Source organism: Luteimonas sp. 3794 (genome assembly GCF_031456825.1).
Lineage (GTDB): Bacteria > Pseudomonadota > Gammaproteobacteria > Xanthomonadales > Xanthomonadaceae > Luteimonas.
Window position 1 is genome coordinate 1 of the sequence record NZ_JAVDVJ010000015.1, and the last position, 84,347, is coordinate 84,347.

The 84,347-nt window shown below is 67.9% G+C and carries 75 protein-coding genes and 1 tRNA gene; 30 read left to right on the forward strand and 46 right to left on the reverse strand.

Annotated elements, in window-relative coordinates; genetic code table 11:
* Window positions 1-250: 250 nt before the first annotated feature.
* On the reverse strand, window positions 251-472 hold the full coding sequence (locus J2X52_RS15445) for a hypothetical protein (RefSeq protein ID WP_310155335.1): 222 nt from the start codon (window positions 470-472) through the stop codon (window positions 251-253).
* 400 nt (window positions 473-872) lie between these two features.
* On the reverse strand, window positions 873-1,040 hold the full coding sequence (locus J2X52_RS15450) for a hypothetical protein (protein WP_310155336.1): 168 nt from the start codon (window positions 1,038-1,040) through the stop codon (window positions 873-875).
* Window positions 1,041-1,104: 64 nt separating this feature from the next.
* Here J2X52_RS15450 and J2X52_RS15455 point away from each other — a divergent pair, with 64 nt between their 5' ends.
* Window positions 1,105-2,328 carry a TraB/GumN family protein gene (locus J2X52_RS15455; protein ID WP_310155339.1) on the forward strand — a complete coding sequence of 408 codons (1,224 nt, stop codon included), beginning with the start codon at window positions 1,105-1,107 and terminating at the stop codon, window positions 2,326-2,328.
* Between the two features lie 41 nt (window positions 2,329-2,369).
* On the opposite strand, the gene dxs is transcribed toward J2X52_RS15455, so the two are convergent.
* The 5 genes from dxs to J2X52_RS15480 all read right to left on the reverse strand — a co-directional run bounded on the left by dxs (window position 2,370) and on the right by J2X52_RS15480 (window position 8,651).
* The gene (gene dxs / locus J2X52_RS15460) at window positions 2,370-4,283 is read right to left on the reverse strand and encodes a 1-deoxy-D-xylulose-5-phosphate synthase (protein WP_310155341.1); all 1,914 of its coding nucleotides are present in this window, start codon (window positions 4,281-4,283) and stop codon (window positions 2,370-2,372) included.
* A gap of 72 nt (window positions 4,284-4,355) precedes the next feature.
* Entirely contained in the window at window positions 4,356-5,489 is a 1,134-nt protein-coding gene (locus tag J2X52_RS15465) for a hypothetical protein (protein ID WP_310155343.1), read from the reverse strand.
* Window positions 5,490-5,589: 100 nt separating this feature from the next.
* On the reverse strand, window positions 5,590-6,249 hold the full coding sequence (locus J2X52_RS15470; RefSeq protein ID WP_310155344.1) for an HNH endonuclease: 660 nt from the start codon (window positions 6,247-6,249) through the stop codon (window positions 5,590-5,592).
* 91 nt (window positions 6,250-6,340) lie between these two features.
* On the reverse strand, window positions 6,341-8,131 hold the full coding sequence (locus tag J2X52_RS15475) for an acyl-CoA dehydrogenase C-terminal domain-containing protein (protein WP_310155346.1): 1,791 nt from the start codon (window positions 8,129-8,131) through the stop codon (window positions 6,341-6,343).
* 46 nt (window positions 8,132-8,177) lie between these two features.
* The gene (locus tag J2X52_RS15480) at window positions 8,178-8,651 is read right to left on the reverse strand and encodes a hypothetical protein (RefSeq protein WP_310155348.1); all 474 of its coding nucleotides are present in this window, start codon (window positions 8,649-8,651) and stop codon (window positions 8,178-8,180) included.
* Window positions 8,652-8,803: 152 nt separating this feature from the next.
* On the opposite strand from J2X52_RS15480, the gene J2X52_RS15485 reads away from it, so the two are divergent.
* Window positions 8,804-8,879 (forward strand) — tRNA-Phe (locus tag J2X52_RS15485).
* A gap of 404 nt (window positions 8,880-9,283) precedes the next feature.
* Here the strand turns inward: J2X52_RS15485 and J2X52_RS15490 are convergent.
* On the reverse strand, window positions 9,284-10,804 hold the full coding sequence (locus J2X52_RS15490) for a M20 family metallopeptidase (protein ID WP_310155352.1): 1,521 nt from the start codon (window positions 10,802-10,804) through the stop codon (window positions 9,284-9,286).
* A 207-nt stretch (window positions 10,805-11,011) separates the two neighbouring features.
* Between J2X52_RS15490 and J2X52_RS15495 the strand changes: the two genes are divergently transcribed.
* Both J2X52_RS15495 and J2X52_RS15500 read left to right on the forward strand, forming a co-directional pair.
* The gene (locus J2X52_RS15495; protein WP_310155354.1) at window positions 11,012-11,371 is read left to right on the forward strand and encodes a ComEA family DNA-binding protein; all 360 of its coding nucleotides are present in this window, start codon (window positions 11,012-11,014) and stop codon (window positions 11,369-11,371) included.
* 450 nt (window positions 11,372-11,821) lie between these two features.
* On the forward strand, window positions 11,822-12,442 hold the full coding sequence (locus J2X52_RS15500) for a HutD family protein (RefSeq protein WP_310155356.1): 621 nt from the start codon (window positions 11,822-11,824) through the stop codon (window positions 12,440-12,442).
* A gap of 134 nt (window positions 12,443-12,576) precedes the next feature.
* On the opposite strand, the gene J2X52_RS15505 is transcribed toward J2X52_RS15500, so the two are convergent.
* The 8 genes from J2X52_RS15505 to J2X52_RS15540 all read right to left on the reverse strand — a co-directional run bounded on the left by J2X52_RS15505 (window position 12,577) and on the right by J2X52_RS15540 (window position 21,982).
* Window positions 12,577-14,979 carry a TonB-dependent receptor gene (locus tag J2X52_RS15505; RefSeq protein ID WP_310155357.1) on the reverse strand — a complete coding sequence of 801 codons (2,403 nt, stop codon included), beginning with the start codon at window positions 14,977-14,979 and terminating at the stop codon, window positions 12,577-12,579.
* A 669-nt stretch (window positions 14,980-15,648) separates the two neighbouring features.
* On the reverse strand, window positions 15,649-15,984 hold the full coding sequence (locus tag J2X52_RS15510) for a non-heme iron oxygenase ferredoxin subunit (RefSeq protein ID WP_310155359.1): 336 nt from the start codon (window positions 15,982-15,984) through the stop codon (window positions 15,649-15,651).
* Entirely contained in the window at window positions 15,981-16,520 is a 540-nt protein-coding gene (locus J2X52_RS15515) for a GNAT family N-acetyltransferase (protein ID WP_310155362.1), read from the reverse strand. Before J2X52_RS15515 ends, J2X52_RS15510 begins: the two co-directional genes overlap by 4 nt.
* A gap of 112 nt (window positions 16,521-16,632) precedes the next feature.
* Entirely contained in the window at window positions 16,633-17,916 is a 1,284-nt protein-coding gene (locus tag J2X52_RS15520) for a cysteine desulfurase (protein WP_310155365.1), read from the reverse strand.
* Complete coding sequence (gene sufD, locus J2X52_RS15525) at window positions 17,913-19,151, reverse strand: Fe-S cluster assembly protein SufD (protein WP_310155367.1); 1,239 nt, start codon at window positions 19,149-19,151, stop codon at window positions 17,913-17,915. The genes J2X52_RS15520 and sufD overlap by 4 nt, the downstream gene beginning before the upstream one ends.
* A complete protein-coding gene (gene sufC, locus J2X52_RS15530) occupies window positions 19,151-19,939 on the reverse strand; it encodes a Fe-S cluster assembly ATPase SufC (protein ID WP_310155371.1) in 789 nt (262 codons plus the stop codon). Before sufC ends, sufD begins: the two co-directional genes overlap by 1 nt.
* Before the next feature lie 101 nt (window positions 19,940-20,040).
* Window positions 20,041-21,498, reverse strand: a complete 1,458-nt coding sequence (gene sufB / locus J2X52_RS15535; protein ID WP_310155375.1) for a Fe-S cluster assembly protein SufB — start codon at window positions 21,496-21,498, stop codon at window positions 20,041-20,043.
* A 16-nt stretch (window positions 21,499-21,514) separates the two neighbouring features.
* Window positions 21,515-21,982, reverse strand: coding sequence for an SUF system Fe-S cluster assembly regulator (locus J2X52_RS15540; RefSeq protein ID WP_310155378.1), 468 nt, complete (start codon window positions 21,980-21,982; stop codon window positions 21,515-21,517).
* 185 nt (window positions 21,983-22,167) lie between these two features.
* Here J2X52_RS15540 and J2X52_RS15545 point away from each other — a divergent pair, with 185 nt between their 5' ends.
* Entirely contained in the window at window positions 22,168-22,662 is a 495-nt protein-coding gene (locus J2X52_RS15545; protein ID WP_310155381.1) for an SET domain-containing protein-lysine N-methyltransferase, read from the forward strand.
* A gap of 264 nt (window positions 22,663-22,926) precedes the next feature.
* Here the strand turns inward: J2X52_RS15545 and J2X52_RS15550 are convergent, their stop codons facing one another.
* The 8 genes from J2X52_RS15550 to J2X52_RS15585 all read right to left on the reverse strand — a co-directional run bounded on the left by J2X52_RS15550 (window position 22,927) and on the right by J2X52_RS15585 (window position 27,880).
* Entirely contained in the window at window positions 22,927-23,637 is a 711-nt protein-coding gene (locus J2X52_RS15550) for a hypothetical protein (protein WP_310155384.1), read from the reverse strand.
* The gene (locus J2X52_RS15555; RefSeq protein ID WP_310155387.1) at window positions 23,627-24,187 is read right to left on the reverse strand and encodes a DUF1439 domain-containing protein; all 561 of its coding nucleotides are present in this window, start codon (window positions 24,185-24,187) and stop codon (window positions 23,627-23,629) included. The genes J2X52_RS15550 and J2X52_RS15555 overlap by 11 nt, the downstream gene beginning before the upstream one ends.
* Window positions 24,188-24,253: 66 nt before the next feature.
* The gene (locus J2X52_RS15560; protein WP_310155390.1) at window positions 24,254-24,688 is read right to left on the reverse strand and encodes a hypothetical protein; all 435 of its coding nucleotides are present in this window, start codon (window positions 24,686-24,688) and stop codon (window positions 24,254-24,256) included.
* 37 nt (window positions 24,689-24,725) lie between these two features.
* Window positions 24,726-25,064, reverse strand: a complete 339-nt coding sequence (locus J2X52_RS15565; protein ID WP_310155392.1) for a hypothetical protein — start codon at window positions 25,062-25,064, stop codon at window positions 24,726-24,728.
* 249 nt (window positions 25,065-25,313) lie between these two features.
* Window positions 25,314-25,955: a M23 family metallopeptidase gene (locus J2X52_RS15570; RefSeq protein ID WP_310155395.1), complete on the reverse strand. Its 642-nt coding sequence runs from the start codon at window positions 25,953-25,955 to the stop codon at window positions 25,314-25,316.
* A 105-nt stretch (window positions 25,956-26,060) separates the two neighbouring features.
* Complete coding sequence (locus J2X52_RS15575; RefSeq protein WP_310155399.1) at window positions 26,061-26,702, reverse strand: tellurite resistance TerB family protein; 642 nt, start codon at window positions 26,700-26,702, stop codon at window positions 26,061-26,063.
* Between the two features lie 229 nt (window positions 26,703-26,931).
* A complete protein-coding gene (locus tag J2X52_RS15580) occupies window positions 26,932-27,336 on the reverse strand; it encodes an HU family DNA-binding protein (protein WP_159678313.1) in 405 nt (134 codons plus the stop codon).
* 133 nt (window positions 27,337-27,469) lie between these two features.
* The gene (locus J2X52_RS15585) at window positions 27,470-27,880 is read right to left on the reverse strand and encodes a DUF2784 domain-containing protein (protein WP_310155402.1); all 411 of its coding nucleotides are present in this window, start codon (window positions 27,878-27,880) and stop codon (window positions 27,470-27,472) included.
* 115 nt (window positions 27,881-27,995) lie between these two features.
* Here J2X52_RS15585 and J2X52_RS15590 point away from each other — a divergent pair, with 115 nt between their 5' ends.
* Window positions 27,996-28,430 carry an OsmC family protein gene (locus tag J2X52_RS15590; RefSeq protein ID WP_310155403.1) on the forward strand — a complete coding sequence of 145 codons (435 nt, stop codon included), beginning with the start codon at window positions 27,996-27,998 and terminating at the stop codon, window positions 28,428-28,430.
* A gap of 192 nt (window positions 28,431-28,622) precedes the next feature.
* Here J2X52_RS15590 and J2X52_RS15595 read toward each other — a convergent pair whose 3' ends face one another.
* On the reverse strand, window positions 28,623-29,501 hold the full coding sequence (locus J2X52_RS15595; protein WP_310155406.1) for a PhzF family phenazine biosynthesis protein: 879 nt from the start codon (window positions 29,499-29,501) through the stop codon (window positions 28,623-28,625).
* 39 nt (window positions 29,502-29,540) lie between these two features.
* Window positions 29,541-30,410 carry a PhzF family phenazine biosynthesis protein gene (locus J2X52_RS15600; protein ID WP_310155409.1) on the reverse strand — a complete coding sequence of 290 codons (870 nt, stop codon included), beginning with the start codon at window positions 30,408-30,410 and terminating at the stop codon, window positions 29,541-29,543.
* Window positions 30,411-30,523: 113 nt separating this feature from the next.
* Here J2X52_RS15600 and J2X52_RS15605 point away from each other — a divergent pair, with 113 nt between their 5' ends.
* From J2X52_RS15605 to murD, 3 genes are read left to right on the forward strand one after another with little or no spacing between them, the layout of a single operon-like run.
* Window positions 30,524-33,115, forward strand: coding sequence for a bifunctional aspartate kinase/diaminopimelate decarboxylase (locus J2X52_RS15605; protein ID WP_310155412.1), 2,592 nt, complete (start codon window positions 30,524-30,526; stop codon window positions 33,113-33,115).
* A complete protein-coding gene (gene murL, locus J2X52_RS15610; RefSeq protein ID WP_310155415.1) occupies window positions 33,112-34,500 on the forward strand; it encodes a UDP-N-acetyl-alpha-D-muramoyl-L-alanyl-L-glutamate epimerase in 1,389 nt (462 codons plus the stop codon). The genes J2X52_RS15605 and murL overlap by 4 nt, the downstream gene beginning before the upstream one ends.
* Window positions 34,481-35,920 (forward strand): UDP-N-acetylmuramoyl-L-alanine--D-glutamate ligase, encoded by a 1,440-nt coding sequence (murD, locus tag J2X52_RS15615; protein WP_310155417.1) that lies wholly within the window; start codon window positions 34,481-34,483, stop codon window positions 35,918-35,920. The genes murL and murD overlap by 20 nt, the downstream gene beginning before the upstream one ends.
* 336 nt (window positions 35,921-36,256) lie before the next feature.
* Here the strand turns inward: murD and J2X52_RS15620 are convergent, their stop codons facing one another.
* Together J2X52_RS15620 and J2X52_RS15625 are read right to left on the reverse strand one after the other, a co-directional pair.
* Entirely contained in the window at window positions 36,257-36,502 is a 246-nt protein-coding gene (locus tag J2X52_RS15620) for a helix-hairpin-helix domain-containing protein (protein ID WP_310155420.1), read from the reverse strand.
* Window positions 36,502-37,500 carry a polyprenyl synthetase family protein gene (locus J2X52_RS15625; RefSeq protein WP_310155422.1) on the reverse strand — a complete coding sequence of 333 codons (999 nt, stop codon included), beginning with the start codon at window positions 37,498-37,500 and terminating at the stop codon, window positions 36,502-36,504. The genes J2X52_RS15620 and J2X52_RS15625 overlap by 1 nt, the downstream gene beginning before the upstream one ends.
* Window positions 37,501-37,672: 172 nt before the next feature.
* Here J2X52_RS15625 and J2X52_RS15630 point away from each other — a divergent pair, with 172 nt between their 5' ends.
* Window positions 37,673-38,203, forward strand: a complete 531-nt coding sequence (locus J2X52_RS15630; RefSeq protein ID WP_310155425.1) for a single-stranded DNA-binding protein — start codon at window positions 37,673-37,675, stop codon at window positions 38,201-38,203.
* Window positions 38,204-38,302: 99 nt separating this feature from the next.
* On the opposite strand, the gene J2X52_RS15635 is transcribed toward J2X52_RS15630, so the two are convergent.
* The gene (locus J2X52_RS15635) at window positions 38,303-40,039 is read right to left on the reverse strand and encodes an oligopeptide:H+ symporter (protein WP_310155428.1); all 1,737 of its coding nucleotides are present in this window, start codon (window positions 40,037-40,039) and stop codon (window positions 38,303-38,305) included.
* Between the two features lie 188 nt (window positions 40,040-40,227).
* Between J2X52_RS15635 and J2X52_RS15640 the strand changes: the two genes are divergently transcribed.
* From J2X52_RS15640 to J2X52_RS15665, 6 genes are all read left to right on the forward strand, one after another.
* Window positions 40,228-42,333 (forward strand): S9 family peptidase, encoded by a 2,106-nt coding sequence (locus J2X52_RS15640; protein WP_310155431.1) that lies wholly within the window; start codon window positions 40,228-40,230, stop codon window positions 42,331-42,333.
* 76 nt (window positions 42,334-42,409) lie between these two features.
* Entirely contained in the window at window positions 42,410-43,666 is a 1,257-nt protein-coding gene (locus J2X52_RS15645; RefSeq protein ID WP_310155434.1) for a DUF819 family protein, read from the forward strand.
* A gap of 431 nt (window positions 43,667-44,097) precedes the next feature.
* Entirely contained in the window at window positions 44,098-45,768 is a 1,671-nt protein-coding gene (locus J2X52_RS15650; RefSeq protein WP_310155437.1) for a carbon starvation protein A, read from the forward strand.
* Complete coding sequence (locus tag J2X52_RS15655; RefSeq protein ID WP_310155439.1) at window positions 45,765-46,046, forward strand: cory-CC-star protein; 282 nt, start codon at window positions 45,765-45,767, stop codon at window positions 46,044-46,046. The genes J2X52_RS15650 and J2X52_RS15655 overlap by 4 nt, the downstream gene beginning before the upstream one ends.
* Window positions 46,037-47,077, forward strand: a complete 1,041-nt coding sequence (locus tag J2X52_RS15660) for an ArsA family ATPase (protein WP_310155442.1) — start codon at window positions 46,037-46,039, stop codon at window positions 47,075-47,077. Before J2X52_RS15655 ends, J2X52_RS15660 begins: the two co-directional genes overlap by 10 nt.
* The gene (locus J2X52_RS15665; RefSeq protein ID WP_310155445.1) at window positions 47,074-47,709 is read left to right on the forward strand and encodes an exopolysaccharide biosynthesis protein; all 636 of its coding nucleotides are present in this window, start codon (window positions 47,074-47,076) and stop codon (window positions 47,707-47,709) included. The genes J2X52_RS15660 and J2X52_RS15665 overlap by 4 nt, the downstream gene beginning before the upstream one ends.
* A 16-nt stretch (window positions 47,710-47,725) precedes the next feature.
* On the opposite strand, the gene J2X52_RS15670 is transcribed toward J2X52_RS15665, so the two are convergent.
* From J2X52_RS15670 to miaB, 7 genes are all read right to left on the reverse strand, one after another.
* A complete protein-coding gene (locus tag J2X52_RS15670; RefSeq protein WP_310155448.1) occupies window positions 47,726-48,751 on the reverse strand; it encodes a magnesium and cobalt transport protein CorA in 1,026 nt (341 codons plus the stop codon).
* A 118-nt stretch (window positions 48,752-48,869) separates the two neighbouring features.
* Window positions 48,870-50,909: a glycoside hydrolase family 97 protein gene (locus tag J2X52_RS15675; RefSeq protein WP_310155450.1), complete on the reverse strand. Its 2,040-nt coding sequence runs from the start codon at window positions 50,907-50,909 to the stop codon at window positions 48,870-48,872.
* 157 nt (window positions 50,910-51,066) lie between these two features.
* Window positions 51,067-52,284: a DUF4105 domain-containing protein gene (locus tag J2X52_RS15680; RefSeq protein ID WP_310155453.1), complete on the reverse strand. Its 1,218-nt coding sequence runs from the start codon at window positions 52,282-52,284 to the stop codon at window positions 51,067-51,069.
* Complete coding sequence (locus tag J2X52_RS15685) at window positions 52,271-53,140, reverse strand: transporter associated domain-containing protein (RefSeq protein WP_310155456.1); 870 nt, start codon at window positions 53,138-53,140, stop codon at window positions 52,271-52,273. The genes J2X52_RS15680 and J2X52_RS15685 overlap by 14 nt, the downstream gene beginning before the upstream one ends.
* Before the next feature lie 74 nt (window positions 53,141-53,214).
* Window positions 53,215-53,703, reverse strand: coding sequence for an rRNA maturation RNase YbeY (ybeY, locus tag J2X52_RS15690; RefSeq protein ID WP_310155458.1), 489 nt, complete (start codon window positions 53,701-53,703; stop codon window positions 53,215-53,217).
* A complete protein-coding gene (locus J2X52_RS15695) occupies window positions 53,700-54,686 on the reverse strand; it encodes a PhoH family protein (RefSeq protein WP_310155462.1) in 987 nt (328 codons plus the stop codon). The genes ybeY and J2X52_RS15695 overlap by 4 nt, the downstream gene beginning before the upstream one ends.
* Before the next feature lie 60 nt (window positions 54,687-54,746).
* Complete coding sequence (gene miaB, locus J2X52_RS15700; RefSeq protein WP_310155465.1) at window positions 54,747-56,162, reverse strand: tRNA (N6-isopentenyl adenosine(37)-C2)-methylthiotransferase MiaB; 1,416 nt, start codon at window positions 56,160-56,162, stop codon at window positions 54,747-54,749.
* A gap of 186 nt (window positions 56,163-56,348) precedes the next feature.
* Between miaB and J2X52_RS15705 the strand changes: the two genes are divergently transcribed.
* The 6 genes from J2X52_RS15705 (at window position 56,349) to J2X52_RS15730 (ending at window position 61,430) form a co-directional block, all read left to right on the forward strand.
* Window positions 56,349-57,281, forward strand: coding sequence for a lytic transglycosylase domain-containing protein (locus J2X52_RS15705; RefSeq protein ID WP_310155537.1), 933 nt, complete (start codon window positions 56,349-56,351; stop codon window positions 57,279-57,281).
* A 171-nt stretch (window positions 57,282-57,452) separates the two neighbouring features.
* Window positions 57,453-58,073 carry a ubiquinol-cytochrome c reductase iron-sulfur subunit gene (gene petA / locus J2X52_RS15710; RefSeq protein ID WP_310155468.1) on the forward strand — a complete coding sequence of 207 codons (621 nt, stop codon included), beginning with the start codon at window positions 57,453-57,455 and terminating at the stop codon, window positions 58,071-58,073.
* Complete coding sequence (locus J2X52_RS15715) at window positions 58,073-59,332, forward strand: cytochrome bc complex cytochrome b subunit (RefSeq protein WP_310155471.1); 1,260 nt, start codon at window positions 58,073-58,075, stop codon at window positions 59,330-59,332. The genes petA and J2X52_RS15715 overlap by 1 nt, the downstream gene beginning before the upstream one ends.
* Window positions 59,325-60,068 (forward strand): cytochrome c1, encoded by a 744-nt coding sequence (locus J2X52_RS15720; protein ID WP_310155475.1) that lies wholly within the window; start codon window positions 59,325-59,327, stop codon window positions 60,066-60,068. Before J2X52_RS15715 ends, J2X52_RS15720 begins: the two co-directional genes overlap by 8 nt.
* Window positions 60,069-60,250: 182 nt before the next feature.
* Window positions 60,251-60,871: a glutathione S-transferase N-terminal domain-containing protein gene (locus tag J2X52_RS15725; protein WP_310155478.1), complete on the forward strand. Its 621-nt coding sequence runs from the start codon at window positions 60,251-60,253 to the stop codon at window positions 60,869-60,871.
* A gap of 67 nt (window positions 60,872-60,938) precedes the next feature.
* Entirely contained in the window at window positions 60,939-61,430 is a 492-nt protein-coding gene (locus J2X52_RS15730) for a ClpXP protease specificity-enhancing factor (protein WP_310155480.1), read from the forward strand.
* A gap of 73 nt (window positions 61,431-61,503) precedes the next feature.
* On the opposite strand, the gene J2X52_RS15735 is transcribed toward J2X52_RS15730, so the two are convergent.
* The 3 genes from J2X52_RS15735 to J2X52_RS15745 all read right to left on the reverse strand — a co-directional run bounded on the left by J2X52_RS15735 (window position 61,504) and on the right by J2X52_RS15745 (window position 63,192).
* Window positions 61,504-61,845, reverse strand: a complete 342-nt coding sequence (locus J2X52_RS15735) for a DUF3301 domain-containing protein (protein WP_310155482.1) — start codon at window positions 61,843-61,845, stop codon at window positions 61,504-61,506.
* 208 nt (window positions 61,846-62,053) lie between these two features.
* Window positions 62,054-62,926 (reverse strand): carboxylating nicotinate-nucleotide diphosphorylase, encoded by an 873-nt coding sequence (gene nadC, locus J2X52_RS15740; RefSeq protein ID WP_310155487.1) that lies wholly within the window; start codon window positions 62,924-62,926, stop codon window positions 62,054-62,056.
* Window positions 62,923-63,192, reverse strand: coding sequence for a Trm112 family protein (locus J2X52_RS15745; protein WP_310155490.1), 270 nt, complete (start codon window positions 63,190-63,192; stop codon window positions 62,923-62,925). Before J2X52_RS15745 ends, nadC begins: the two co-directional genes overlap by 4 nt.
* Before the next feature lie 123 nt (window positions 63,193-63,315).
* Between J2X52_RS15745 and purE the strand changes: the two genes are divergently transcribed.
* Both purE and J2X52_RS15755 read left to right on the forward strand, forming a co-directional pair.
* The gene (purE, locus tag J2X52_RS15750) at window positions 63,316-63,819 is read left to right on the forward strand and encodes a 5-(carboxyamino)imidazole ribonucleotide mutase (RefSeq protein WP_310155493.1); all 504 of its coding nucleotides are present in this window, start codon (window positions 63,316-63,318) and stop codon (window positions 63,817-63,819) included.
* A gap of 208 nt (window positions 63,820-64,027) precedes the next feature.
* Window positions 64,028-65,170, forward strand: a complete 1,143-nt coding sequence (locus J2X52_RS15755) for a 5-(carboxyamino)imidazole ribonucleotide synthase (protein WP_310155496.1) — start codon at window positions 64,028-64,030, stop codon at window positions 65,168-65,170.
* A gap of 525 nt (window positions 65,171-65,695) precedes the next feature.
* Here the strand turns inward: J2X52_RS15755 and J2X52_RS15760 are convergent.
* The 7 genes from J2X52_RS15760 to J2X52_RS15790 form a co-directional block, all read right to left on the reverse strand.
* Window positions 65,696-66,499 carry a heme ABC transporter ATP-binding protein gene (locus J2X52_RS15760; protein ID WP_310155499.1) on the reverse strand — a complete coding sequence of 268 codons (804 nt, stop codon included), beginning with the start codon at window positions 66,497-66,499 and terminating at the stop codon, window positions 65,696-65,698.
* Window positions 66,496-67,482: an iron ABC transporter permease gene (locus J2X52_RS15765; RefSeq protein ID WP_310155539.1), complete on the reverse strand. Its 987-nt coding sequence runs from the start codon at window positions 67,480-67,482 to the stop codon at window positions 66,496-66,498. The genes J2X52_RS15760 and J2X52_RS15765 overlap by 4 nt, the downstream gene beginning before the upstream one ends.
* 68 nt (window positions 67,483-67,550) lie before the next feature.
* Window positions 67,551-68,597, reverse strand: a complete 1,047-nt coding sequence (locus tag J2X52_RS15770) for an ABC transporter substrate-binding protein (protein ID WP_310155502.1) — start codon at window positions 68,595-68,597, stop codon at window positions 67,551-67,553.
* 67 nt (window positions 68,598-68,664) lie between these two features.
* Window positions 68,665-70,047 carry a YncE family protein gene (locus tag J2X52_RS15775; RefSeq protein ID WP_310155505.1) on the reverse strand — a complete coding sequence of 461 codons (1,383 nt, stop codon included), beginning with the start codon at window positions 70,045-70,047 and terminating at the stop codon, window positions 68,665-68,667.
* Window positions 70,048-70,145: 98 nt separating this feature from the next.
* The gene (locus J2X52_RS15780) at window positions 70,146-71,471 is read right to left on the reverse strand and encodes a class I SAM-dependent methyltransferase (RefSeq protein ID WP_310155509.1); all 1,326 of its coding nucleotides are present in this window, start codon (window positions 71,469-71,471) and stop codon (window positions 70,146-70,148) included.
* Window positions 71,468-72,499: an alpha/beta hydrolase-fold protein gene (locus J2X52_RS15785; RefSeq protein ID WP_310155512.1), complete on the reverse strand. Its 1,032-nt coding sequence runs from the start codon at window positions 72,497-72,499 to the stop codon at window positions 71,468-71,470. The genes J2X52_RS15780 and J2X52_RS15785 overlap by 4 nt, the downstream gene beginning before the upstream one ends.
* Before the next feature lie 124 nt (window positions 72,500-72,623).
* A complete protein-coding gene (locus J2X52_RS15790; protein ID WP_310155515.1) occupies window positions 72,624-74,900 on the reverse strand; it encodes a TonB-dependent siderophore receptor in 2,277 nt (758 codons plus the stop codon).
* Between the two features lie 265 nt (window positions 74,901-75,165).
* On the opposite strand from J2X52_RS15790, the gene J2X52_RS15795 reads away from it, so the two are divergent.
* The 6 genes from J2X52_RS15795 to J2X52_RS15820 all read left to right on the forward strand — a co-directional run bounded on the left by J2X52_RS15795 (window position 75,166) and on the right by J2X52_RS15820 (window position 84,218).
* On the forward strand, window positions 75,166-76,374 hold the full coding sequence (locus J2X52_RS15795) for an MFS transporter (RefSeq protein ID WP_310155518.1): 1,209 nt from the start codon (window positions 75,166-75,168) through the stop codon (window positions 76,372-76,374).
* Entirely contained in the window at window positions 76,371-77,537 is a 1,167-nt protein-coding gene (locus J2X52_RS15800) for an isochorismate synthase (protein WP_310155521.1), read from the forward strand. Before J2X52_RS15795 ends, J2X52_RS15800 begins: the two co-directional genes overlap by 4 nt.
* Window positions 77,538-77,562: 25 nt before the next feature.
* A complete protein-coding gene (locus J2X52_RS15805; protein ID WP_310155524.1) occupies window positions 77,563-79,212 on the forward strand; it encodes an AMP-binding protein in 1,650 nt (549 codons plus the stop codon).
* Between the two features lie 190 nt (window positions 79,213-79,402).
* Entirely contained in the window at window positions 79,403-80,038 is a 636-nt protein-coding gene (locus J2X52_RS15810; protein WP_310155527.1) for an isochorismatase family protein, read from the forward strand.
* Entirely contained in the window at window positions 80,035-80,301 is a 267-nt protein-coding gene (locus J2X52_RS15815; RefSeq protein WP_310155529.1) for a phosphopantetheine-binding protein, read from the forward strand. Before J2X52_RS15810 ends, J2X52_RS15815 begins: the two co-directional genes overlap by 4 nt.
* Window positions 80,298-84,218: an amino acid adenylation domain-containing protein gene (locus J2X52_RS15820; RefSeq protein WP_310155532.1), complete on the forward strand. Its 3,921-nt coding sequence runs from the start codon at window positions 80,298-80,300 to the stop codon at window positions 84,216-84,218. Before J2X52_RS15815 ends, J2X52_RS15820 begins: the two co-directional genes overlap by 4 nt.
* Window positions 84,219-84,347 lie beyond the last annotated feature (129 nt).

Sequence of the window (84,347 nt, forward strand, 5' to 3'; positions counted from 1 at the left end):
TTGAACTCGGCCGTGAACTGCTGACGCTTGACCATGGAACACCTCCGGGACCATTGTCCCCGTTATCAGGTGTCCGAATTAGCCGGGCCACTCCAGCGTACCTATCTATGCGATAACGGAAGTGGATCTTTTTCACCGAATGCCAGTTTGACAGGCGGGGCAACTGCATCATTCTCTGAGACGCAGGAGAGCCCCGCGAAGCGGGGCTCTCTATTAGCTGGTGTTGTCTCTACGTCCGTCTAGTTCATTGTTAGACGATGCAGATGTTCGGGCCGCAGTAGGCTTGGTAATACCAATTCCCCCCTGCGCACTGCCAGAGGTGGTACCCGTTGAGCCCGTTCTCAGAGCCGTAGGTGTAGCCAGTCTGCCCATCGAACTCGCACTGCTCGAACGGCACTGCCGACGCGGTTCCAGCTGTCATCAGCAGTCCGAATCCAAGGGCTGCAGCAAACATTCCAATCTTCCGCTTCATTGCTGATCTCCGTTGAAGGAAGGTTGCCAGCTTCATTGACGGCGTCCGCGCTACAGAGCGGGGATGTCCTAGCGCCAGAGCGAGTCCTTGCCGGCATTTCCACAGTCGTTCGACAGCGCCTCATGGGGAGTAGGAAAAATCCGACTCGTGCGTAGGGATGCACCGGCCGGCGGCTGATCTGCGATATCGATACTGTGTCAGGCGAAAGTCGCTGCCTGATCAGGTCGTCGGGTAGTCCCCGATATCCGTTTTCGCTCATCGACTTAGGCCGCATTGAGCTCAAGCCTCGGGGCAATTGGTCGTCGGTTCAAATCCGGCTACCCCGACCAATAAACGCAACATCCGAACGGCCCGTGCGAAAGCGCGGGCCGTTCTGTTTGAGAGGCGTGTGCGATCGGGCTCAGGTCTGATCCAGCAGCGCGCGCGCCTCCTGGGTCAGGTCGATGTCGCCGTCTTCGGCCAGCACGGCGTAGCCGGCTTTGACGGCCCAATCGGTCTCTGATTCGGTAATGGGCGTCGTCGCGTCGATATCCCGCAGGATGCGTCGCTGGTCTTCGTTGATCGTCATGCGGGAGTCCCCTGAAGAGAAGGTCGCACCCTAGCGCTGCGGATGTCGGTGAGGCGTCTGCGCCATGCTCAGAGCGCCACCCGGTCACTCAACGCTGAACAGAACGCAGACGAACTTCGGCAAGCGATGCACATTGCGATCGGCGCTTCGTATGCTCGGCCTTCATCTTCTTGAACGGATCTGGCTGATGGACAAGCGACTCGGCGTCACGGCGCTCACCCTTGCACTTGCATCGCTGTGCGCGCTGGCACAGGCGCAGGACGCGCCGATTGCTGTGCCTGCCGCCGCAATCCAGGCCGAAACATCCGATGTCCGCGATATGGATACCGTCGTGGTCACTGGTGTGCAGCCAGGCCCGGGTCTGTGGCGCGTGCGTCGCGGGGAGAACACGCTCTACATTCTCGGCACCCAGTCGCCACTGCCCAAGGCCATCAGCTGGCGGTCGGACGAGGTCCGCGAGGTACTCGCCGACGCCGGCGTGGTGCTCGGCCCGCCCGGGGTGAGCATCGGCTCGGATATCGGCATGTTTCGCGGGCTGACGATGTTGCCCGCGGCCATGCGCGCCTCGCGGAACCCCGATGGCGCCACATTGGAGGAACTGCTGCCGGTGGAGGTGTACCAGCGATGGTCCGTGCTAAAAGCGCGCTATATCGGGCGTGACCGGGGCATCGAGCGCAAGCGGCCGGCAATCGCGGTCTACGAGCTGTATCGCGCTGCGCTCGACGCCAATGGTCTGCGCGAGGGGCGTGTGATCAGCCCCGTGCTCGACGAGGTTCTGAAAGCGCGCGGCATGACGCTGACTCCAACGATGCTCAAGGTCAAGGTCGACGATCCACGCGCAGCACTGGCCGACTTCCGCAAAGAGGGCCTGAAGCCCGAGGACGTGTCCTGCATGCGCGACACGCTGGATGTCATCGAGCGAGGACTGCCGCAGGTGGCTGCGCGCGCCAATGCCTGGGCCGTCGGGGATCTCGATGTGCTGCGGGCGACGGCCGGGCAGGGCAGTCAGGTGCGCGCCTGCATGTCCGCCCTCCTGCAGTCCGAAGCCGCACGCAAGCGGGGGCTCGACGGTCTAGAAGCGCAGGTGCGTGCGCATTGGCTGGCGGCCGCAGACGATGCGCTCGCCAAGCACCGCGTGTCGTTTGCGACGCTCTCGATCGACGATCTGTTGGGAACGGCTGGATATCTGGCGGCGTTACGGCCGCGGGTGGATACCGTGCTCGCGCCTGACGAAGCGGATGTGGTGGAGGATGAGGACGCGGCACGCTCAGGCGCCGCCACGCCTTGATCCATCCGCCGTGAGGCTGGCCGCTGCGCGGTCTGGGGGCCTCAGCCTGCGGCGGCCTGGGCACTCGCGGCAGGACGCGCTGCCAGGTCCGGCCAGCGACGCAGGACCGCGCTCTTGATGCCGTCCACGTCCAGTCCTGCTTCGGCGAGCAGATCCTCGCGGCTGGCGTGGTGCTGGAACGCATCCGGCAGGCCGAGGTGCAGCATCGGCATCGTGACGGCTTCGGCATTGAGCAGTTCGGCGACGCCCGAACCGGCGCCGCCGGCGATCACGTTGTCCTCCAGTGTCACGAAGCCCTCGTGGGTCTTCGCCAGTTCCAGCAGCAGCGTGCGATCGAGCGGGCGCACGAAGCGCATGTTGACCAGGGTGAGATCAAGTTCGTCGGCCACCACCTCGGCCGCCGGCACGATCGCGCCGAACGCCAGCAAGGCGATCCGCGCGCCGCGGCGTCGCAGTTCCGCCTTGCCGATCGGCATGGTCTCAAGCCGGGTGTCGATTGCGACACCGGGGCCGGTGCCACGCGGGTAACGCACCGCGGCCGGACCCTCATGGCGGAAGCCGGTCGTTAGCATCGTGCGGCATTCGTTCTCGTCGGCCGGCGCCATGACCACCATGTGCGGCACGCAGCGCAGGAAGCTCAGGTCGAGATTGCCGGCATGCGTGGCACCGTCCGGACCGACGACGCCGCCGCGATCGATCGCGAACAGGACGTCGAGCTTCTGCACCGCGACGTCGTGGATCAGCTGGTCGTAGGCGCGCTGCAGGAAGGTCGAATAGATCGCGACGACCGGCTTTGCGCCTTCGCAGGCCATGCCTGCGGCCAGCGTCACCGCATGCTGTTCGGCGATGGCGGTATCGAAATACCTCGCCGGATACTCCTTCGAGAAGCGCACCAGCCCCGAGCCTTCGCGCATAGCCGGGGTGATGCCGAGCAGCAACGGATCGGCCGCGGCCATGTCGCAGATCCAGCCGCCGAATACGTCGGTGTAGGTCGGTTTCTTCACACCACTCTTGGCGATCAGGCCCTTGACCGGATCGAACGGCGACACGGCGTGGTAGCCGATCTGGTCGCCCTCGGCCAGTTCGTAGCCCTTGCCCTTGGTGGTGATCACATGGAGCAGCTGCGGCCCCTTGAGACCCTGCAGCGTCTTCAGAGTGTCGACCAGCGCCTTGACGTCATGGCCGTCGATGGGGCCGGTGTAGTGGAAGCCCATTTCCTCGAACAGCGTGGACGGCACGAACATGCCCTTCCAGTGTTCCTCCCAGCGGCGCACGAACTTCGCGGTCGGGTTGTTCTTGTCGCCGAGCAGCCTCTTGCCGCCTTCGCGCAGCGCGTTGAGCGTGCGGTTGCCGGTCGCGCGGCCGAGCATCTTGGTCAGGCCGCCGACGGCTTCGCTAATCGACATGCGGTTGTCGTTGAGCACCACCAGCACGTCCGGCTCGGGCTCCATACCGCCAGCGTGGTTGAGCGCCTCGTAGACCATGCCGGCGGTCATCGCGCCGTCGCCGATCACCGCGACCACACGGCGGTCGTTGCCGGTCTGCGCGTTGGCGATCGCCATGCCCAGGGCGGCCGAGATCGAGGTCGACGAATGGCCCACGCCGAAGGTGTCGTATTCGGACTCCTCGCGCTTCGGGAACGGCGCGACGCCATCCTTCTGCTTGACGGTGTGGATACGGTCGCGGCGGCCGGTCAGGATCTTGTGTGGATAGGTCTGGTGACCAACGTCCCAGACGATCCGATCGTGCGGCGTGTCGTACATGTAATGCAGCACGGTCGTCAGCTCGATCACGCCGAGCCCGGCGCCGAAGTGGCCACCGCTCTTGCCGACGGATTCGATGAGATAAGCGCGCAGTTCGTCGGCGATCGCAGGCAGCTCGGCTTCGTCGAACTGGCGCAGGTCGGACGGCGCGTCGATGCGCGCAAGGCGCGGATATCGCGTGGAGTCGATCATCCCGCAATTGTACGCCGCGGCCCCATGACTGGCGTCATCGGCCTGTCATGCAACCGGGACTGCCAGCGGCCTTCAGCGACCGCGCAGGCGCGCGAAGAAGTTGCCCTGACGGGCCGGCGTCTCCGCCGGATCGGCCGGCTCAACGAACGGTTCGGCGTAGCCCGTGGCCAGATTCGCATTCACGAAGCGGATCACGTCTTCCTCCGCCAGCCCACTGGCGGCGACGATCTCGTCGAGGGTGGCCGGGCCCTTCATCATCGCCGTTGCAATCCGGAAATGTCGCGGATATTCCCGCTCGGTCTGGGGCCACTTGTTGAGTTGGAAGCGGGCGTCCAGATCGTGTGCGAACGTCAGCGTGGCAGTATCGGCGAGCAGGCCGCCCAGCCACACCAGTCGCAGCAACGGCTGCGGCGCGCCGGAGGCCTGCGCTTCGCGTGTCCAGGTTGCGTCATCGACTGACTCGAGTGCATCGCGCGCGATCGGCCCATCGAAGTACTGGCTCAAGGGTTTCAGCGTCGTGGGGCCGTGATACTGCTGCGCGTCGAAGTCGAGCCACAACGTCGGACCCGATTCCCGGCGATAGCGCCGCCGCCCGCGCAACACGCCGGCGCTGAGCCAGGTTGCCAGGGGCAGGGTGCGTTCGGGTTCAGGCTCCGGCGTCTGTGCGAGGTCGTCCTGCGAGCTGTCCGGCAGATGCGCCGCCTCCGCGTCGCGCATGGTCTCGACGGTATCCGTTGGAGGCGCGGTGGGGATGTCAGCGAGCTCTGGCAGCGGCGCAGTGGTGGTTTCAGCCCGCGGGATCTCGTGCGCTTGCTGCTCCTCCACCGCTGCCCCGGCATCGCTGTTGGCGGTTGCGGCGGGATTCGATGCCGGCGGCGCCTCTATATCCAGCGCGATCTCCTGGGTTGCCGCGATCTCGCGCAGCAGCGCAGCCATCGCGCGTTCGTCGAAGGGGCGCCCAAGCCGGAAATGGGTCTGTACCCGCGACGCCGAGGTCAATCCGACGATCTGTTTGCCCGCCGCGTGCAGGCGCAGCCAGCTCATCGGGCCGTACATGCTGTCCATGTCGACGATGACGTGTTCGGCATCGGGTTCGGCGACCAGCAGGAACGGTTCGCCAAGACGGGCGTTGGCGCCGGCGAATGCGGCGCGCAATGCGGTTTCGGTGGCGGTGTCCATTCCGCTCAGGGCGATGGTCAGGGGCATGCAGGCGATACCGGGCGACGCGGCGCGAGGCGCGTGATCGGTGAAGTGTATCGAGTGCCACGCATGCTGTGCAGCGCGCGCGATGCGCGATGCGCGGAATTCACCCGCGATCGCGGCGCGGCAGATGGGTGCTGAGGAAGGCCATCTGATCGGCGAGGATGTTGCGGTTGCTGAGGATCAGATGCTCGATCCAGCTCGGCCGGAACGGCACCGCCAGCAACGGCATCGAAGCCTCCTGCGGCGTACGCGCGCCCTTGCGAGAATTGCAGTGGAAGCACGCAGTGACCACGTTCTCCCAGATATCGAGGCCACCGCGCGACAGCGGTTCGACATGGTCGCGGGTCAGCGTCTGCCTGCCGGCGCGACGGCCGCAGTACAGGCACAACTGGTGGTCGCGGGCAAACAGCGAGGTATTGGTGAGTGCGGGCGTTGGATCGATCGCGCTCGGCCGGACATGGCTGCGACCGGCGATGATCGGGTGCAGATCCATCCGGCTCTGCTGGCCGGTCGCCCGGCACATGCCGCCGTGTACGGTCATGCAGGGATCGCCGAGCGTCCAGGCAACCGCGCCGCGCGCGTAGAGGCAGGCGGCGTCCTGCCAGCTGATCCAGTTCAGCGCGCGGCCGTGGGCGTCGAGTGCGAGCAGGCGGACTGCATCGCGACGTAGCGCGTGGCCAGAAAGTGTGGCGGAAACTCCGGAATCCAGCGCGTTTGCAGCGCCGGTGGGGATCAGGCGTGTGATCGCGCTGTCTGCCTCCATTGCGCCCGAGCATATACCTGATCGGTGACACTTTGTGCAACGAGCCGCGCGGCGAGACGCGCGGCTGTGATCGCGACGCGCACGCCGGATGTCAGCTGTCGAGGGCGTCGTCCGCTATCGACAACAGCGGGGCCGGACCACTCGCGATTGCGGCTGCGTGCGTCAGCGTGCGTGGCAGGAGACGACTGAAGTAGAACCGGGCCGTCTCGCGCTTGCCGGCCTTGAATGTCTCCGGACGCGAGGACGCATCGGCCACCGCCACGCTGCGTGCCCACCAGTAGGCCAGCGCCACGTAGCCGGAGAAGAACAGGTAGTCGTAGGCGGCTGCGCCGATCTCCTCGGGATCCGCGGTAGCGCGCTCGGCGATCGAACGCGTCAGCGCTTGCCATTCGCCCGCCTTCGCGCGCAGCGGTTCGATGAATTCCGCCAAGGCGGCATTGTTTGCGTGCTCGGCGCAGAAGCTTTCAATCATGCCAAGGAATACGCGCAGGCCGGCGCCTTGCAGTTGCAGGGTCTTGCGGCCCATCAGGTCCAGCGCCTGGATGCCGGTCGTGCCCTCGTAAAGCGTGGTGATGCGGGCGTCACGCGCCAACTGCTCGATGCCGTGCTCGGCGATGTAGCCGTGGCCACCGAAGCACTGCAGCGCGTGATAGGTGCATTCGTTGCCCCATTCGGTCAGGCAGCCCTTGACGATCGGTGTCAGGAAGCCGAGCAGGTCGTCGGCCTGCTTGCGCGCGGCATCGTCGGCGGCGAGCTCCGCGCTGTCGACCAACGAGCCGGCGTGATAGGCCAGCAGACGGCCGCCTTCGGTCAGTGCCTTGCAGGTCAGCAGCATGCGACGCACGTCGGGCTGCACGAGGATCGGATCGGCCGGCTTCGACGGCAGCTTCGCACCTGAGAGTGCACGCGACTGCAAACGCTCACGCGCATAGCGCAGCGCGTTCTCGTAGGCGCGCGTGGCAAGGCCCAGGCCCTGCACGCCGACGCCGAGGCGCGCGGTGTTCATCATCGTAAACATCGCCATCAGGCCCTTGTGCGGCTGGCCGATGAGGTAGCCCTGGGCGCCATCGAAATTCATCACGCAGGTCGCGGAGCCATGGATGCCCATCTTGTGTTCGACGGCGCCGCAGCGCACCGCGTTGCGTCCGCCAACGCTACCGTCGCGCGCAACCTGGATCTTCGGCACGATGAACAGCGAGATGCCCTTGCTGCCTGCAGGGGCGTCGGGGAGGCGCGCGAGCACCAAGTGGACGATGTTGTCGGTGAGGTCGTGCTCGCCGGCGGTGATGAAGATCTTGGTGCCGGTGATCGCATAGCTGCCGTCGTCGGCCGGCTCGGCGCGGGTCTTCAGCAGGCCGAGATCGGTGCCGCACTGCGGCTCGGTCAGGCACATGGTGCCGGTCCAGGTGCCGGCGATCAGCGGCTTTAGAAAGACTTCCTTCTGCCAGTCCTCGCCGTGGTGGCGCAGCGCGTTGACCGCGCCGTGCGAGAGCAGCGGGAAGTTGCTCCAGGCGAGGTTGGCCGCGTCGATCATTTCCTCGAGGCAGATGCCGATCGCATGCGGCATGTTCATGCCGCCGAATTCGGTCGGCGCGCTCATGCCCGTCCAGCCGCCTTCGACGAACTGGTCGTAGGCAGCCTTGAAGCCTTCGGGCGTCGTGACTGCACCAGTGGCCTTGTCGAAACGCACGCCCTGTTCGTCACCGCTGCGGTTGAGCGGCGCGAGCACCGTTTCACACAGCCGCGCGCATTCGTCGATCACGGCGTCGACGGTTTCGCGATTGGCGTCGTCGAAACCGAGCGACGCAAACAGGGGTTCGACCTGCAATACGTCGTGCAGGGCGAAGCGGATGTCGGTCAGCGGGGCGTGGTAGGTGCTCATGCGTCTGTCTCGCTTGTAGGCGTTTCGTTGCGTGGAAGGGGCGGCGTCAGCGCAGCACGCCGGGAAGCCCCGGTACCGGATTGAGACTGCTGTCGCGGCGTACGGTGTAAGCCCGTGCGCTGCCGCGGTCGTCTGGGGCGGCGCGGATGCTGCCCTCGAGGCGATACGCCAGCGAGCGGCCCGTGGCGAGCGCATCGGCCGCATGCAGACGGCCCTCGGCCGACGGTACGAGCGAAAGGCTCAGGATGTCGGGCGATTCGGGGCCGATGGTCAGCCCGGTCGTGTCTTCCAGCGTGCCAGCGTTGACACCATCAACGGTCAGCACGAACCGGATCGATTCGAAGCGCATCGGAATGCTGCTGTAGTTCTGCAGGCGCAGGTCCACCGACCAGTTGCCGTCAGCGCCCACGCTCAGTTGCTGGATGCTCGCGGCAGGCTCGGATACGCGACGCTGGCCCGTCACACAGGCGGCGAGGGCGCTGGCCATCAGCAGGATCGTCAGCAGTTTCCACGGTTTCATGCGCGGCGCTCCAGTTGCGGTGGAGGCCGATGTTAGCGCGTCGCCGGTCGCAAACGGCTGCGTGCAACCGCGCTGCAGCCAGGGCGCTGCACGGGTTTTCGCAAAACGGTTGCCGTCCGCGCGCCTGCCCCGTATCATGCGCCTCCCGCAGTGGCCGGGTAGCTCAGTTGGTAGAGCAGGGGATTGAAAATCCCCGTGTCGGGGGTTCGATTCCCTCCCCGGCCACCATAGATTCAAGCAAAAGCCCGCAGACATGCGGGCTTTTTGCGTTCTCGGCGCTGATAACGTGATGCGGGCGTCGCCTATCCGCGCCGTCTTGCGTGACGATGTTGGGATGCATGCCGCGGCCGTCCGCTCCGCGGAGCACTCTGCCGAGCAGTCCCAGGCACATGCAACCGGCGCGCAGCGGCCTCTCCGCGCAACGGCCCCATGTGGTTGCTTACTTCCCAGCGCGAAAAACGTGCTGTGTCACCGCAGACTCGTGGTCACGATAGGCTGGCAGTTCCGTCTGCTCCACCGGCGTTATCGGAGCGGATGTACGCCGCGCACTGCGCGACGTTTCTGGAACCGGCTAGGTCTCGACCCGTCTTGCGGCACAGCAGGGCCGGCGTTCCGCCGGCCCCGCGCAGCACTCAGCAGCAGCCGTGGTCGCCGTGGCGCGTGCCGCTGTCGGCCACCACCGCTGCGCCGGTGGTCTCGCCGCGCTGACCGGCATGGTGATGCTCGGTGATCACGCGTGCAACGCAGCTGGTGACGCGCTTGCCCATCTCGATGTGCAGGAACTCGTTGGGGCCGTGTGCATTGGAGTGCGGGCCGAGCACGCCGGTGATCATGAACTGCGCGCCGGGGAACTTCTCGCCGAGCATGCCCATGAACGGGATCGAGCCGCCTTCGCCCATGTACATCGCTGGCTTGTCGAAGAACGCGTGGCTGGCATCGTCGATCGCCTTCGCAAGCCATGGCGACATCGCCGGTGCATTCCAGCCGGTCGCGGCCTTCTCCAGGACCAGCGTGACCGTCGCGCCATTTGGCGGATCGGCCAGAAGCACCTCCTCCAGCAGGGCGCCGGCACGCTTGCCGTCGACGGTGGGCGGCAGACGCAGCGACAGCTTCACCGCCGTATGCGGGCGCAGGACGTTGCCGGCCGACTGCAGCGACGGAATGCCGTCGACGCCGGTCACCGAGAGCGCCGGACGCCAGGTGCGGTTGAGCACCAGTTCCGACAGATCTTCGGAAACCTGCCCATCCGCATTCTTCGGGAACATGGGTTGGAGCGCGCCGGCCAGCGGGAACTTGTCGTAGACCGCGGTATCGAGCACCTCGGCTGCGCGGCGCGCCTGCTCGAGGCGCTCGGCAGGTATGTCGGCATGCAGCCCGTCGACTAGGATGCGGCCGGTCGCCTCGTCCTCGATCCGTGACAACAGCTGGCGCAGCAGCCGGAAGCTCGACGGCACTACGCCGGACGCATCGCCCGAGTGCACCCCTTCGTCGAGCACCTTGACCGTCAGATTGCCGCCGGCGAGGCCGCGCAGCGAGGTCGTGCACCACAGCTGGTCGTAATTGCCACAGCCCGAGTCCAGACACACCACCAGCGAAGGTTTGCCGATGCGATCGGCGAGGTGGTCGACGTAGGCCGGCAGATCGTAGCTGCCCGATTCTTCGCAGGCCTCGATCAACACCACGCATCGGGCATGCGGCAGGCCCTGCTCGTGTAGTGCCAGGATCGCGGTCAGTGAGCCGTAGATCGCGTAGCCGTCGTCGGCGCCACCGCGGCCGTACAACTTGCCGTCGCGCAGCACCGGCTTCCATGGGCCGAGATCATCGTCCCAACCCGTCATCTCCGGTTGCTTGTCGAGATGCCCGTAAAGCAGCACGCAGTCATCATTGCTGCCGCCGTTGGCAGCGGGAATCTCGATGAAGATCAGAGGGGTGCGGCCTTCGAGGCGGACCACCTCCAGCACCATGCCGGGAATGGACTGGGCCTGCGCCCAGGTCGACATCAGTTCGACCGCGCGCTCCATGTGGCCGTTGGCGACCCAGTCGGCATCGAACATCGGCGATTTGTTCGGAATCCGGATGTATTCGACAAGCTGGGGAACGATTTCGTCCTCCCATTTGGCGCCAACGAATCGGTCGGTCTGGCTGCTGTCCATTCGGGTATCCAGTGTGCGTAAACCCCAATTCTATCGCGGAGCGCTGCGTAGGAAATTTCCTACACGCGCTCGGGCGTTCGGCTGGCTACGGTCTAGCGAGGCCGCGGATATTCTGGCTCCGTGGTGTTGGGAAGACTGGCAGTACCGGCAAGGACGAATGAATCGCCAGTCGGGAATGGATTCCACCCAATACCAAGGAGTTAGGACATGAAGTCGATCCGGGGCGTGCTGGCGTCGCTGTGCCTTTCGCTGCTGTTGGCGGGCACTGCATTCGCAAACGAGAGCGTCGATAAGGTCAACATCAACACTGCCGATGCAGCCACGCTGGCACGCGTGTTGCACAACGTGGGGCAGGCCAAGGCGGAAGCCATCGTGGCCTACAGGGATGAAAACGGGCCGTTCCGAAGCGCCGAGCAACTGGCGCAGGTGAAGGGCATCGGGCTGCGGACCGTGGAGCAGAACGTCGATCGCATCGATGTCGGCGCCACCGGATCGCAGGCAGGGGCGACACGAGCGGCGACGCCGCCCGCCGCAGCCGGTAACAAGGGGGCAGCGCAACTGCGCTGACTTCACTCCATCGCTGGGGTCTGCACAGGACGCGCAGGCATCAAGCGAGGAGCAGGAGGCTCCACGGGACCGGCAGGATGCCGTTACAGGGACGTAATCGTCGCCCGCCTCGCATTGGATGCGATGCGGGCGATCTTTTTTTTGGGCGATGGCAGTCCGAGTTGAAGCCCGAGGTGTTCACCACGCCATTGCGCCTGCACGGCGCGCGGGGCTTCGCTCGCTCGCGACGCACTGTGAGTGCGAAGGGCGGAGCGGACATCCGTTCACTGAGGCCAGCAAGCCCGGGCACGCAGGACTCCCGGCGCCGCGGACTGGACGCTGAAAAGTGTGACGCTTGTAGTGACCAAGTGCCCAGCGGCGTGCCGCCTCACCTGATGGAATACGTTTGCCCCATCAGCCGGTTCCGGGCGGCTCGCCCAAAGTCCCAGGCCAGCGTTCTAGACTTGGGGTATGAGCGCCCAGTCGTCCGGCCAATTCTCATCCATCCAGCGGATCGATGCGCACGAGGCACGGCGTCTTCGCTGGCGCAATGATCTGGGATGGACGCGGGAGATCCACGCCGAACCGGGCGCCGAGGCGGGCGTTTGGACCTGGCGTCTGTCGATCGCCAAGATCGAGCAGCCTGCGGCATTTTCCCGGTTTGAAGGGGTCGAGCGGGAGCTGATGCTGCTTGCCGGCGATGGGCTGACGTTGCGCTTCGACGACGGGCAGGTCTCGGACCTGCAGCCGCCGCATGCGCGGCTGCGTTTTGCGGGCGAGCGCGCTTTACGTGGAGAGCCAGCAGGCCCGGCGGTGAGCGCGCTGAACCTGATGTGGCATCCGGGCGACGTGGTGGCGTCGACCTGGCACCGCCCCCTGGTCGGCACGATGGTCGTGTTCGTGGATCCCGGTGATTGCTGGATGGTGCACCTGCTCGCGGGGCAGGCGCGTCTCGCCGGTATGCACATGCGGCCACTCGAACGCGGCGACACCCTGCTGCTCCGGGCGCCCGGTGGCCGTTGTCGTCATGTACTCGATGGCGGCGGGGAAGTGCTGCTGGCCCGGTTCCAGCGCGCGGCGCCCGCGGCCTGAGCCGCAGCGCACATAAGACGCCATCGCGGCAGCAGAAACGCCCGCTCCGGATCGACGGAGCGGGCGCATCGTCCTCGAGGCTTTATCCCGATGCCGAGCGAGGCACGGGATACAGCCACTTGGAGCCGGACGCTTTAGAACCGGACGTTGACGCTCAGCCAGAGGCCGCGCGCCTTGTCCTTGTTGTTGTAGTGGTCGTAATAGAGGATCTCGTCGGTGCCGTCGAAGCCCGGAGTGCCATCGAGTTCGCGGAACTCGGTGTCGTAGGTAGTGAAGTCACGATCGAGGAGGTTGTTGATGCGCCCGTTGAAGGTGACCGACTCGTTGAGCTTGAACGACGCGCCGAGGTGCAGCACCTCGTAGTCCTTGTACGTCAGCACCTCCCCGGTGATGGCATGCAGGCCGCGATAGCGCTTGGACCGGGCTTCCGCGGTCAAGAACAGGTTGAAACGCTCGCTCGCCTGCCAGTCCAGCGTGGCGTTGGCCATGTGGCGCGCGCTGTTGCCGAGCGGGAGACCTGCCTCGCTGCCGCTCTTCTGCTCGCTGTCGGTGAAGGTGTAGTTCGCGCGCAAGCCGAATGCCTCGCTGATCTGCCAGCGACCAGCGACTTCGGCGCCCTGGATCACCACCTCGTCGATGTTGACCGTCCTGCTGCTCGACGCGTAGCCGATGTCGGCGAACTCGCCGGCGCTGGTACAGGTGAGGGTGGTGCCCGGACCACAGGACTGGGACGCGATCTTGTCGTCGAAGCTGTTGTGGAACAGGGTCAGGTTGAAGTTGTGGCCGTCCGGGCTCTGCCAGTAGACCGCCAGCTCGGTGCTGGTGCTGGTTTCCGGCTGCAGATCCGGGTTGCCGAACATCGGCAGCGTGCCCTGTGCACCGAACCCGATGACACCGTCATAGAGCTGGGTGGTCTTGGGCGTCTTGAAGCCGGTGCTCACGCCGCCCTTGATCGTCCACTGCGGGCTCACGGTGTAGACGCCGTACAGCCGCGGGCTCAGGTGATTGCCGAAGATCTCGTGATCGTCCCAGCGCAGACCGGCGGTCAGTGCGAACGGCTCGGTGATGTACCAGGTGTCCTCGGCGAACAGCGAGTACATATTGTGTTCCTGCTTCAGGCCCGGCGTGCCGCTTTCGATGCCGAAGATGCCGTCGGTCAGTTCGCCCTGGATCACCTGCGTGCCGAGCACGGCGGTGTGCTCACCGGCCAGCTGGAACGGGATGTCGAGCTTGGCGTCGAGCGTGTACTGCGCGCTTTCGAGCGTGCGCTTGGGGCGCGGCAGGAACGTGGATTCCGCGAGATCGCGACGCTCGGCGAGAGACAGTCCCGCGTAGGCGCCGGTGCCGTCGATCATCCGCAGCAGTTCGGCGCGCTCGTCCACAGTGAAGGGCATCGTGCGGCCGTCGTTGTTGGTCGCCACGTGCGACAGCGAGACGAAGCTGTTGCCGAACCCCCAGCGGCCTTCGTGGGTCAGCGACCACGCGTCGCGAGTAAATTCCTGAACCGCGCCGTAGCCGACCCGGGGATTGGCACGTCGCGCCCAGGTGCCACCGTTGGCGCGGCAGGCGTTGGCATTGGCGCCGGCGGCGCCTAAGCAGAAGTTGCCGGCGGTGAAGATGCTGTTGATGTTGTCGACCGTGCCGACGGGGTATTCCTCGACGCCCTGGTCGTTGATCTTGATCGCGTTGTCGTACTCCTGGCGCGAGGTGTCGTAGTCCAGCGTCAGGCTCTGGTTCTCGGTCGGCATCCAGGCCAGCGTGATGCCGCCTGCCTTGTTGGTGTTGTCGACGGTCTTGCCGCCGCCGCCGAAGCCGAGCGGTCGCGTGCGTTCCACACCATCAGGGTCGGTGATAGGCGCGTAGACCGGATTCGATGCGTCGCGGTCGTACCAGCTGGCACGCGCGCTGAGGTTCAGCACGCCCGGCACTAGCGGGCCGGTGACGAAGGCATCGACCGTGGTGTCGTCACCGAATTCGCTGTCCTCGAACGAGCGGCTCACCGTCGACGAGCCATGCCAGGCATCGAGCACCTTCTTGGTGATGATGTTGATGACGCCCCCCATCGCGTCCGCGCCGTAGAGCGTGGACGCGGGACCGCGGATGACCTCGATGCGTTCGATCGCGTCCAGCGGTGGAATGTGGTTGAACTGGTTGCCGCCGAAGTTGTTCGGATAGATGTCGCCGTGGTTGTTCTGGCGCTTGCCGTCCACGAGGATCAGCGTGTAGTCCGAGCCCATGCCGCGCATCGAGATCGACCCCTGGCCGGTCTTGTCGCGCGTCTCGCCGACGTCGATGCCCTCGATGTCGCGCACCGCGTCCAGCAGCGTCATGTACGGACGCTTGGTCAGGTCTTCCTGGGTGATGACGCTGATGCTCGCGGGCGCGTCGGTGAGCTTCTGTTCGAAGCCGGCGGCGGTGACGACGATGGTGTCGAAGTCGGTGGCCGACGCCGCCGGGGCACTGTCGGCAAGCGCGGGCGCGGACAACAGGCCCAGCAGGGCGATGGCGAGCGGGCGACGGATCGGGAAACGGGTCATGGAGGTCTCGTTGGACGGAGTCGAAGCGCGGCGTGGCGTCGGCTGGCCGGTGTGGAAATGCAAGGGCGTGTGACCAGCCGCGCGATGCCGCGCGCCGGTTGCGCGAAGATCGGTCGGCACGCCGGCGGGGCCGGCGGACGGTTTCAGCGGGGCGGCGCCCGTCCGCGATGCTGGCGACCGCGGGATGCTGTGGGGCGCCGTGATGTTCGGACAAGGCGTGGGCGATGCGCATGCGGGCGCGATCGACGTGGGGAAGCAGGCAGCGCGGAAACGCCTGCGAGCGAAGTGGGCGCCTCGGTCGGCGTCGCGGATCGGTGCGCGGCCCGCGTCGTGCGCGCGATCGACAGGACTTCAGGGACAACCGGTACTTCGCCGCCCTGTTCAAGGGCTGGGGTCTGAGGCACCGCCTCGGTGGACAGCGTGGCGGCCACTGCAGCCGGCCCCAGCGTGGCGGCCCAGACCATCACGCACAGCAGCGCGGCCGTTGTGCCACGCAACGTTCCTGCCGCGCGCAGGCGCGCGGCGAACTGTGCGATCGATGGTCGAATGCCCTGCGGCACGTGGATCCCCCGGCAGGCCGAATGCCCGCCGAATAATCTTAACCGAGAATGATTCTCGACATCAAAGGATAACGATTCCTTTTGCGGTCAGGCCGCGCTGTCGGGCGTGTCAGTCGCGGTCGTCGCGCGTCCAGACACCGCCGTGCTCGACCTTGGTCGGAAACTTCGCCACCGGTTCATAGGCCGGTGCACACAGGGCACGGCCATCGCGTACGTCGAACTTCGCACCATGCAGTACGCATTCGATCGTGCCGGTTGCCGCATCGAATGCGCCGCCACTCGAAAGACCGAAGTCCTCGTGGCTGCACTGGTCTTCGAGCGCGTACAGCGCGCCGTCGAGGTTGAAGACGATGATCGGCACGCTGGTGATCTCGTCGAAGGTGGTGCGCATCTCACCTGGCAACAGCTCGGCAGTGGCGCAGACGAAGGTCCAGGTCTCGCTCATGGTGCAACTCCAAAAGTCTTCTCCAGTACCTCGAAGCGCAGGTCTTCGCGGCGCGGAATGCCGAAGCGGGTGTCGCCGTAGGGAAACGGCTTGTGCACGCCGGTGCGGCGGTAGCCACGGCGCACATAGAAGGCGATCAGCGCATCACGCACGTCGATGACGGCCATGCGCAGGCCGGGCAGGCGCCATTCGTCGCGGGCGATGCGCTCGCATTCGCGCAGCAGGGCGTCACCGGTGCCGCGGCCCTGCAGCGTGGGGTCGACCGCGAACATGCCGAAGTAGCCGAAGCCATCCTCGATCGCGACGTGCGCGCAGGCGAGTGGGCGACCGTCTGCGCCATCGATCACGACGACGCGGCTGTCGGGACGGACGATGTCGCGCGCCAGTACATCGGGATCGATCCGCGCGCCATCGAGCAGGTCGGCTTCCGTGGTCCAGCCGCTACGGCTGGATTCGCCGCGGTACGCGGACGTCACCAGGTTGACGAGGGCGGGGACATCGAGAGGCGAAGCGGTGCGGAACACGGGAGCGGACATGGCGGCGGTAGAAGTCGTGACGCCTGCATTATCCCGCGCTGGCTACGCGACTGCGCGCGCGGAGTCATGGTGGCGGCTTCTCAGGCTGCGTTGCAGGTGCGCAGGCGCCGCGTCACGCCAGCAGCGTGCGCACCTTGCGCAGCGCGGCGACGAAGGCGTCGACTTCGTCGTGCGTGTTGTAGAACGCGGGCGACGCGCGGCAGGTGGCGGCGACGCCGTAGAACTGCAGCAGCGGATGCGCGCAGTGCTGGCCGGAGCGGATCGCCACGCCTTCGAGATCCAGCAGCGTGGCGAGATCGTGCGCGTGCGCGCCTTCGATCAGGAACGCCACGACTGCGGCCTTGTCCGGCGCTGTGCCGAAGATGCGCAGGCCGTCGATCTCCTGCAGCGATTCGGTCAGGTGCGCGAGCAGTTCGGCCTCGCGGCATTCGACATGGTCCATGCCGAGCCGGTCGAGATAGTCGACCGCGGCGCCGAGTCCGACGAAGCCGGCGATGTTCGGCGTGCCGGCTTCGAAGCGATGCGGCGGGTCGTTGTAGACCGTCTTCTCGAAGCTGACTTCCTTGATCATCTCGCCGCCGCCGAGGAACGGCGGCATGGCCTGCAGATGCTCGCGGCGCGCCCACAGCGCGCCGGTACCGGTCGGGCCACACATCTTGTGGCCGGTGAAGGCGTAGAAATCGCAGCCGAGCGCGGCGACATCGACGCGGCGATGCGGCACGGCCTGGGAGCCGTCGATGACCGTGACGATGCCGCGCTTGCGCGCGTCGCGGCAGATCTCGCGGACCGGGCTCACGGTGCCGAGCACATTGGACACGTGGGCCAGCGCGAGCAGTTTGACGTCGGGCGTCATCGCGCGGCGCAGCGCGTCGAGATCGAGCGTGCCGTCCTCGAGAATCTCGGCCACGCGCACGCTCGCACCGGTACGCTCGGCGACGAGCTGCCAGGGCACGATGTTGGCGTGATGCTCCATGCGCGAGACGAGGATCGTGTCGCCGGCCTTCAGCCGCGGCAGCGCCCACGACCAGGCGACCAGATTGATCGCGAACGTCGTGCCGCTGCACAGGACCAGTTCATCGCTGCGCACATTGAGGAACCGCGCGAGCTTCGTGCGCGTGCCTTCATAGGCCTCGGTCGCCTCTGTACCGAGCTGGTGCACGGCGCGGCTGACGTTGGCGTTCTGCCGCCGGTAAAACCCGTCGACGGCTTCGATCACCGATGCCGGCTTCTGGCCGGTGTTCGCGTTATCGAAATAGACCAGCGGCTTGCCGTGGACCTCGCGCAGCAACAGCGGAAAGTCCGCACGCACCGCGGCCCAGTCGACGCTGCCGTCGTGCGCGACCGGCGCGCTGGGCGCATCGAACGGCGGCGTCAGCGGTGGCAGGGTGGCGCTCATACGAGCGCGAGCCCCGACAGCACGCGATCGAGGCCGGCCTCGGCGTGTGCACGCAGGGCGGGATCGGTGATCGTCGACAGCGGCTCGCGCACGAACGCGGCGGTCAGCAGGCGCTGGGCGTCCGGGGCCGGCAGTCCGCGCGAACGTAGATAGAACAAGGCCCCCGGATCGAGCTGGCCGACGGTCGCGCCATGCGCGGCCTGCACCTCGTCGGCGTGGATCACCAGCACCGGCTGGGTGTTGATCTCGGCCGTGGGCGACAGCAGCAGGTTCTTGTTCGACAGGCGGGCGTCGGTACCGTCGGCGCCGGCATCGATGGTGATGCCGCCATGGAACACGACGCGACCGCGCTGGTCGCCGATCCCCCGCCACTTGAGTTCACAGGCGGTGTTCTTCGCTATGTGGCGGATGCCCAGACGCGTATCGACGTGCGCGCGGCCGCCGGCCAGCAGCACACCGTTTGCGGTCAGACGCGCGTCGTCGCCGAGCAGGCGCACATCGAGTTCGTGACGCGACAGCGCGCCGCCGGCCTCGACATCGACGCGGGTGTAGACCGATGCGGTCTGCAGTTCGGCATCGGTACGCAGGAAGCTGGTCGCGCCATTGCCGCGGTGCTGCAGGCGGACGTGGTGCAGCTCGGCGCGGTCGGCGACACGCACCGAGATCACGGTGTTGTCGAGATGGCGGTGCGCCCCGGCGTCGAGGTGATGCTCGACCAGGGTCAGCGACGCGCCTTCGCCGAGCGTGATGTGGTGGCGCAGATGCCAGGCGAGGTCGCCCTCGGCAGGCGCGCCGACGAACACCAGATGCACGGGCGTCTCGACGCGGGCACCGGCCTCGATGGAGATCGACGCGCCGTCACGGGCGAGTGCGCCGTTGAGGCGGGCGAACACGGCGTCGTCGCGATTGTCGATCTGGGGCAGCGTGCCGGCATCGGCGAGCGTGCCGATCGACAGGCCGGCGACGGTGGCGCCCGCATCGGACAGCGCTGCGGACAGGCGACCGTTGACGAAGACCAGGCGCGGCGCGGGAATCGCGGCCAGCAGATCCGCATCGACGGCAGTATCGGCCTGCGGCACGACGAAGCTGCGACGCTCCAGTGCGCGCAGCGAGGTGTACTTCCAGGCTTCGCTGCGCGGGCCGGGCAGGCCGGTCACGAGCGTTGCGTCGAGGGCCGCGCGACGTGCGGCGTCGCCCTCGAATCCGGCGGCGAGAGAGTCGAGCAGGGCGCTCATCAGAGCCCGCCCCCGGCTTGAACGGGGGCAGTGATCTCCGGCGCAACGCGGTCCTTGATCCAGGTGTAGCCCTTCTCTTCGAGCTGCAGCGCGAGCTCCGGACCCCCGGTCTGCACGATGCGGCCGTCGGCCAGCACGTGCACGACGTCGGGCTTGATGTAGTCGAGCAGGCGCTGGTAGTGCGTGATCACGATGAAGGCGCGCTCACTCGAACGCAGCGCGTTGACGCCGTCGGCGACGTTCTTCAGCGCGTCGATGTCGAGGCCCGAGTCGGTCTCGTCGAGGATCGCCAGCTTCGGCTCCAGCACGGCCAGCTGGAAGATCTCGTTGCGCTTCTTCTCGCCGCCCGAGAAACCCTCGTTGACGCCGCGATGCAGCAGGCGATCGTCGAGGTGCAGCACAGCCAGTTTCTCGCGCACCAGCTTGAGGAACTGCATCGAATCGAGTTCTTCCTCACCGCGCGCCTTGCGCTGCGCGTTGAGTGCGCTGCGCAGGAAGTAGGTGTTGTTCACGCCCGGAATCTCGACCGGATACTGGAACGCCAGAAACACGCCTGCCGCGGCGCGCTCTTCGGGTTCGAGCGCCAGCAGGTCCTGGCCTTGGAGCGCGACCGTGCCGTCGGTGACCTCGTATCCGTCGCGACCGGCGAGCAGGTTGCCCAACGTCGACTTGCCGGCGCCGTTGGGCCCCATGATCGCGTGGACTTCGCCCGGCTTCACGTGCAGCGAAAGGCCCTTGAGGATTTCGCGCTCGTTGATGGAGGCGTGGAGGTTGTCGATATTGAGCATGGGTGTCGAAATTCGAAAAAGAGAAAGAGAAAGAGAACCGGCGCGATAACGCTGCGTCGAAGAACGTGTGCATTTGCCGGCCCCGTGGGCCGGCCGCGGCGTCAGCCGACCGAGCCTTCCAGCGACACGTCGAGCAGCTTCTTGGCCTCGACGGCGAACTCCATCGGCAGTTCGCGGAAGACCTGCTTGCAGAAGCCGTCGACGATCAGGCTGACCGCGTCTTCTTCGCTGATGCCGCGCGTGCGGCAATAGAACAGCTGGTCGTCGCTGATCTTCGAGGTGGTGGCCTCGTGCTCGACGGTCGCACCGGGATGCTTGACCTCGATATACGGGAACGTGTGCGCGCCGCACTGCTTGCCGATCAGCAGCGAATCGCACTGGGTGTAGTTGCGCGCACCCTCGGCGCCCGCGCCGATCTTGACCAGGCCGCGATAGGTGTTCTGCCCGCGACCGGCGCTGATGCCCTTGCTGACGATTTTCGACTTGGTGCGCTTGCCGACGTGGATCATCTTGGTGCCGGTGTCGGCCTGCTGACGATGATGGGTCAGCGCGACCGAGTGGAACTCGCCGCTCGAGTCGTCGCCGAGCAGCACGCAGGACGGGTATTTCCAGGTGATCGCAGAACCGGTTTCGACCTGGGCCCAGACCACGCGGCTGCGGTCGCCGCGACATTCCGCGCGCTTGGTCACGAAGTTGTAGATGCCGCCCTTGCCGTTCTCGTCGCCGGGATACCAGTTCTGCACCGTCGAATACTTGATCTCGGCGTCTTCCAGTGCGACCAGCTCGACGACCGCCGCATGCAGCTGGTTCTCGTCGCGCATCGGCGCGGTGCAGCCTTCGAGGTAGGACACGTAGGCCTTGTCCTCGCAGATGATCAGCGTGCGCTCGAACTGGCCGGTGTGGCCGGCATTGATACGGAAGTAGGTGGAGAGTTCCATCGGGCAACGCACGCCCTTGGGAATGAACACGAAGCTGCCATCGGAGAACACGGCCGAGTTCAGCGCGGCAAAATAGTTGTCGCCGACCGGCACCACGCTGCCCAGATACTGCTTCACCAGCTCCGGATGATCGGCGATCGCCTCGGACATCGAGCAGAAGATCACGCCCTTCTCGGCGAGCTCCTTCTTGAACGTCGTACCGACCGAAACCGAATCGAACACCGCGTCGACGGCGACGCCGGCGAGCCTGGCGCGCTCATGCAGCGGCACGCCGAGCTTGTCGTAGGTGTCGAGCAGCTCCTGCGGCACGTCGTCGAGCGAGGCGTACTTGGCCTTGGGCGCGGAGTAGTAGCTGACCGACTGGAAATCGATCGGCGCGATCGACAGCTTGGCCCAGTGCGGCACCGGCATGGTCAGCCAGTGGCGGTAAGCCGCCAGGCGCCATTCGGTCATCCACTCGGGCTCTTCCTTCTTCGCCGACAACGCGCGGACGACGTCCTCATCAAGACCGGGCGGAAAGCTGTCGGACTCGATGTCGGTGATGAAGCCGGCGTCGTAGCGACGGCCGAGCTGCTCGTGGATTTCTGCGTTCGCAATCGGTTCTGCGATGTCGGTGGCCATGGGGGCTGCCTACTGTCTATGCGGAAGCGAGGCGGGCGTCGATACGCTTCGCGTCGGCTTCGGTGGAAAGGGGGGTGGCGCGCGCATCGCCGAGCATCTGCGCCAGCGTCACGCTGCGCAGCGCATTGGCGACGACGTCGTTGATGCGCAACCAGTTGGTGCGCACGCCGCATTTGGCGGAAATGCCGCACTGGCCGTCGTGCAGGCTGCACTCGGTCATCGCCAGCGGACCTTCCATGGCTTCGATGATCTCGACCAGGCTGATCGCCGTTGCCGGACGCGCCAACCGGTAGCCGCCGTTGGTGCCGCGAAAACCCTCGACAAGACCGGCCTGTGCCAGCGGCTTGAGCAGCTTACTGACCGTCGGTGACTCGAGCCCGGCCTGGTCCGCCAGGTCGGCCGCACTCATGACCGTCTCCGGCCGTGCGGCCAGCACGGTCAGTACAACGGTGGCGTAATCGGTGAGCTTGGTGACACGGAGCATTGCGGGCGGGGGCGACCGGACGAGCGTCGTAGGAAAGCGGACCAAAATTGTACGCTTTTGGGTCCGACAGCTCAATGAGACCGGCGGCCTGCGTTCATCGCATCAAGTGGCGGGAGACGCGTGCACGCTGGCGGGTCGCCGGCTTGTTGGCCACAATGCGGACTCACTCCGCCGTGGAATCCGCAATGCCCAAGCCGCCGAAGAAGCCCAAGACGCCGAAGAAGATCGAGGCGCGTCTGTCGAGCATCCACGGCAATGGCGTGTTCGCGACCGAGGCCATCGCCAAGGGCGAGCGGATTGTCCGTTACAAGGGGCGGCTGCGGACGCACGACGAGGTCGATGCGGCGTATGGCGACGTGGACGAAGACGGTCACACGTTCCTGTTCACCCTCAATGACGAGTACGTCATCGACGCCAACGAGGACGGCAACATCGCGCGCTGGATCAACCACAGCTGCGCGCCGAACTGCGAGGCGGTGGTGCAGGAGGATCCGAAGGACCGCCGGCACAAGGACAAGGTCTTCATCGAAGCGACGCGCGCCATCGCGGCGGGCGAGGAACTGGCCTACAACTACGGCATCACCCTCGCCGAGCGGCACACGCCGAAGCTCAAGAAGCTCTGGGGCTGTCGGTGTGGTTCGAAGAAGTGCACGGGCACGATGCTGCAGCCCAAGAAATAATGTCGTCTTCCGCGTAGCGGAGGATCCCTATGCCCTTCTCCCTGTGGGGTGAAGCGACACGTTTGCGAGCCACTGGCTCGTGTGGCGGTGAACGCCCTCGCGGCTCGCGAGGGCCGGGGGCGCGAAGCGCGGGAGGACCGTCGGCGGATGCCGATGGTGGGGTGAGGGACGGGGCTTTACCGAACGCGTTGCTGCTGGCTTCAGTCGGTGACGTCAAAAGCCCCTCACCCCAACCCCTCTCCCAAGGGGAGAGGGGCTTAAACATCACGGCGCCGAAGACACTTCCCGCAGATCCGCGGACGCGATCCGCCAGGTGCGCTGCGCATCGTTGGCCCCGTCGACCATCGCGCGGCGCAGGACGTAGCGGCCTTCGAAACGGCGGCTGCTGCCGTTGATCTGCTGGGCGCGGAGCGACACCGGCACTTCGATGAAGCGCGAGCCGGCGGCTGCTTCGACCGCGCCGGGCGTGCCGATGTCGACCATCACCACCGAGGTATCGCCGAAGCCTGCAGCGAACTGCTCGGGCGACTGCCCGCTGGCGCGGCCACCGTCCGACCATAGTGCGTAGGCGCGCGCATAGTCGACTGCGTTGATCGCCGCGTAGTAGGTGCGGATGACCGCCGCCGCTTCTTCGGGCGTCGGCTCCGGCCCGGTAACTGCGGCCTCGCCTGGCACGCCGGTGAGACCGGTCTCTGGATTGTCCTCGAGCGGCAGCAGCGCGTTTTCCTCGATGCCGGCTTCGGGTAGCGGCTGTTCGCCGCCAAGCGGAATATTGCCCGGTCCTGGTTCACCGCTCAGGCCGGTGACGCCGCCCGCATTCTGTTGCGGCTGCGGAAGAGGCCCATCGGCCGTCTGGCCGGACGCTGCAGCATCGGCATGTGCCCCATCGCGGTTGCAGGCGCCGAGCACGCACACCAGCGCGAACGTGGTCGCCAGTACTGCGCCACGCCGCATGAAACCGCGGTCAGCGCGCAAGGTGCACCACCACGCGGCCATCGGTGATGTCGACGTTGCCGATGCGCTTGCCCGAGGGCAGCTTCGACAGCAGATCGTCGTCGAGGCGATAGACCGGCTCGCTGCGCGCGTACTCCGACAGCAGGCTGTTGACGATGCCGCGCGCGCCGCCCTTGAGCAGGGCGCTGGAGCCGGGCAGATCGAACTGCAACAGTTCGGGATCCTCAAGGTGCAGGCCGCGGGTCGCGGGGTCGTAGCGCAGGCCACTCACCAGAGCGAGGCGGCCCGGACGATCGTCGGCGGCTACACCACCCACGCCGAGGTCGAAATCCAGCCGCAGCCGGCGATCACCTTGCGGAATCGTCAGGCGCGGGTTGTCGAGCGTGACCGAGACCAGGCCGCCGAGCTTGTCGAACGTGCGCGGAAAGCGCGTGTCGAGCTGGCGCTGCAGTTGCGGCGCCGTGAACGCGACCTGGTCGTTGAGCCAGGCCGAGACCACGCCGAGCGAAGTGCAGGCAGTGACGACGAGCAGCAGCAGGGCTGCAGCGGACAGATGCAGGGGACGGCGCATGGCACGCTCCGGAACGACGATGGAGGCACCCTACGCAGGTGCTGTGAATACGGGATTAGCGGCCCATCAGTCCGGGGCGGGCGCCAGCGGTCGGCGGTGCGGCTGCAGCCACGCGAGCAGCAGCCCGAGCAGCAGCATCGCGATGACGTCGAAGACGATCTGCTTCAGCGACAGCGCCAATGGAAATGGCTGGCCCGCATGCGCGAGCAGATGCCAGGGCACGAAGGAAACCAATGCGATCGCGAGGCCGAAGCGCGCGCCATGCCAGCGTTTGCTGCGATGGGGCGGCGGCAGCCAGCGGTAGAGCCAGGTCATTGCCAGTCCCAGCGACAGGTAGGCGAGCAGAATCCAGCCGACCTGTGCGTTCGCGTCGGACTGTGGGCGGAACAGATGGGCGAGAGCGAGATAGTCGTCGCGCAGCAGCAGGCCGTGCACGAAAAAGCCCAGCGCCAGCGCGGTGGCGGAGATCGTGAAGCCGCAGATCCAGAACCGTTTGTCCATCACAGGGTGTCCGAAGAGTCGTGTCGCGTGGATCAGGTTAGCGTTGCGCGGGTGACGGATCGATGGACGCCGCAGTGATGCGCCAGGCCTCGCTGTCTCGGCGCAGATCGTAATGCCCGGTGTAGCGTCGCAGCGGTCCCTGCCCGCCGATGCGTAGGCGCGCCGGTACGCGCAGCGCTGTGGGCACCGATGCGGCATCCAGCGGCTGCGGGCGTTCGTTGTCGATGCGCACCCCGGTCACGCCTTCGAGCGTACGCAGATCCGCCTCGCCCGGCGTCGCGGGACGGCCGTGGATCCACAAGGCATCGGCTTCGCTGCGGTCGTCCTTGAACAGCGCGGCGAGATAGGCATGCACGGCTGACACGGCGTCACGCATCGCGGCGTCGTGCGCCGCGCGCAGTTCGGCGCTTGCGGCTGGCGTGGTACAGACAGGTGATGCGCGGCTCGGTCCGATGTCGCAGCTGAAGGCGCATCCGGCACCGGCACGTCGGCCGCATTGCGGCGCAGGCCCTCCTGCAACGCGACGGCGATGCCGAGCAACACAATGGCCGCGATGACCAGCCACCAGGCGCGATGCGACATCCGATGTTCCCCGTGCGCCGCATGCGCGGCATCTTCACGGATGCTAGCGCGCCGCGTCGCCGTTGTCGGCACCGTGCGCGCGCAATAGCGGCAGCGGATCGAACGCGCCATCGCTGGCGTAGACGCCGTAGTGCAGATGCGGCGGCGTGCCGCGCGCGTTGCCGGTATCGCCGACGACGCCCAGCGCATCGCCGGGTCGCACGAGATCGCCGACTTCCAGAAGATCCGCGAAACCATCGAGATGCGCGTAGTAGTGGCGCTGTCGCCCCGGGCCCATGACCCAGACCTGCTTGCCGCCCAGGCCGCCCTCGCGCACGCCAACGACGAGCCCATCGGTCGTGCTGCGCACTGGGGTGCCGCGCGGTGCAAAGATATCCACGCCCTCATGTTGCCGGTCGCGTCCGCGCGGCGCGCCGTAGGTATCGGCAACGCGCGATGCACGCACGCCGTCGACCGGCATCGGCAACGAGTCCGGTGCAGGCGCTGCCGAGAGCGCGGCGATCGCGCGCGGCTTCGCCATGAAGGGCTGGTGCCAGGCCCAATAGCCGGCGGCCCCGAACAAGGCCGCCCAGAACACGAAACGCAAGGTCGCGCGCAGCTGCGGCGTGTAGTCGCGACGCGGCTTGCGGGTGGACTTCGGTGCGACCGGCGGTGCGGACTCGGGTGTGGGATCGGGCTCGGACATGGCGTCAGGGTCGCAGGCCGCGCGCGAAGCCCGAGTCAGTGCGCTGGTCAGCGCAATGCAGAACGGCCTGCACAGGGCAGGCCGCTTCGGAGCTGCGAAGCGGGCTCAGCGCGCTTCGGCGTTCGCCTTCACTTCCTGCTCGAGGCGCATCTTGAGCTCGGGTGCGAGCTTGAGCTGGCGTGCGAGTTCGTCGAGATAGCTGCGTTCCATGAAGCTGGTCTCGTCGGCCACGAGCACGCTGGCCAGATACATCTCCGAGGCGATCTCGGGCGTGGTCGCGGCGCTGGCGACTTCGGCAGGATCCAGCGGCTTTTCCAGTTCCGCATGCAGCCAGCGCTGCACGTCGGCGCCCTCGTCGATGCGCTTGAACTCGCCTTCGATGACCTCGCGCTCGCGTGCATCGATATGGCCGTCGGCCTTCGCGGCGGCGACCAGTGCCTTGAGGATCGCTTGGCTGTGGATGTCGACCTGCGGCGCGGGCAGACGATCGACAGTCTGTGGCGGCACGGCAGGCGCGCCGGCCTGCTGCTTCTGGTAATCACCGTAGGCCTTGTAGGCCATGACGCCGATCGCCGCGAGGCCGCCATACGTCGCGACCTTTCGCGTCTTCTTGTTCTTGCCGAGCAACAGGCCCAGCGCGCCGCCGGTGGCCGCGCCCTTGCCGAAATCCGCATTGAGCAGGCTGCTGCCCGGCTTGCCGCCGGCCTGCGAGGTGAGCAGATGATTGAGAAAACCCTGGAAGCTCATCGTTCGATATCCATCGGTCGGGAGAAAACGGCGCCGAGCATGCGGCGGGATACGTTCACCGGATGTGCACGGTTTCCGGCCGCTACCCCGATCATTCAGAAGCGGATCGCCGGGCGTGTTCGAGGTAGACGAACGAATCTCTCGACACGACAGCCGCAGTCCCGCACACCCCCAAACGAAATCGGGACGGCCAAGGCCGTCCCGATCGAAAGACACGTAGCGCCCTGGATCAGGCGGCGGCGTCCTTGAGCTTCTTGAGCGGGCGCACCTTGACCTTGACCGAGGCGGGCTTGGCGGCGAACCACTGCTCTTCCTTGGTGAAGGGGTTGATGCCCTTGCGCTTCGGCTTGGCCGGCACGCTGACCGACGTGATCTTCAGCAGGCCGGGAAGCGTGAACGAACCCGCGCCCTTCTTGCTGATCGAGCCGTGCACGGCGCCTTCGAGCGCTGCGAACACCGCGCGCACGTCCTTCGCCACGACGCCGGTGGATTCGGCGATGTGCGCGACCAGGCCCGACTTGCTCAGGGCTTCCTTGATCGGCTTCGGTGCTGCCGGCTTAGCGGCGGCGGCCTTCTTCGGCGCAGCAGCCTTCTTGGCCGGGGCTTTCTTGGTGGGGGCCTTCTTCGTTGCCATGAGCGTGTGGTTCCCTCGTCGAGTAGTGATTGAGTTGTCCGGGCCGAGCGAGCCGGCTAGCGGAATGTAGGGCATCGTGGCACGTGCGCCAATAGGAAACCGCAAAAAAACAGGGCTTTTGCGTTTCCCGGTCCTATCGCGCGCTGCGACGGCGTGGCGGCCAGAGCACCCAGGCGCCCGCGACCACCAGTGCGAGCACACTGTAGGCGGCGACGAAACTCCACCAGGGCGCCTCGAAAAACAGCACCCGCGACAGCCAGTGGGCGACGAAGGATTCGGTGTAGACCTGCTGTCCTGCGCGCGTGCGCAGCCACTGTTCCCAGATCGTCAGCGGGCACAGGCGACCGAGCCAGGCCTGCAATGCGATCACCACGACCAGCGCGACATGCAGCCAGCGCAACCACCGGCGCCGCACCCACTGCCAGCCGCGCGGACCGCCGACGAGCAGGGCGAGTGTCATGGCGACGACGAAGACCGCGATGCCGACATGGACGACGAGCACGGCATCGGCAAGCGCGGCGGCGAGGGCAGGTGAAAGTGTCATGGCCGGATCATCGTGCATCCGCCGTAGACGTGCAGGTGTTGCGTCGCATCACAGGGACGCGCGCGTAACGGGTAGGGGTCTAGGGTGCGTGGTCCAACTCTCGAGGAGCAAGCACATGGGTATCGCCCGTCACGCCACCGCCCACTGGTCCGGTGATCTGAAGTCCGGCAAGGGCACGTTGTCGACGCCGCAGAGCGGCCTGATGTCGGATACGCGCTATGCGTTCAGCAGCCGATTCGGCGACGAGAAAGGCACAAACCCCGAGGAGCTGATCGCCGCCGCGCATGCGGGCTGCTTCACGATGGCGCTGTCGGCCAAGCTCACGGAAGCGGGCTTTCCGCCCGAATCGTTGGACACGCGCGCCGACGTCGACCTGTCGATGGACGGCGGGCCGCAGATCAGTGCGATCCGTCTGAAGACCCGCGCCAAGGTGCCGGGCATCGATGCGGCGAAGTTCCGTGAGATCGCCGACGACGCCAAGCAGAACTGCCCGGTGTCGAAGGCGCTCTCGGCTGTGCCGCTGTCGCTGGACGCCGAACTCGAAGGCTGAGTGCGGCACACGCCGCCGCGTCGGGCAACCGGCGCGGCGTTTTCGTGTCTGCGGTGTCGGGCGTGCAGGCCACGCATGCGCAGGCGCGGGCGCGTCGATCACAGCGGATGTTTGTAGGAGCGCGCTTGCGCGCGATTCCGATCTCATTGGGCAAACGCAATCGCGCGCAAGCGCGCTCCTACAGTGGGCCGCTCAGCGCCAGTCGATCGTCCCGCGCACGACGGTCTGCACACGACCACCGGACCAGACATCGCCGTTGCCGTCGACGTGCAGTTCGATGATCGCGTCGTGGCCGACTTCGCGGCCCTGGCTGATGCGGTAGCGGCCATCGCTGCCGGGCAGGGCATCGCGATCGGCCAACCATGCAGCCAGGGTCGCGTTCGCGGCGCCGGAGGCGGCGTCCTCGAAGTGTCCGGTCGACCCGACGAAGGCGCGCACCGCGAGGTGATGCACCGGATCGTCGGAACGCGCGAATGCGCACAGGCCCATGCTGCCGGTGGCCTCGGCCAGCGCGCCGATCGCAGCCCAGTCCGGTATCGCTGCGCGCAGCTCGGCTTCGCTCGCCAGCTCGGCCAGCCACCAGCGGCGGCCGCCGTCCATCAGCACGGGCGGCAGGTCACCGAGTGGCATCGCGGCGAGGACGTCACGCAGACGCGGATCCTCCGCCGATGCGGTCTCAATGACCGACGCACGCGGCGTGCGCACAGCGATCGTGCGGGTTTCGCCGTCGCCCACGACTTCCAGCGGCAGCTTGCCGGCGATGCCGTCCTGCACCAGCAGGCCATCGCGCGGTGTGGCGAGCCCGGCTTCGAGCACGACGTGTGCGGTGCCGACGCTCGGGTGGCCGGCGAACGGCACTTCACGGCGCGGCGAGAACATGCGGATGCCGTAGCTGGCGTCGTCGGACGTGGCCGGGAACACGAACGTGGTCTCGGGCAGGCGCGTCCAGCGAGCGATGGCCTGCATCGCGGCGTCGTCGAGGCCTTCGGCATCGAGCACCACGGCCAGCGGATTGCCGGCACCGGGCCGGTCGGCGAATACGTCCACCTGGACGAAGCGGCGGGAAGTCATGGCGGGGGCGTCACGTGGCGCGACAGTGTAGCGGCCCGTTCACCACGCGAATGTCCCGCGGATGACCGCCTGCACCGCGCCGCCGATCCATACCTCGCCGGCCGGATCGATTTCGATCTCGACGCGTCCGTCGCGGCCCAGCTCGCGACCCTGGCTGGCGATATAGCGGAGCACGCGGCCGTCCTCGGCCCGGTCCATATGCAGCCATGCGGCGATCGCGGCGTTCGCGCTGCCGGTCACCGGGTCCTCGGGAATGCCGTCGGCCGGGCAGAACGCGCGGACGGCCAGTTGGTGGTCGGCGGCGTCGCTGCGCCCGCAGATCGCGAGGCCCACGGCATCGCTGGCCAGGCACAGCGCGGCGATCTCCGCCAGCGGTGGCGCAAGCGCGCGTACGGCGGCGGACGTACCGAGATCGACGCACCACCAGCGTGGACCGTTGTCGAGCAGCGCATGCGGCGCCTCAAGCGCGCCGAGCGCCTGCAGCGCAGCGTCGAGCTGCGCATCGATGCCGTCCGGAGATGCGCGATGCACCGCGCGCGGCGCGCGCACGCTGGGCAGCGTGTGGCCCTCGCGACTGTCGATGCGCACCGGCAGCAGACCGGCCGCGCATTGCTGCACAAGCGCCCCGGCGCGCGGTGTCGCAAGGCCTTGATCGAGCGCCGCCCACGCCGCGCCGACGCTGGGATGGCCGGCAAACGGCAATTCCTGACGCGGCGTGAAGATGCGCACGCGGTAATCGGCGTCGGCATCGGGCGGCAGCAGGAAGATGGTTTCCGACAGATTGGTCCAGTTCGCGATGGCCTGCATCGCCGCGCCGTCGAGCCCGTCGGCATCGACCACCACGCCGAGCGGATTGCCGGCGCCGGGCCGGTCGGCGAACACGTCCAACTGCAGGTAACGACGTTGCATCGGGGTCTCTCGGGTGGCTGGGGGTTGCTTTAGAATCGCCTGTCATCGCGCGCGTTGTCACCGCATGTCGGTCTTCGCCCCTGTTTTCGTCCTCCATCCGAGACCCCACCTCGATGTCCTCACCCTCTGACGATCGCTGGATCGTGCTCAAGTTCGGCGGCACTTCGGTGTCGCGTCGCCACCGCTGGGACACCATCGGCCGGCTGGCGAAACGCCGGGCGCAGGAGCAGGGTGCGCGCGTGCTGGTGGTGGTGTCGGCGCTGTCGGGCGTCACCAACGAGCTGACCGCGATCGCAGATGGCGCGGCGGATTCGGCCGCGCGCGTCGCCGCGCTGGTCGAGCGGCACCGCGCGTTCGTTGCCGAACTCGAACTGGATGTCGATGCGGTGCTCGGCGCGCGCCTCGCTGCCTTGCAGGCGCTGACCATCGATGCACGCGCGGCAACGCGCACGCTCGACTGGCAGGCCGAGGTGCTGGGGCAGGGCGAGCTGCTGTCCTCGACGATCGGCGCGGCCTACCTCGCGGCGCAGGGCCTGGATTTCGGCTGGTGCGATGCGCGCGACTGGCTGGACGCAGTCGCGCTGCCGAACCAGAGCGACTGGGCCTCGCGCCTGTCGGTGAACTGCCAGCGCGAGCCTGCGGCCGACTGGCGCACGCGGTTCGCCGCGCAGGCGCCGCGGATGCTGCTGACCCAGGGCTTCATCGCCCGCCATGGCGACGGCGGCACGGCGATCCTCGGACGCGGTGGTTCGGACACCTCGGCGGCGTACTTCGGTGCGCTGCTCGGCGCGCGCCGCGTGGAGATCTGGACCGACGTGCCCGGCATGTTCAGCGCGAACCCGCGCGACGTGCCCGATGCTCGCCTGCTTGCGCGGCTGGATTACGCCGAAGCGCAGGAAATCGCGACCACCGGCGCCAAGGTGCTGCATCCGCGTTCAATCAAACCCTGCCGCGACGCTGGCGTGCCGATGGCGATCCTCGACACCGAACGTCCGGACCTGCCGGGCACCGCGATCGACGCGAGTGCCGAGCCGGTGCCGGGCGTCAAGGCGATCAGCCGCCGCAACGGCATCGTGCTGGTGTCGATGGAAGGCATCGGCATGTGGCAGCAGGTCGGCTTTCTCGCCGACGTGTTCGAGCGCTTCAAGCGCCACGGCCTGTCGGTCGATCTGATCGGCTCGTCGGAGACCAACGTTACCGTGTCGCTGGATCCCAGCGAGAACCTCGTCAGCACCGATGTGCTGGCGCGGCTCAGCGACGATCTGGCCGAGATCTGCCGGGTCAAGGTCATCGCGCCGTGCGCGGCGATCACCCTGGTCGGCCGCGGCATGCGCTCGCTGCTGCACAAGCTGTCGGATGTCTGGGCCACGTTCGGCAAGGAGCGCGTGCATCTGATCTCGCAGTCGTCGAACGATCTCAACCTGACCTTCGTCATCGACGAGGCCGACGCCGACGGTCTGCTGCCGGTGCTGCATGCCGAGCTGATCGACAGCGGCGCGATGCCGGTCTTTGATGACACCGTGTTCGGCCCGAGCTGGCGCGAGATCGCCCATGGTCGCCGCGAACGCGCGCCGCAGTGGTGGCAGGGCGCGCGTGAATCACTGCTGGCACTGGCCGAACCCGGCCGGCCGCACTACGTCTATCACCTGCCCACGGTGCGCGAACGCGCCGCCGCGCTGGCCACAGTGGATGCGATCGACCGCCGCTTCTTCGCGATTAAGGCCAATCCGCATCCGGCGATCCTGCGCACCCTGGTCGATGCCGGCTTCGGGCTGGAGTGCGTCTCGCAGGGCGAGCTCGAACACGTGTTCGCGGTGCTGCCGGATCTCGACCCCGCGCGCGTGCTGTTCACGCCGAGCTTCGCGCCGCGCGCCGAGTACGCGGCCGCCTACGCGCGCGGCGTCACGGTGACCGTCGACAACGTCGAAGGGCTACGCAACTGGCCGGATGTCTTCCGCGGCCGCGACCTGTGGCTGCGTCTCGATCTGGGCCGCGGCGACGGCCACCACGCCAAGGTCGTCACCGGCGGTGCGGCGTCGAAGTTCGGCCTGCCGCTCGGCGCGTTCGACGCGTTCCTGATCGCGGCCGAAGAGGTCGATGCGCGCATCACCGGCATCCACGCCCATCTGGGCAGCGGCATCGAGACCGTCGCGCACTGGCGCGAGGTGTATGCGGAACTGGCTGGTTTTGCGGATTCGGTCGGCACCGTCGACACGATCGACATCGGTGGCGGTCTGCCGATTCCGTATCGCCCCGACGACGTGCCGTTCGACATCCCGGCCTGGGCCGCGGGCCTAGCGGCGATCAAGGCCGAGTACCCGCGCTATCGCCTGGCGATCGAGCCGGGCCGCTACCTCGTCGCCGAAGCCGGCGTGCTGCTGACGACCGTGACCCAGGTCGTCGACAAGCTGGGCACGCGCCGCGTCGGCGTGGACGCGGGCATGCACAGCCTGATGCGGCCGGCGCTGTACGACGCCTGGCACGGTATCCACAACCTGACGCGCCTCGACGACGCGGACGAGACGACGGTCGAGATCGTCGGCCCGATCTGCGAATCGAGCGACGTCTTCGGCACGCGACGCCGGCTGCCGGCCGCGACCCGCGAAGGCGACACCGTGCTGATCGCCGACGCCGGTGCCTACGGCTTCGTCATGGCCAATACCTACAACCTGCGGCAGCTGCCGCAGCAGGATGTTCTGGAATGAGTGTTGTCTTCGACCGCCATGCGGTCCGCAGCTTCCGCTTCATCGATTGCGACCTCGACGCCGCGACCGGCGTCGCGCGTCTGCGCTACGCCTTCGACGACGGCCCCGAGCTGATCGAAACCGTCACCGTGCCGGGCGCGCCGTTTGTCCTGGATGCCGCGCGCGCCGAAGCGGCGACGCAGGCACTGCGCCTGCTGCATCTGATCGCCGGCGTCAGTTATTACAAGGCCGCGGCGCCGACGGACATCCGCATCGATGGCTACGCGATCGATGCGGAGACCGCGGCGCTGCTCGAGGACGTGTACGTGTACGGGCTCGGCGAGTTCGCGTATCGCAACGGGCTGGATCTGCACGGGAAGATCCGCTTTCCGCACGAGCCGCCCTCACCCCAACCCCTCTCCCAGGGGGAGAGGGGCTCGAATGCGCCCGCGCTCGGGTTGCGCGAACACGCGCTGGTCGCCATCGGCGGGGGCAAGGATTCGCTGGTGTCGATCGAAGCACTGCGCGGGCTGGGCATCGAGCAGACCGTCAGCTGGATCGGCGGCTCGCAGCTGATCCGTGTCTGCGCCGAGCGCACCGGCCTGCCGACGCTCAACATCGGCCGCCAGATCGCGCCGGAACTGTTCGAGTACAACCGTCAGGGCGCGTGGAACGGGCACATCCCGGTCACCGCGATCAATTCGGCGATCCTCGTGCTGGCCGCTGTGCTGCATGGCGTGGACCAGGTGGTGTTCTCCAACGAGCGCTCGGCCAGCTACGGCAGCGTCATCCCCGGCACCGGCGAAGTGAACCACCAGTGGTCGAAAGGCTGGGCGTTCGAGCGCGCGTTCGGCGAGCATGTGCAGGCGCGCGTGGCCAAGGATCTGCAGTACTACTCGCTGCTGCGGCCGCTGTCGGAACTCGCGGTCGCGCGCCAGTTCGCGAAGACCGACCGCTACGACGCGCACTTCTCCAGCTGCAACCGCAACTTCCATCTGCTGGGCGAGCGGCCGGTGAACCGCTGGTGCGGCATCTGCCCGAAGTGCCATTTCGTGTTCCTGGCGCTGGCGCCGTTCATGCCCAAGCCGCGTCTGGTGGCGATCTTCGGCCGCAACCTGCTCGACGATGCGTCGCAGGTGCTGGGCTACGACGCCCTGCTCGAGTACCGGGACCACAAGCCGTTCGAATGCGTCGGCGAAGGCCGCGAGTCGCGCGCTGCAATGGCGGCGCTGGCCAAGCGCCCGGAGTGGCGCGAGGACGCGATCGTCGCGCGTTTCGCCCGCGAGATCGCGCCGCAACTCGACGCGGGTGAGCTGGATGTTGCCGGGCTTCTAACGGTTGAAGACGACGCGCACCGCATTCCCGACGCGCTGTGGGATCGCCTGCGTGCGCATCTCGCAGCTTGAGGCGATCGCCGCCAACGGCGGCCGCATCGCGCTATGGGGCTGGGGCCGCGAAGGGCGCGCAGCGTACGCGGCGCTGCGCGCCGCGCGGGATTCGGGATTCGGGATTCGGGATTCGGTGGGTGTGCCTCTGACCGTGTTTTGCGCGGAGGACGAAACGGCGGACGTGCTCGGTTTGGGCGATCCGTCACTCGATATCGAAACGGTGGCCAGCAGCGAGCATCTGGCGCGCTTCGACGTGGTCATCAAGTCGCCGGGGATCAGCCCGTACCGACCCGAGGCGATGGTTTCGGCCACGCAAGGCACGCGTTTCATCGGCGGCACGGCGCTGTGGTTCGCCGAGCGGGCCGCTGCCGGCGAGGTCGCGGCCGGCACGGTCTGCGTCACCGGTACCAAGGGCAAGAGCACGACCACTGCGCTGCTCGCGCATCTGCTGCGCGCCCACGGCCTGCGCACCGCGCTGGCCGGCAACATCGGCCTGCCGCTCCTGGAACTGCTCGATGCGCAGGCGGACGCCTGGGCGATCGAACTGTCGAGCTACCAGACCGGCGATGTCGCGGCCAGCGGCGTGCGGCCCGAGATCGCGCTCGTCACCAATATCTTTCCCGAGCACCTCGACTGGCACGGCAGCGAGGCACAGTACGTCGACGACAAGCTGAGCCTTCTGACCCGTGCGCGCCCGCGCATCGCCGTGCTCAACGCCGGGGATCCGCGCCTGGCCGCGCTGGCGCTGCCGGGCAGCGAGATCCGCTGGTTCAACACCCGCGAGGGCTGGCACCTGCGCGGCGACATCCTGCATCGCGGCGACACTGCGGTCATGGACACGTCGGGTCTGCCGCTGCCGGGCCGGCACAACCGCGGCAACCTCTGCGGCGTGCTGACCGCGATCGAGGCGCTGGGCATCGATGCCGCGCCGCTGGCCGCCGCCGCCGGCGGGTTCGTCCCGTTGCCGCATCGCCTGCAGCCGCTCGGCACGCGCGATGGCGTGCTGTGGGTCAACGACTCGATCAGCACGACGCCGCACGCGAGCCTGGCGGCGCTAGACGTTTATCGCGACCGGCGTGTCGCATTGCTGGTCGGCGGCCACGACCGCGGTCTCGACTGGCAAGCATTCGCAGACGCGATGCGCACCGGTGCGCCGCACGCGATCGTGACGATGGGACAGAACGGTCCTCGCATCTTCGATCTGCTCGTACCTGTCGCACTCGAAGCCGGCTTCCAGCTGTTGGCGGCCGACGATCTGGAGTCGGCGATTGCGCAGGCACGTACGGCGCTGAATGGCGAGGGCGTGCTGCTGCTGTCGCCCGGCGCGCCGAGTTTCGGCGCCTACCGCGACTACACCGCGCGAGGCCGTCATTTCGCTGTGCTGGGCGGTTTCGATCCGGATGCGATCACGGCAATTCCGGGCATCGGCATCGCTTGAGGTCCCGCGCGGCCGCGCTCCCGGTGGCGACGTCCCCGGTCACCCCGTGCGGGTTTCTGTAGGAGCGCGCTTGCGCGCGAAATGGCGTTCGTTGCAGAAGTCCACTCGCGCGCAAGCGCGCTCCTACAGAAAACGGCGGCGAACAGTGGCGGGTCGCGAGACCTGTCAGGCGCGCCTGGTCACGCGGCGTCGGGATGATCGGTGCGATGTCTACCGGGGCGTTGAGCAGTCAATCTCGCGCGGCGGGGGCGGCGAAACTGGTGTAAGGCGTTGAGTGTCGCTGCGCTGGCGATCGGCGGAGGGTAGGCCGCGCATGGTTGAAGCTGTGGATCGGGCCTAAGCAACGTCGCGATGCGATACCGCCACGTTGATCGCTGCCGAGATCGCGGCGCGCGCCTGCGGGCTGTTGCGCCAGCAGGGTGTGCCGAGCATCGAGGCGACCTGCGCCGTGATGTCGGTAACGCTGGCCTCCGACAACTGCGCAAGCGTGCTATAGCCGATCTGTTCGAGCCTTGAGATCACGGTCGGGCCGACACCTCTCGCGCCGGCGAGCAATGCCCGCGCGTCGGGGCTGAAGGCCATCAGTGCCCGCGCTCGACTGCGTAGCGCGCAAGTCCCCGTAGCGCGGCGACGGCGTCGTTGTCGCCGAGTGCGGCAAGCGCGCGTTCGGCTGCTTCGGCGTATTCGAGCGCGCGGGCGCGGCTGTAGTCGAGACTGCCGGCTGCCTCGATCGCGGCCAGCACTTCGGGCAGCGCATCGGTATCGCCGGTTTCGACGATCGTGCGCAGCCGCGCGCGCAACTCGGGCGTCGCCTGCGCCATCGCGTGGATCAGCGGCAGCGTGGCTTTGCCTTCGGCGAGGTCGTCGCCGAGGTTCTTGCCCAGCGCGTCGGCGTCGCCCGAGTAGTCGAGCACGTCGTCGGCGATCTGGAACGCGTAACCCAATTGCATGCCGTAGTCGTACAGCGCCTGCTGCGTGGCGCCGTCCGCGCCGGAGGCCAGTGCGCCGAGCTTCGTGCCGGCGGCGAACAGCACCGCGGTCTTGCGCTCGATGACGTTGAGGTAGGCGGCTTCGTCGGTGTCCGGGTTGCGCACGTGCAGCAGTTGCAGCACTTCGCCCTCGGCAATGCGGTTGGTGGTGTCGGCGAGGATGCGCATCACCGGCATGCGGTCGAGTTCGACCATCAGCTGGAAGCTGCGCGAGTACAGAAAATCGCCGACCAGCACGCTGGCCGCATTGCCCCAGATCGCATTCGCGGTGCTGCGGCCGCGGCGCAGGTCGGATTCGTCGACCACGTCGTCGTGCAGCAGGGTCGAGGTGTGGATGAACTCGACGATCGCCGCCAGCTGGTGGTGCTCGGCGCCGATGGTGCCGGTTGCGCGGCCGGCCAGCATCACCAACATCGGCCGCAGGCGCTTGCCGCCCGCCGAGACGATGTGTTCGGCAACCTGGTTGATCAGCACCACGTCGGAGGCCAGCCGGTCGCGGATCAAGGCGTCGATGGCCGCCATGTCACCGGCGGCGAGGGCCTGGATCGCCGGCAGGTCGAGGCGGGCGGCCGGGAGGGCGACGTTGTTCATGCAGAATCCGGGACAGGCAGACCCGGAATTATAGGCAACGCCCGACGGCGGCGTGCGGATGCCACCCATCGCTGCATGCGGACCGCCCGGACGGCAGGGGCAGGGCGCTTTATACTGTGATGTCGAAATCCATCACGCCGGCCCGCAAGCCGGCGCAATCCAAGGAATTCCCATGGCCCGCGGCGTCAACAAAGTCATCCTGGTCGGCAATCTCGGCAACGACCCCGACACCAAGTACACCCAGGGCGGCATGGCCGTGACCCGCATCAGCCTGGCCACGACCAGCGTGCGCAACGACAAGGACGGCAACAAGCAGGAGCGCACCGAATGGCACCGCGTGGTGTTCTTCGGCAAGCTCGGCGAGATCGCCGGCGAGTACCTGCGCAAGGGCAGCCAGTGCTATGTCGAAGGCGAGATCCGCTACGACAAGTACACCGGCCAGGACGGCGTGGAGAAGTACACGACCGATATCGTCGCCAACGAGATGCAGATGCTCGGCGGTCGTGGTGACGGCGGTGGAGGCGGTGGTGGAGGCGGTGGCGGTGGCAATTACGAGCGCGGCAATCGTCCGCAGCGTTCGGCCGGCGGCGGTGGCGGCGATGCCCCGCAGCAGCGTGGCCCCGCGCCGTCGCGCCAGTCGGCCCCGCAGCAGCAGCGTCCCGCGCCCATGGACGACTTCTCGGACGACGATATCCCGTTCTGATCGGATGGCGCTTCGCCTGATGCACTGTACGAACCCCCGAGCGATCGGGGGTTCTGCGTGTCAGGGTTCCAAGGTCGGGAACAGCACTGCGTGCGTGGCTCAGCGCACCCCGTGCATCCAGCGCCGCACCAGCGGCGACAGCACGAAGTAGGCGATGCCCGAGCCGACGCCGATCCACAGCATCAGCTGGAACAGATCGCCGTAACGCGTGGCCGCGACCGCCATGTCGAAGGTCTCGCCCTTGAGCACCTCCATCGAGGTCAGCTTGCCGAACTGCGCGGCCAGCACTTCCGAGTACGCGGTCGCCAGCCAGAACGCGCCCATCATCAGGCCGACCACGCGCGCGACCGACAGCTGGGTCACCGCCGACAGGCCGATCGGCGACAGGCACATCTCGCCCAGTTCCAGCAGGAAATACGCCAGCACCAGCCACCACACGCTGGCGAGTACGCCGCTGCCGGCTGATTGCGCGGCCAGCATCAGCGGCACGAAGGCGAGGCCGGCGAACACCAGGCCGATCGCCATCTTGGCCGGCTTGCTGGGGTTGAGCCCGCGGCGGTCCAGCCACGGCCACAGCCACGAGAAGATCGGCGCCAGCACGACGATGAAGAACGCGCCCAGGAACGTCAGCGAGCCGGCGGTCTGCGGCACCAGCACGACATCGTGGACCAGCGCGATCGCCAGGCCGACGACCATCGCGATCACGGCCGTCTTGGCCAGCCCGCCATTGCCGCGGTCGCTGGCGCGCAGCGCGGTCACCATCAGGATCGGACTGACGCCGAGCGCGAACATCGCCCACGGAATGCCGGGCTGGTAGTTGCCGGGCGTCAGGCCGAACAGGTCCTTGGTCAGCATGCGGTCGGTGAACGTGACCCAGGAGCCGTAGGTCTGCTCGTAAAGCGTGAAGAAGATCAGCACGCCGACGATCAACACGACCAGCGCGAGCATCTGCTGGCGCTCGACGCGCGTGCAGTGGCGCACGAGGAACCAGACGAACCAGATCGCGAGCGCGGCGGCGATCAGGTGCATCGCGCCGTGCACGGTCCAGGTGCGCTGGATCAGCTGCCAGACCAACAGCGCGCCGGCGACGCTGCCGATGTAGATCCACCACTCGCGCGACAGCGGGCCGACGCGTTCGCGCAGTTTCGCCGGATCGTTGGGCTCGGCGAGGCCGTGGAGATACTTCTGGCCCCAGATGAAGACGATCAGCCCGGCGATCATGCCGATGCCGGCCGCGCCGAATCCGTACTTCCAGCCGTAGGTCTCGCCCAGGAACGCGCAGACCAGACTCGCGAACAGCGCGCCGACGTTGATGCCGGCATAGAACAGCGTGAAGCCGGAATCGCGCCGCGGATCGTCCGGCGCGTAGAGCCTGCCGACGATCGTCGAGATGTTGGGTTTGAGGAAACCGACACCCATGATGATCAGCGCCAGCGACAGGTAGAACACCTGGAGCGCGGCCTCGTCGCGTACCACGACGCCATCGACGAGCCGCGCTTGCTCGCCCTCGTAGGCCATGCCCAGATGCCCGAGCACCAGCAGCACGCCGCCGAGCACCACCGCCTTGCGCATGCCCAGATACCGGTCGGCCAGCAGCCCGCCGATCACCGGCACCGCGTACACCAGTCCGCCATAGGCGCCGAGCAGATCGAAGCCCGCGTCGTCGCCGAACAGGTGGTACTTGAGGATGTAGAGCAGCAGCAACGCCTTCATCCCGTAGAACGAGAAGCGCTCCCACATCTCGGTGAAGAAGCAGACGAAGACGCCTTTTGGGTGGCCCAGGAAATCCGCGTGCGATGCGGCGGAGGAAGCGGAGGGAGCGCGCAATGCCGTCATCCGGGCTGGCGAAGGCGCGAGTATAGGGCGGTGATACGGCGGCAGCGGCCAAACGTAGCGCCGCGCGTTCCACCTGGCCACAGCCCGGACGCACATGACGCTATGGGCCGCCCGCCGCGACGCCGGCGCCGCTTTACCCGCATTGCGGCGCCGGCCTACCATCCGGGCTCTTTGTACGGAGCCCTGCCATGTCCCTGCGCCTCGCGCTGTTGCCGTTGTGCCTGCTTGCCGCGTTGCCGGCCGTTGCCCAGGAACGTGAGGCCGCGCGCGGACTCGATGTTCGTGATCTGGTCCAGATGGACCGCGTGTCCGCGCCGCTGTTGACCGCCGACGGTCGCATGCTGGTGTTCGCCCAGCGCACGCTGGACTTCGATTCGGGCAAGGCCGAGACCGCGCTGTACACGCGCAACCTGCTGACCCGCGACCTGGCGCCGCCCAAGCGACTGACGCCCGCGGGCTGGAACGTGAACTCGCCATCGCTGTCGGCCGATGGCCAGACCGTCTACTTCCTCAGCAGCAAGAACGGCAGCGCGCAGCTCTTCTCGATGCCGCTGGTCGGCGGTACGCCGCGGCAGCTGACCGACGTCGCGGTCGACATCGGCAGTTATCAGGTCTCGCCCGATGGCGCGCGCGTGGCGTTCAGCGCTGACACCTTTGGCGACTGCGCCGCGGATCTCGCGTGCACGAAGCGGAAGCTTGCTGAAACCAAGGACGTCAAGGCCAGCGGTGTGGTGTATGACCAGTTGTTCGTGCGCCACTGGGACACCTGGCGGGACGGCACGATGAGCCGCCTGTTCGTTGCCGACCTTCCGGCGGCGCGCGCGCGCGCGGTCACCACCGTGCGCGCGCTGGGCCATGAATTGGAAGGCGATATCCCGTCCAAGCCCTTTGGCGGCGCCGAGGACTACACCTGGGCGCCGGATGGCCGCTCGGTCGTCGCCAGCGTCAAGGTCGCCGGGCGCGAGGCACCGTGGTCGACCAACTTCGATCTCTACCGCATCGATGCGGCAGGCGAGGCGGCGCCGGTCAACCTGACCGCCGCGAATCCCGCCTGGGATGCCGGCCCGGTCTTCAGCGGAGACGGCGCAACGCTGTTCTACCGCGCAATGAAGCGTCCCGGCTTCGAGGCCGACCGCTACGCATTGATGGCGATGGATGTCGCCAGCGGCCAGACGCGCGAGATCGCGCCGCAGTGGGACCGTTCGCCGAGCAGCGTGACGCCTTCCGCTGACGGCAGCGCGCTCTACGTCGCCGCGCAGGACACCGGCGAATACCCGCTGTTCCGCGTCGATGTCGCCAGCGGTGACGTGACGAAGCTCATCGCCGACGGTTCCATCTCCTCGTTCGCCATTGCAGGCGACACCGTCGCGCTGACCCGCAATTCGATCCAGAGCGGCGACACGCTCTACACCGGTTCTCTGCAGTTGCTGGGCGATGCGCAGAACCTGCGCCAGATCACCCCGACGGCGGCCGAGCGTCTGCCCGATGTCGCGTTCGGTGATTACGAGCAGTTCTCGTTCAAGGGCGCCGGCAACGAGACCGTCTACGGCTACGTGGTCAAGCCCTGGAACTACCAGGAAGGCCAGACCTATCCGGTCGCGTTCCTGATCCACGGCGGTCCGCAGGGCAGCTTCGGCAACGGCTGGAGCTACCGCTGGAATCCGCAGACGTATGCGGGGCAGGGCTATGCGGTGGTGATGATCGATTTCCATGGCTCGACCGGCTACGGCCAGGCCTTCACCGATGCCATCAGCGGCGACTGGGGCGGCAAGCCGCTCGAGGATCTGCAAAAAGGCTGGGCGGCCGCGCAGCAGCAGTACGCGTTCCTCGACGGCGACCGCGCCTGCGCGCTGGGCGCAAGCTACGGCGGCTACATGGTCAACTGGCTTGCCGGCAACTGGTTCGACCGCCGCGGCAACGCGCCCTTCAAGTGCCTGGTCAATCACAACGGTGTGTTCGATACCCGCTCGATGGGCCTGGTGACCGAGGAACTCTGGTTCACCGAATGGGAGTTCGGCGGCACCGTGGCGGCCAATCCGCGTGCCTACGAGAAGTTCAATCCGGCCCGCCATATCGAGAAGTGGGTCACCCCCACGCTGGTGGTTGCCGGGCAGAACGACTTCCGCGTGCCTGTCGACCAGAGCCTGTCGTCGTTCACCGCGCTGCAGCGCAAGGGTGTCGAGTCGAAGCTGTTGTACTTTCCCGACGAGAACCACTGGGTCTTGCAGCCGCACAACAGCGTGCTGTGGCACGACACGGTCAACGCCTGGCTCAAGCAGCACATCGGCGAGTAAGCGGCACTGAGCGAACGGCCGGCGCAAGCCGGCCGTTCTGCGTTGCATCCCGATATTCCAACCGGAGACCGCCACGATGGCGATCGAATCCCCCGTCCCGTCCGCCGCGCTGATCACCAGCGACATCGTCCTGTTCGGCCTGCTGGCCGCGACCCTCGGGGTGATCTTCTGGCTGGCCAGCGGCCCGACGCCGTTCTGGAAGAAGTTCTTCGCCTGGGTGCCGGCGCTGCTGCTGTGCTATTTCGTGCCGGCGTTCTACAACACCGTCGGCCTGATCGATGGCGAAACCAACAGCCTCTACAACCCGATCGCAAGCCGCGTCCTGCTGCCGGCGGCGCTGGTGCTGCTGACGCTGTCGATCGACCTCAAAGGCATCATCAGGCTGGGGCCGAAGCTGGTCTTCGTGTACGTCGCCGGCACCCTCGGCATCGTGCTCGGCGCGATCGTGTCGTTCCAGCTGCTGGAGTGGGTGTGGCCGGCCGCGGTTGCCGGCGATACCTGGAAAGGCATGGCGGCGCTGGCCGGCAGCTGGATCGGCGGCGGCGCCAACATGGTCGCGATGCGCGAGGTGTACGAGGTGGACGCGACCCTGTTCGGACAGTTCGCCGTCGTCGACGTGGCGATGGCCAGTGCGCTGATGGCGACGCTGCTGTTCATCGCCAACCGCTCGGCGCAGATCGACGCGCGCTCGGGCGCCGATACCCGCGCCATCGACGAGATGAAGGCGCGGATCGCGGCCTTCGATGCGCAGAACGCCCGCATCCCGACGCTGACCGACCTGATGGTGATCGTCGCGGTGGCGTTCGGCCTGGTCGGGCTGGCACATGCGATCTCCAATCCGCTGGCCGCGTGGTTCGCACGCTACGACTGGGCGGCGCGTTTCAGTCTCGATTCGGCATTCGTCTGGGTGGTGCTCACCTCGACCCTGGCGGGGCTTCTGCTCAGCTTCACCCGCGCGCGCCGGCTCGAGAGCGCCGGGGCATCGAAGATCGGCACCGTGTTCCTGTACTTCCTGATCGCCTGCATCGGCATGCAGATGGACTTCATGAAGCTGGCCGACCGGCCCGAGCTGCTCGCCATCGGCGTGATCTGGATGAGCGTGCACGTGCTGGTGATCTGGGGCGCGGCGCGCCTGGTGCGCGCGCCGATGTTCTATGTCGGTGTCGGCTCGATGGGCAACGTGGGTGCCGCGGCCTCGGCGCCGGTGATCGCCGCCGCCTTCCATCCTTCGCTGGCCCCGGTCGGCGTACTGCTGGGCACGGTCGGCTATGCGACCGGCACGGTGGTCGCGTATTTCGTCGGGCAGATCCTGCGGCTGATGGCGGGCCAGTAAGGACACGGCGCCCGCTGCCGCCACTCCGTGCGCCGCCTCGGATCCGGTCTCAGCGGCGCGCACGGTTGGCGCCCGAGGAGCTCGTTAGGGAAGGTCTGAACAACGGCAGTTAATCTGACCTCCGCATTGCATCCGGGCGTCGGTCTTGCACGGGCGTGCCATCTCCCGGGGGCGAGCCGCTTAGTCTCTCCGCGCGGCAATAACGATGCCCGTCATGCGTGCCCGCCTCGGCGGACCAGTCGTCGCGCGCGGCGCAACCTCGTCGCGTCCTTACGTGCATGTGCGCATTCCGGCATGAAGCGCGGCGCAGCTCAGACTTTAGTCGTAGCCGGCGAACTTATCGTCGATTCAGGGGTTCCCTCGCCGCGTCCCAGCGGCGATCCTTCCCCGATGGCGGTCTTCCACCGCGCAGTGCAGGGGAGGTGTGACAGATGAATGCGATCATTCTGCTTGTCGTCGGTCTGACGATCATGGCGCTGGGTTATTTCTTCTATTCGAAGTTCATCGCCGAGAAGATCTTCCGGCTCGAGGCCGACTTCCCCACGCCGGCCCATACGCTGCGCGACGGCGTGGACTACGTGCCGACCAACAAATTCGTGCTGTGGGGCCACCACTTCACCTCGGTGGCCGGCGCGGCGCCGATCGTCGGTCCGGCGATCGCGGTCATCTGGGGCTGGGGGCCCGCCTTCCTCTGGGTGGTGTTCGGCACGGTGTTCTTCGCCGGCATGCACGACTTCGGCGCCCTGTGGGCCAGTGTCCGCAACAAGGGCCAGTCGATGGGCATGCTCAGCGGCAGCTACATCGGCCGCCGCGGACGCAACCTGTTCCTCGTCGTGATCTTCCTGTTGCTGCTGATGGTCAACGCCGCGTTTGCGGTGGTGATCTCCAACCTGCTGGTGTCCACGCCGACCTCGGTGATCCCGGTCTGGGGCGCGATCGTGGTCGCACTGATCATCGGCCAGGCGATCTACCGCTTCAAGATGGGCCTGCTGTGGCCGTCGATCATCGGCGTCGTGGTGCTCTATTCGCTGATCTGGCTCGGCAGCATGTACCCGATCGTGCTGCCCGAGACGGTGCTGGGCATGAATGCCAATTCCACCTGGATCGTGCTGCTGTTCACCTACGCCGGCATCGCCTCGCTGCTGCCGGTCTGGGTGCTGCTGCAGCCGCGCGACTACATCAACGGCCTGCAGCTGTTCATCGGTCTGGGCATCCTCTATGCCGCGGTGCTGATCGCCTCGCCGACCATCGTCGCGCCAGCCTTCAACACGGCCGTGCCCGCGGGTACGCCGAGCATCGTCCCGCTGCTGTTCGTCACCATCGCCTGCGGCGCGATCTCGGGCTTCCACGGCATGGTCGCCTCCGGTACCACCTCCAAGCAGCTCGACAAGGAAACCGACGCGCGCTTCGTCGGCTACTTCGGCGCGGTGGGCGAGGGCATGCTGTCGCTGGCGGCGATCATCTGCTGCACCGCGGGTTTTGCGACCCTGGTGGACTGGCAGACGGTCTACAGCAGCTTCGGTGGCGGCAACGTCACCGCCTTCGTCAACGGCGGCGAAGCGCTGATCACCGCAGGCCTGGGTCTGCCGGAGAACCTCGGCTCCACGCTGCTGGCGACGATGGCGATCCTGTTCGCCGCCACCACGATGGACACCGGCCTGCGCCTGCAGCGCTATGTCGTGCAGGAAGCGGCCGAGCTGGCGGGCTTCAAGGTCGGCACGATCCTGGGCACCGTGATCGCCCTCGCCGTGTGTCTGGCGCTCGCGTTCGGCGCCGGCAGCGGCGGCGCGGGCGGCATGGTGATCTGGCCGCTGTTCGGCACCACCAACCAGCTGCTCGCGGCGCTGACCCTGGCGATCATCACCGTCATCCTGATCCGCAAGGGCCGTAATCCCTGGCTGACCGGCATCCCGATGGTGTTCCTGATGATCATGTCGGTCTACGCCCTGGTCGTGCAGCTGGGCACGTTCTACAACGACGGCAAGTGGCTGCTGCTGGCCATGGACATCGTGATCCTGATCGCGGCGGTGTGGGTGGCCTTCGAGGCCGCTGTTGCGATGCGTCAGGGCCGAGAAGGCCGCGATCTGGCCGAGACGCGATGACCGACCCGGGCGCACCTACGGCGCCCACCGCGCTGGCCCGCCTTTCGGCGGGTCTGCGCGAGTTCTACATGACGCCTTACCGGCGCACCTTCGCCCGCGCGCAGCGTGACGAGGAAGATCTCTTCATGCTGATGGTGTTTTCCGAGTCGCTCGGTGTGCCCAATCCGGTCGGTTATTACACGCTCGAACTGATGCCGGCGATGTACGAGCGCTTCCACGACTGGCATCGCCGGATGGGCCTGGAGCGTTCGCCGCTGGACCATATTTCATGCTGCTGACCACCACCGCGGCGCGGCGCGTGGTGTTCGTGGGCGGCAAGGGTGGGGTAGGCAAGACCTCCGTGGCCTCGGCGCTCGCACTGACGCAGGCGCGTGCGGGCCGCCGGGTGCTGCTGGTCTCGACTGATCCGGCGCACAACCTGGGTCATCTGTGGCAATGCGAGGTTGGGCCCGAACCGAGGCGCTTGGCCGAGCGGCTGGACGCGATCGAGATCGACCCCGACGCGACCGTCGCCGCGCATCTACAGCAGGTCGGCGATGCGCTGCGCCGGCTGATGCCGGCACATCTGGCGGGCGAAGTCGGCCGGCATCTGGCCCTGTCGCAGGACGCGCCCGGCATGCACGAAGCGGCGCTGCTGGAGCGCATCGCCGAGCTGGTCCACGACGGCCTGCACAGCTACGACCTCCTGGTCTTCGATACCGCGCCGTCAGGGCATACCGCGCGCCTGATGGCGTTGCCGGAAATGCTGAGTGCCTGGACCGAGGGCCTGCTGCAGCGACAGACAAAAAGCGAGCGCTTCGGCGCCGCCCTGCGCAGTCTCGGCCGGGACGATGGCATCGGCGGGCGTGCGCTGGGCGGCGAGACGCCGTCGGCCACGCCGGCGGACCGCGATCAGGCGATCCGCAGCCTGCTGCACCGCCGCCGCCACCGTTTCGAACATCTGCGCAACGTGCTCGCCGACGCGCAGTGCACGGCGTTCTTCATCGTGCTGGCTGCCGAGCGTCTGCCAGTGCTGGAAACCATCGAACTGCATGCGCAGCTCGCGCGCGCCGGCATCGATGTCGCCGGGCTGGTGGTCAACAAGCGCTCGCCCGACGACGCCGGGCCATTTCTCGCCACTCGCCACCGGCAGGAAGCGGCGCATCTGCTGGCGCTGCGCGAGGCTCTGCCGTCGTTGCCGCTACAGGAAGTGCCATTGCTGGCGTCTGATGTAGTCGGCATGGAGGCGCTCGATGCCTTCGGTCGCCTGCTTGCCCCGGACGTGGACCGGCAGGCGGCGCGCGCGGCTTCCGATACGGTTTCAGAGTGACGCCGCCGCCCAGGACTTTGCTGCGCGAGCAACTGCTTGCATTGATCGCGCGGCTGCCCGATGGCGACGTGCAAGTCGGGCCGCTGGTCGACGAGCTCGGCACGCAGGGCATGCTGCTGCTGGTGATTCTGCTGACCCTCGTATTCCTGATTCCGGTGTCGATTCCGGGCGTCAGCACGGTGTTCGGCGCGGTGATCCTGCTGATCGGTTTCGCCCGCATGGCCGGCCGCGCGCTGTGGCTGCCCGGCGCGGTGCGTCGTCGCACGGTGCCGGCAGGGCGCCTGCGCGGCGCGCTGGATACCGGGTTGGCGTGGGTCCGTCGGCTGGAGCGCATCACGAAGCCCGGACGCCTGTCGCGCCTGACCGACGGTCGCGCGATGGGGCTGGTCAACGACAGCGCGCTGGTGCTCGGCGCGGTGCTGCTGATGGCGCCATTCGGGTTCATTCCCTTCAGCAACACGATTCCCGGTGTCGCCCTGATGTGCCTGGCGATCGGCCTGCTGCAGCGCGACGGTCTGATGGTGCTGCTGGGCCATGTTGCCAACGTGCTGACGATGGCCTATTTCGCCGTCCTGATCGGTGGCGGTGGTCTGGCGATCCGCGAGCTCTTCATGCGCTTCTGGCCCGCATAAGCCGCTACGCGCGCAGCTACAGCCAGCGCGCCTTCTTGAACATACGGTAGAGCACGACCATCACCACGCCCACGCCGCCGATCAGCAGCGGGTACGCATAACGGTCGTCGAGCTCGGGCATGTCGTGAAAATTCATGCCGTACCAGCTGGTGATCAGCGTCGGCGCGGCCAGCAGCGCGGCCCAGGCGCCGAGTTTCTTGACGATCTCGCCCTGGGTCAGCGTCACCAGTGCCTGGTTGACGCCGAGCGCCGTGCCCAGGATGTCGCGGATCGCGTCGATGGTCTCGTTGATGCGCACCGAGTGGTCGAGTACGTCGCGAATGTAGAGCTTGGCCTCGGCCGGAATCAGCGGGCTGCTGCTGCGCACCAGTTGCGACAGCACGTCCTGCAGCGGCGTCACCGCGACGCGCATGTAGGTCAGTTCGCGCTTGAGCTGGTAGAGCCGGATCACGATGCCGCGATGAAACTGCTCGCTGATAATGTCTTTTTCGAGTGCGTTGAGCGTCGCCTTGAAGTCGTCGACGATCGGCAGGTAGTTGTCGACGATCGCGTCCAGCACCGCGTACAGCGCCGCCGGTGCACCCATCGCCATCAGCTCGGGTTCGCGCTCGATGCGCTGGCGTGCAGGTGCGTACGACAGCGATGCGCCGTGGCGCACGGTCACCAGGTAGCGCGCGCCGAGGAAGATGTGCGTCTCGCCATAGGCGATGCGCTCGTCGATCGCCTGCGCGGTATTGGCGACGATGAACAGCGAGTCGCCGTAAGCCTCGATCTTCGGCCGCTGGTGCGCCTTGCCCGCATCCTCGATCGCCAGATCGTGCAGGCCGAATTCGGCCTGTAGCTGCGCCAGGACGGTGTCGCCCGGCTCGTACAGGCCGATCCAGACGAAGCTGCCGTCGTCGATCGCGAGCACGTCGCTGATGTCGTCGAGCAGGATGTTGCGCTTCTGACCGTCCGATCCGTACACCGCACAATTGACGACGCAGGATGGATTGGCGGCAGTGGAAGCCGCAGCGGTGGTGGGATCGGACGTGGTCTGCATCGCGCCATCGTCCGCCAGTGCACACATTCGGACAAGGCTTGTTTGTGTAGGAGCGCGCTCGCGCGCGATGGGCTTTTCCCGGAGAACGCCCCATCGCGCGCAAGCGCGCTCCTACAGGTCAACGCGCGAGGAACCGCACCGCCTGGCCGCCGCCCGATGCCATCTTGATCGACAGCGTGTCGCCTGCGCCGACTTCACGCGACTCGATTGCGATCGCATGCGGATCCGTCCGCCAGCCCGCACCGTCCCCGTCGCGGTAGATCTGCGCGGTATAGCGGCGGCCGGGTTCGAGGAAGTCCAACGGCAGCGCAACGGTTCGCGCCGTGTCGTCGGTCACCGCGCCCAGGTACCAGTCGTCGCCCCCGCGCTCGCGGCGTGCGATCACCGCGTATTCGCCGACCGCGCCATCGAGCGCGCGCGTGTCTTCCCAGTCCACCGGCACGTCGCGGACGAACTGGAACGCCTCGGGACGGGATTCGTAGTGCTCGAGCAGGTCGGCTGCCATCTGCAAGGGGCTGTAGATCACGACGTACAGCGCCAGTTGCTTGGCCAGCGTCGTCGCCATCGGCGCACCGGACTTGGTGTCCATGCCGAAGATGCCGGGGGTGAAGTCCATCGGCCCGGCGAGCAGGCGCGTGTAGACCAGCGTCGCCTCGTGTTCCGGGGGATTCCCCGGCTGGCCCCAGGCGTTGTATTCCATGCCGCGTGCGCCTTCGCGGGTGACGAGGTTGGGATACGTGCGGCGCAGGCCGGTGTCCTTGACCGGTTCGTGCGGATTGACGCTGATGCGGTGTTGCGCCGCGGCCTCCACGACGCGCTGGTGATGCCGCACCATGGACTGGCCCTCATGCCAGGCGTAGTGCAGCGCGCCATCGTCGCCGCGCACCTTGGCCTGGCCCGCGTCGGCGACATAGCCGGTCTTGACCGCCTGCACGCCGAGACGCCCGTACAGCGCCATCGCGTCGTCGAGCTGGGCTTCGTAGTGCGCGGCGTGGCCCGAGGTTTCGTGGTGGCCGATCAGGGTCACGCCTTGGTCGCGTGCATGCCGTTTCACTGCTTCGATGTCGAAGTCGGGGTAGGGCCGGGTGAAGCTGAAGGTTTCGCCGTTGCCGAACCAGTCGCCGTCCCAGCCGACGTTCCAGCCTTCGACCAGCACGCCGCCGATGCCGTTCGCCGCCGCGAAATCGATGTGGCGGATCGCATGCGCGGTCGTCGCGCCGTGCTTGGGGCCGGATGCCCAGGTCTTGCGGTCGAGGTGCATTTCCCACCAGATGCCGACGTACTTCATCGGCCTTACCCACGACACATCGCCCAGCGCATTGGGGGCGTTGAGGTTGAGGATCAGGCCCGATTCCACCAGTCCGCCGGCGCGGTCACTGATCTGGATCGTGCGCCAGGGCGTGGCGAACGGCGCGGCCACGTCGACCTTCGCTGAGCCGATGCCGGGCGTCAGCGCGGCGCGGAAGCGGCGGCCATCGACGCGGGCGAGATTCATGCCCGAATAGTCGACCAGCGCGGCCTCGTGGATCGACAGGTGCAAGCCGTCGGCGGTGCGCAGGGTGATCGGCGTCTGCGCCTGGCCGACTTCCTCGACCGGCGTGCGGTGGTAGATGTACTCCTCGCGGTTCCATTCGAATGCGGGGATCCACCACGCGGTCGCAGCGTCGGCGATCTCGAACTCGGTCAGTTCCTCGGCGATCGACAGGCGATCGAGCCCGGGCTGCTTCGGCACGTCGTAGCGGAAGCCGACGCCATCGTCGAACACCCGGAAGACCACGTCGAAACGGCGCTTCGGACCGGCGGTTTCTGCCAGCGTGACGCGCAACTCGTTGTGGTGGTCGCGCATCTGCCGGCGCTCGCCCCAGGGCTGCTCCCAGCGTTCGTCTTGCGTGCGCGTCGCCTGCTCGACGATCGCCAGGTTGCGTTCGAACTTGGCGGTGTCGGTGAACATCAGGCCCAGTCGCGACGGCGCGATTACCGGACGGCCATCGCGACTGACCGCGTAGCTGGCGCGGCCCTCGTTGTCGGTCGTGACCTCGACGGTGATGCGCGCATCCGGAGACGCGGCACGCGCGCTCGCGCGCGGTTCGGCAGCGGAGACGGCGAGGGTGGCGAGTGGCAGCAGCGCGGCCAGCAATCCGGCAAGACGGTTCGACATCGTGCGGCACCCTCCCAGGCGCGATCGATCGTGCGTTCGTCTGGATTCTTGCACGCGCATTCCGCGCGGTTCGTCTGCATACGTATGCAGCGTGTAGGAGCGCGCTTGCGCGCGATGGCGCTCTACGGGAAAGACCCTTTCGCGCGCAAGCGCGCTCCTACAACGCTTGCCGCCTGCGGAACGCGAACCACAGCCCCACATGCACCGGCATCAGCAGCGACAACCAGGCCGCGTTGCGCTGCGGCAGCACCGGCAGCCAGTGCAGGAACAGCGCGACGATGCCGGACAGCAGAATCGTCCAGAGCACCCAGCCGAACAGTGTGCCGGGCGCGCGACCGCGCGCGATGCGCCAGCCGCCGGGCAGCAGCAGCACACACAGCGGATTGAACAGCAGCAAATTGTGGTTGCGCCAGGCGAAGCCGTGCTCCGTGCCCAGCCACAGGAACAGCATCACGCCGCCGAGCAGGGCGCTCACCGTCCAGAACGGCAATGCAATCGCGGCCAATGCACGCGGCGCGGATCGGCCGGCGACCAGGATCGCCGCGCCCAGCGTCAGGCCAGCCACCAGCCAGGGCCACAGCAGACGCGCGCGTTCGGCGGGCTCCGGCGCCTGGGTGTGCGGCACGATGATCTGTTCCCCCGAGACGAGCGGACGCCCATCGACATTGCGCGCGCTGCGCAGTGCATCCGCCAGGCGCATCGGCACAAACGCGTCTTCCCACAGGGCGTTGGGTCGATCGGCGGACGGCCCCAAGCCGATGTCGAAGCCCAGCCACATCCACAGCGCCGGCGAGGCCAGCCGCACCGCATCACCGCGATAGGTGTTGCCGCGCGAGCGGCCCTGCAGTTGGTTGCGCAGCGCGCCGCCGAGCGCGGTGTCGATTGCGTCGCGCACGCGCGTGGAGCAGTTGTCGGTGAAGTAGTCGTAGCGGTAGTGCGCGTTCTCGGGCTTCGCGTTCTCGGCCAGTGCTGCGGCGAGCGCGCGCGCCTGCGCCGGATCGAGATCCAGCCACTGGACCGACACGCCGCGGCCCACGTCGCGGTAATAGGCGAGGTCCTCGGCCAGCGGCAGTGCGGCGAGCATGTAGCGCATGTCGCCGCGGATGAAACGTGGTACGAAGTCCGGCTCGCTGGGATCGAAGAAGCCGAAGTTGTAGGACATCGGCTCCGGCTCGGCGGGATCGTCGACGACCAGCGCGTTATGACCGAAGCGTTCGAAGAACACGTCGCCGGGCTGCATCGTCGCGACGCCGATGCGTGGCACCCCGCTGTCCTGCGCGGCCGCGAGCAGCGGCCACAGCGTCAGGCACAGCAGCAGGGCCAGCGCACGCGCGAACACGCGCGGCGGCGTGCAGAGCCGATCAGGCTTCGGCATGCACGCTGACGTGCAGGGCATGCAGGCGTCGCGAGTCGGCGTCGGTGACACGGAAGGCGAAGCGGCCCAGCGTGAGTTCTTCGCCGACCTCGGGCAGGTGTCCAATCGCATCGGTGATCACGCCGCCGATGGTGTCGTACTCGGCGTCGTCGAAATCGGAGCCGAAGCGTTCGTTGAAATCGGAGATCGGCGTCAGCGCGCTGACCGCGAACTGGCCGTCGGCCTGGGCGGCGATCAGCGCGTTCGGATCCTCGGCATCGTCATGCTCGTCGTCGATCTCGCCGACGATTTCCTCGAGCACGTCCTCGATCGTCACCAAGCCGGCGACACCGCCGTATTCGTCGATGACGATCGCCATGTGGTTGCGCGACAGCCGGAACTCGCGCAGCAGCACATTGAGCTTCTTCGACTCGGGGATCAGCACCGCCGGACGCAGCAGTTCGTGGATCGAGCCGGGGCCGTTGTCGGCGACCACGCCGCGCAACAGGTCCTTGGCCAGCAGGATGCCGAGGATCTCGTCCTTGTCGTCGCCGTGGATCGGAAAGCGCGAATGCCCGGACTCGACGACCTGCTTCATCAGGTCGAGAAACGGGGCGTCGGCGGACAGCGCGACCATCTGCGCGCGCGGCACCATTACATCGCCCACGGTCTTGCTGGAAATGCCGAGCGCACCTTCGAACATGCGCAACGTGTCGGCATCGATCAGGCCGTCTGCATGGGTGTCGCGAAGCAGTTCAACGAGGTCTTCGCGGTTGCTCGGTTCACCTGAAATCGCGGAGCTCAGGCGCTCGAGCCAGCCGCGGCGGCGCTCCGGGGGTTCGGAAGCGGTGGAAGGTCGACTGTCGTCCTCGGACATGGCGTGGTGCTGGTTCACAAATCGCCCGGAATGGGCAGTGGCGGCAGTCTATCAGGACGCCATGGCGACGCCTGTCAGCGCGGCTCGCCCGCATAGGGGTCGTCGATTCCCAAGCCGGCGAGGATCTCGCGTTCGAGCTGCTCCATCGCCTCAGCATCCCTGTCGTCTTCGTGATCCCAGCCGAGCAGATGCAGCACCCCATGGACGGTGAGATGGGCGTAATGCGCGTTCAGGGATTTGCCCTGCTCGGTGGCCTCGCGGGCGACGACCGGCGCGCACAGCACCAGATCCCCCAGCAGCGGCAGGCGCACGCCCTCGGGCAACCCCTCCGGCAAGTCCGCGGGGAAGCTCAGCACGTTGGTCGCATAATCCTTGCCGCGGTAGTGGCGGTTGAGGGCACGGCCTTCGTCCTCGTCAACCAGTCGGATCGCCAGGTCTGCCTCGCGGATGCGCGCGGACAGCGCGGCGCCCGCCCAGCGGCGGAAACTCGCGGCGGCGGGCAGGCCTTTACGCGGCAGCGCGTAACCGATGGCGACATCGAGGCGGGTGGGACCCTGCGTCATGCGCGCGTGGCCGGTCCGGTCGCGGCGTCGCTCGCATCGCGGCGTTCATAGGCGGTGACGATGCGCGCGACCAGCGGATGACGCACCACATCGCGCGCCTCGAAGAACGTGAAGCTGACGCCCTCGACTTCGTGAAGAACCTCGATTGCATCACGCAGCCCGGACTTCACGTGCTTGGGCAGATCGATCTGGGTGAGATCGCCGGTCACGACCGCAGTCGAACCGAACCCCAGCCGGGTCAGGAACATCTTCATCTGCTCGATCGTGGTGTTCTGCGCCTCGTCGAGGATCACGAACGCATCGTTGAGCGTGCGGCCACGCATGTAAGCCAGCGGCGCGATCTCGATGACGTTGCGCTCCAGCAGCTTGGCCACCTTCTCCACGCCGAGCATCTCGTAGAGCGCGTCGTAGAGCGGGCGCAGATAGGGATCGACCTTCTGGGTCAGATCACCCGGCAGGAAACCGAGCTTCTCGCCTGCCTCGACCGCGGGCCGTACCAGGATCAGCCGCTGCACCTTCGATTCGTTGAGTGCCTCGACCGCCATCGCGACCGCGAGGAAGGTCTTGCCGGTACCGGCCGGGCCTACGCCGAAATTGATGTCGTGGCCGGTGATCTTGTGCAGATATTTGGCCTGGTTCGCACCGCGACCGCGGATCGTGCCGCGCTTGACCCGCACCGCGACTTCCTGCGGCGTGTAGTCCTCTTCCACATTCGCCGGGCTCAGGCGCAGGTTGATCGCGTGACTGTCGAGCACCTCCGCTTCGCTCTCCGCGTACAGCGCCTTGAGCAGCTTTTCGGTGCGGTCGAGCATCGCTTCATCGCGACCGGTGACGCGGAAGATGTTGCCGCGATTGGCGATTTCCACGCCCAGCCGCAGTTCGATCTGGCGCAGGTGGCCGTCGAAGGGCCCGGCAAGATTGGACAGGCGCTCGGAGTCCGCGGGCTCGAGCAGGAAAGTGCGTTCGGGAAGGGCGTTGGTCATGGCGCGGATTCTAGCGAGGGTCGCGACAGGCGGGCGTGTAAATCCCCTCCGCGGCGTGGTTCAGTCGGCGTCGCGCAGAACTAGGCGGCCACGCAGCGAATTGCTCAGTGCGGCGGTGATCTCGACATCCACGAACTGGCCGATCAGACGCGCCGGGGCGGGGAAATTGACCGAACGCATGTTTTCGGTCTTGCCGGTGAGTTCGGTCGGATCCTTGCGCGACGGCCCTTCGACCAGCACCGTCTGCACGCTGCCGACCATGCGCTCGGAGATGCCGGCGGCATAGGCATTGATATGCGCCTGCAGGCGCGACAGACGCGCGTGCTTCTCTTCCTGGGTCACCGAATCCTCGAGATCCGAGGCCGGCGTGCCTGGGCGGCGCGAATAGATGAAGGAGAACGACTGGTCGAAGCCGACGTCCTCGATCAGCTTCATCGTCTTCTCGAAGTCGGCATCGGTCTCGCCGGGAAAGCCGACGATGAAATCCGACGAGATCGAGATGTCCGGGCGCACCGCGCGCAGCTTGCGGATCCTCTGCTTGAACTCCAGCGCGGTGTAGCCGCGCTTCATCGCCGACAGGATGCGGTCGCTGCCGGCCTGCACCGGCAGGTGCAGGTAGTTGGCCAGCTGCGGCACGTCGCGATACGCCTCGACCAGCGAGTCGGAGAACTCAAGCGGGTGCGAGGTGGTGAAGCGGATGCGGTCGATGCCGTCGATCTCGGCGATGGTGCGGATCAGCAGGCCAAGATCCGCCACATCGCCATCGCCCATCGGGCCGCGGTACGCATTGACGTTCTGGCCGAGCAGATTGATCTCGCGCACGCCCTGGCCAGCCAGTTGCACGACCTCGACCAGCACGTCCTCGAACGGCCGGCTGACTTCCTCGCCGCGGGTGTAGGGCACCACGCAGAACGAGCAGTATTTCGAGCAGCCTTCCATGATCGACACGAACGCGCTCGGCCCGTCGGCGCGGGGCTCGGGCAGGCGGTCGAACTTCTCGATCTCGGGAAAGCTGATGTCGACCTGCGGCAGGCCGGTCTCGCGCTTGGCGCGGATCAGTTCGGGCAGGCGGTGCAGGGTCTGCGGTCCGAACACCAGATCCACGTAGGGCGCACGCTTGACGATCGCTTCGCCTTCCTGCGATGCGACGCAGCCGCCGACGCCGATCAGCACCGGCTTGCCGTCCTTCTTCAGCGCCTTCCAGCGGCCGAGCTGGCTGAAGACCTTCTCCTGCGCCTTCTCGCGGATCGAGCAGGTGTTAACCAGCACGACGTCGGCTTCCTCGACGTTGTCGGTCAGTTCCAGGCCATCGCTGGCGGCGAGCACGTCGGCCATCTTGGCCGAGTCGTACTCGTTCATCTGGCAACCGTGGGTCTGGATGAAGAGCTTTCCACGCGGCCGCAGCGTGCTGGCCGATGCGGAAGCGGACGGGTCGGGAGCAGGCGCGCTCGGCGCTGCGGAAGCGGTCTGGGTCATGGCATGTCCGGGGCGCGGCGTTGAGGCCGGGCCGGATGGCTGGAAGGGGCGGGCAGTGTACCGGCAAGCGCCACATCCGCAGCCGGGCGCCATGTGCCGGCCGCCGCGAGCGGCTTTCACAATCAAACACTTGGCAACGGTCGTCGAACATCGGACACTTCGCCCGTGAAACGGGGATGGGGACTCATCGCGACACTCGGTCTGCTGGCGGCCTTTCCGGTTGCCGGCAGTACGCTGTATCGCTGCGATTCCGGCGACGGAATACCGCAATACGTCAGCAAGCGCGTCAGCGGCGCTAGTTGCCGGGTGGTGAGCAGCGCGCCTGCCGCGCCGCGTACCAGCGCCCCCCGTGCAGCGCGCCCGGCTGCAGCAGCCCCCGCGCCGACCACCGCGCCCGCGAATGTCGACAGCGGTGCCCCCGCGACCTTCATGGGCGGTACCTCTGCACCTGCACCTGTCACCACGCCGCAACCAGCACGGCCGGCCGCCGCCACGCCAACGCCAGCCGCCAGAGCTGCGCAGGGCGGCAGCCAGCGCCGCCTGCAGCAGGGCCAGGTCTATTCGTACGTGAAGGATGGCGTGCGCCACTACAGCAGCAGCCGGCCGGCCGGCGGCGCCCAGGTCGTCGCGGTCCGCACGATCAGCTACAGCTTCTTCGAGACCTGCTACGCCTGCGGCGCGGCCCCGGGCGTGAACTTCGGCAATGTGCGGCTCAACGAGAACGCCTACCGCGACGAAGTGGCGCGGGCAGCGCGCGAGTTCGGGGTCGAGGAAGCGATCGTCCGCGCCATCATGCATGCCGAGTCCGCGTTCAATCCCAATGCGCTGTCGCGCGCCGGCGCGCAGGGCCTGATGCAGCTGATGCCGGCCACCGCGGCGCGCTTCGGCGTGGTCAATGCGTTCGATCCCGAGCAGAACATCCGCGGCGGCGTCGAATACCTCGCGTGGCTGCTTAAGCGGTTCAATGGCGACCTCACCCTGGCCGCGGCCGGCTACAACGCCGGCGAAGGCGCCGTGCAGCGCCATGGCGGTGTGCCACCGTACGCGGAAACCCAGCGCTACGTGGTCCGCGTTGGCACGCTTGCCGACCGGTATCGCGGACAGCTCGCCAGCCGCTGAGCAGGCGTCCCCACATCGCATCTGCAAATCGATTGTCCGTCGATTCAGGGTTCCGCTACACTCGGGCCTCTCTATATGCGGCCATCCGTCCTACGCGGGCGAAACGGTTCGCGGCAGCCAGTACGCAACAGCTACCGAAAGAGGGCGGGGTACCGGATGGTCGATGAAGCGGTGAGCGGACCTGGTGGGGATGGTCCAGTCAATGAGGGGCGGCGTCGGTTCCTGACCGCCACCACCCTCGTCGTGGGAGCGGTGGGCGCGGGTGTGACCGCGATTCCGTTCATCAAGTCCTGGAATCCGAGTGCGCGGGCCAAGCTCGCCGGTGCGCCGGTGACCGTGGACATCAGCGCGTTGCAGGAAGGCCAGCGGCTGATCGCGGAGTGGCGCGGGCAGCCGATCTGGATCGTCAAGCGCTCCAAGGCGATCCTCGATGCGCTGCCGACGCTCGACGGCATGCTCAAGGATCCCGAATCCGGGAATCCCGACCAGCAACCCGGCTACGTGCTGGAGGCCAATCCCGAGCTGCGCTCGATCAAGGCCGACATCTCGGTGCTGGTCGGCCTGTGCACACATCTGGGCTGTTCGCCGGAGATGGTCGCCGAGATCCGTCCGGCACCCTTCGACGCCAACTGGAAGGGCGGCTACTTCTGTCCCTGCCACAAGTCGAAGTTCGACATGGCCGGCCGCGTCTACGACGGCGTGCCCGCCCCGACGAACCTGCTTGTGCCGCCGCACCATTACGCGGATGACAACACGCTCGTCATCGGCGTCGATCCGCAGGGAGCCGCCTGATGGCCAACGTCCTCGTCCGCGGCGCCAACGGCGTCTTCAACTGGGTCACCGAGCGTGCACCGGCCTTGATGCCGATGTACCGCAAGCACATGACCGAGTACTACGCGCCGAAGAACTTCAACATCTGGTACATCTTCGGGGTGCTGTCACTGGTGGTGCTGGTCAACCAGATCCTGACCGGCATCTTCCTGACGATGCACTACAAGCCGAGCGCGGCGGACGCCTTCGCCTCGGTCGAATACATCATGCGCGACGTGGAGTGGGGCTGGCTGATCCGCTACATGCACTCCACGGGTGCGTCGCTGTTCTTCATCGTGGTCTACATCCACATGTTCCGCGGCCTGATGTACGGCAGCTACAAGAAGCCGCGCGAGCTGGTGTGGATTCTCGGCATGCTGATCTACCTGGTGCTGATGGCCGAAGCCTTCCTCGGCTATGTGCTGCCCTGGGGTCAGATGTCGTTCTGGGGCGCGAAGGTCATCATCTCGCTGTTCGGCGCGATTCCGGTCATCGGTAACGGCCTGACCGAATGGATCATGGGCGACTACCTGCCCTCCGACGCCACGCTCAACCGCTTCTTCGCCCTGCACGTGATCGCGCTGCCGCTGGTGCTGCTGCTGCTCGTGGTCCTGCACCTGGGCGCGCTGCATGAGGTGGGCTCGAACAATCCGGATGGCGTGGACATCAAGAAGGGGCCCAAGGGCAACCGCTGGTCGGTGACCGCGCCGGCCGACGGCATTCCGTTTCATCCCTACTATTCGGTCAAGGACGGCTTCTACGTCTGCTGCTTCCTGATCATCGCAGCCTTCATCATCTTCTTCGCACCTGCGTTCGGCGGCTGGTTCCTCGAGCATGACAACTTCACCGAGGCCAACCGGCTGGTGACGCCCGAGCACATCAAGCCGGTCTGGTACTACACGCCGTACTACGCGATGTTGCGCGTCGTGCCGCACAAGCTCAGCGGTGTGCTGGTGATGTTCGGCGCGATCGCGATTCTGTTCCTGGTGCCGTGGCTCGACCGCTGCAAGGTGCGCTCGCATCGCTACCGTGGCCCGATCACCAAGGTCATGCTTGCGATGCTGGTCGTGTGCTTCGTCTGGCTGGGCAAGATCGGCGCCGGTCCCGGTACCGATCCGGTCGAGACGATCATCGGCCGCGTGCTGACGTTCCTCTATTTCGCGTTCTTCATCACGATGCCGGTCTGGACCAAGCTCGACCGGACCAAGGCAGTTCCGGACCGGGTGACGATGCATGACTGACAGACTTTTCGCGCGCATCGCCACCGCCGTCGCGGGCTTGCTGCTGTCGTTCGGCGCGCTCGCCGCCGCCGGTGGCCCGGTCGAGCAGGCCGGCACCGACATCGGTGACCGCGCTTCGCTACAGCGCGGCGCGCAGCTTTACATGAATTACTGCGCCGGCTGCCACTCGCTGAAGTTCATGCGCTACTCGCGCATGGCCGAGGATCTGGGGCTGACCGAAGACGAGGTGATGAACAACCTCAACCTCACCGGCGCCGCTTATGGCGAGCACATCGTGTCGTCGATGACCGCCGAGCACGGCACGCAGTGGTTCGGCCAGGCGCCGCCGGACCTGAGCCTGATCACCCGCGTGCGCGGCAGCGACTGGGTGTTCACCTATCTCAAGTCGTTCTATCTCGACGAGACACGTCCGCTGGGCTGGAACAACACCCTGTTCCCGAACGCATCGATGCCCAATCCACTGTGGGAGATGCAGGGCCTGCAGCGCCCGGTACACGGCGAGGTCGACGACATCGGCGAGCCGGTGGTCGCGCACCTGGAGCTGGGCACGCCCGGCAGCCAGGACGCGCGCCAGTTCGACCAGACCGTCCGCGACATCACCACGTTCCTGGAATACGTTGGCGAGCCGGCCGCGCTCAAGCGTCAGCAGCTCGGCGTCTGGGTGCTGCTGTTCCTGACCTTGCTGACGTTCCTGGCGTGGTTGCTGAAGCAGGAATACTGGCGCGACGTGCACTGATCGATTCCGCCCGCGGCGCTGCGCTGCTGGCGTTCCCCCGAGCCGTCCGGCCATTGCCGTCCGGCTCAGGGAAATGCGAGACTCGAAAGAACCGCGACAACCGTCTGCGATCAGCAGTCGGCGTCACCGGGCTGGCGGACTCCAGCCTCCGGACAGGCCGGGCGACGGCCGTGAGTGCATCCATGCGAAACGTGCTGACGCTCTTCTCTTCTGTCGACGATGTGCTCTGCCATCGAGCGCGCCTGGTGCTGGCCGCCAAGGGCGTGAACTACGACATGGTGCCGGTGGATGCGCAGAATCCGCCCGAGGATCTGATCGATCTCAACCCCTACCACTCGGTGCCGACCCTGGTAGAGCGCGATCTGGTGCTCTATGCCGCCAGCGTGGTCAGCGAATATCTCGACGAGCGCTATCCGCACCCGCCGCTGATGCCGGTCGATCCGCTGTCGCGTGCGCGCCTGCGCCTGGCGATGCTGCGTATCGAGCATGACTGGGTGCCGCAGGTGCAGGCCATCCAGATGGGCAACAAGGCCCAGGCCGAGAGCGGCCGCAAGCGGCTCAAGGAACTGGTCACCGCCGCAGTGCCGCTGTTCAAGGCCAGCAAGTTCTTCCTCAATACGGAAATGAGCCTCGCCGATTGCGCAGTGGCGCCGATCGTCTGGCGCCTGCAGGCGCTCGACATCCCGCTGCCCAAGGATGGCGGCAAGGCGATCGAGGATTACGGCAACCGGATCTTCCGCAGCCCCGGCTTCGTCCGCAGCCTGACGCCGCAGGAGCGGCAACTGCGCGCGCTGCCCGAATAAACCGAGTTGCCCGTTGTGTTCAGCCGCGCACATCTGAACGACGGACTGAACGGCTAAACTGTCGCCCATGACGGACAGCACGCCTCTGATGACCAGCCATCGCCCGTATCTGCTGCGGGCGCTTTACGAGTGGATTGCCGACAACGGCATGACGCCGCACATCCTCGTCGATGCGCGGCAGCCGGGCGTGCGCGTGCCGGCGCATGCGGTCAAGGACGGTCGCATCGTGCTCAACGTCGCCGACCGCGCGGTCGGCAGGCTGGAGATGGACAACGACAGCGTGCGGTTCTCCGCGCGCTTCGGCGGCGTGAGCCAGTCGGTCATGGTGCCGGTGGGCGCGGTGTTGGCGATCTATGCGCGCGAAACCGGGCAGGGCATGGCCCTGCCGGAAGAGATCGTCGGTTCGGGCGAGCCGCGCGATGAGGCGGAAGACAGCGCACCTTCGCTGCACGCGGTGGAGGACGATGGCAACGGCAGTGCCGAAGGACCCGATGATCCGCCCCCCGATGGCGATACGCCGCCGGAGCCGCGCCGTGGCCATTTGCGGGTTGTGAAGTAGTAGGCGGACGCCTCTACGACGTCAGTTCGCCCAGACGTCGAAGCTCAGAGCGATCCACGCACGCATCCGGACCTCAGTTGGTCCAATGGATCGGCACGTCCTGAGGGCGGGTCGGGCCGCTGAAGGCGACCAGCTGTTCGCCTCGCAGCACCAGATGCCCGATATGGCGCTGCACACCGTCCTCCGAATACTCGAAGCGGAAGCTGCGTTCGACGCCCAGGCGCCCGTCGTCGCCCCGACGCAGCCGCATCGAATGTGCATGGACTGCCTGATCCAGCCACTGCACGCCGGCCCGCTCGCAGGCATCGCGCCCGAGTCGACCGGCGCGTTCGGCTGCTGCACGCGCGCTGCTCCACCACTGGAATGCGGCGAACGCGGCCAGCATGACGAAGATCATTGTCGGAAAGTCGGGCATGCGCGAACTGTGGCGGCGGCAGAGGTTGGTTACAAGTGTGGGCGCGACGATGCCCGCAGTGGCGCGCGTTTCGGGCCGCCGTGCAAAGGGGGATCTCCGCCGCACGCGTCGGCGCGTCGTTGACGCGTCGGAGCGTCATAGAACTGGAACATCACCGGGAAACAAGTTCTCGCGGACGCCTTGCAGGGCGTTTGCGCGAGTGTGGCGATCAGCCCGGCGGCGGGCCGAGTTTCAATGACAGATCGATCGCATGGACGTGCTTGGTCAGCCCGCCGATCGAGACGAAGTCCACCCCGTCTTCGGCAATCGCGCGCAGGCCGTCGAGATCCACGCTGCCCGAGACCTCCAGCGGAATGCGTCCGTCATATGGCGCAGCGCGGGCAATGCGCACAGCTTCGCGGCGCGTTGTGGCATCGAAGTCATCAATCAGCACCCGCGTACAGCCGGCATCGAGCGCCGCGCGCAGTTCGTCCAGCGTTTCCACTTCAATTACCAGCGGCAGCCCCGGCGATTGGGCGCGCGCGGCTTCGACTGCGGGTGCGATACCGCCGGCCGCGCGGACATGGTTTTCCTTGAGCATCACCGTGTCGGAGAGACCGATCCGATGATTGTGACCACCGCCGACGCGTACCGCGTATTTCTGCGCCAGCCGCAGGCCGGGCAAAGTTTTGCGAGTATCGAGGATGCGCGTCCCGGTCCCAGCCACGGCGGCAGCGTGGCGCGCGGTGACGGTCGCCGTGGCGCTCAGCGTCTGCATGAAATTGAGCGAGGTGCGTTCCGCGCTGACCAGCGCGCGCGCGCGTCCGGCGAGTGTCGCGAGCACGGTCCCGGCGGCCACGCGATCGCCTTCGGCCACGCGCCAGTCGATGCGCACGTCGGGGTCGAGCGCGCGATGACAGGTGTCGAACCAGGGACGCCCGCAGATCACCGCGTCTTCCTTGCACAACAGATAGGCGATGTCGTCGCGGTCTGGAAGCAGCGCTGCGGTCACGTCACCGCTGCCGATGTCTTCAGCCAATGCCGCCGCGACGTTGTCTGCGACCGCCGCGTGCGGAATGTCGAAGCGGTCGGTTGCGCTCATGCCTTCGGAAAATCGGGGATCTGCCCAGTGGAGATGGCTTCTTCGACCAGCAGCACCGGAATGCCGTCGTCGACGCGGTAGACGCGCTTGCGATCGTGCGTGATCAGCGCCTCGCGCACCGGGCCGGCCTGCGCGGCGCCGTCTTCACGTCGCGCCGAGCCCGCGGCAATCGCCGCATTGAGCGCGTCGAGTCCCGCTGCATCGAGTAGCGCGAGCGGCTGGCGGCTGGCGGGGCAGACGAGAATATCGAGCAGCTTGCGGTCCATGGGCGGTCTTGTGCGGGCGTGGTGAGCGGACTGGAAGGGTAGCATTCGGCCCCGGGCGCCCGCTGCACGCGCACGATGCGGCCGGGGCGGATAAAATGCGTCTTTGTGGCCGGGGACCCCCCAATGACCGCCAGTTCCGTACCGCCGAAGGTCGGCATCGTGATGGGATCACGATCCGACTGGGACACGATGCAGCACGCCGCGCAGAAGCTCGAACAGCTCGGCGTCCCGCACGAAGTCCGCGTGGTGTCCGCGCATCGCACGCCCGATTTGCTGTTCGAATACGCTGCCAGTGCGCAGTCGCGCGGTCTGCGCGCGATCATTGCCGGCGCCGGTGGCGCGGCGCATCTGCCGGGCATGCTGGCGTCGAAGACCGCGGTGCCGGTGCTCGGCGTGCCAGTGCAATCCAAGGCGCTCAACGGCATGGACTCGCTGCTGTCGATCGTGCAGATGCCGGCCGGCATTCCGGTGGCGACGTTCGCGATCGGCAATGCGGGCGCCGCCAATGCGGCGCTGTTCGCGGCGGCGATGCTCGCGGCCGACGACGCGACGGTGGCCGCTGCGCTGGCCGAGTTCCGCCAACGCCAGACCGACGACGTTGCCGGCAACGACGACCCGCGTCGATGAGCGCGACCACGGTTGAACTCGATATGTGCGCGTCCCTGTTGCCCTCACCGCAACCGGGCCCCGGCCCGGCGCAGCGCGCCGGGCGTTCGGCCGGCCTGCGCGGCAGTGCCGCGCCAGCAGACCATCCTCACCCCGGAGGCAGAGGGCGCGCGGGCGCCGGGCGGGTCCGCTTCTCCTACGCGCTGTGTTCGCTGGAGTATCTGCGCGTATGACGACTGTCGGTATTTTGGGCGGCGGCCAGCTCGCCCGCATGCTCGCGTTGTCGGGCGCGCCGCTGGGTTTGCGGTTCTTGGTCATGGACACCGCCGACGATGCCTGCGCCGGGCAATTCGCGCCGCTGCTGGTCGGGGATTATCGCGACGAGACTGCGCTGGCCGAGTTCGCCGGCAAGGTGGACGTGGCGACCTTCGATTTCGAAAACGTGCCGGCCGAGAGCGCGCACTGGCTGGCCGAGCGCGTGCCGGTGTTCCCCAGTCCCGACGCGCTGGCGCTGACCCAGGACCGCCTTGCCGAGAAAACCCTCTTCCGCGAACTGGGCATCCCGGTGCCGGACTTCGCCGATGTCGCGACGCGTGCGCAGCTCGATGACGCGGTCGCGCGCATCGGAACCCCGTGCATCCTCAAGACCCGGCGGCTGGGCTATGACGGCAAGGGCCAGTTCCGGATCAAGTCGCCAGCGGATGTCGATGCTGCGTGGGAGGCGCTCGGCGCGCAGGCGGAGACGGTCGGGCTGATCCTCGAAGGCTTCGTCGCGTTCCAGCGCGAGCTCAGCGTGGTCGCCGTGCGCGGTCGCGATGGCGAATTCCGCGCCTGGCCATTGACCGAAAACTGGCATGTCGACGGCGTGCTGTCGGCGAGCCTGGCGCCTGCGCGCGTCGATGCCGCTCTGCATGCGACCGCGTTGTCGTATGCGCGCGCGATCGCGGAGCGTCTCGGCTACGTTGGCGTGTTCGCGCTCGAACTGTTCTGTCGCGATGGCGAGTTGCTCGCCAACGAACTCGCGCCGCGCGTGCACAACTCCGGGCACTGGACGATCGAAGGCGCCGAGACCTCGCAGTTCCAGAACCATCTGCGCGCGGTGCTCGGCCTGCCACTTGGTGACACGGCCGTGCGCGGCACGGTCTGCATGCTCAACTGGATCGGCGCGATGCCCGACGCCGCGCCGCTACTGTCGACGGCGGGCGGGCACTGGCACGACTACGGCAAGCAGTCGCGCGACGGCCGCAAGGTCGGCCACGCCACGGTGCGGGCGGACGAGGCCGAGGCATTGGCGCAGCGGCTGGCCGATGTCGGTGAGGCACTCGGACGTCAGGCGCAGGTCGCGCCGGTGGTGGCGCGCCTGCGCGAGTGACGCGTCGACGGATGCACGCGTGAGCGTGCGCGCTGGTCCGAAGCGCGGTGACGTGATTGCGAGGCGAGCACCTGTTCGCGCGCGAGCGCGCTCCTACAGGGCGCTCCGGTATTCGCGCGTGCCACATCGTCCTTCCGTAGGAGCGCGCTTGCGCGCGCTGGGGTCATCGGGATGGCCATTCGCGCGCGAGCGCGCGCCGACAGAGTGTTCCGGTAGTCGCGCAGGCCGCCTCCGCCTTGTGTAGGAGCGCGCTTGCGCGCGATTGGGGGCAGCGGGACAACCGTCGCGCGCGAGCGCGTGCCGACAGGGTGCGCCGGATCCGCGCAGGCCGCATCGTCCTTCTGCAGGAGCGCGCTTGCGCGCGAAGGAGACAGCGGGACGACCATTCGCGCGCGAGCGCGCTCCTACAGGGCGTTCGCGTGTTGACGCGACTACACGGACGTATTCGTTCGCTGGCCCCGAGGTCGATCGGCTCCCGGTCCACACCGCAGGATCGCTGCTGCGCGGCGTGCCTGGCAGGTTGGCTCAGTCGCCGGTGCGCGGATCGTCGCTGACGACCAGCGGTACACCGCGGGTCGGATGTTCGAGCACCAGCACCGGCTGGGCGTAGACGCGTTCGATCGTCGCTCGGGTGAGCACCTCGCGCGGACTGCCGTCGGCGGCCACGCGGCCGTCATGCAGCATCACGATGCGGTCGGCGTGGCCGGCGGCCAGATTCAGATCGTGCAGCACGACGATCATGCAGGCGCCGTCGTCGGCGAGGCCGCGGGCGATGCGCAGCACGGCTTCCTGGTGTTGCAGGTCGAGCGCCGCGGTGGGTTCGTCGAGGAAGACGACGGGTGTGGTCTGCGCCAGCACGCGGGCGAACGCGGTGCGCGAGGCTTCGCCGCCGGACAGCGTCTGCACGTCGCGCGCGGCGAGGTGGGTGACGTCCGCCGAGACGAGCGCAGCGTCGACGATGCGGCCGTCGGCTGCCGGATCCGGTGCGTGCGGCAGCCGGCCCATCGCGACGACCTCGCGCACGCTGAAGCCGAAGCGCACCGCGTGGTCCTGCGGCAGCACGCTGCGCTCGCGGGCGAGTGGGCGGGCCTTCCAGTCGCGCAGTTCGGCGCCCGACAGGCGCACGCGGCCGGCGGCCGGGACGAGATCACCGCTGGCGACCGCGAGCAGGGTCGACTTGCCGGCGCCGTTCGGGCCGACCAGTGCGGTCAGCGTGCCGCGCGCGAAGCGCAGATCGACCGCGTCTAGGATCGCGCGGCCGTCAATGCGCACGCTCACGCCATCGAGCGCGAGCACGTCCTGCGCGAGGTCGGCGGCGTCGTGGCTCATGCGGCGCCCTTGCGACGCAACACCAGCCACAGGAAGAACGGCGCGCCGAGCGCGGCCGAGAACAGGCCGAGCGGGATTTCCGACGGCGGATCGAGGCTGCGCGCGGCGGTATCGGCGACGACGATCAGCAAGCCGCCGGCGACCGCCGACAGCGGAATCAGCCAGCGGTGGCCCGGCCCGGCGAGCAGGCGTACGAAATGCGGCACGACCAGGCCGACGAAGCCGACTACGCCGGCGAACGCCACGGCCGAGCCGACCAGCAGCGCGCAGACCGCGATCAGCATCAGCCGTGCCCGCTTGACGTCCAGGCCGATGTGCTGCGCCTGGCGCTCGCCGAGCGCGAGCATGTCGAGCGGCGTGGCGAGCGCGCGCAGCGCCACCGCGCCGAGTGCGAACGCCGGCAGGGCGGCCAGCATCGAATTCCAGTTCGCCATCGCCAGCGAGCCCATCTGCCAGAACACCAGCGACTGCAGTTCGTCGGCATCGGCGATGTAGGTGAAGAAGCCGATCGCCGCCGAACACGCGGCCGCGATCGCGATGCCGACCAGCAGCAGGGTCGCGGTGCCGGTGCCGCGGTCGGGCCGGGCGAGCACATAGATCAGCGTCGTCGTCGCCGCGCCGCCGAGGAACGCGGCGACCGGGATCGTCCAGGCGCCGAAGGCGGTCGCGCCGATCACGATCGCGCCGACCGCGCCGAGCGCCGCGCCGTGGGTCACGCCGACGATGCCCGGATCGGCCAGCGGATTGCCGAACAGGCCCTGCAGGCCGGCGCCGGCCATTGCCAGCGACGCGCCGACGATCACCGCCAGCAGTGCGCGCGGCACGCGCAGGTTCCACACCACCGAGATGTCGCGCTGGGTCAGTGCGCCGGCATCGACCAGGCCCAGCTTGTGCGTGATCACGTGGACCACGTCGCCCGGCGGAATGCGCAGCGGGCCGATGCCGAACGACAGCACGATCACGACGACCAGCAGCGCCAGCATGCCGACGAACAGCAGCCCGCCGGGCGGTCGCCGGACCAGGCCGGTGCGTCGCGGGGCAGCGCCTGCCGTCACGCGCCGGGCAGCGCGTCGAGTTCGGCGGCCAGCGTGGCCATGGCCTGCGCCAGGGCAACCGCACCGGCACCGCCGCCGATGCTGCTCACCTTGAGCTGCGTATCGGGCATCACCCAGACGCGGTTGGCGAAGCCGGCCGGCGTCTGCCTGAGCGACGGGTACGCCTTCCACAGCCCGGCTTCGCCGCCGAACACGCGCAGGTCGTCCTCGCTGACGAGGACCACCTCGGGTTCGACCGCGACGATGCCCTCGTTGCTGAGCTGCGAATAGTTGGACACCTTGGCCTCGTCGCCGACATTGATGCCGCCGGCCAGGCGGATCAGCCCCGCGGCGGCGGTATCGGCCCCGCCGACGGTCGGCGAACCGCCGCCACCGGTCGCAGAAATGTGGATCACGCGCGGCTTGCGCGTATGGGTGGCAGCGATGCGCGCGGCTTCATCGAGCTGCTGCTGCACCTGCGTGGCGAGTTGCTCACCTTCGTCGGCATGGCCGAACACGGCCGCGAGCTTGCGCACCTTGTCGGGAATCGGCTGCAGCTCGTCGACGATCACCAGCGTCTGCCCGGCGTCGCGCAGCGGCTGCGCGAGCTTGCCGTGGCGGCGCAGGCTGTTGCCGACGAACAGGGTGCCGTCGAGGCTGAGGATGCCTTCGACGCCCGTCGTGCGGTTGAACAGAAAATGATGTTGCGCATTGCGGCCGGTCTCGGTGACGGCGTTGGTCGGCGCCGCGAACACCTGGTCGGACAGGTCCAGCGAATCCATGACCATCACGATGTCGTCGTTCCCGACGATCGTGCGCGCGGTGTCGGTAACCGTCACCTCGACGCCGTCGTCGGAACGCACGGTGACGGGCAGATCCTGCTGCGAGCGCGCGACGCGTGGAATGTCGGTGCCGGCGATGCGCAGCCAGCCGTCGGGCAGGGCGGCTTCGTCGGCCTGCACGGACGCATCGCCGGACGGTGCCACCTCGGGCGCCGGCGCACACGCCGCCAGCGCGCAGGCGAGGGTGAGAATCAGCGGGACATGGACGCGGCGTGCGGACATCTTCAATTCCATCGCGGCAAAAAAAAGCAGCGGCCGGACCGGGTCCGGCCGCTGCGAGGCGCCGATTTTAGTTGGTTTTCGGCGTGATTCGGCGGATCTGGTCGCCGTCGACATCCTCGGCGCCGCGCGACTTGTTGATCGCGTACACCGTGCCGTTGCCGACGGGCAGCACGTGGTTGGGGAACGTGCCGCCGTCGAGATTGGCGACGATGGTGCCGTTCGCATCCACGGCGGTGATCGTGCCGGCGCCGCGGCTTGCGACATAGGCGAGCTGGCTGTGCGGATCGAACGCGACGTATACCGCGCCCGCGCCCACGTAGACGTCATGCAGCACTTCACCGGTGTCGGCGTTGGCGATCACCAGGTTGTCGCTGCCCTGCGCCGTGACGTAGAGGCGGCGGCCCACGGGATCGATCGCGACACCGATGCCGCCATTGATCGTGGGGAAGCGGAACATCTTGTCCACTGCGCCGGTGGCGCCATCGAGCACCACCACCTCACCGGTCGACAGGCCCACCGAATAGAGCTTGCCGCCGACCGGGTCGACGGTCAGCGCCATCGGACCGAATTCCTCGCCGCGCACGCCCGACGGGACGGTCAGGTCCTGCACGACCTCGAGCGTCTTCGCATCGAAGGCCACGAACTTGCCGCCACCGAAACCGCTGGCCCACACGCGGTTGTCCTTGGTGTCGACGACGATGTCGCGGCCATGCGGGAGCACGCCCTTGTCGAACTGCTTGACCAGCGACAGGTCCGACTGGCGATACACGGCCACCGTGTCGTCGCGGGTATTGGTGACCCAGACGTTGCCGTTGGCGTCGTCGACGGCGACACCGTAGACCGCATACACGCGCCCATTGGTCTCGCCTTCGATCTGGGCCGGGGTCACGCGCGCGGTGATTTCCAGCGTCTCGGGATCGAGCTTGAGCAACTCCGACTGGCTGACCGGCGGCCGACCCACGGCGGCCGTGACGAACAGCGCATTCGATGCCTGGCTGTGCGCGACCTGGTACAGGCCCTGCACCAGCTTGTTGGTGGTCACGTCATAGCGCTCGGCGCCCGACAGCGGCACGTCCTTGGAGACCTTCAGCTCGATCACGGCGGCGGCATCCGGGTTGGCGACACGCACGACCACCGGGTGGCGACCGACGGCGGCGTCGGCGGGCACCTGGACCTGGCCACTGACCCGGCCTTCGGCATCGGCGGTCCACGGGCGGGCATTGAGCACGGTCTCGCCGCGCAGCAGGGTCACCGCCTGGCCGGGCTTGAAGCCCTGGCCGGTCATGTCGACCGAGTCACCGGCCTTGATCACCGGGCTGGCGGCGCGCACGGCACCCTTGAAATCGGGATCCGGCTGGCCGAAGCCCTGTGCACCGACGGCGCCGACGGCGGCGCACAGGGCGATGGACAGCGCGGCAAGTCGCAGACGACGCGAGGACAGCTTTTGCATGACGAACTCCTGGAGCGTGGATTTGACCGGCGTTGCATATCGCCGGAAGGACTCGGTGCGTAGAGCGGGGACAGCGTGGGCTGGGCGAGCGACATGGGTCATCGCGGCACCTGGCGTACAGCGGCGGACCCGATCGCCGGCAACAGCGCCAGTGCGGGAACGCCCGGAAGTGGAGACAGTTGACGCGCCAGCGCATCGGCCGAGGTGTCGCGGCTCGACGGCAGGCACGCATGGACGAAGCCCGCCCAGGTCAGCGCCTGCAGCGCCTGGTTGAGCAGGCCGGGCGTCGCGTCGTAAGGCGCCAGCGTGCGCAGCCTCGCGAAGGATTGCGGTCCCTCCGCCAATGCGTCGAGCGCTGGCGCGAAGAGCTCGCGCGCGCCGGTCACCGGGCCGATGCGCGTGTCGAAGCGCAGATCGCCGGTGAGCGCCGGCGGCTCGCCGGGCAGGGCGGCGAACACCAGCGCATCGAGTGCGTCGAGATGCGCGGCGTCGCCGAGGCGACGCGTATCGCGCTGGAACAGGTCGCGGCGCAGGCTCTGGTTGCGGGCGAGATCGCGTGCGGTTTCGGCCAGCGGTCCGGGCGGCAGCGAGCGCAGACGGGCCTGCAGCGCAGCGGGGACCGACAGCGCATCGATGTTCTCGATCGGCGTGGCGCTGCCGAGGAAACCGCAACCCACGCCGGCGAACGCGCGGATCACGTCGGCGACGTGCTGCGGTTGCCAGTGCGCGCCGAGGAATTCGTGGGCGATGTAGCCGGCCGGCTCGCGTTCCATCGCGTCGAGCTGGCGCGTCGCGCCCGGATGTTCGGCGAAGTAACCGGCGCCGCCGTCGGCGAGATCGCGCAGCAGCGACAATGCCGCGGTCACGCGTGCCGGCGTGTCGCCTTCGAGATGCCTGCCCGCCTCGTGTAGCAGGCGCTGCGCGCCCTGCAGTTGCGACGCGCCGGGATGGCTCATGTAGCCGAGTTCGAGCAGCCCGCCGGGCGCGAGGCGGCGCTCGACGATCGCGAGGATCGCCTCGCGCACCGCATCCGACACCCAGGCCCACAGGCCGTGCGAGACGAGGAAGTCGAAGGATTCACCGCTGTGCGTCGCGTACTCGCGCAGGTCGGCATGGACGAATTCGAGATTGGCCAGGCCCGCACGTTCGGCGATGCCGCGGGCGCGGTCGATCTGCGCGGCGTCGGCGTCGACGGCGGTGAAGCGTCCGGACGGATTGCAGGCCGCGGCGACCAGCGCGGTGAGCCCTGCGCCACTGCCGAGCTCGCACCAGCGATAGGGCCGCGCAAGATCAGGCGCGCGGAAACCCAGTGCGGTGGCGGTGGCGTGCAGCCACGCCGGCATCTGTTCGCGATGGAAATGCATCGGGTAGGCGGCATCGGCATCCGCCACATAGCCGTCGATGTCCATCGCGACCGCGCTCACCGGTTCGGGTCCACGCCGTCGGCGCGGCTCGGGGTGTCGCTGTGGTCGGCAATGCCGGTGACTGCGTGCAGCGCCCACATCAGCGATGCGCGGAACATCGGGCCGTGGGTCAGCGCGGGGAATTCGCGGTACGCGACCTGCAGACCGTCGACCTGCGCCAGGCGCTGCGCGAGCTTTTCCGCCGAATCCGCCGGCGCGGCCTGGATCCGGCGCAGATGCACCTGCACCCGCGGATCCGACAGGTCGCGGTGCGTGACTTCGCGCTCGCCCTGGCCGAGGCCGAGCAGCACGCGGGCGTGGCGGCCAGCGTTGTGTTCGACGAAGCGCTGCTCCGGTGCGCCCAACATGGCGCCGTCGCCCCACCATAGCGACGGGCTGCCGGCGGCATAGGTGTCGAACGCGCCGGTGCGGGTGTAGAGCACATGCAGCGCGAACAGGCCGGCCAGCGAATGGCCCCACAGGGTCTGCTGCGCCGGGTTGGTCGCGACGCGGCGCTCGATTTCGGGCCGGATCTGCCGCTCGATGACTTCGAGCAGCGCATCCGCGCCGCCACCGCCGGTGATCGTGCCGCCCTCGCGTACCGGGCGCTCACCGGCGAACGGCGTGTAGTCGCGCGTGCGCGCTTCTGAGTCGATGCGCAGGTCGTTGGCGTAGCCGACGAAGACCAGGGCGTGCGGCACCGGCTGCGCGGCGAGTTCGGCCAGCAGCGCCTCGTCGAATTCGATCAGCGCGGCATTGCCGTCGAGCATCCAGAACGCGGGCCACCCGCCTTCGGGCGCATTGCCCTTGGGCGCGGCGATGTGCACGCGCCAAGTGCGCTGGCCATCGGCGCTGCGCACTTCGAAGTGTTCGAACGCGTAGTGCGCCGAGGGCTGGCTGGCGACGGTCTCGCCGATCGACCGGGTCGGATCGCGCTGCTGCGCGGACGCGGGCTGGGGCACGGCCTGCAGCGCGAACAGCAGGCCGGCGGCCGCGGCGAGTGTGGCCAGGCGCAGCGGGCGGGCGGCGGAGGATCTGCGGATAAGCATGCGGGGCATCGTGGGCTGCGGGGTTCCGATCTTCGTGCGACGGGCCGGATGCGTCCAGATCGGCAGGGAATGGAGGCCGGACCGCGGACGGTCCGGCCGGGTGTGGCCCCAGGGCCGCGCTGCATCAGAAACCGATGTTCATGCTGACGTAGTAGGACCGGCCCGGCTCGTTGTAGGTCGCAGCACCCGCGTACTGGCTGTTCGACTCCCGGAACAGCCGCTTGTCGAGCAGGTTGTTGACGCCGCCGCCCAGGCTCACCGTCGGCGTGATGCGGTAGCGCGCACCGATGCCCCAGACGTTGTAGGGGTCACGCACCTGGCGCACGGCCACGCAGTCCGCGCCGGCTTCGTCGCAGCGGTCGTCGTTGTTGATGTCGCGCGTCGCCGGCTCCTGGCGGCCGTAGAACGTGCCGGTCAGCAGCAGCGACAGCGCTTCGGTGGCCTGCCAGTCGAGCGAGGTGTTGACTGTGTATTCCGGAATCACCGACAGCGGCTGGCCGGTCACCTTGTTCTCGTTCTCGATCATGTAGGTGACGTTGTTGTTCCACTTCAGCACGCTGCCGCGCTCGCCGATCAGTGGAATGTTGACGTTGCCTTCCAGGCCCGAGACCACGGCCTCGGGCGCGTTTTCCCACTGGAAGATGCGCGCCGGCGGCACCGGCTGCGCGCCGGGGACGCCGGGCGTCTGCCCGACTGGCGTGAAGCCCGAGACCACCTTGTCCTTGTAGTCGTTGTGGAAGTAGGTCAGCGACGCATGGTGGCCGGAGACCGGCGCCCACTCGATGCCGATTTCCTTGTTGAGGCTGGTTTCCGCGTCGAGACCGGCATTGCCGAGGACGTAGCAGCCCGAGCCCAGGCTCGGGAAGTTGTCCGGGCAGCCGAAGCCCATCGTGTAATAGAGGTAGTTCGGGTTCGACTGGTAGAGATTCGGCGCCTTGAACGCGCGCGCCACGCCGCCCTTGAGCTTGAGGTCCTCGCGCAGTGCGAACTGCACGTTGAGGCTGGGGCTGGCGTTGTTGCCGAACTGGCTGTGGTGGTCGAAGCGCACCCCCGGGGTCACGATCCAGCGCTCGCCCGCGTAGATGTTGTCTTCGACGAACACGGCCGAGGTCTGCGCATCGGCCTTGCCGCCGCCGCGGTCCGGGTCGAGACCGGGGATGCCGCCGCCGTTGCCGCCCGATTGCGACATCGAATACGGATCTTCCAGCTCGCTGTCGCGGTGTTCGAAGCCGACCGTCCAGATGTGCTCGGTCGCGCCGATTATCGTCGGCAGGCTCACCTCGCCATCGACCGCGTAGTTGCGCAGGCGCGAGGTCGACGATGCGGTTGCGCTGCCGATCGAGCCTTCCGGGCCGCCGGCCAGACCTTCGTTGAGGCGCGTGTTGTTGGTGCCTTCGAATGCGAGCGTGACGCGCGAGGACGCATCGCCCCAGCGGCCACGATGGGTGACCGCGCCGCTGTTGCGGTACATGCGGTTGGTCTCGGCGCCCTGTTCGGCGAGCTCGGTGATCAGCGGCGTGCCGTCGAGGCTCACCGCGCGGTCGCCGGCGAAGATGTTGCCCTGTCGGCTGGTGCCGGCTTCGAACTCGACCACGTGTGCTTCGTTGATGTCCCAGCGCAGCAGGGCGTTGACGTCCTTGTTGCGCACGCCTTCGCGGCCGGCGGGCGGGGTGACGCCGATGTCGGTGAGGTAGTCGGCGTTGAGGTCGAGGGAATCGGCATCGGTCTTGTTGACGTTGCCGTACAAGCGGAACGACAGCGCATCGGTCAGCGGGCCGCTCAGGGTCACGCCGGCGCGCTGGCTGCCGCCTTCGTCGCCGTGCTGCGGCACCTGGCCGAACAGACTCAGTGAACCGGTGAGATCGCCGGTCGGGCGCTTGGTGATGATGTTGACCACGCCGCCCGAGGCGCCGGAGCCGTAGCGCGCCGCCGCGGGGCCGCGCAGCACTTCGATGCGCTCGACCGCCTCGGCCGGCACCCAGTTGGTGTCGCCGCGGGTGTTGCGCTCGCCGCTGCGGCCCATGCGGATCGAATCGCGCGAGCCGACCGGCTTGCCATCGACCAGGATCAGGGTGTTCTCCGGGCCCATGCCACGCAGGTCGATCTGGCGGTTGTTGCCGTACTGGCCCGACGAGCTGTTGCCGGTGAGGTTCACGCCCGGCATGGTGCGGATCAGCTCGGACAGATCATTGGCCGGCGGGCGGCGCTCGATGTCCTCGACCGTGATGACGGACGTGCCCAACGCCTGGCGGGCGATGGCTTCGGCGGTGACGCGGACGGTATCGAGTTCGACGGCATCTCGGCCGGTCTCGTCGGACACGCTTTGCGCCAGCGCGGGGGCGGACAACAACAGGGCGATCGAGGTGGACAGGGCGGTGCGGTGCAGGGGGGCGGACGACATGCGGAAACTCCGGCGCTGGTAACTCGCCATGGCGGCGGCAGGCGGTGACGTGGGGAAGGGCGTCGCTGGACGACGTTCGCGAATAGTAAAATGAATGCGAATTATTCTCAATAACTGGTTCAGGCTGGAATGAATCGTTCCGGTAAGGCTTGCTGGCCGTGCGCAAATGCGACCTGTTATCATTTGCGCGCCGATCGCTGTCCCTGAAGCAGCACTCGCGCACCGCCTGCCGCGCCGCCGCCGGCGCCCGCCGACCGAGACCCCGATGCACACTGCGACCACCGCGCGCCCGACTGCGTCCGCCCTGCCGGCGCTGGTGTTTACCGTGTTCGTCGGCACGATGGCGATGATGGCGTTCGTCGCGGTGGTGGGGCCGATCGTCCGCCTGCTGGGGCTGGCCGAGTGGCATGCCGGCCTGTCGGTCAGCGCAGCCGGCGTGCTGCTGATCCTGTCGGCGCGGCGCTGGGGCCGGCTGAGCGACTGGATCGGACGCCGCCGCGTACTGCTGATCGGCCTGGCCGGCTACGCCATCGTCTATATCGTGATGGCGGTCTTCGTGGATTCGGCGCTGCGCGCGCCGCCAGCGGTACTGGTGTCGGTGGCGATGCTGGTCGCCACGCGCGCGCTGATTGGCCTGTTCTGGGCCGCCGTGTCCCCGACCGCGATGGCGACCATCGCCGACGAGATGCCAGCAGGCGTACGCAGCGCGGCGATGGCCAAACTCGGCACCGCCAGCGCGGTCGGCATGGTGGTTGGACCGGCCGTCGCGGGCTGGATCGCACCGCATGGCATCGCGTTCACCCTGTACATCGCCGCCGCGCTGCCCTTGCTGTCGCTGGCGGTGGTGTGGAGCCGGCTGCCCGACACAACGCCGGCCGACGCAGGGCGGGCCGGCCCCCGGCCGACGCTCGCGTATGCCGATCATCGGCTGCGCCTGCCGCTGTGCGCGGTCTTCGCGGCGATGGCGTCGGTGAGCATCGCCCAGGTCGTGGTCGGTTTCTTCGCGATCGACCGCCTGCAGCTGTCACCGGCCGAAGGCGCGCGCGTCGCGGGTCTCGCGCTGACTGCGGTGGGTATCGGCTTGATCCTCGCCCAGTCACTGGTGATGCGCTTCAAGGCGGTGCCGCCGGCGCGCTGGATCACCATCGGCGCGCTGGTGTCGGGCCTCGGGTTCGCGTCCGCGGCGCTGGTCGCCATGGAGTGGCAACTGCTGCTGGCCTACGGCGTCGCGGCGTTCGGCATGGGGTTCGTGTTCCCGTCCTTCCAGGCGCTGGCCGCCGACTCGGTGGAGTCGCACGAGCAGGGCGCCGCCGCAGGCACGGTCGCGTCGGTGCAGGGCATGGGCATGGTCGCCGGTCCGCTGCTCGGCACGCTGCTGTATCGCTGGTCGCCGGCGGTGCCGTATGTCTGCGTCGGCGCAGTGCTCGTCGGCTTGTCGCTGTTCGCAGCGCTGCACGCGCGGCGGCAGGCATGAGCGCGGCCCGCGCCATCGAAGTGCGCGATTCGATTGGCGACATCGCCAGCCTGTTCCGGCTGCACGCGCCGGACCGGCGTCTGGCGACCGACGGCCTCCAGGCCCGGCTGCCGTGCGGGCCTGCGGCGACGCTCGGCGAACGCGTCGCCGCGTTCTTCGCCGCGCCGCGCATCGGGCCGGACCTGCTGGTCGGCGCGTTGCCGTTCGATCCGCATCATGACGATGCGCTGTATCAGCCGGCGCGCATCTCCGCGCCCGCGAGCGGTGCGGCACTCTCGATGCTCGGGCCGTTACTGGTCGCGGCGGAACTGCCGCCGGCTGCCGACTACGCCGATGCGGTTGCGCGCTGCGTGACCAGGCTGCGCGAAGCCCCTACGGGTGACGACGCGCTGCGCAAGGTCGTACTTGCGCGTGGCCTGCGTGTGGAAAGCGCGGCACCGATCGATCCGAACGTGCTGGCGGTCCGGCTCGGCAGCGACGCCAGCGTGACCACCTATGTCGTGCCGCTGCCGGTCGCGCCGGGCGATGCGCCTGCCTGGCTGGTCGGCGCGACGCCCGAGTTGCTGGTGTCGCGCCGCGGCCGCGCGGTGGTGTCGCATCCGTTGGCCGGATCTGCGCGGCGGGTCGGGAACGCGGCCGAAGACCGCTTGCGCACCGATGCGCTGCTGGCCTCGGACAAGGACCTCCATGAACACCGCTTCGTCGTCGAAGCGATCCTCGACGGCCTTGCGCCGCTGTGCAGCCAGCTGCAGGCGCCGCCGCGGCCGTCGCTGCATGCGACTGCGACGATGTGGCATCTCGCCACGCGCATCACCGGCACGCTGAAGCGCGACGACATCTCGTCGGCGATGCTCGCCGGCGTGCTGCATCCCACGCCCGCGGTCTGTGGCACACCGCGTCTGCAGGCGTTGCAGGCGATCCGTGCGCTCGAACCTTTCGACCGCGGCTTCTATGCCGGCGCGGTGGGCTGGACCGATGCCTCGGGCGACGGCGACTGGTACGTGGCGATCCGCTGCGCGCGCGTGCAGGGGCACGCGATGCATCTGTTCGCCGGGGCCGGTATCGTGGCCGACTCGCAGCCCGCGCTCGAGGTCGACGAGACTGCGGCGAAGTTCATGGCCCTGCGCAATGCGCTCGGCATCGACGATGCCCGCGCGGCTTGATGCCCCACCAGGACACCCGTTTCGCATGACCGATGCATTTCGACACACCGTGCCGCTGCGGCAGACGTGGCCCGACGACTTCGTCGCGCGCTATCGCGCCGCCGGCCACTGGCGCGGCGAAACCTTCCCCGGGTTCCTGCGCGAACGCGCGACGCGTTTCGCCGACGCGATCGCCGTCGTCGGTGGTGACACGCGCTGGAGCTATGCGCAACTGTGGGCCGAGGCAGAGCGCATCGCCGCCGGCCTGCTCGCGCGGGGCCTGGCGCCAGGCGACCGCGTGGTCGTGCAGCTGGGCAACATGCCGGAATTCATCGCTGTGGTCTGCGCACTCTTACGCGCGCAGCTGGTGCCGGTGTACGCGTTGCCCGCGCATCGCCTGACCGAGGTCGCGCACTTCGCGCGCAAGGCCGAGGCTAGCGCCTACGTCTGCGCCGAACGCCTGGATGCCTTCGACTACCGCACGCTCGCGCGTGAGCTGCAGGCCGAGGTGCCGGTGGTCCGGCATGTGTTCGTGGTCGGCGATGCGGCGGAGTTCGTGTCGATCGCGTCGCTCGACGGTCCGCGCGATGCACTGCCGGGCGATCCGGATCCGCAGTCGGTCGCCTTCCTGCAGATTTCCGGCGGCAGCACCGGCCTGTCAAAACTGATCCCGCGCACTCACGACGACTACATCTACAGCTTCCGCGCGAGCAATGCCCTGTGCGGCATCGATGCGGACAGCGTCTACATGGTCGCGCTGCCGGCCGCGCACAATTTCCCGATGAGTTCGCCGGGTTTCTTCGGCGCGCTGTATGCCGGCGCGCGCGTGGTGCTGAGCCCCGGTCCGGGCCCCGACGCCGCGTTCCCGCTGATCGCCCGCGAGCGCGTGACCTGCGTCGGCCTGGTGCCGCCGCTGGCGCTGTTGTGGGCCGATGCGGCGGGCAAGACCGCGTTCGATCTGTCGAGCCTGCAGGTGCTGCAGGTCGGCGGCGCCAAGCTGGTGCCAGAGGCCGCGCGGCGCGTGGTCGCGGGCCTGGGCTGCACATTGCAGCAGGTCTTCGGCATGGCCGAGGGTCTGGTGAACTACACGCGTCTCGACGACGCCGACGAGATCGTGCTGTCCACCCAGGGCCGGCCGATCAGCGACGACGATGAAGTGCTGGTGGTTGACGACTCAGGTGCGACAGTCGCCGATGGCGAGATCGGTCATCTGCTGACGCGCGGCCCGTACACGATCCGCAGTTACCACAACGACGACGCGGCCAACGCACGCTCCTTCACCGACGACGGTTTCTACCGCACCGGCGACATGGTGCAACGGCTGCCGAGCGGGCATCTGATCGTGCAGGGCAGGGCGACCGACCACATCAACCGCGCCGGCGAGAAGATCTCGGCCGAGGAGATCGAGGATCACCTGCTCGCGCATCCGCAGGTGTTCGACGCGGCCGTGGTGTCGATTCCCGACGAGTTCCTTGGCGAGCGCAGCTGCGCCTTCGTGATTCCGGGCGATACAAAGGCGCGTCCGGCCGAGCTCAAGGCCTGGGTGCGCGGCCGCGGGCTTGCGGCGTTCAAGGTGCCGGACCAGATCGTGTTCGTGGATGCGTTCGGCACCACCGCGGTCGGCAAGATCAGCAGGCGGGAACTGCGGGCGCAGCTGCGCGCGCGGTTTCTCGACGACCAGAAGGACGCCGGCTGATGTACTTCGCCGATGGAAGTTTTGATCCGTCATTCCCGCGTAGGCGGGATGCGCTCTTCAACAACCCGAAGGGTTGGTCATTCAGCGACTTTGATTCTCAGGGCGGACGTCCATGGACTCCCGCCTGCGCGGGAGTGACGGCAAAGCTCGGATCAGAAGTGCTGGCGTGCGTTTGCAAGGCAAGAAGCTGATGGCTCTCCCCAAAATCCTGCCGTATCCGTTGCCCACTGCCTCCGAACTCCCGGCCGCGCGCGGCCAATGGACGCCCGAGACATCCCGCGCCGCGTTGCTCGTCCACGACATGCAGCGCTACTTCCTCGCCGCATTCGCGCAGGACGACGCGCCGCTGGCGCCCGCGGTCCGGAACCTCGCGCGCCTGCTCGCGCATTGCCGCAGCGCCGGCATCCCCGTGTTCTACACCGCACAGCGCGGCAACCAGGACCGGCGCGATCGCGGCCTGCAGGCCGATCTCTGGGGCCCGGGCATGCAGGCGAGCGCCGAACACGAAACCATTGTCGACGCGCTGGCACCGGCCGATGGCGACCATGTGCTGGTCAAGCATCGCTACAGCGCCTTCCAGCGCAGCAATCTCGACACGCTGATGCGCGCACGCGGCCGCGACCAGCTGCTGATCACCGGCGTCTACGCGCACATCGGCGTGCTGTCGACGGCGACCGAGGCCTTCCAGCGCGACATCGAAACCTTCGTCGTCGCCGACGCGGTGGCCGATTTCTCGCGCGCCGACCACGACCATGCGCTGCACTGGATCGCGCGCACCTGCGGCGTGCCGCTGACCACCGACCGACTTCTGGAACTGCTGCCATGACCACCGACCGCACCCGCCCGCTGACCCTCGAGCGCATGCGCGCCGATGTCGCCAGGCTCGTCGGCGAAGCGCCCGAGGACGTGCGCGACGACGACAATCTGATGGACCTCGGTCTCGATTCGATGCGCGTACTGGGCCTGGTGATGGCCTGGGGCGAGCACGGCATCGCGCTGGAATTCTCGCAACTCGCCGAGCACACCACGCTGGCCGGCTGGTGGCAGGTGGTGCAGGGCCTGCAGCGCGACACGCCCGCCGCCGGATGACCGCGACGGCGTCTCCCATCGAAGCCAACGCATCCACGTCGAATGCGGGCTGGCCGCTGACCGAAGCCCAGGCCGGGCTCTGGTATGCGCAGCGTCTGGCGCCGGACAACCCGGCGTTCAACACCGCGCACGCGCTGTGGATCGACGGCGCGCTGGATGTCGCGGCCTTCGCGCGCTCGGCAAACCAGTCCGTCGACGAGGCGCCGGCACTGGCCTTGCGCATGCGCGAGACCGCCGAGGGTCCGATCCAGTGGATCGATGCCGCGCACACGCCGCATCTGGAGCTCGTCGACCTGTCGACCGAGCCTGCGCCCGAGGACGCCGCGCGGGCGGCGATGACGCGCGATCGCCTGACGCCGGTCGATCCGGCGCGCGACCGCCTCGCGCTGCAACGTCTGTACGTGCTCGGCGGTGACCGCTACGTCTGGTATCTGCGTGTGCATCACCTCGCGACCGACGGCTACGGCATGGCGTTGCTGACCGAGGGCGTCTGCGCGCTGTATGCCGACACATCGACCGGTGCGGCCTTCGCTCCGCTCGATGGCGTGCTGGCCGAGGACGCGGCGTATCGCGCGTCCGAGAAGCGCGCGACCGATGCGGCCTACTGGCGGGACACGCTGGCCGGCATGCCGGCTGCGACCGGCCTGGGCGGCGGCTTCGCCCACGCCGCGTTTGAGTGCCTGCGCCGTGTCGAATCGCTCGATGCGGCGTTCCGTGACGGCCTCGCGCACGCGGCGGCGGCGCTCGGCCAGCCGTGGCCGGATGTGCTGACCGCGTTCACCGCCGCCTATTGCCAGCGCTTCGGCGGGCAGGGCGAGGCGGTCGTCGGCGTGCCGTTCATGGGCCGCCTCGGCAGCGCATCCGCGCGGGTGCCGGCGATGGTCATGAACGTACTGCCGCTGCGCGTGCCCGCGTTGCCCGATGCGCCTGTCGCGGATTTCGTGCAGGCGATGGTCCGCGCCCTGCTGCGTGGCCGCCGGCACGGGCGCTACCGCGGCGAACAGCTGCGGCGCGATCTCGGCCTGATCGGCGGCCAGCGCCGTCTGCATGGTCCGCTGATCAACGTGCAGCCGTTCTATAGGCCGACGGTGCTGACCGGTGCCCGCGCGTCGATGGAAATCCTCGCCACCGGGCCGGTCGACGACATCACGCTGGGCTTCCGCGGCGATGGCACGCAGGCGCTGGATCTCGAGATCGAAGCCAATCCTGACCTGTATGCACCAGCCGATGTCACCGCGCATGCGACACGGCTACGCACGTTTCTCATGAACGCGTTCGCATGCGCATTGCAAGCGGACGCGCGTCTCGACGACGTGCCGCTGGCCACACCAGAGGAGGCCACGCGCACGCTGTTCGACTTCAACGCCACCGCGCATCCGGTGCCCGACACGACCCTGGTCGCGCTGATCGAAGCGTCGATGGCGGCGACACCCGATGCGCCGGCGCTCGTGTTCGAAGGCACAAGGCTGACCTACCGCGACCTCGACACCCGCAGCCGCGCACTCGCGCAGGTGTTGCAGGCGCGTGGCGCAGGCGCCGACACGGTCGTCGCTGTCGCATTGCCACGCTCGATCGAACTGGTCGTTGCGCTGGTCACCGTGCTGCGCGCCGGCGCGGCCTATCTGCCGATGGATCTCGCGCATCCGCTCGAACGCCGCGCGCGCATCCTGCGGTCCGCGCAGCCGCTCGCACTGCTGGCACTGGACGACGACGGCATCGAATGGCCCGACGACATGCCGCGCTTCGCGCCGCGCGACTGGCCGCAGATCGCGGAGGGCATCATGTTGCCGGCAGTCGCCCCGCAGCACGCGGCCTACGTCATCTACACCTCCGGCTCGACCGGTGAGCCCAAGGGCGTCGTCGTCGAGCATCGCGCGATTGTCAACCGCCTCGAGTGGATGCGCGCGCACTACGGCATCGACGCGTCCGACCGCATCCTGCAGAAGACGCCGGCCACGTTCGACGTCTCGGTCTGGGAGTTCTTCCTGCCCCTGCTGGCCGGCGCCACGCTGGTGGTCGCACCGCCGGATGCGCACCGCGATCCGGTCGCAATCGCGCGACTGATCCGCGAGGCCGGCATCACCACCCTGCATTTCGTACCTTCGATGCTGGCCGCTTTTCTCGCCGCCCCGGAAACGCGCGGGCTATCGACGCGCCGCGTCTTCGTCAGCGGCGAAGCCCTCGATGCCGACCTGCGCGACCGCTTCCACGCGACGCTTGATGCGGAACTGCACAACCTGTACGGCCCGACCGAAGCCGCGGTCGATGTCAGCTATTGGCCAGCAAGTACCGACGACAGCTCGCGCCCGGTGCCGATCGGCTTCCCGGTCTGGAACACGCGGCTGTACGTGCTCGATGCGCGTATGCGCGCGCTGCCGCCCGGCGTCGTCGGCGATCTGTATCTCGGCGGCGTGCAGCTCGCGCGCGGCTATCTGGGCCGCGAGGATCTGACCGCAGAACGCTTTCTCGACGATCCGCATCTGCCCGGCGAGCGCATCTACCGCACCGGCGACCTCGCGCGCTGGCGCGAGGACGGCGCGGTCGAATTCCTCGGCCGCAGTGATCATCAGGTCAAGCTGCGCGGCCTGCGCATCGAACTGGGCGAGATCGAGGCCGCGATCGTCGCCAGCGGGTTCGCATCGCAGGCGGCCGTCATCGTGCGCGAGGACCGCGCCGGTGACCGGCGGTTGGTCGGGTACCTGCAGCCGAGTGCCGATTTCGATGCGGCGACATTGCGCGCATCCGTCGCCGCTCAACTGCCGGACTACATGGTGCCATCGGCCTTCGTCGCGCTCGCCGAGTGGCCGGTCACCGCGAACGGCAAGCTCGACCGCGATGCACTGCCGGCGCCCGCATTCGAGGCGGGCGTCTTCGTTGCACCGCGCACCGCCACCGAGGCCGCGCTCGCCGCGCTGTTCGCCGAGGCCCTCGGTATCGAGCGCGTCGGCGCGGATGCCGACTTCTTCGCGCTCGGCGGCGATTCGCTGCTCGCCGTGCATCTGCTGCTCGCGATCCAGCAGCGCTTCGGCCGCGATCCGGGTCTCGGCGCACTGTTCGCCACCCCCACTGTCGAAGGGCTCGCCGCCGCGCTCGACGCGGGCGAGGGCGACGATCCCGATCACGGCCTGGCGCCGGTGATCGCACTCGCGCAGGGTGCGCCATCTCGGGCGCCGCTGTTCGTCGTGCATCCGGCCGGCGGCATCGCCTGGTGCTACCGCGATCTCGCACGTGCGTTGTCACCTGTGCGCAGCGTGTTCGGCCTGCAGTCGCCGGCGCTCGACCTTGCGCAGGCGCTGCCCGGCAGCATCGATGCACTGGCGACCGAGTACGCCGAACGCGTCCTCGCCTTGCAGCCAGACGGCCCCGTGCATCTGCTCGGCTGGTCGGTCGGCGGCATCCTCGCCCAGGCGATGGCGGTACGCCTGCGCAGCCTCGGCCGCGAGATCGGCGTGCTCGCGCTGCTCGATGCGTACCCGGCCGAGGTCTGGCGCGCAGAACCCGAGCCCGACGCGATCGCCGCATTGCGCGCGTTGCTGGCGATCGCCGGCTATGACCCGGACGCGTATCCGGAGCTGCAGACGCGCGCGGCCATCGTCGAGTTCCTGCGCCGCGGCGACAGCGCGCTCGGCAACCTGCCGGGCGCGGTACTCGACGGCGTCGTGCGCGCGGTCACCGACACCAACCGTCTGGTGCGCCTGCATCACCACGCACGCTTCGACGGCACGCTGCTGCACGTCCGCGCCGGCAATGATCATGCCGACCGCCCGCAGCTGCAGTCGTCGCTCTGGGCCATGCATGCCGCGCACGTCGAATCGATCGAACTGCCGTTCCTGCACGCCGAACTGACCGGCCGCGACGCCACCGCGCGCATCGCGCCGGTGCTCGATGCGCGACTCGCGGCCTACGACAGAATGTAGGAGCGGGGGGGGGGGGGGGGGGGGGGGGGCGGGGGCCCCCCCAACCCCCCCCCCGCCCGCGGGCCAAATGGGTTTTGGGGGGGGGGGGGGGTTGCGAAAAGCCCCGCCCCCCAACCCCCCCCGCACCCG

Bases quoted from the DNA above. Each gene is read 5' to 3' on its own strand.
- J2X52_RS15450 (WP_310155336.1), bottom strand. From the start codon at position 1,040: ATGACGATCAACGAAGACCAGCGACGCATCCTGCGGGATATCGACGCG.
- J2X52_RS15725 (WP_310155478.1), top strand. From the start codon at position 60,251: ATGCGAAACGTGCTGACGCTCTTCTCTTCTGTCGACGATGTGCTCTGC.
- J2X52_RS15600 (WP_310155409.1), bottom strand. From the start codon at position 30,410: ATGCAACGTCGTTACCTGCAGTTGGACGTGTTCGCCGACCGGCCCGGC.
- sufB (WP_310155375.1), bottom strand. From the start codon at position 21,498: ATGGCCACCGACATCGCAGAACCGATTGCGAACGCAGAAATCCACGAG.
- J2X52_RS15565 (WP_310155392.1), bottom strand. From the start codon at position 25,064: ATGCGTGACGCCGTGTCAGCCGTGCATGCCTATCTCGCCGCGCTGTTC.
- J2X52_RS15480 (WP_310155348.1), bottom strand. From the start codon at position 8,651: ATGAAACCGTGGAAACTGCTGACGATCCTGCTGATGGCCAGCGCCCTC.
- J2X52_RS15805 (WP_310155524.1), top strand. From the start codon at position 77,563: ATGACCGATGCATTTCGACACACCGTGCCGCTGCGGCAGACGTGGCCC.
- J2X52_RS15505 (WP_310155357.1), bottom strand. From the start codon at position 14,979: ATGACCCGTTTCCCGATCCGTCGCCCGCTCGCCATCGCCCTGCTGGGC.
- miaB (WP_310155465.1), bottom strand. From the start codon at position 56,162: ATGACCCAGACCGCTTCCGCAGCGCCGAGCGCGCCTGCTCCCGACCCG.
- J2X52_RS15680 (WP_310155453.1), bottom strand. From the start codon at position 52,284: ATGCCGAAGCCTGATCGGCTCTGCACGCCGCCGCGCGTGTTCGCGCGT.
- J2X52_RS15470 (WP_310155344.1), bottom strand. From the start codon at position 6,249: ATGGAGGCAGACAGCGCGATCACACGCCTGATCCCCACCGGCGCTGCA.
- J2X52_RS15500 (WP_310155356.1), top strand. From the start codon at position 11,822: ATGAGCGCCCAGTCGTCCGGCCAATTCTCATCCATCCAGCGGATCGAT.
- J2X52_RS15770 (WP_310155502.1), bottom strand. From the start codon at position 68,597: ATGTCCGCACGCCGCGTCCATGTCCCGCTGATTCTCACCCTCGCCTGC.
- J2X52_RS15475 (WP_310155346.1), bottom strand. From the start codon at position 8,131: ATGAGCACCTACCACGCCCCGCTGACCGACATCCGCTTCGCCCTGCAC.
- J2X52_RS15575 (WP_310155399.1), bottom strand. From the start codon at position 26,702: ATGAGCTTCCAGGGTTTTCTCAATCATCTGCTCACCTCGCAGGCCGGC.
- J2X52_RS15625 (WP_310155422.1), bottom strand. From the start codon at position 37,500: ATGAACAACGTCGCCCTCCCGGCCGCCCGCCTCGACCTGCCGGCGATC.
- J2X52_RS15580 (WP_159678313.1), bottom strand. From the start codon at position 27,336: ATGGCAACGAAGAAGGCCCCCACCAAGAAAGCCCCGGCCAAGAAGGCT.
- J2X52_RS15820 (WP_310155532.1), top strand. From the start codon at position 80,298: ATGACCGCGACGGCGTCTCCCATCGAAGCCAACGCATCCACGTCGAAT.
- J2X52_RS15655 (WP_310155439.1), top strand. From the start codon at position 45,765: ATGACCGACCCGGGCGCACCTACGGCGCCCACCGCGCTGGCCCGCCTT.
- J2X52_RS15595 (WP_310155406.1), bottom strand. From the start codon at position 29,501: ATGACTTCCCGCCGCTTCGTCCAGGTGGACGTATTCGCCGACCGGCCC.
- J2X52_RS15730 (WP_310155480.1), top strand. From the start codon at position 60,939: ATGACGGACAGCACGCCTCTGATGACCAGCCATCGCCCGTATCTGCTG.
- J2X52_RS15445 (WP_310155335.1), bottom strand. From the start codon at position 472: ATGAAGCGGAAGATTGGAATGTTTGCTGCAGCCCTTGGATTCGGACTG.
- J2X52_RS15695 (WP_310155462.1), bottom strand. From the start codon at position 54,686: ATGACCAACGCCCTTCCCGAACGCACTTTCCTGCTCGAGCCCGCGGAC.
- J2X52_RS15585 (WP_310155402.1), bottom strand. From the start codon at position 27,880: ATGACACTTTCACCTGCCCTCGCCGCCGCGCTTGCCGATGCCGTGCTC.
- sufC (WP_310155371.1), bottom strand. From the start codon at position 19,939: ATGCTCAATATCGACAACCTCCACGCCTCCATCAACGAGCGCGAAATC.
- J2X52_RS15645 (WP_310155434.1), top strand. From the start codon at position 42,410: ATGGCGATCGAATCCCCCGTCCCGTCCGCCGCGCTGATCACCAGCGAC.
- J2X52_RS15540 (WP_310155378.1), bottom strand. From the start codon at position 21,982: ATGCTCCGTGTCACCAAGCTCACCGATTACGCCACCGTTGTACTGACC.
- J2X52_RS15455 (WP_310155339.1), top strand. From the start codon at position 1,105: ATGCTCAGAGCGCCACCCGGTCACTCAACGCTGAACAGAACGCAGACG.
- J2X52_RS15815 (WP_310155529.1), top strand. From the start codon at position 80,035: ATGACCACCGACCGCACCCGCCCGCTGACCCTCGAGCGCATGCGCGCC.
- purE (WP_310155493.1), top strand. From the start codon at position 63,316: ATGACCGCCAGTTCCGTACCGCCGAAGGTCGGCATCGTGATGGGATCA.
- J2X52_RS15520 (WP_310155365.1), bottom strand. From the start codon at position 17,916: ATGAGCGCCACCCTGCCACCGCTGACGCCGCCGTTCGATGCGCCCAGC.
- J2X52_RS15735 (WP_310155482.1), bottom strand. From the start codon at position 61,845: ATGCCCGACTTTCCGACAATGATCTTCGTCATGCTGGCCGCGTTCGCC.
- J2X52_RS15660 (WP_310155442.1), top strand. From the start codon at position 46,037: ATGCTGCTGACCACCACCGCGGCGCGGCGCGTGGTGTTCGTGGGCGGC.
- J2X52_RS15795 (WP_310155518.1), top strand. From the start codon at position 75,166: ATGCACACTGCGACCACCGCGCGCCCGACTGCGTCCGCCCTGCCGGCG.
- ybeY (WP_310155458.1), bottom strand. From the start codon at position 53,703: ATGACGCAGGGTCCCACCCGCCTCGATGTCGCCATCGGTTACGCGCTG.
- J2X52_RS15490 (WP_310155352.1), bottom strand. From the start codon at position 10,804: ATGGACAGCAGCCAGACCGACCGATTCGTTGGCGCCAAATGGGAGGAC.
- J2X52_RS15650 (WP_310155437.1), top strand. From the start codon at position 44,098: ATGAATGCGATCATTCTGCTTGTCGTCGGTCTGACGATCATGGCGCTG.
- J2X52_RS15495 (WP_310155354.1), top strand. From the start codon at position 11,012: ATGAAGTCGATCCGGGGCGTGCTGGCGTCGCTGTGCCTTTCGCTGCTG.
- dxs (WP_310155341.1), bottom strand. From the start codon at position 4,283: ATGATCGACTCCACGCGATATCCGCGCCTTGCGCGCATCGACGCGCCG.
- J2X52_RS15675 (WP_310155450.1), bottom strand. From the start codon at position 50,909: ATGTCGAACCGTCTTGCCGGATTGCTGGCCGCGCTGCTGCCACTCGCC.
- sufD (WP_310155367.1), bottom strand. From the start codon at position 19,151: ATGAGCGCCCTGCTCGACTCTCTCGCCGCCGGATTCGAGGGCGACGCC.
- J2X52_RS15670 (WP_310155448.1), bottom strand. From the start codon at position 48,751: ATGCAGACCACGTCCGATCCCACCACCGCTGCGGCTTCCACTGCCGCC.
- nadC (WP_310155487.1), bottom strand. From the start codon at position 62,926: ATGAGCGCAACCGACCGCTTCGACATTCCGCACGCGGCGGTCGCAGAC.
- J2X52_RS15570 (WP_310155395.1), bottom strand. From the start codon at position 25,955: ATGTCCGAGCCCGATCCCACACCCGAGTCCGCACCGCCGGTCGCACCG.
- J2X52_RS15685 (WP_310155456.1), bottom strand. From the start codon at position 53,140: ATGTCCGAGGACGACAGTCGACCTTCCACCGCTTCCGAACCCCCGGAG.
- J2X52_RS15560 (WP_310155390.1), bottom strand. From the start codon at position 24,688: ATGGACAAACGGTTCTGGATCTGCGGCTTCACGATCTCCGCCACCGCG.
- J2X52_RS15640 (WP_310155431.1), top strand. From the start codon at position 40,228: ATGTCCCTGCGCCTCGCGCTGTTGCCGTTGTGCCTGCTTGCCGCGTTG.
- J2X52_RS15720 (WP_310155475.1), top strand. From the start codon at position 59,325: ATGACTGACAGACTTTTCGCGCGCATCGCCACCGCCGTCGCGGGCTTG.
- J2X52_RS15515 (WP_310155362.1), bottom strand. From the start codon at position 16,520: ATGTCCGCTCCCGTGTTCCGCACCGCTTCGCCTCTCGATGTCCCCGCC.
- J2X52_RS15790 (WP_310155515.1), bottom strand. From the start codon at position 74,900: ATGTCGTCCGCCCCCCTGCACCGCACCGCCCTGTCCACCTCGATCGCC.
- J2X52_RS15510 (WP_310155359.1), bottom strand. From the start codon at position 15,984: ATGAGCGAGACCTGGACCTTCGTCTGCGCCACTGCCGAGCTGTTGCCA.
- J2X52_RS15755 (WP_310155496.1), top strand. From the start codon at position 64,028: ATGACGACTGTCGGTATTTTGGGCGGCGGCCAGCTCGCCCGCATGCTC.
- J2X52_RS15630 (WP_310155425.1), top strand. From the start codon at position 37,673: ATGGCCCGCGGCGTCAACAAAGTCATCCTGGTCGGCAATCTCGGCAAC.
- J2X52_RS15555 (WP_310155387.1), bottom strand. From the start codon at position 24,187: ATGCGCCGTCCCCTGCATCTGTCCGCTGCAGCCCTGCTGCTGCTCGTC.
- J2X52_RS15810 (WP_310155527.1), top strand. From the start codon at position 79,403: ATGGCTCTCCCCAAAATCCTGCCGTATCCGTTGCCCACTGCCTCCGAA.
- J2X52_RS15800 (WP_310155521.1), top strand. From the start codon at position 76,371: ATGAGCGCGGCCCGCGCCATCGAAGTGCGCGATTCGATTGGCGACATC.
- J2X52_RS15715 (WP_310155471.1), top strand. From the start codon at position 58,073: ATGGCCAACGTCCTCGTCCGCGGCGCCAACGGCGTCTTCAACTGGGTC.
- J2X52_RS15745 (WP_310155490.1), bottom strand. From the start codon at position 63,192: ATGGACCGCAAGCTGCTCGATATTCTCGTCTGCCCCGCCAGCCGCCAG.
- J2X52_RS15785 (WP_310155512.1), bottom strand. From the start codon at position 72,499: ATGCTTATCCGCAGATCCTCCGCCGCCCGCCCGCTGCGCCTGGCCACA.
- murL (WP_310155415.1), top strand. From the start codon at position 33,112: ATGAGTGTTGTCTTCGACCGCCATGCGGTCCGCAGCTTCCGCTTCATC.
- J2X52_RS15620 (WP_310155420.1), bottom strand. From the start codon at position 36,502: ATGGCCTTCAGCCCCGACGCGCGGGCATTGCTCGCCGGCGCGAGAGGT.
- J2X52_RS15775 (WP_310155505.1), bottom strand. From the start codon at position 70,047: ATGCAAAAGCTGTCCTCGCGTCGTCTGCGACTTGCCGCGCTGTCCATC.
- J2X52_RS15760 (WP_310155499.1), bottom strand. From the start codon at position 66,499: ATGAGCCACGACGCCGCCGACCTCGCGCAGGACGTGCTCGCGCTCGAT.
- J2X52_RS15545 (WP_310155381.1), top strand. From the start codon at position 22,168: ATGCCCAAGCCGCCGAAGAAGCCCAAGACGCCGAAGAAGATCGAGGCG.
- J2X52_RS15605 (WP_310155412.1), top strand. From the start codon at position 30,524: ATGTCCTCACCCTCTGACGATCGCTGGATCGTGCTCAAGTTCGGCGGC.
- J2X52_RS15590 (WP_310155403.1), top strand. From the start codon at position 27,996: ATGGGTATCGCCCGTCACGCCACCGCCCACTGGTCCGGTGATCTGAAG.
- J2X52_RS15635 (WP_310155428.1), bottom strand. From the start codon at position 40,039: ATGACGGCATTGCGCGCTCCCTCCGCTTCCTCCGCCGCATCGCACGCG.
- J2X52_RS15765 (WP_310155539.1), bottom strand. From the start codon at position 67,482: ATGCTGGCGCTGCTGGTCGTCGTGATCGTGCTGTCGTTCGGCATCGGC.
- J2X52_RS15465 (WP_310155343.1), bottom strand. From the start codon at position 5,489: ATGCCCCTGACCATCGCCCTGAGCGGAATGGACACCGCCACCGAAACC.